We start from the raw sequence: 115343 nt of genomic DNA, 5'->3' as shown, positions 1-115343 counted from the left end.
CCCGCCGAGGTACGGCCTGTGTCGAGGACCAGCAGGATGTGGCGGTCTCGTTCGGGGCGCCAGGTGCGTACAGCGACGGTGGTCTGGCGGGCGGTGGCGCGCCAGTCGATGGAGCGGGTGTCGTCCCCGGGGACGTATTCGCGGAGGCTGTCGAATTCCGTGCCCTCGCCGCGGGTCAGGGCGCTGGTGCGGCCGTCGAGTTCGCGTAGGCGGGCCAGCTTTGACGGCAGGTGCTTGCGGCTGGTGAACGGGGGCAGGACTCGTACGGTCCAGGGGACGTGGTGGCTGCCCTGGCGGGCGAAGAGGCCGAGAGGGCCGTATGAGCGGATGGTGACGCGGTCTGCCTGGCGGTCGCCGCGGCGAGTGGGGCGCAGACGAGTCGTGATGCGGCGGCGTTCGCCCGGGGGGATCGTCAGTCGGTGACGGGATGCGGTGACTTCCGTGCCGGGCTGCCAGCTGCTGGGGGGCCAGGCGTCGCGGATGCGGGCGCGTAGAGGGCGGGCGGTCGGGTTGGTGACTGTGAGGGTGACATCGGCGGCTTCGCCCAGGCGTACCGAGGTGTCTCCGGAGCGGGTCAGGCCGAGGCGGCGTACGGGTGCGGCCAGGGCGAAGTCGCAGGCACAGGCGAGGGCCAGGGGGATGTTCACGGCGAGGATGCCCGTCCAGCCGGGTTCCCAGATGCCGACGGGGAGGGTGCCGAGGGCCGCGAGGAGGGCGGCGCGTCCGGTGAGTGCCATCAGCGGGGTACGGGGACGTGGGCGAGGATCGCGTTGATCACGGAATCGGCGGTCACGCCTTCCATCTCGGCCTCGGGGCGGAGCTGGACCCGGTGGCGGAGAGTGGGGAGCGCGAGCGCTTTTACGTCGTCGGGGATGACGTAGTCGCGGCCGGTCAGCCAGGCCCAGGCGCGGGCGGTGGCCAGGAGCGCCGTCGCGCCGCGGGGGGAGACGCCGAGGGTGAGGGACGGGGATTCGCGGGTGGAGCGGCAGATGTCCACCACGTAGCCGGTGATTTCGGGGGAGACCGCTGTTTTGCCGACTGCCGCGCGGGCGGCTTCCAGGGCGGCGGGGCCGGCTACGGGGCGTATGCCGGCGGCGCGCAGGTCGCGCGGGTTGAAGCCCTCGGCGTGGCGAGTGAGGACGTTGATCTCGTCCTGGCGGGAGGGCAGCGGGATTGTCAGCTTGAGGAGGAAACGGTCCAGCTGCGCTTCGGGGAGGGGGTATGTGCCCTCGTACTCGACCGGGTTCTGGGTCGCGGCGACCAGGAAGGGTTCGGGGAGGGGGCGCGCGGTGCCGTCGACCGTGACCTGGCGCTCCTCCATCGCTTCGAGGAGCGAGGACTGGGTCTTGGGCGGGGTGCGGTTGATCTCGTCGGCGAGCAGGAGGTTGGTGAAGACCGGGCCGGGCTGGAAGGAGAACTCGGCCGTGCGGGTGTCGTAGACGAGGGAGCCTGTGACGTCGCTGGGCATCAGGTCCGGGGTGAACTGGACACGCTTGGTGTCGAGCTCGAGGGCGGAGGCGAGGGCGCGTACGAGCAGCGTTTTGGCGACGCCGGGGACTCCTTCGAGCAGGACGTGTCCGCGGCAGAGGAGGGCGACGACGAGGCCGGTCACGGCGGGGTCCTGGCCGACCACGGCTTTGGCGATCTCGGCGCGCAGGGCCTCCAGGGAAGCCCGGGCGGCGCCCGGATCCCCGGTGTGCGCGGCGTTGTCAGTGGTCGGGTCCATCATGGACGGCGTACCTCTCTTTCGAGGGCGTCGAGTTGGTCGGCGAGGTGGATGAGGGCTGCGTCGTCGCGGGGCGGCGGGCCGAAGAGAAGAGAGTGCGGGGACGACTGTCCGTCGCCGTGGAGGCGGGCGGACAGGGCGGGGAGCAGGGCTTCGGGCGTGTGCGCCTGGGCGGGGGACAGGCCGACGAGGGGGGCGAGGCGGGTGCGGGTGGTGGAGCGCAGAGCTGCGGCGGCGCGGTCGCGGGCGTTGGACTTGCGGTAGAGGCGGGCGCGGCCTTCGACGGTCTCGGAGGCGCGGATCGCGACGGGGAGCCGTTCGGGGACGAGCGGGCCGAGTCGGCGGGCACGCCAGAGAGCGGTCAGGGCTGCGGCGATGAAGAGCTGCAGGCTGCCCCAGAGCCAGCCGGAGGGGATCAGGTCGAAGAAGCTGCGGTCGCCGGCGTCGGTGGCCGAGTCGTCGGAGAGCGAGGGGAGGTACCAGACCACGTGGGGGCGGGAGCCGAGCAGTTGGAGAGCGAGCGAGGCGTTGCCCTGCTCGTCGAGGCGGTCGTTGTGGAGGATGTCGGGGGCACCGAGTACGACGGTGTCGCCGTCCCCTTCGAGCGCCGGGACGCGCAGCAGAGTGGGCAGACCGTCGCTGAGGTAACAGGAATCGGCATCGGGCGCAGTCGTCGTGTAGCGGATGCCACCGGTGTCGGCGGTGCCCGCTCGCTGGGCGGCGGGCAGGGCGCAGTCGGGCGGGAGCGTGGAGTCGTAGCTCGGCGTGGGGTCGGCGATGACTCCGGGGGCGAGGCTGCCGACGGACGGGATGCCGGGCGCGACGAGGACGGTGCGGCCTCCGGAGTTCGTGACTGCCGAGTGGAGCCTGGTCTGCTGGCGGTCCGTGAGCAGGTCCGGCGCGGCGACCAGGAGGGTGGTGTCGGGGCCGGCGGCGGTGCGCGCGTCCTCCAGGGTGGTCACCACGCGGGTGGACACGCCCCGGTCGGCGAGGAGCTCGGCGACGGCTCGGCTGCCGTTGGGGTCGACGGAGCGCGGGTCGAGGCTGCCGTGCTGGGCGTCGGAGCGGACCGCAGCGATGGCGATGGCGGCCACAAGGAGGATCACGAGCCCGAGCAGGACACCGCGCGCGCGGGTCCACACCTGGCGAGCGGTGGGGGAGGCCGAGGTGGTGGACGGAAGGGTGGCCTCGGTGGTCATTCGGCGGCCCCATGGTGCGTGCTGTGGGCCGTGCTCTGCGTGCTCGGGATGCTGCTCACGAGGACCGGCTTGGTGCGTTCCACGTCGCCGTCGAGCTCGGTCAGGCGCTGGTACGCCTGGGGTGTGGCCGTTCGTCCGCCATACGTCACGTCGTCGAAGTCCCGGGCCGCGGCGCTCAGCCGGTCCGTGTGGGAGGGGAGCGTCCGGCCTGCCTCGGCGGCTGCCTCGTCGGCGGTGCGGCCGGGGCGGGGCTCGAGCAGGGCGCGCTCCTCCAAGGAGCGGACGACGGCGCGCATGCGCTCCTGGACTGCCTGGTTCCAGTGGCCCTGGGCGGCGTGGCTCTCGGCGGCGGCCCGGTGTTCCGCAGCGCTGCGCGGCCGGTCGCCGAAGAGCGGGGCGGCCGACGTGGGACCGCGCCGCGGAGTGCCGAGCCGCCACCACAGGGCGCCGATCAGCGCCGCGGCCGCCAGTGCGATGACGACGAGGCCGAGTGCGCCGCCCGGGGTAGCGCCAGAGGCTGCGCTGAACAGCTTGTCGAGCCACTCCCAGAAGGCATTCAGGGCGCGCTGGAACCAGCCGGGGTCGTTCTCGTGGTACATCCGCTTGGACAGCTCGCGCCGGGCTGCCTCCCGCGCGGGGTCGCGCGGGATCGTCACCGGTGGTTCGTCGGCGGAGCGTGGCAGCACGAGTACGGCCGCGGTGCCGGAGCCCGGCAGCGCGAGCACCGCTGTGAGAACACCCCCGGACGAGCTCACCGCATCAGCTCCCCGGGGTGGTGCCGGGGGTGTCGGAGCCGTAGCCCCGGACGCCGGCGGCGCGGGCCAGGTCGAGGTCGAGGGCCTCGCGGCGGATGCGCTGGTCGATGTACAGGAGCACGGCGACACCCGCGGTGATCGGGAACGTGAGCATCGACCCGATCACCGAGCCGATCCCGCTGACGACGAGGAACGTCCAGCCCAGGTCCGCGGTGCCGCTGTTGAGGAGGCCGCTGACACCGCCGCCGCTCAGGGCGGCGGCGAGGAAGGCGAACGGGATCACGATGATCGAGGCGACGACGTTCGCGATGATCGTGGCGAGCAGTTGGATGCCGAAGACCCGCCACCAGGAGCCGCGGACCAGCTTGGCGGAGCGGCTCACGGACTTCAGGATGCTCTGCTTCTCCAGCATCAGGGCGGGCGAGGCCAGCGAGAAACGGACCATCAGCCAGATCGCGACGACACCCGCGGCCATGCCGCCGAGGACGGCGAGTGCGACACCGCCGTCGCCTCCGCCGGCGAGGCCGACCAGGACACCGGGCACCGTGCCGATGGCGACGACCGTGATGCCGATGAGCGGGAGCAGGAAGGTGAGGCCGAAGAGTTTCGCCAGCTGGGGGCGGGCGTCGCGCCAGGCCTCGGCGGTGGTCACCGACTTGCCGAGCACGGCGCGGCTGGTCACGGTCGTGAGCAGCGCGGTCGCGACGATGGTGCCGAGCAGCGAGATCAGCAGGATGGCGCCGGAGTTCAGCAGTGTGTCGCTCAGGGCGCGGGTGAGTTCGCCGACGGTGGCGCTCGGGTCGTTGAGGGCGTCCGAGCTCGCGGTGTCGTCAAGGACGAGGCCCTGGAGCAGCACCACGACGATCTCCGTGAACACCGCGACGGTCAGCGAGATGCCGAGGACCGTGCGCCAGTGCGTACGCATGGTCGACACGGCGCCGTCGAGGATCTCGCCGACGCCGAGCGGGCGGAGCGGGATCACGCCGGGCTTGGCGGCGGGCGGAGGACCTCCCCAGCCGCCTCCCCACCCGGGGTGGCCGCCGGGACCGGGGCCGTAGCCACCGCCGTATCCGCCGGGACCGCCGTATCCAGGGCCGCCGGGGGGCTGTCCGCCCCAGCCGGGGCCGGGCGGAGGCGGAGGCGGGGCTTGGGCCGGGCTGCCCTGGGAGCCGCTGGGGGCGGACCACTGGCCGGGCGGGGGCTGCTCCTTGGACCACTTCGCGCCTGGGCCGGACGGGTCGGTTCCGGGTTGTCCCGGCTGATCCGTGGGCTCTGGCGCAGCGGGCCGGTCCGCGGGCTCGGCCGGGCCGGAAGCGTTCGGCTCTCGACCGTCCTGCCCGTCGGAGGGGGCAGATCCGGGCGATGCCCAGCCCGGAGTGTCTTTCATCGTCGCTCCTTCACGGTGCCCGTCCGCGGTTGCGGCGGCAGGTTGGCAGCCATCGTGCCACGGTGCGGCCGGGAAGTGACCGGCCCCCGTATGGGCTGCACACCTTCAATTGTCCGCCCTGTACGGGGCAGACTGGGCGGATGGACGATCAGTACGTGCATATCCGCGAGGACAACGCGCCCACCGAGATTCCGGCGATCCGGTGGGATGAACCGCCGGAAGGCTCCGTACTGGTCCTTCTCGACCAGACGCGGCTGCCGGCCGAGGAGGTCGAGCTGGTGTGCACCGACCCTCCGGCGCTGGTGGAGGCGATCCGCACACTCGCCGTGCGTGGGGCGCCGCTGCTGGGTATCGCCGGGGCGTACGGGGTCGCGCTCGCCGCCGTGCGCGGGTTCGACGTGGACGACGCCGCCGACGCGCTCGCGAGCGCTCGGCCCACCGCGGTGAACCTCGTGCACGGCGTGCGCAGGGCCCAGTCGGCTCACCGTGCCGCTCTGGCCGGCGGCAGTGACCAGAAGCAGGCCGCCGAGGCCGCGCTCGCCGCCGCTCGCGCCCTGCACCAGGAGGACGCCGAGGCCAGCGGGCGCATGGCCGAGCACGGTCTGGCGCTGCTCGACGAGCTGTTGCCCGGCGGCAATCACCGGATTCTGACGCACTGCAACACCGGGGCGCTGGTGTCCGGCGGGGAGGGCACGGCGTTCGCCGTCGCGCTCGCCGCGCATCGGGCCGGACGGCTGCGCAGGCTGTGGGTGGACGAGACACGGCCGTTGCTGCAGGGTGCTCGCCTGACGGCGTACGAGGCGGCGCGCAACGGGATGGCGTACACGCTGCTCACGGACAACGCCGCGGGGTCGCTGTTCTCGGCGGGGGAGGTGGACGCGGTGCTGGTCGGGGCGGACCGGATCGCGGCCGACGGTTCGGTGGCGAACAAGGTGGGGAGCTACCCGCTCGCGGTGCTCGCCCGGTACCACCACGTACCGTTCGTCGTGGTGGCGCCGGTGACGACGGTGGACCCCGACACCCCGGACGGGGCGTCCATCGAGGTCGAGCAGCGCGCCGGTCATGAGGTGACCGAGCTCATCGCACCCCAGGTGCCGGTGGCGGGAGCGGAAGCGGGAGGCGGGATTCCGGTGGCACCCCTGGGGACCCAGGCGTACAACCCGGCGTTCGACGTGACGCCGCCCGAGCTGGTGACGGCGATCGTCACCGAGGAGGGCGCCGTTTCGCCCGTCACGGCAGAGGCGCTTGCCGAGCTGTGTGCCAGGTCACGCCAGGTAACGATTTAGTTAATGGGATGATGGCATTCATGAAGGGACGAGTCCTTGTCGTCGATGACGACACCGCACTGGCCGAGATGCTCGGCATTGTGCTGCGTGGTGAAGGTTTTGAACCGTCTTTCGTAGCCGACGGCGACAAGGCGCTGGCCGCTTTCCGTGAGACCAAGCCCGATCTGGTGCTGCTCGATCTGATGCTGCCGGGGCGGGACGGTATCGAGGTGTGCCGTCTGATCAGGGCGGAGTCCGGGGTACCGATCGTGATGCTCACGGCGAAGAGCGACACCGTCGATGTGGTGGTCGGGCTCGAGTCGGGCGCTGATGACTACATCGTGAAGCCGTTCAAGCCGAAGGAGCTGGTGGCGCGGATCCGGGCGCGGCTGCGGAGGTCTGAGGAGCCGGCGCCCGAGCAGCTCGCCATCGGCGACCTGGTCATCGATGTGGCCGGTCACTCCGTGAAGCGGGACGGGCAGTCGATCGCGCTCACGCCGCTGGAGTTCGACCTGCTGGTGGCGCTGGCCCGGAAGCCCTGGCAGGTGTTCACCCGTGAGGTGCTCCTCGAGCAGGTGTGGGGCTACCGGCACGCGGCGGACACCCGCCTTGTCAATGTTCATGTACAGCGGCTTCGTTCCAAGGTCGAGAAGGACCCGGAACGGCCGGAAATCGTGGTGACTGTCCGTGGCGTCGGTTACAAGGCCGGACCCAGCTGACATGTCCCGGGACAGTGCCGCTTCGGCGCCCGGTCAGCCGGGCAGCCGCTCGCGGCCTGTCGGCCGGAGGGCGGCGAGCTCCTTGTGGGCTCGGTTCAGCGAGGGCTGGCTGTTGCAGGGCGGGGTCCAGGGCAGCCCCGTCCTGCGGCTGTTCATGCGCTGGGTGCGCCGTCCGCTGCTGCCCGTCATGCGGCTGTGGCGGCGCAACATCCAGCTCAAGGTCGTCGTCACGACGCTGCTGATGTCGCTGGGCGTCGTTCTGCTGCTCGGCTTCGTCGTCATCGGACAGGTGCGCAACGGCCTGCTGGACGCCAAGGTGAGGGCCTCGGAGAGCCAGGCCACCGGTGGGTTCGGTGTGGCCAAGCAGCGGGCGGACGCGGCTGCGAGCGCCGGGGGCGACGACGGTTCGAGCACGGACGAGCGGCCCGTCCAGAACATCAGCGCGTGGCTGAGCGACCTCGTGGAGTCCCTCTCCAGTGGCGGCCAGGGGGCCTTCGACGTGGTCACGCTCAGCTCCTCCAGTGCGGTCGCAGGCGCGGACAGCGGTGGGCGCGGGCCGCGTTCGTCGGGCGGTGTCGATCCGGCGACGAGCGTGCCGGAGGATCTGCGCCGCCGGATCGACGAGAGCATGCTCCCGGCCCAGAGCTACACCCGCATCGTCTACAAGACCGGCCAGGACTCCCAGCCGGGGCTGGTCATCGGCAAGCAGGTGAACGACCCGAACGGTGACCCGTACCAGCTGTACTACCTCTTCCCGCTCACGCAGGAGGGGAAGTCGCTCAGCCTGGTCAAGGGGACGCTCGCGACGGCCGGACTGTTCGTCGTGGTGCTGCTGGGCGCGATCGCCTGGCTCGTGGTGCGGCAGGTCGTCACGCCCGTACGGATGGCCGCGGGCATCGCCGAGCGGCTGTCCGCCGGCCGTCTTCAGGAACGTATGAAGGTCACCGGCGAGGACGACATCGCACGGCTCGGTGAGGCCTTCAACAAGATGGCGCAGAACCTTCAGTTGAAGATCCAGCAGCTGGAGGACCTGTCGCGGATGCAGCGGCGGTTCGTGTCCGACGTGTCGCACGAGCTGCGTACGCCGCTGACGACCGTACGGATGGCCGCCGATGTCATCCATGACGCGCGCGTGGACTTCGATCCGGTGACCGCGCGGTCGGCCGAGCTGCTCGCGGACCAGCTCGACCGGTTCGAGACGTTGCTCGCGGATCTGCTGGAGATCAGCCGGTTCGACGCGGGCGCGGCGGCCCTGGAGGCCGAGCCGATAGACCTGCGCGAGGTCGTACGCCGGGTGGTGAGCGGGGCCGAGCCGCTCGCCGAGCGCAAGGGAACGCAGATCAAGGTCGTCGGCGATCAGCAGCCGGTGGTCGCCGAGGCCGATGCTCGGCGGGTGGAGCGGGTGCTGCGGAACCTCGTCGTCAATGCCGTGGAGCACGGCGAGGGCAAGGACGTGGTGGTCAGGCTCGCTGCGGCGGGCGGCGCGGTCGCCGTTGCGGTGCGCGACTACGGAGTGGGACTCAAGCCCGGCGAGGCGACCCGCGTGTTCAGCCGCTTCTGGCGGGCCGACCCGGCACGCGCGCGTACCACCGGTGGTACGGGCCTTGGGCTGTCCATCGCCCTGGAGGACGCGCGGCTGCACGGCGGCTGGCTGCAGGCGTGGGGCGAGCCGGGCGGCGGCTCGCAGTTCCGGCTGACGCTGCCGCGGACCGCGGACGAACCGCTTCGGGGCTCGCCGATACCCCTGGAGCCCAAGGACTCCAGGCGCAACCGCGGGCTGAACGAAGCGGGGCTGCCCCTCAACGGCACACAGAAACTCGCCACGGTGCCGGCCCAGCCGCACGGCGAGCGCGGAGTACCGCCGATGCCGCCGCGGGCGCCGGTGGCACCGCGGCTGGCGGGCGCGGTGGATCCGGCGGCGCTGCCCGGCAACGGCGCGCGCGTGGTGCCGCGGCCCGCGGCGGAGGCGCGTGCGGTGGCCACGGCGCCCGTGGAGTCCGGGGAGCGCGAAGAGCCCGGGGAGGCGCCGTCCGAGGGTGGCGCGGGAACCGGCGAGGGGCCTGATCAGTTGAAGCAAGGGGAGGGATCTCGTGGGCGCTGACCGCGATCGCGGTGGCCGACGGCGTCCGATGCGGGTGGTGACGTACGTCGGCTGTGGAGCCGTACTGCTGGCCGGGTGTGCCTCGATGCCGGACAGCGGGGATCTGCGCGACGTCAAGGCTTCGCAGCGGCCGGACGCGCAGGTCCGGGTGTTTGCGATGCCGCCGCGGGAGAACGCCCAGCCCGAGGAGATCGTGCAGGGCTTCCTGGAGGCGCTGACCAGCGACGAGCCTGATTTCGACACGGCGCGCAAATACCTCACCGAGGATGCCTCGAAGAGCTGGCAGCCCGAGCGCTCGACGACGGTGCTCGCGGACGGGCCGACCGCACTGGCCCAGCACAGCGGCAGCAGGGAGGCCACCGGCGACTACGCGTACGCGCTGACCGGTGACAAGGTCGCCGAGGTGGACCAGCAGTTCGCGTACGAGCCCGCCGAGGGAGCGTACGAAGAGACGTTGCATCTCACGGAGCAGAAGGGGCCGGACGGCAACAAGCAGTGGCGCATCGACGTGCCGCCGCAGGGCGTGGTGCTCGGCAACTCCGACTTCCAGCGCCGCTACGTCTCCGTCAACAAGTACTACTACGCGTCGAACTCGCCGACCGCCGACCGGCTCGGGACCGTGGCCGATCCCGTCTATGTGCGCCAGCAGGTCGAACCCGTGACACAGATGGTCAAGGCACTGCTGAACGGGCCCACCAGCTGGCTCAAGCCGGTCGTCAGGTCCCGCTTCCCCACCGGTACGGCACTGAAGAAGGGCGTCAAGACGCTGACGCCCGACGACCAGAACAGGCTGAGGGTGCCGCTGAACAAGAAGGCCGAGGGCGTCGGGCAGACCCAGTGCGCCGAGATGGCGGCCCAGCTCATCTTCACCCTGAAGGACCTGACGCCCACGGGCATCGACGAGGTCGAACTGCAGCGCCCCGACGGCTCACAGCTGTGCGCGATCAAGGAGGGCAAGGCCGAGACCATCGCCTCGCACGGCACGGGGCAGCGTGTCCTGTACGAGTACTTCATCGACGGCGAGAAGCGGCTCGTACGGATACCCGCCGACAGCGAACAGCAGGCCGAACCGGTGCCCGGAGCGCTCGGCGCGGGCGACACGGCGTTGCGAACGGCCGCGGTCTCGCGGAACGAGGAGAGCGCGGCAGGGGTCTCGCTGGACGGGCGCTCGCTGTACGTGGGGTCGCTCGCATCCGGTGCTTCGCTCGGGGACCCAGTGCTGCAGAGCAAGGCCAAGTCGGAGGACGACGGGCTGACGACGCCCAGCTGGGACGCGGGCGGTGACCTGTGGGTGGCCGACCGGGACCCGAAGAACTCGCGGTTGCTCCTGCTGGAGGAGGGCCGGGGTGAGCCGCTGGAGGTCAGGACGCCCGGGATCGAAGGGCGGATCGAGGCGGTACGGGTGGCCGCCGACGGCGTGCGGATCGCGTTGATCGTGGAGGAGGACGGCAAGACCTCGCTGCTCATGGGTCGGATCGAGGCGCAGAACGGACCGGATGGACGGCCTGTCGTCACGATCCACGATCCGCGTTCGGTCGCACCGCAGCTGGAGGAGGTCGCGGCCATGTCCTGGGCCGGGGACAGCCGCCTGGTCGTGGTCGGCCAGGAGGAGGGCGGCGTGCAGCAGATCCGGTACGTCCAGGTCGACGGCTCCACTCCGGTCGGCGCGCCGCCTTCCGCGCTCACCGGTGTGGAGGAGATCGCCGCCTCCGAGGACGAACGGCTGCCGCTGGTGGCGCACTCCGAGGACGGGATTGTGCGGCTTTCGTCCGGTGCGCAGTGGCAGAAGGTGGTCAAGACGGGGACGGCGCCGGTTTATCCGGGATAGCTGCTTTCTGTGGTGGACCCGCAGCTGTCCACAGGGAGTTGTCCACAGGGGTGGTTTGACGGCTCAGGCGTTGGCACAGTGGTGGGCATGCGCGGGTGGTGGCAGGACCTGACCGACCTGGTGCTGCCGGCCGAATGCGGAGGCTGCGGGAGGGCACGTGCGGTGCTCTGTCCGGCGTGCCGTACGCGCCTGATGGGGGCCGCGCCGCGCCGGGTGCGACCGGTGCCCGAGCCGCCGGGGCTGCCGGTGGTGCATGCGGCGGCTCCGTACGAGGACGAGGTGCGGGCGGCGCTCCTCGCCCACAAGGAACGGGGTGCGCTGGTGCTCGCAGGGCCGCTGGGTGTCGCGCTCGCGGGTGCGGTGCGGGCGGGGCTCGCGTCCGGTGGCGGGCGCGGGGCGTCGGTGCTGCTCGTTCCCGCCCCTTCCGCACGGCGGGCTGTGCGGGCGCGGGGGCACGACCCGGCGCGGCGGATCGCGCTCGCGGCGGCGGGCGAGCTGCGGCGCGCGGGGACGCCGGCCCGGGTGCTCGCAGTGCTCCGGCAGCGGCGTGCCGTGGCAGACCAGTCGGGGCTCAACTCCCGGCAGCGGCTGGACAATCTGGCCGGAGCCCTGGAGGTGGCCGCCGGGGGCGCCCGGCTGCTGGCCGAAGGCGGCCGGACCGTACTCGTCGACGACCTGATGACGACGGGCGCGTCCTTGGCGGAGGCGGCGCGGGCGCTGCGCGCCGCTTTTGCGGACGTGGGAGACATGCCACAAGCGGTCGCGGGAATGGGCGGTCCGAACGGCACCGGAGACCTGCTCAGTGCGGCCGTCGTCGCAGCCTCTCCGTCATCTTTCGAAATAAACTGGAACTGACTGGGAAGTTGCGTCGTTGCAGGTAGCGAGAGGTTCAATTCGCTGGAATGGAGGTACCCCGCGGTAGAGGGTGACGACATCCGTCCGGGCGAGATATGTTCGGTTGTGAGGGAATGGCGGGTTGCTGTCCCCCTATATCGGATTGCCATGCTGGGGGTTTCTGCAATCACCCGCGGCGGTGGGGTGGAGATCTTGCCCACGGGGGAGGAGGAGGTGGAGTCACCAAGTCCGAGGCTCTGGGACTTGCCGGAGCCTGGTGCAAAAAAGGGAGTTGCTCCGCACCGATGCGGAGCGATCCGGGAACGGAGTTCTGCGTGGACATCGTCGTCAAGGGCCGCAAGACCGAGGTGCCAGAGCGGTTCCGCAAGCACGTGGCCGAGAAGCTGAAGCTGGAGAAGATCCAGAAGCTCGATGCCAAGGTGATCAGCCTCGACGTCGAGGTGTCCAAGGAGCCGAACCCGCGACAGGCCGACCGGTCCGACCGAGTGGAGATCACGCTTCACTCTCGTGGCCCGGTGATCCGGGCGGAGGCAGCGGCCAGTGATGCGTATGCGGCGCTCGACCTGGCGGCGGACAAGCTGGAAGCCCGGCTGCGCAAGCAGCACGACAAGCGTTACACGCGCCGTGGTGCCCGTCGGCTCACGGCAGCGGAGGTGGCCGACCACGTTCCGGGTGTGGCGACACTGAACGGGAACGGCAAGACCGTCCACGAGGAAGAGCCCGAAGGGGTGCCGACCAAGAAGATCGGCTCCCTCGAGGTGAAGGGCGAAGGCCCCCTCGTCGTGCGCGAGAAGACTCACGTCGCCTCTCCGATGACCCTCGACCAGGCTCTCTACGAGATGGAGCTGGTCGGGCACGACTTCTATCTTTTCGTCGACTCCGAGACCAAGGAACCGAGTGTCGTCTACCGGCGGCACGCATACGACTACGGCGTCATCCACCTCAGCACAGACCCGATGGTCGCCCAGGCGCAGAAGCCCTCGACGGGCGGGACGCTGGGCGGCTGACCACGCCCGATGAGCTCCCTCGGCCGTCGCCGGGGGACCCGCAGTCGGTGCCCCTGGAGTGCGTGTGCGCCCCCAGGGGCACCGGTGTGCGCCCCCTCGGGGCCCGCTACGTCACCGGACTGTCGTCCGGGCATGAAATCATGGCCGAACCGGGCCCCAACCGGTGGGCCATTGCCTTGGGTTGGCGATGGCACAGGAATACAGGCCACGGCCTTCAGGGGGAGGAACGATGGCGGACAGCTTCGGACCGATGCAGGACGAAGATGCCGACGACGGCGTCGTCGGCATGGGCCCGGACGCGGGCTCCGGCCCGAATGCCGGCTCCCCACGCAAGGAGCCGATCCGGGTCCTTGTCGTGGACGACCATGCCCTTTTCCGCCGCGGCCTGGAGATCGTGCTCGCCGCCGAGGAGGGCATCCAGGTCGTCGGGGAGGCGGGTGACGGGGCCGAGGCGGTCGACAAGGCCGCCGACCTGCTGCCCGACATCGTGCTGATGGACGTACGGATGCCCAAGCGCGGCGGTATCGAGGCGTGCACATCCATCAAGGAGGTGGCGCCCAGCGCGAAGATCATCATGCTGACGATCAGCGATGAGGAGGCCGACCTCTACGACGCGATCAAGGCGGGCGCGACCGGCTATCTCCTCAAGGAGATCTCCACGGACGAGGTGGCCACGGCCATTCGCGCCGTCGCGGACGGGCAGTCGCAGATCAGCCCGTCGATGGCGTCCAAGCTGCTCACCGAGTTCAAGTCGATGATCCAGCGCACCGACGAGCGGCGACTGGTGCCGGCACCTCGGCTCACTGATCGTGAGCTGGAGGTTCTCAAGCTGGTCGCGACCGGGATGAACAACCGGGACATCGCCAAGGAGTTGTTCATCTCGGAGAACACCGTGAAGAACCATGTGCGGAACATCCTGGAGAAGCTGCAGCTGCACTCCAGGATGGAGGCCGTGGTGTACGCGATGCGGGAGAAGATCCTCGAGATCCGCTAGGCGCTCCGCGCGCAGAGCAGTACGGGTTGGCGCCCGGTACGGAAGCCGCAGGTCGTGCGTGGCTGGTCGCGCCCCGCGGCGGAGCCGCATATGTCATAGCCTCGCGCCCCTGAAGGGGCGCCGCAGGAGCCGTTATGCCAGTGCGCGGGTCAGCTCTGTCAGAGGCTCGCGCAGCTCCGGTGCGTCCACCCTCTCCACCCGTACGTCCATGCAGTCCACCCAGCTTGCTGCTTCGACGAGCGCTTGGGCCACCGCAGGAACCGCCTTCGGGCCGTCGAGGGTTATCTGCTTGGCCACCAGTGTCCGGCCCTCGCGGGCGGGGTCCACACGGCCGACGAGGTGGCCGCCGGCGAGGACCGGCATCGCGAAGTAGCCGTACACCCGCTTCGGTTTGGGGACGTAGGCCTCCAGGCGATGAGAGAAGCCGAAGATCCGCTCCGTGCGGGCCCGCTCCCAGATCAGCGAGTCGAACGGGGACAGCAGCGTCGTACGGTGGCGGCCGCGCGGCGTGGTCTCCAGGGCCGCCGGATCTGCCCAGGCGGGCTTGCCCCAGGCCTCGACGGTCACGGGGACCAGTCCGGAGTCCGCTATCACCGCGTCGACCTGCTCGCCCTTGAGGCGGTGGTAGTCGGCGATGTCCGCGCGCGTGCCGACGCCCAGCGCCTGGCCCGCGAGCCGGACCAGACGGCGCAGGCACTCGGTGTCGTTCAGCTCGTCATGGAGCAGCGTGTCGGGGACGGCGCGCTCGGCGAGGTCGTACACCCGCTTCCAGCCGCGCCGCTCGACGCACACCACCTCGCCGTACATCAACGCGCGCTCGACGGCGACCTTCGTGCCCGACCAGTCCCACCACTCGCTGGTCTTCTTCGCGCCGCCCAACTCCGTGGCTGTAAGGGGGCCTTCGGCTCTCAGCTGCTTGATGACCTGGTCGTACGTGCCGTCCGGGAGCTCGTGGTTCCAGTGCGGGCGGGCGCGGTAGGCGCGGCGGCGGAAGGCGAAGTGGGGCCACTCCTCGATGGGGAGGATGCAGGCGGCGTGCGACCAGTACTCGAAGGCGTGGGGCCGTGCCGGAGGCGCGCCCGCGGATGCGGTGGTCCAGTAGGCCTTGTCCACCGTCTTGCGGCCGACGGCGCCGAGGCGGGCGTATGGAATGAGTTCGTGGGAGCGGGCGAGGACCGAGATCGTGTCGAGCTGGACCGCTCCCAGGTGCCGCAGCACACCGCGCACGCCGGCCTTGCGGTCGGGGGCACCGAGGAATCCCTGGGCGCGCAGGGCGATACGGCGGGCCTCGTCGGCGGAGAGTTCGACGGTGGGGCGAGGGAGACTCGTCATGGCCCGCACGATAGGCGGTGCCACTGACAGTCGGGCCTCGCCTGCGACTATCGCCCCCGGAAGCGCCGGGTATCGGGCAATCGGGGCTCAGTCCCGCTGTGGAGCCGGTAGGTACGGTGCCGTCGACGGCAGCCCCAGATCGGACGGAAGCAGAGAGCCGACCCAGCAGTCGCGGCGCACGCCCTTGTTGTTGATGCCGGAGCGAAGGACGCCCTCGAAGGCGAAGCCGGCGCGTTCGGCGACCGTACGGGAGCCCGTGTTGCCGACCTCGGCCCGCCACTCCACGCGGTCGACCGCCCGGTCCGTGAAAGCCCAGCGGGACGTGGCGACCACGGCCTCGGTGATGTAGCCGTTGCCCCGGTACTGCTTCGTCGCCCAGAAACCGATCTCGCCGACACCCGAGGAACGCATGGTGAGGCCGACCGTGCCGACGAGTTCGCCGGCGGTCGGCAGGAAGACGCCGAACGTGAACATCGACGAGTCTGCCCAGCCGTCGGGCACTATCTGCTCGGTGAAGCCCGTCGCGTGCTCTCGCAGATAGGGCGAGGGGATCGGGATCCAACGCTGAATGTCGGGGTCCTGACAGGCGTCGTACACGGCGTCGGTGTCGTGCGGTCCCACCGGACGCAGCAGGAGACGCTCGGAGGTCAGTGTGACGGGGTCCATTGCCCGATTCTGCTCGGCGTTCCCCACGGAAGCCATCATTTTTGCCCTGCGTGAAGGGACAGTTACCTTTCGTTGCATCGTCGCGGCACCTTCCGCAACTCCCGTCCGTTGTCCTAGTGGCTGTCACGGGCAGACCTCCCGGCGCGGTGGGGTCCTCGCTTACGATGGCCGTTGCTCAAGCTGTGATTTGAAACTGTTGTTGAACCCGACCGTCCGGCCCGACCGGCAAGGAGACAAACCCCCGTGTCCGTCCTCTCGAAGATCATGCGTGCAGGCGAAGGCAAGATCCTGCGCAAACTGCACCGCATCGCGGACCAGGTCAACTCCATCGAAGAGGACTTCATCGACCTCTCCGACGCCGAGCTGCGGGCCCTCACCGACGAGTACAAGGAGCGGATCGCCGAGGCGCTCGCCGACGAGGCCGACGAGTCGAAGCACGACGCAGTCCTGACGAAGGCTCTCGACGACCTGCTCCCCGAGGCGTTCGCGACCGTCCGCGAGGCCGCCAAGCGCGTCCTCGGCCAGCGGCACTACGACGTCCAGATCATGGGCGGCGCCGCCCTGCATATGGGCTATGTCGCCGAGATGAAGACCGGTGAGGGCAAGACCCTGGTCGGCACCCTGCCCGCGTATCTGAACGCGCTGTCCGGCCGGGGCGTCCACCTCATCACGGTCAACGACTACCTGGCCGAGCGCGACTCCGAGATGATGGGCCGCGTCCACAAGTTCCTGGGCCTGAATGTCGGCTGCATCCTGGCCAACATGACGCCGGCCCAGCGCCGCGAGCAGTACAACTGCGACATCACGTACGGCACGAACAACGAGTTCGGTTTCGACTACCTGCGCGACAACATGGCGTGGTCGAAGGACGAACTGGTGCAGCGGGGCCACAACTTCGCGATCGTCGACGAGGTCGACTCCATCCTCGTCGACGAGGCCCGTACGCCGCTGATCATCTCCGGCCCGGCCGACCAGGCCACCAAGTGGTACGGCGATTTCGCCAAGCTGGTCACGCGCCTGAAGAAGGGCGAGGCGGGCAACACCCTCAAGGGCATCGAAGAGACCGGTGACTACGAGGTCGACGAGAAGAAGCGCACCGTCGCCATCCACGAGTCCGGCGTCATCAAGGTCGAGGACTGGCTGGGCATCGACAACCTCTACGAGTCGGTGAACACCCCGCTGGTGGGCTACCTGAACAACGCCATCAAGGCCAAGGAGCTCTTCAAGAAGGACAAGGACTACGTCGTCATCGACGGCGAAGTCATGATCGTGGACGAGCACACCGGCCGTATCCTCGCCGGCCGCCGCTACAACGAGGGCATGCACCAGGCGATCGAGGCGAAGGAAGGGGTGGACATCAAGGACGAGAACCAGACGCTCGCCACGATCACCCTGCAGAACTTCTTCCGCCTCTACGACAAGCTCTGCGGCATGACCGGTACGGCGATGACCGAGGCCGCCGAGTTCCACCAGATCTACAAGCTCGGTGTCGTGCCGATCCCGACCAACAAGCCGATGATCCGCGCGGACCAGTCGGACCTGATCTACCGCACCGAGGTCGCCAAGTTCGACGCGGTCGTCGACGACATCGCCGAGAAGCACGAGAAGGGCCAGCCGATCCTCGTCGGCACCACCTCGGTCGAGAAGTCCGAGTACCTCTCGCAGCAGCTCAGCAAGCGCGGCATCCAGCACGAAGTGCTGAACGCGAAGCAGCACGACCGTGAGGCGACGATCGTCGCCCAGGCCGGCCGCAAGGGCGCCGTCACCGTCGCCACGAACATGGCCGGACGAGGTACGGACATCAAGCTCGGCGGCAACCCCGAAGACCTCGCCGAGGCGGAGCTGCGCCAGCGCGGCCTCGACCCCGAGGAGCACATCGAGGAGTGGGCCGCCGCGCTGCCCGCCGCCCTGGAGAGGGCCGAAAAGGCGGTGCGTGCCGAGTTCGAGGAGGTCACGGACCTCGGCGGCCTCTACGTCCTCGGCACCGAGCGGCACGAGTCGCGTCGTATCGACAACCAGCTCCGCGGCCGTTCCGGCCGTCAGGGTGACCCCGGCGAGTCCCGCTTCTACCTCTCCCTGGGCGATGACCTGATGCGGCTGTTCAAGGCCCAGATGGTCGAGCGCGTGATGTCGATGGCGAACGTCCCGGACGACGTGCCGATCGAGAACAAGATGGTCACGCGCGCGATCGCCTCCGCCCAGTCGCAGGTCGAGCAGCAGAACTTCGAGACCCGTAAGAACGTCCTCAAGTACGACGAGGTCCTCAACCGGCAGCGCGAGGTCATCTACGGAGAGCGGCGCCGTGTCCTGGAGGGCGAGGATCTGCAGGACCAGATCCAGCACTTCATGGACGACACGATCGACGCGTACATCGACGCCGAGACCGCTGAGGGCTTCTCCGAGGAGTGGGACCTGGACCGGCTGTGGGGCGCCTTCAAGCAGCTCTACCCGGTGAAGGTCACCATCGAGGAGCTCGAGGAGACGGTCGGCGACCGCGCGGGCCTCACCGCCGAGTTCATCTCCGAGTCCATCAAGGACGACATTCACGAGCAGTACGAGGCACGTGAGGCGCAGCTCGGCTCCGAGATCATGCGGGAGCTGGAGCGCCGGGTCGTGCTGTCGGTCCTGGACCGCAAGTGGCGCGAGCACCTCTACGAGATGGACTACCTCCAGGAGGGCATCGGCCTGCGAGCGATGGCCCAGAAGGACCCGCTGGTCGAGTACCAGCGCGAGGGTTTCGACATGTTCACCGCCATGATGGACGGCATCAAGGAGGAGTCCGTCGGCTACCTGTTCAACCTGGAGGTCCAGGTCGAGCAGCAGGTCGAGGAGGTTCCGGTCGAGGACGCGAGGCCGTCGCTCGACAAGAAGGAGGACGCCGTGCCCGCGGGTGCGCGTCCGGAGATCCACGCCAAGGGGCTCGAGGCCCCGCAGCGGCCGGACCGTCTGCACTTCTCCGCGCCGACCGTGGACGGCGAGGGCGGTGTCGTCGAGGGCGACTTCGCCAGCGACGAGGAGCCGGTGCGCTCCGAGTCGGACGGCCTCACGCGCGCGGAGCGCCGCAAGCAGCAGAAGGGCCGTCGCCGCAAGAAGTGACGGTTCGCTCCGCTGGGTTGAGCCTGTCTGGCGAGGTTAGCTGTGAAGGGCCGGGCACCTTGGGGTGCCCGGCCCTTCGGGCTGTTGGGTGTCGGGGCTGGAAGTGCGGTTTGAAGCTGCCGGTGCGTCGTGGCCAGTCGCGCAGTTCCCCGCGCCCCTAGGAGGAGGCCTGCGGCTTCCTCCTAGGGGCGGCCTGCGGCCTCCTCAGGCGCGCTGGGCCTTGTTGGCCGCGGGGGCCGGCTGTCCGTGTCGTACGGCTCAGTTGTCGTCTGTACGGGGCATGCGGGCGCCGCCCAGTTCTACCGCTGTGCAGCGCCAGCGGAGGTCATGGCCTTTCTCCAGACGGAAGGCCATCGCGCGGAGCTGGTCGCCCGCGCCGATGCGGGCGAAGGCCTCGATCGCGCCCGGGCGGGGGACCTCGTAGCCGACGTCGCGTACGACCGGGCGGGTGCCGCGCGTGCGGAGGGGGCCGCGTTCGGCGAGCCAGGCCAGTTCGTCGTACGCGCGGCCTGCCGTGTGCCGGAGCATGCTGTGAACGGGACGCTGCCCGCTCAGCACCGCGAGCAGGAGGTCGGCGAAGAGGTCGGTGGGACGAGGCTGCGGCGGCGTCCTGAGCGGGCTTCGAGCGGGCGCCCTGTGGCGAGGGCCCGCCGTCCGGGGCGAGTTGCCGCCGGGCATGGTCCGGGAGGTGCTCGCAGTGCTCCCGCCGGGCCCCGTGCCGGTGGCGCTGCCCGTGTTCTCGCCTCGCGACGAGCTGCCCGGAGTCTCCCTGCCCGGTGTGGTGCGTGGGGTGGTTCCGGCGGGGCGGCGGGTGTCGTGGCGGCTGGGTGGGCGGGTGCCCGGGTTGCGCTTCGTCCTGGTCATCACCTTGGTCATGGCCTTTGTCCCCGCTCGCTGGGCCCGAGTAGATACCGGGCAGTAACTTGCTGTTGGGGGATCTTGTACGGCGCCGGAGCGGGCGGCTGCAAGGACGTCGGCTGCACGCCGTGGCGCCCGGAATTTTCACCTATCAGGGTGACGAGGGCGTACGAGGTCCCCGGCGGGGCTGGGGAGTACCGGGTGAGACCCGGGCCGTGTGGTTGACGTCGTGCGAGGGGTCGACCGGACTCGAAAGGGGACGCCTCGCACGTATCCTGAAGGTCCTTCCGGAGGCGCGGGACAGTCCTCCTGGAGTCCTCCGACTACGAAAGCGGCCAGCCATGCGCGTCTACGTCCCCCTGACCCTCTCCGGTCTCGCCGAGGCGTACAAGACGGGCGAGCTCGGGGCCGGGCCCTTCGTCGCGTACGCCGTCACGCCCGCGTTGCGCGAGTGGTATCTGTCCGACGACATCGAGGAGTTGGAGTACGCGGCGCTGAACCGGGCCGCGCTCGCCTCGCTGCGGCTGCTCGCGCTCGACCCCGGCTCCGTGCGGCGACGCGTCGTCGTCGCCCTCGACGTCCCTGAGGGAGCCGCGGTCGCCGATCCCGACCGCGGGCTCGACCCCGGCTCGCTCGGAGAGGTGCGGGTCGAGGGGCCCGTGCCGCTGACCAAGGCCGCGGCCGTGCACGTCGACTCGGGCGAGGCCGAGGCGGATGTCACGGCGGCGGCGGACGCGCTGGGCGCGGCGGACACGGGCGACGACGACGCGCAGTTCGTGGTGGACGGGGCCGAGGACCACGAGCTGCTGTGGTTCGCCACGCAGGAGATCCCGAACCTGGTGGGACTCGGGGACTGAGCACTGAGCTGCCGCCGGCGGTGAAGAAAATGCCGGCGGCTTTGTCAGTGCGGGCGGGTACGTTCTTTGGCATGGGGAAGCACAAAGCAGCGCACATCGTGTGGGACTGGAACGGGACCCTGTTCCACGACAACACGGCCATCATCGGGGCGACGAACGCGGCGTTCGCCGAGCTGGGGCTGGAGCCGATCACGCTGGAGCAGTACCGGGAGCTGTACTGCGTTCCGGTGCCGCGGTTCTACGAGCGGCTGATGGGCCGGCTGCCCACGGACGCGGAGTGGGCGGTCATGGACGAGACGTTCCACCGGTACTACACGGAGCACCGGGTCGGCTGCGGGCTCACCGACGGGGTGCCGGGGCTGCTCGCCGAGTGGGCTTCGGCGGGTGGCAGCCAGTCACTGCTGAGTATGTACGGACATGACGAACTCGTCCCGCTGGTACGGGACTTCGGGATCGAGCCGCACTTCATACGGGTCGACGGGCGGACCGGGCCGTCCGGTGGCAGCAAGGCCGAGCACATGGTGCGGCATGTGGGGGCGCTGACCGGCGTGGAGCCCGCTCGTACGGTCGTGATCGGCGACGCGGCGGACGACGCGATCGCGGCCCGGCACGTGGGGGCGCGGGCCGTGCTCTACACCGGGGGCTCGCACAGCCGGGCCAGCCTCGAATCGGTAGGGGTTCCTGTCGTGGACAGCCTGGAGGAGGCGGTCGTGGAGGCGGAGCGGTTGGCGGCGTGAAGGGGCGTACGGGCGTACAAAGGCGTACGGGGGTGGTGGCACCCGTTGCGTAGGCCCTCCACCGAGGTCAGGTCACCGGAGCCTTCGCTCGTAGCACCGTGAGGAACTCCCGCATCCAGCGGGAATGGTCCGGCCAGGCGCGCGACGAGACGAGGGTTCCGTCGACCACGGCCTCGGCGTCCTGGAAGCTGGCGCCCGCGGCCTGCATGTCCAGCTCCAGTGCCGGGTACGCCGTGACGCGGCGCCCCCGCAGGCCGTCGATCGCCGCGGTCAGCAGGGGGCCGTGGCAGATCTGGGCGACGGGTTTGTCCGTGTCGAAGAAGGACTTCAGGATCTTGCGGAGTTCGGGGTCGTTGCGGAGGTACTCGGGTGCCCGGCCGCCGGGGATCACCAGGGCCACGTACTGGCCGGGGTCGACCTCCGAGAAGGCCAGGTCGGCGGGCCAGGTGTAGCCGGGCTTCTCCGTGTACGTGTCGAAGCCGGGTTCGAAGTCGTGGACGACGAAGCGGAGTTGCTTGCGGGCAGGGGCGGCGATGTGGACGTCGTAGCCCTCTTCACGCAGGCGCTGGTAGGGGTACAGGACCTCCAGTGACTCCGCTGCGTCTCCGGTGACGATCAGGATCTTCGCACTCATGGTCGCTCCGCTCCCTTCGCCGGGATCCGTCCCGCCCAACGTGCCTCCGCGTCGGGCTTTTGCCAAGGGGGCTGCGCGCTGGGGTTTGCGTTGACCTGGGGGACTCGGGTGCTCGGCTGCGGATGTGTGGACGGGTGGGTTCTTACTCCCAACCCTCAAGCCGCACGACTTCCCGCGCCACCGGGACGCTCCGCTGGAGGCGCGGTGATGAAGTGCGGGCCGGTGGGGGGAGGAGGCTGGTCGAGCCCGCGCGGCGGAGCCGCACATTGACACAGCCCCGCGCCCCTCACGGGGCGCCTCGCCTTCCGGGGAGTCCCGAGTCGCCCACTCCTCCACGCCCCCAAGCCCCGAGCGCCCGCTCGTAAGCCCGCGCGCACTGTGCAGACTGTCAAAATCCCACCCCCTCTTTTGTACACATGCGGCTCATGACGGAGCCCCCGTGGGGAGCGATAGCCTTGTCACGTGATCAGCGCGATATGTCGCGGGAGCGTCCGTCTTCCCGCTTTGCGCCCGGACCGCACGGACGACATCCGTGGCCGGGCGGTCGCTGGTCTTCGCGGGCGGTACGGGTCACCGAGAGCAGTCTCACAGTCTCCGGCGGTGCCGAACATGGCCGATAACGCCCCGCCCCTCTCACATCGCGGCATAGCGTCGAAGCAGACCGGACACCCCGCGTCGCGGCGCTATGTCACTTCACGTTTTTCGGCGTCACGCAACGGCGCGCGACAGGAGCCAGAGGACAATGCAGACCAAGCTGGACGAAGCCAAGGCCGAGCTGCTCGAACGGGCCGCCCGGGTAGCTGAGAACAGCCCGGCCGGGGTGCATCTACCGACCGGGACGAAGGACGAGGGCACCTCCGCCACCCCGGACCACGCCACCGTGCTCGCGTTCCTCCAGCGCTACTACCTGCACACCGCCCCGGAGGATCTCACCGACCGTGACCCGGTCGATGTCTTCGGAGCCGCCTTCTCCCACTACCGGCTGGCCGAAAACCGACCCCAGGGCACGGCCAATGTGCGGGTCCACACCCCGACCGTCGAGGAGAACGGCTGGACCTGCAGCCATTCCGTCGTCGAGGTGGTCACCGACGACATGCCCTTCCTCGTCGACTCCGTGACCAACGAGCTGTCCCGGCAGGGGCGCGGCATTCACGTCGTGATCCACCCCCAGTTCGTCGTACGGCGCGATGTCACCGGCAAGCTCATCGAGGTCCAGCCCACCCGGCCCGCCGCCGAGGACCTGCCGCACGACGCTCACATCGAGTCCTGGATCCACGTCGAGATCGACCGCGAGACCGACCGCGCCGACCTGAAGCAGATCACCGCCGATCTGCTGCGCGTGCTCTCCGACGCCCGCGAGGCCGTCGAGGACTGGGAGAAGATGCGGGACGCCGCGCTGCGCATCGCCGACGACCTGCCGGCCGAGCCCACCGCCGACGATCTGCGCGACCAGGAGGTCGAGGAGGCCCGCGAGCTGCTGCGCTGGCTGGCCGCCGACCACTTCACCTTCCTCGGCTACCGCGAGTACGAACTGACGGAGGACGACTCCCTCGCCGCCGTACCCGGCACCGGCCTCGGCATTCTGCGCGCCGACCCGCACCACAGCGGCGACGACGCCCACGGTCACTCGCACTCCTTCAGCCGGCTCCCCGCCGACGCGCGCGCCAAGGCTCGCGAGCACAAGCTCCTCATCCTCACCAAGGCCAACAGCCGCTCCACCGTGCACCGTCCGTCCTACCTCGACTACATCGGCGTGAAGAGGTTCGACGAGAACGGGAACGTCATCGGTGAGCGGCGCTTCCTCGGGCTCTTCTCCTCCGCCGCGTACACCGAATCCGTACGCCGTGTGCCGGTGATCCGCCGCAAGGTCCAGGAGGTCCTCAAGGGCGCGGGCTTCTCGCCCAACAGCCACGACGGGCGCGATCTGCTCCAGATCCTGGAGACGTACCCGCGCGACGAGCTGTTCCAGACCCCGGTCGACGAGCTGCGCTCCATCGTCACCTCCGTCCTCTACCTGCAGGAGCGCCGGCGGCTCCGCCTCTACCTGCGCCAGGACGAGTACGGCCGCTACTACTCGGCCCTCGTCTACCTGCCGCGCGACCGCTACACCACGGCCGTACGCCTGAGGATCATCGACATCCTCAAGGAGGAGCTCGGCGGCACCAGCGTCGACTTCACGGCCTGGAACACTGAGTCGATCCTGTCCCGGCTGCACTTCGTGGTCCGCGTTCCGCAGGGCACCGAGCTGCCGGAGCTGTCCGACGCCGACAAGGAGCGCATCGAGGCGCGGCTCGTGGAGGCCGCCCGTTCCTGGGCCGACGGTTTCGCCGAGGCGCTGAACGCCGAGTGCGGCGAGGAGCGCGCGGCCGAACTGCTGCGCCGGTACGGCAACGCCATCCCCGAGGGCTACAAGGCCGACCACAACCCGCGCGCGGCGGTCGCCGACCTGCTGCACCTGGAGCAGCTCGGCGACGGCAAGGACTTCGCGCTCAGCCTGTACGAGCCGGTGGGCGCCGGGCCCGGCGAGCGCCGCTTCAAGATCTACCGCACCGGAGCGCCGGTCTCCCTCTCCGCCGTCCTGCCGGTGCTCACCCGGCTCGGCGTCGAGGTCACCGACGAGCGCCCGTACGAGCTGCGCTGCTCGGACCGCACCTCCGCATGGATCTACGACTTCGGCCTGCGCGTGCCCCCGCCCAAGGGCAGCGGCGACTATCTCGCCGACGACGCCCGCGAGCGCTTCCAGGACGCCTTCTCGGCTACCTGGACCGGGCAGGCCGAGAACGACGGCTTCAACTCCCTCGTCCTGAGCGCCGGCCTGAGCTGGCGGCAGGCGATGGTGCTGCGTGCGTACGCGAAGTACCTGCGCCAGGCCGGCTCCACCTTCAGCCAGGACTACATGGAGGACACCCTCCGCAACAACGTCCACACCACCCGGCTGCTCGTCTCCCTCTTCGAGGCGCGGATGTCCCCGGACCGACAGCGGGCGGGTACGGAACTGACCGACGCCCTCCTCGAGGAGCTGGACGCCGCCCTCGACCAGGTCGCCTCCCTCGACGAGGACCGGATCCTGCGGTCGTTCCTGACCGTCATCAAGGCGACCCTGCGCACCAACTTCTTCCAGGAGGCGGCGGGCGCGAAGCCGCACGAGTACGTCTCCATGAAGTTCGACCCGACGGCCATCCCCGACCTTCCCGCGCCGCGTCCGGCGTACGAGATCTGGGTGTACTCACCGCGTGTCGAGGGCGTCCACCTGCGGTTCGGGAAGGTCGCGCGAGGCGGTCTGCGCTGGTCCGACCGCCGTGAGGACTTCCGGACGGAGATCCTCGGCCTGGTCAAGGCGCAGATGGTCAAGAACACCGTCATCGTGCCGGTCGGCGCGAAGGGCGGCTTCGTCGCCAAGCATCTGCCGGACCCGTCCGTGGACCGCGACGCCTGGCTGGCCGAGGGCATCCGCAGCTACAAGACCTTCATCTCGGCGCTGCTCGACATCACCGACAACATGGTGGCCGGTGAGGTCGTACCGCCCGCCGACGTCGTACGGCACGACGAGGACGACACCTACCTCGTCGTCGCCGCCGACAAGGGCACCGCGACCTTCTCGGACATCGCCAACGAGGTCGCGCAGAACTACAACTTCTGGCTCGGCGACGCCTTCGCCTCGGGCGGCAGCGCCGGCTACGACCACAAGAAGATGGGCATCACCGCCCGCGGCGCCTGGGAGTCCGTGGAGCGGCACTTCCGGGAGCTGGGCGTGAACACGCAGACCGACGACTTCACCGTCGTCGGGGTCGGCGACATGTCCGGGGACGTGTTCGGCAACGGCATGCTGCTGTCCGAGCACATCCGCCTGGTCGCCGCCTTCGACCACCGGCACATCGTCATCGACCCGGACCCGGACGCGGCCACCTCCTATGCCGAGCGCCGCCGCCTCTTCGAGCTGCCCCGCAGCTCCTGGGCCGACTACAACAAGGAGCTGCTGTCACAGGGCGGCGGCATCTTCCCGCGCAGCGCCAAGTCCATCCCGCTCAACAGCCACATCCGTCAGGCCCTCGGCATCGAGGACCGCGTCGCCAAGATGACCCCGGCCGATCTGATGCGGGCGATTCTCAAGGCACCGGTCGACCTGCTGTGGAACGGCGGCATCGGTACGTACGTGAAGGCGTCGACCGAGACGCACGCGGACGTCGGGGACAAGGCCAACGACGCGATCCGCGTGGACGGCGCCGACCTCAGGGTCAAGGTCGTCGGCGAGGGCGGCAACCTGGGTCTGACCCAGCTCGGCCGGATCGAGTTCGCGCAGCATGGCGGCAAGGTCAACACCGACGCCATCGACAACAGCGCGGGCGTGGACACCTCCGACCACGAGGTGAACATCAAGATCCTGCTCAACACGGTCGTCGCGGACGGCGACATGACCGTCAAGCAGCGCAACAAGCTGCTCGCCGAGATGACCGACGAGGTCGGCCAACTGGTCCTGCGCAACAACTACGCCCAGAACGTGGCGCTTGCCAACGCGCTCGCCCAGTCCCCGGACATGCTCCACGCCCAGCACCGCTATCTACGCCACCTGGTGCGCGCCGGGCACCTCGACCGGGCCCTGGAGTTCATGCCAACCGAGCGCCAGATCCGTGAGCGCCTCAACACCGGGCACGGTCTGACCCAGCCGGAGACGGCCGTCCTCCTCGCGTACACGAAGATCACGGTCGCCGACGAGCTGCTGCACACCTCGCTGCCCGACGACCTGTACCTGCGCGGCCTGCTGCACGCGTACTTCCCGACCGCGCTGCGCGAGCAGTTCCTGTCGCAGATCGACAGCCACCCGCTGCGCCGCGAGATCACCACGACGGTGCTGGTCAACGACACGGTCAACACCGGCGGTACGAGCTTCCTGCACCGACTGCGCGAGGAGACCGGAGCCTCCCTCGAGGAGATCGTCCGGGCGCAGACCGCGGCCCGCGCGATCTTCGGGCTGAGCGAGGTGTGGGACGAGGTCGAGGCGCTCGACAACAGGGTCGAAGCGGCCGTCCAGACCCGTATCCGCCTGCACTCCCGCCGTCTCGTCGAGCGCGGCACCCGCTGGCTGCTCAACAACCGGCCGCAGCCGCTCGAGCTCGCCGAGACGATCGACTTCTTCAGCGAGGGAGTCGCACGGGTCTGGGCCGAGCTGCCAAAGCTCGTGCGCGGCGCGGACCTGGAGTGGTACGAGCGGATCTACGACGAGCTGTCGGCCTCCGGTGTCCCGGACGAGCTCGCCCAGCGCGTCGCCGGTTTCTCCGCGGCCTTCCCGGCGCTCGACGTCGTCGCGGTGGCCGACCGCACCGGCAAGGACCCGATGGAGGTCGCCGAGGTGTACTACGACCTCGCCGACCGCCTCCGCGTCAGCCAGCTCATGGACCGCATCATCGAGCTCCCGCGCGCCGACCGCTGGCAGTCCATGGCCCGCGCCTCCATCCGCGAGGACCTGTACGCGGCCCACGCGGCGCTCACCTCCGACGTCCTCGCCTTCGGAAACGGCGCGGCCACACCGGAGCAGCGCTTCAAGGCCTGGGAGCAGAAGAACGCGGCGATCCTGGGCCGGGCTCGTACGACCCTGGAGGAGATCCAGAGCTCGGAGTCCTTCGACCTGGCGAACCTGTCGGTGGCGATGCGGACGATGAGGACGTTGTTGCGTACGCATTTGTAGGCCGTACGTACGGCGGTACGTACGAGGACGGGGGCGACCGGGACATTTAGGATCAATGGGGTGAACCTGGATCCGTCCCGGCCGCCCGGCGCCACTGCCGCCGTACCCGACGTCACCGTCGTCGTCATCGTCTACAACGACGCGTCCCGCCTGCCGACGGCCGTCCGCTCCGTGCTGGCGCAGACGCTGCGCGGCGTCGAGGTCGTGATCGTGGACGACCGCAGCACGGACGGCTCGTACGAGACGGCCCGGCGGCTGTCCGCCGAGCATCCCGATCGCGTACGCGCCTACCGGCTCCCGGAGAACAGCGGCGGCTGCGGCGCGCCGCGCAACCACGGCCTCGCGCAGGCGCGCGGTACGTATGTCGTCTTCCTCGACAGCGACGACGTACTGGAACGCAATGCCTGCCGGAACCTCCTGGAAGCGGCCGAGACCACCGGCGCCGACCTCGTCTCCGGGCTGTGCGTCCGCGTGTATGTGGATGCGCGCAGCCGCAAGGAGGTCAAGTGGTACCCCTGGCTGTACGCGCGCACCCGCACCCTGGAGTCGATCGCCGAGCTGCCCGACCTGCTGGTCTTCGACACCCTGTCGACGAACAAGTGCTACCGCCGGCAGTTCCTGCTGGACCGGGACCTGCGCTTCCCCGTCGGCATCCACTACGAGGACCTGCTCTTCTCGGCGCGGGCGTATGCGGCCGCCCGCCGCATCACCCTGATCCCCAACCGCGTGTACGACTGGAACGTCGTCGAAAAGGCCGCCACGAAGTCGATCAGCAACCGGCGCGACGAGATCGCCAACTTCGCACAACGGATGGAGATCCATCGCCGGGTCGACCAACTGTTCGCGGAACAGGGCCTGTTGGAGCTGAAGTTCCACAAGGACGTCAAGTTCCTCAAGCACGATCTGGTGCTGCACCTGCGTGAACTGCCGTTCCGGGACGCCGCCTACCGGCAGGAGTTCGCCGCGATCGCCCGCGACTACCTCGACTCGATCGACCGCTCCGCGTTCGACGAGGTGGAACCCATCCATGCCATCTGCGCCCATCTGCTGCGGGCGAGCGACTGGGACCACCTCCTCCCGGCCGTGGACACGCTCACCAACCGCGACAAGATCTCCTCGCCGCTCCTCGAACGCGACGGGCGGATCTACTGGTGCGACGCCGGTCATCCCGACGGCGACGGTTTCGGGCGGCAGGTCCTGGACGTCACCGAACTCGGCTACCACACCAAGCCGCTCCAGAAGATGTTCCTGCGCAACGCCCTGACCGGCTACGCGGAAGCGGCCGGCACGGTCCGTCTCGCCGGGCGCATCACCAACCCGCTCGGCATCATCCCGCCCGGCGCGCGGCTCACCGGCGAGCTGGAGTTCTACGCCCGCCGCAAGGGCCTGCGCTTCCAGACCTTCCGGTTCCCCGTAACCACCCTGCGGCACGAGGGCGAGACCATCGCCTGGGAGGCTTCGGCGGACCTTGCGCGCGGGCTGCGTCCGCTGGGCATCGTGGACGCCGTATGGGATGTACGGCTCCATCTCGACGTCGACGGCGCCCGCACCACGACCCGGCTCACCGCCTCCGAACCAGGCCTGGCCGCCGGGCAGTTGCCCGTCCGGCCCCGGCTCACCCGGCTGGCCGCCCACCACATAGAGCCCGACATCTCCTCGCGCGGCCATCTCTGCTTCCGGCTGGTGTCCCGCGAGCAGGTGGACAGGTTCGTCGCACGTGGCGTGCAGGGGCCGCCAGGCCGGCTCGCCAAGTCCGGATACCGGAAGGCGAAAGCGGTGCGCAAGAAGCTGACCTCCGGTGACACCAAGATCCGGCTGTACCACGAGGCGTTCAGCCGGCTGCCCGTGAAGAAGCGCCTGGTCGTCTTCGAGAGTCACCTGGGCCGGCAGTACAGCGACAGCCCGCGGGCCATCTACGAGGAAATGCGGCGCCAGGGCCTGGAGTTCGAGGCGGTGTGGTCGTACACCGGCAGCCCGGTGGGCTTCCCGTCCGACGCCACGCTCGTACGCCGTTGGTCGCTGCCCTATCTCCAGGCGCTGGCCCGGGCCGAGTTCTGGATCGACAACCAGAGCTATCCGCTGAAGCTCACCAAGCGGCCGCAGACCACGTACATCCAGACCTGGCACGGCTCGGCGCTCAAGCGGATGGGCTTCGACGAGCCGGAGTGGAAGCTCAGGTTCCGTCGCGGGCAGGAGGAGCAGCAGCGCACACTGGACCGTTTCGACCGCTTCCTGATCCGCACCGAGCACGACGTCCGCACGCTCGCCCGCGCCTTCCGCCTCCAGGAGAAGACACTGCTGCGGGTGGGCTACCCGCGCAACGACGCGCTCGTACGAGCCCGCCGGGCCACCGAACGACCGCCGCTGGCCGCCGAGTTGGGCATCCCGGAGGACAGAAGGGTCCTGCTGTACGCGCCCACCTTCCGCGGACGCGGGAAGGGCCGCTTCGAGCTGCCCTTCGACGTGGAGCGTTTCGCGGACACCTTCGGCGACCGCCACGTCCTCCTCGTCCGCCCGCATTACCTCAACCACGTGGTGCTCCCGCCGTCCGTGCGGGGCCGTGTCATCGACGTATCGACACACCACGACGTGACCCCGCTACTGGCGCTCGCCGACGGCCTGATCACCGACTACTCGTCCGTGATGTTCGACTACGCCCTCCTCGACCGGCCGATGTTCTTCTTCGCTTACGACTACGAGGAGTACGTGTACGAGGGCCGCGGGACCTACTTCGACCTGCTGGAACGGGCACCCGGACCCGTCGTGCGCACCGAGGACGAACTGCACGCCGTCCTCGGCTCGTTGGAGAGACAGGTGGTCAAGTACGCGGCGGCACGGGAGCGGTTCGTCGCGGACTTCGGCGAGTACGACAAGGGGAACGCGGCGCAGAGCGTCGTCGAGCAGTTCTTCTCCCAGTGGAGGCCCTAGTGGAGGCGCGCGTGACCGGGCACCCCGAGCGGGACGTCTTCTTCGTCTCCAACAGCGTCAACGAGCTGGGCGGAGTGACGAGTTGGTCGCACCAGATGGCCCGGCTGTTCACCGGGCGCGGGCATCGCGTGCACGTCGTCGGCATCACTCCGGCCGAGGTCGAGCAGGAACTGGGCGACGAACTCCCGTACCCCACAACGACCTTGTACGACGCCCAGCCGCCCCGCCCCGGCCGGGCCCGCCGGACGAGCATGCGCGAACAGGCCGCCAGGCTGACGGCGCTGTTCCGGGCGGCGCGGCCCGGCGCGGTCGTGATCGTCACGCAGGTGTGGGCCATGGAGTGGGTGGAACTGGCCGGCACAGGGGGACCGGCCGACACACGGGGACTGGCCGGCACACGGGGACCGGCCGACACTCGGGGACTGACGGTCATCGGCATGACCCACGAGTCGTTCGCGTATTCCAAGGCGGCCGGGCGCTTCCGGCGCGTGCTCAGGCACTACCGCGACGTCGACCGCCTGCTCGCCCTGACCCGCGAGGACGCGGACCTGTGGATCGGACAGGGCCTCAACAACGTCTCGTACATGCCGAATCCGCTGCCCTTCATGCCCGCCACCCCCTCGCCGCGCACCGCGAACGTGGTCGTCAGCATGGGGCGTCTGCACGACCAGAAGGGCATCGACATGCTCCTCGACACCTGGTCCGAGGTCGCCCCGCAGCACCCCGGCTGGACCCTGCGGATCTACGGCTCCGGCGAGGACGAGGAGGTACTGAAGAAGCAGTGCACGGCACTGGGGCTCGACAACTGTGTTGAGTGGATGGGGAGTACGGGCAATGCGGCGGGCGCGTTGCGCGGCGGCTCGGTCTTCGTCCAGTCGTCGCGGGGTGAGGGTTTCCCGCTCGCTCTGATGGAGGCGATGGCTACGGGCCTGCCGTGCGCCGCGTTCGACTGCGCGCCCGGGGTGCGCGAGATCGTCCGGGACGGGGAGGACGGTCTGCTCGCGGGCCTCGGCAACACAGGCGAACTGGCCCGCAGACTGGGCACGTTGATGTCCGACCAGGAGTTGCGGGACCGGATGGGGGACGCGGCGAGGGCGAACATCCAGCGCTACAGAACGGATGAGATCGTACGGCGTTGGGAGGAGTTGTTCGCTTTCCTGGAGCGCTGAGGGGGACTCCAGGCCCGCCCCTTCCGTCACCGCTTCCTTCGCCCGCTCCTCGCTGCTGGCGAACGCTGCGCTCACCAGGGCGAGCGAGGTCACGGTCACCGTCGCGGCGGCGATTTCCCTGCAGGGCACGGGCGCCTGCCAGGACGGTGAGCCCTGGGACAAGGCCGGGACCACGGAGGCGAGGGTGAACACACAAACGCTCAGGATGAACAGAAGCCTGCGCCCGAAGCGGTCGGCCGCGGTGGCACCGGCCATGTCCTGTCTGGCTGTCGCACCGTCACAGGCTAGCCCAACGGTGATCCATCACTCCACCCACGCGCTGGCGGGCACGTGCTTCATCGTGGTCGCCCGCCCGAAATGCCGGCGGGCACGCTCCACGCGCGGGTACGGACGGCGGTTCTGGCGCGTGTAGGGCTCTGGTACCTAGCGAAACTGAGCGGCCACGTGACCACACGTACGGTAACGGGCCGCGCCCGGGTTCCACGCTGGGCGAGGCGCCGTCCGAGTAGCAACAGCAGATGGACGCCCGTGACGGTAGCGGCCGGCACCGACATGGGCCGGGTCAGGAGCCCGTCCGGACATCGCCTGGTGTCGGATCCCGCAGGCCCTCGCGGACAAACGTTGAGATCACTTGGCGGCGGCTTCGGGAGAGGGCCGATTCCATGATCACATGTGACGCTGGGGATCAAACCAGAAATAAACGGTCATTAAATCAAGGTAAACGGGTGCATTCAGGCATCATTCGGACTAAACTGGGCATGTCCGTGTGAGGCGGCGCTGTCGTCGCGAGTTCGACCCGAGGAGAGATTCATGGGGCATGCCCTGGCTGCCACCCCCGACCCGACCCCGCGTGCCAACGCTGCCTTGGCTGCCGATTGCCAGACATGTAACGGCTGGGGAAGTGTGCTCACCTGCGGGGGGCGTCATGAGCTGTGCCCAGAATGCCAATCCCGTGGCGATCAGGGGCGTACCGACAGCAGCAATGCGGCTCGGGGGGAGTGAGCTGTCAACGGCCATTGGGGTGCCCTGGTGGGCGGCCAGCGGTGAACTCCTCATAGGCGGCCAGCACTGCGGAGGTCGGCCCGTCCATCCGGAGCTCGCCTCTTTCGAGCCACAGCACCCGGTCACACGTGTCCCGGATCGACTTGTTGTTGTGACTGACCAGGAACACCGTGCCCGCATGCTTCCGCAGCTCCCGGATCCGGGCCTCGGACCGCCTCTGGAAGGAGCGGTCTCCGGTGGCCAGCGCCTCGTCGATCATCAGCACGTCGTGATCCTTCGCGGCGGCGATCGAGAACCGGAGCCGTGCTGCCATCCCGGAGGAATACGTGCGCATGGGCAACGTAATGAAGTCCCCCTTCTCATTGATCCCGGAGAAGTCGACGATCTCCTCGTACCGCTCACGGATCTGCTCGCGGGACATCCCCATGGCGAGCCCTCCGAGGCGGACATTGCGCTCACCCGTGAGGTCGTTCATCAGAGCGGCGTTCACGCCGAGCAGGGACGGCTGGCCATGCGTGAAGATACGGCCGCTCTCCACGGGCAGCAGCCCCGCGACCGCCTTGAGCAGGGTCGACTTGCCGGACCCGTTCGTTCCGATCAGCCCGATGGCCTCCCCCTTGTACGCGGTGAAGGACACGCTCCTGACCGCGTGGACCTTGCGTACGCCCGCCGCCTGCTCCGTCTTCTTGCCGCGGAGGATGCGGTTGAGCGCGGCGGTGGCGGAGCCGCGGCCGGCGCCGGTGCCGTTGACGCGGTAGACGATGTCGACGCGGTCGGCGATGACGGTGGGGATCTTCTCGTGGTTCTCAGCGTTCTCTGGGTTCTCTGCTTGCTCAGCCACGTCCGTACGTCTCCTCGGCCTTCCAGAAGTAGATGAAGCCGCCGACGCCCGCGAGGAACGCCCAGCCGATCGCGAGCGGCCACACGTGCTGCGGCAACCGGCCTTCCTGGAAGCTGTCGATCAGCGCGAACCGCATGAGGTCGATGTAGATCGCGGCCGGATTGCACTCCAGCGCGAGCAGCACGACGCGCGGCAGGTCCTGGTGAGCGCTGAGCACTCTGTCGATGCTCCACATGACACCCGAGACGTACATCCAGGTACGCAGCAGGAACGGCATCAGCTGCGCGATGTCCGGCGTCTTCGCCCCCATCCGCGCCATGATCATCGCCACGCCCGCGTTGAACACGAACTGAAGTGCCAGAGCCGGGACCGCCAGCAGCCACGACGCCGCGACCGGCACCCCGAAGCAGAGCAGGATCACGATCAGCGCAGCCATCGAGAACAGCAACTGCTGGAGCTGTTGCAGCGCGTACGACACCGGCAGTGCGGCACGCGGGAAGTGCAGCGCCCTGACCAGGCCCAGGCTGCCCGAGATCGCCCGCGTGCCCGCCATGATCGAACTCTGCGTGAACGTCCACACGAACACGCCCGTGACCAGGAACGGGACGTAGTCGGGCACTCCCCGGCTGGTGCCCATCAGCTTGCCGAAGACGAGGTAGTAGACCGCCGCGTTCAGCAACGGCGTCGCCACCTGCCAGACCTGCCCGAGCTTCGCCTGGCTGTACTGCGCGGTGAGCCTGGCCGTCGCGTACGCCGTGATGAAGTGCCGCCGCGCCCACAGCCGGCGGACGTACGCGGGCAGGGTGGGGCGGGCGCCGCTGACTGTGAGGCCGTAGCGGGCGGCGAGTGCTGCGGGGTCGTCGGCGGGCGGGGCGTCGGGTGGGGCCGGCGCCGGGGGCGCGGTGTCGAGGACCTGACTCACGTGCGCTCCTTGCGCTTGGCGTTACGTCGGGACGGGACCGTATCGTCGCAACGTGAGCGTAGACAGGTCCAGCGTCGGAACGCAACCGTTTCGTCGTAACGCCCCTATGCTGTGCGGCATGACGAAGAACCCCGACGGGAAAGCTGCCGGAAACGCCGACGGAGCCGCCCAGGGCTCCCAGCAGCCACGCCGAAGAGCTCCGGCTGGGGCGGCCGTACTCCGCGAGGATGTGACGGAAGCCATCCGGTCGGCCGTCTTCGAGGAACTCGCGGCCGTCGGCTACGCCCGGATGTCCATCGAGGGCATCGCGCGCCGCGCGGGCGTAGGCAAGACAGCGGTCTACCGCCGGTGGCGTTCCAAGCTGCACCTGGTGCTCGACCTGGTGTCGGCGATCGCGGTCCAGGGCTTGCCGGCACCGGACACCGGAACCCTGGAGGGCGACCTGAGGCTGCTGTACGAGGTCACGGCCCGCGCCCTCCGCCACCCCTTGGCCTCGCAGATCATTCCCGACCTGCAGGCGGAGGCGGCCCGCAACCCGGACATCGCGGAAGCCATGCAGAAGGCCCTGCGAGAAGGCCAGGAGGGCGTCGCAAGCGGCATCGTCGCGGCGGCCGAGCGGCGCGGCGAGGTCCGTATGGGTATCGACGACGAGATGGCCCTCGACCTCATCTCCGGCCCGCTGTACTGGCGCTCGGTGGTGATCCGCGACCCGAAACTGCCGAAGGGCTACCTGGAGAAGCTGGCGCGGGCCACAGCGGCGGCGCTCAAGGCGTTGTAGGCGGTGTGGGCCTTGTCACGGGCCTGTGATGGGGCGCGCGGTGGCCCGCGTTGCACACCGGGCGCCGGATCGTTGTCATCCGTGACTCACACCTCGGGCCCGCGCTGGCGCATACTGGTTTCACGATGACGAAGCCTTCCGCGCCCCGGCGCCATCTGCCCACCAGTCCCTTCAAAGCTCCGGTTGCCCCGGTCGCCAAGCACTTCGCTCTGGGCGACCGAGTGTCGCACGACCAGTTCGGCCTGGGCACGATCGTCGGCGTCGAGGACGGCGTCGCGATGCTCGTCGACTTCGGTGCCCGCCAGGCCCGAATCGTCAGCCCCTACACCCGCATGGACAAACTCTGACGGAGCCCGTCAGCAACGCTCGCCGCGGACTGGGACAGCCGTCCCACCCGCGGCGAACGCGTTTCCGCCACCGCGGCTAGCGTGAGCGCATGGCCGAGCACCCCGTGGCGCGCTTTTACGACCAGCTTGCCGACGACTACCACCTGATCTACGCCGACTGGGACGCCAGCGTGGTCCGGCAGGGCGGCAGCCTGGACGCGATCATCCGGGCGAGGCTGGGGGAGGGGTCCAGGGCTGTCCTGGACTGCGCGTGCGGGATCGGTACGCAGGCCATCGGGCTGGCGCTCCGGGGGCATCGGGTCACCGGCAGCGACATCAGCAGGGCGGCGGTTGGCCGGGCGGTGCGGGAGGCGGCCGCGCGGGGAGTGCGGCTTCCGGCGGCCGTGGCTGACATGCGCCAACTTCCTTTCGGTGACGGTCATTTCGACGTCGTCGTGTGTGCCGACAACTCGCTTCCCCATCTACTCACCGAGGAGGACGTCCGTACCGCCCTGGCCGCCATGCGACGCGTCCTCCACAAAGGCGGCCTGCTCCTGCTCAGCATTCGCCGCTACGACGAGATCCTCGCCTCCCGCCCCGCCGCCACCCCACCGAGCGTGTCCCGGACCGAGGCCGGCCGGACCGTCGGCTTCCAGCTCTGGGACTGGCACGACGACGGAGAGCACTACGACTTGGAGCACTTCCAACTCGTACCGGACGGGGACGACTGGCAGGTCCGAGTACGGCGCGCCACGTACTGGGCGCTTGGCCAGCGGCAGTTGACGCGGTTCGTCACCGACGCGGGCTTCTCCGAGGTCAGTTGGGAGAGACCTGAGAGCATTGGCTTCTTCCAACCTGTCCTCATCGCGAGGTGAGGTGCCCGGACTTGAGGGTTGAGAGGAGGGCGCGCAGGGGGGCGGGACTGGTGGTGAGGAGTGTTGCGGGGTGGTCGCTCTCGCGGAGGTGTATCGCGGTGTCGGCGGTGGCGAGTTCGACGCAGTCCTCGCCCGAACCGCCGCCCGAGAACGAGGACTTCTGCCAGGTGAGAGGAGTGGACAAGGGGGCGCCTTTCAGAGTTCCTGGAGGATCTGGGTGATGAAGTCACGGGAGGGTCCCGGTTCGAGGGCCGTGGATACGACCCTCTCGTAGCGTTTCCGGTACTGCTTGAGCCGCGGTTCGCTGTCGAGGAACTCGCCGCCGTGCGCGGTGTCCAGTTGGACTGTGTCGAGTTGGGGGACCGCGCCGCGTACGTAGAGCATGGAGTGCCCTGCTCCGGCGAAATCCTCAGTGGCGAAGGGCAGGACGCGCACGGTCACGTTATCCAGGTCCGAGAGTTCCAGGATGTGTTCAAGCTGGGCGCGGGTCGTCTTTCGGCCGCCCACGAGGATGCGCAGGGCAGCTTCATGGATAACCGCCTCGTACGGAGTGGCACGTTCACCGGTGATGATCTGCTGGCGTCGAGAGCGGAACGCGACGTGTGCGTTCAGGTCCTCCTGCGGCCAGTCCGGAGACACGTAGCGGAACATGGCCCGCATGTGATCCTCGGTCTGGAACAGGCCCGGGACATGCGCCATTTGGAACGTATGGACACTCTCGGCGTGCTGTTCCAGCTCGGCCAGGTTCAGTCCCGAAGGGGCGACGATGCCTCGGTACTCCTCCCACCACCCTTTTCCGCGTTCGGTAGCCACGGCTACCAAGGCGTCTACGTACGCGGCGTCATCGCACGCGCAGTGGGCGGCGAGGCGCCGGAGCCTGTCTTCGCTGATGCCGCTGCGCCCGGTCTCGACGTGACTCTGATGCATGGGGTTCGACCCGAGTAGCGCGGCAGCGGCGCGTGCGGAGATCCCAGCGCGTTCGCGCATCTTGCGGAGTTCGGCACCCAGGCGCTCTTGTCGGGCCGTGGGATTGCTCCTTGGCGGCATCGCCCCTTCTTCCTGGTCGCCCGCTGAACTGGTTTGCCGCGCCAGCATGGCACGGGCGCGAGAGCCGTCACCAATTCGTGGCTATAGGTTGCTCCGGCTATACATTGCCCCCTACTTTCAGTGCTGAAGCCGACACGCTGCGTCGTGGCAGTCGTCGGCTGCTCAACTCACCCATGCCCAACGCCAGTTGGAAGCGCACCCGTGTGAAGTCGACCCCACGGGCAATGACACCGACCGGCGCCCTACCTCCTCCCGTTCCCTCCTCCCTACATTTCCCCATCTCTGCAACGGAGTTGATCCTCCATGCCCGAATACACCCTCTTCTGCCCCTCCCTGGACACCACCCCTCGCGTCGCCCGCGACTTCGTCGCCTCCGTCCTGCGCTCCCAGCAACTCGGCGACCTCGTCGACGACGCGGCCCTCTGCACCTCCGAACTCGTCACCAACGCCTGCGTACACGCCAAAGGAGTCGACGCTGTGTTACGGCTGGCAGTCGGTGAACCGCTCGCTGCGGTCCGGGTCACCGTCTACGACGGAGATGTCCAGCCACCCGTTCTGAGAGAGGGCCGTCACGGCGAGAGCGGGCGCGGCATGTGGCTCGTGGACGCGCTCACCGAGGGGAGATGGGGCACGGAACCCGACGCCGCACACTGCGTCGGCCCGCCCCCGGGAGGGAAGGGCGTCTGGTTCGAACTCGGGGCGCCCGGCCCATCCGGCCTCGGGCGAGAAGGGATCGAGGGATGAGCGCACAGCCGGTCCATCACGATGGGCCGATCACCCCGATGCCGCCCCTGGCCAGGCACGCGTTGCGCGAGGCGGTAAAGCGGGTGAGCCTCGTGGACCTGCCGCAGTTCGACTTGGAGGCCGGGCGGGCGTTCGACCAGGCCAGCCAGACCGGGGGTACGGCTCCGCTTCAGCTCTTCCTGAAACGCTGGGGCGTCTTCGTGGCGATCGAGCGAGATCCGGCACAGGCGGGTCGCTTGCATGAAGCTGAGCGGATCGCTCGGGACGAGACGGCTGGCGAAGCCGCGTTCCGCGCCGCCATGGCGGAGATCAACACGATTTTGCGTGAGGCCGAGCGGGAGATCGAGGTTTGAACGACCAACAGGGGGAGCGCTCCTTGGAACCACCGAATCCATACATCTATCGGCTGGTCATCGTCCCGGAGGTCCGTGGCTGGCTGCACCAGCTCAGGCGGGACGACCCAGACACGCTGAAGCACATCACCGCCGCACTGACTCGGCTGCAAGAACGGGGGCCAGGACTGGGGGCGCCCGACAGCCGATCGGATCACCGGGTCCCAGTACGCCATGAAGGAGCTCCGGCCGCGCTCCGGCAGCCGGGTATCCATTCGCATGCTGTACGTGTTCGACCCTCAGCGCCAAGCGGTTGTGCTCGCCGCCGGTAACAAGGCAGGAAACTGGACCGGCTGGTACGACGAGTCGATTCCGATCGCCGAAGAGCGATATGAGCGACACTTGAAGGAGACGGAGGAGGGCCGACGATGAACACCCACGAAGCGGGCGTCTACGACACCCCTGATGACCTGCTCGCCGAATTCTTCGACGACCCGGCCGACCGCGAAGGGGTCAAGCGGGAAGCCGAGCGCCTGGCTGCAGAAGAACGAGGTGCCCGGCTCGTCGAACTCCGCGAGCGAGCCAGCGCCACCCGCGAAGACGTCGCCCGCCGTATGGGTGTCGAACTCGCCCGGGTCATCAACCTGGAATCCGGCGCCTTCAGCCCTCCCCGTGTCGATCTTTCCCGCATCGACGAGCTGGAGACCAGTACCTCGGACGAGCTGATCCCCCTAGCCCAGTTCATCTTCGACCTCGCCGCCTACATCCAGGCCATCGGGGGCGACGTACGGATCGAAATCACGCAACCCGGCGGGCGAGTCTGGTTCCTCCCCGCCCCCACGGACCGTACCAACGCTGACCTTCTGTACACGATCCTGAAGCAGAAACCGGAAAGCCTGAAGGTCGTGGCCGAAATGGACGGTTTCCGCACCGAAGTCGCCTGACCAAGCCACGTGTCAGAGCAGTCACGTTGGGACTGTCCCGACGAACGCAGCGGCGGGCGGACCAACTTCGACAGGGTTACCGGGCTGGGTGCCGACCGCAGTCCGCCCTCCGCCGGCGTCCCTCTACCGCGGTCGCATCAGGTCGAGGTCCTCGCCCCATGCATCCAGCACCGCACCGTGTCCGGCCTGCCGGGCCGCTGCCTCGACACGGGCGAAGAGGTGTTGTTGCAGGGGCACGTCGCCTGTTCCTGAGATGTGGGCGACAGCACCGAGCAGCATGTCGGTGTCCCAGCCGGGCAGCGGGTATCGGGCGAGTTCCCACTCCAGGTACTTGTTGTAGGGGCGGGGGCGACGATCGAGAGCGAAGAGCAGCTCCAGCAGGAATCGAATGCTGTCGGCGGCGTCCAGGCGGGCGGCGAGTGAATGGCCGTCGCGGTCGTTCTTGACGGAGCGGTAGAGGGAGTTGGCATAGGCGTCGAGCCAGTTGCGGGAGTCCCGGAAGGCTTCATCGACGTCGAGACGTGCCTTGTCGGCCAGGAGCTGGGCGATGCCTCCGTCGAGCCGGTCGAGCACGATCCGGGCGCGGGCGAGGGCGTAGCGCTCGAAGCCGGGCATTCCGGCCGTGCGGAACTCGCTGAGAGGGACGACGACGAGGTCGAGCTCGGGGGTACGGTGGCCTGTGAACCGGGTGGTGTCCGTTGCCGCGTCATCGGCGAGGACGACGTACAGGTCGTGGTCGGAATGCTTGGTGGTCAGGCCTTCGTGGGCCTGGGACCCTTTGAGAACGAGGCCGACGACGGCGGAATCAGCGAGGGCGAGTTCGACGAACGCCTCGTAAGTGAGGGGCTGCTGAGCAGTCACTGCGTGATCTCCGGTGGGATGGTGACGGGTATGCCTGTCGGGGCGGCCCCGCTGTCGGGGGCGCCCCGCACCGTCCGCGGTGACTATCGGCCGCCGCCCGGAAGATCAACGCACGTGTGGACCCTATCGCCAGGCCGACCGAGAGGCCTCGAATTTAGGCGGATTCAGGGACACCGGTTCGCAGCCCGGCGTCAAGTCCCTGACCGACCTGGCCACTTCAGGACTCTCTCAGCCGCGCTGCGCCCCCGGATACAACCGTACCCATCCCTCCCAAGCCGACGTGATCATGTCGGCCACGTCGTACCTCGCCTTCCAGCCCAGTTCGTCGGCGATGCGGGCAGCCGACGCCACGACGCGGGGCGGGTCGCCGGGGCGGCGGGGCGTGACGACCGGGGGCAGGTCGTAGCCCGTGAGGTCGTTGATCAGGTCGATCATCTCGCGGACCGACACGCCCTCGCCGCGGCCGATGTTGAGGGTCAGGTCCGTGCCGGGGGACGCGGACAGGCGGCGGGCCGCTGCCACGTGGGCCTCGGCCAGGTCGACCACGTGGATGTAGTCGCGTACGCACGTGCCGTCCGGAGTCGGATAGTCGTCGCCGAAGATCCGTGGCGGCGCGCCCTCCGTCAGCTTTTCGAAGACCATCGGCACGATGTTGAAGACCCCGACGTCGGCCAGCTCCGGCGTCGCCGCGCCCGCCACGTTGAAGTAGCGCAGGGAGGCCGTCGACAGGCTGTGTGCGCGGCCCGTGGCGCGGGTCAGCCACTCGCCTGCCAGCTTGGTCTCGCCGTACGGGCTCATCGGCATGCAGGGCGTCTCCTCGGTCACCAGGTCGACGTCCGGCATGCCGTACACCGCGGCCGAGGACGAGAAGACGAAGGAGGGCACCGCTGCGGTCGTGACCGCCTGCAACAGCACGCGCAGACCCTCGACGTTCTCGCGGTAGTAGTGCAGCGGCAGCTCGACCGACTCGCCGACCTGCTTCTTCGCCGCCAGGTGAACGACACCGGTGACGGCGTGGTCCGTGAGCACGCGGGTCACCCGCTCCGCGTCCAGGGTCGAGCCGACGACCATCGGGACCCCGTCGGGGACGCGCTCGGCGATCCCGGTGGACAAGTCGTCGTACACCACGGCCTGTTCGCCCGCCTCGGTCATCGCGCGGACGACGTGCGCCCCGATGTAGCCGGCGCCGCCGGTGATCAGCCAGGTCATGTACGGCCGTCCCCTCGTCTGTCGGTGATCGTCTGTCGGTGAAAGTGCGGATGCGTAGGTCAGTGAGCCACTAAGCCCATCGTCGGTCACTGGGCCCCGTTGTGCATCAGTGAAACAGCCGCCTCAGCCGGCGGCGCAGCACGGCGGCCATTCCCCGCCGACCGGGCGCGAGCCGCAACGCCAGCGAGCCCGAATGGGTCGCGTACGGCTGGACCAGCAACACGCCGTGCCGCCCGCTCGGCACCGCCGTACGACGCAGCAGTCCGGGCCCCGCGACCGCGTGCGCGGTGGTGTCGCGGGCCGAGCCGTCGTGGAACCGCAGCCGCAGCCGCAGATCCCAGGTGCCGGAGCCGAGCGCGGAGAGGTCGACCGGCACCTCGGCCCACCAGGCGTCGACCGAGGCGTCGACCGAGGCGTCGACCGATGCGACGACCGAGGAGTCGAACCCCGAGTTCAGCCCGGAGTCGGCCTCGCCCGCGCCGGGCAGAAGCGGCGCCGTGAGACCGAGCCCCACCCGCCCCTCCTCCCGGTGTACGAACTCGACGTCCATGCCCGCCGGCCCGGCCTCCGCCATCCGCCCGTACAGCTCATGCAGCCGCAGCCGAAGCCGGGTGGCACGCGCGCGTGGCCGCAGTTCCGCGTCGACGGCGACAGGGAGGAGTCGTACAGGCCGGAACAGCAGGTGTTCCAGGGTCACTTGGGGCAGGTCGGCGGACCAGAGCGGGGTGCCGTCCGACGCCCGTGGATATGGCGGCGTCAGCCGGGCCGGACGCGACGCGAGCTCCCTGATGCGGTCCAGGTAGCGCGGCTCCTCGGAGGCCATGACGACCTGCGCGACGACCCGCCCGGGCGCGGGGGCGGACGCGAAGTCACCCGCGTCGAACGTCGCGAGGTACGCGCGCGTGAGCGCCCACCACTCGCGCCGGTACTCGGTGCCGCGCAGGCCGAGCTCGCGCGCGTACATCCGCAGGCTGCGGTCCAGGAACGCGGCGCGCGCCGCCCGGGCGAGCCGCTTCTCACCGGCGGCGAGGAGGATGTCGTACGCCATGCCGTGGGCCGTCAGCCTGAACCGCCAGTTGTCCATGCCCGCCCGGTCGAGCGAGATCGACAGCCGCCCGGCGGAACGGCGTACCTGCCAGACGTACACCGGGTCGGGGACCAGCGCGAGGCGCGGCCCGGCGGCGAGTACGCGCGCGGTGAACACGAAGTCCTCGTACGGGAAGCGCCCTTCGGGGAAGCGGATGCCGTGCTCGCGCAGGAAGCCGGTGCGGTACAGCTTGTTGACGCAGAGCGTGTCGTGGACCAGGCGGGTGCGGAGCGATGGGTGGGGGACGAGGACGGGTCTCGCGTAGAGCTCGGGCCGCCAAGGGACCTCGCGCCCGGAGGGCAGCTCGCGGCGTATGCACAGGCCGGCTGCGACCTCCGTGCCGTGGCCGATGGCGGCGGAGAGGAGCGTGTCCACCGCGCTGGGCGGCAGTACGTCGTCGCTGTCCAGGAACATCACGTACGGGGCCGTCGCGGCGTCGATCCCGTCGTTGCGGGGGCTGCCGCAGCCTCCGCTGTTGACCTTGCGGCGTACGACCTTCAGGCGCGGTTCGCCGTGCGCGAGCCGGTCGAGGAGGTCCGGGCTGCCGTCCGCCGAGCAGTCGTCGACGGCTATCACCTCGCGGACGGCCGGGCCCTGCGCGAGGGCGGAGCGCACCGCGTCCGTCACATGGGCGGCGTCGTCGTAACCGATGACTATGACGCAGACCTGCGGCCGGTGAGGGCGTATGGCTTGCATGGTGTGCCTGGCTTCCACGGGGAGAAACAGAGGCTTTGTTGCTGATTCTCCGTTATGAGGTGCTTGTTGTCCCGTGGGGAAAGCCGGCAGTAATGAGCGCGAGCTCCCTCAGGAGCGGCGTCTCAGCGGTCAGCCGTTCTCCAGATCCGCCGCGTCCAGCGCCGCCGTGAGCTTGTCGAGCCGGGCCCGCAGGTCGCGGATCTCGTCCAGGTCGAAGCTCGTCGCGGCGGCGATCCGGCGCGGTACGGCGAGTGCCCGCTCGCGCAGTGCGCCGCCCTCGTTCGTGAGCCCGACGACCACCGACCGCTCGTCGCGGGCGCTGCGCTCACGCCGTACGAGACCGGTCGCCTCCAGGCGCTTGAGCAGCGGCGACAGCGTCCCGGAGTCGAGTCGCAGATGCTCGCCCAGCTTCTTCACGGGCAGCTCGCCGTGCTCCCACAGCACGAGCATGACCAGGTACTGGGGGTAGGTGAGCCCCAGGTCCTTCAGGACGACCCGGTACACGCCGCCGAAGGCGCGCGAGGCGGCGTTCAGGGAGAAGCAGATCTGCTGGTCGAGACGCAGAAAGTCCCCGGCATCGCGAAGGGCCTCGGCATCGCGCAGCGCGTCGGCTGCGGTGTCCGTGGCGGCGGGAGCCGGAGTCGGAGTCGGTGTCGGAGCGGTCATGCCTCCAGGGTAACGCAAGTACGCCATTTGATTGCGTGCAACTTAATTGTGTGCTCTACTTGTAGTCGTAAGGCAGGCACCCCAAAGGCCTGCCGATACGACCTTGATCTTGACCCTGATGATGAGAGGGACGTTTCCCATGGACGCGCTCTACACCGCTGTCGCCACCGCCACCCACGGCCGTGAAGGCCGCGCCTTCACCAACGACGGCCGCCTCGACCTCGAGCTGGGCATCCCGAAGGAGATGGGCGGCAGCGGTCAGGGCACGAACCCGGAGCAGCTGTTCGCCGCGGGCTACTCCGCCTGCTTCGCCAGCGCCCTCGGTCTGGTCGGCCGGCAGGCGAAGGTCGACGTCAGCGACGCGGCGGTGACCGCCGAGGTCGGCATCGGCAAGCAGGGCGAGGGCTTCGGCCTCGCGGTCACGCTGCGCGTGGAGTTGCCCGACTCCGTGGACGCCGAGGCCGGCCGCAAGCTGATCGAGCAGGCCCACCAGGTCTGCCCGTACTCCAACGCCACCCGCGGCAACATCCCGGTCGAGCTCGTTGTCGAGTAGTCGAGTAGTCGGGTAGCCCCTGACCCTGGTCAGCAGGTCAAACCCGGTCAGGCGCCCGGTCCGCACTCGACGCGGGCCGGGCATCCGGCGTTTCAAGCGCCGCCATCGTCGACGCGGCCCGCTCCAGCAGCAGCGGAAGCCCGATCACCGGCAGCACCCACGCCACCACGATCAGCCGGACGCCGATGGCGATGTCCGGGTGCCCCGCCTGGTTGACGACCCCGCTGAAGGCCGCCGCGATCAGGAACGCCGCGTAGGCCGGACGTTGCCGCAGCACACCCCACGCCCCGGCGGCCAGCGCCGCGATGAACAGCGGCTGCCAGAACTGCCGACGCAGCCACTCCACCCAGAAGTTGAGCTCCAGTCGCCAGAACTCCGGCCACGGGTCCGCGCGGTCGGGCAGCGTGAAGTGATGGGCGAGGAGGTCCTGGAGACTCTCGTTCGTGGAGGGGTGGTTCAGCAGCCCGGCGGCCGACACGGTCCCCAGGGCCGCGCAGCCCGCCACCACGGCGATCACCCGCAGAGCGGGGTCAAGTCGCCTTCTCCGTACGGCGATCACCGCGCACGCCGCCACCAGGCACAGCCCGAGGAACATTGCCTGCGAGTGCTTCACCGTGAAGAGCAGCAGCAGCGAGCCGCCGATCAGTGCGGCGCCCGCGTGCGTCCGGCCGCCGAGTGCCAGTGCGCAGCCCCACAAGGCCGCCAGGGTCAGGGCCAGTTGGAGACCCTCTGTCATGGGGCGCATGGCGGTCGTGCCGACCGGCAGGGCGTAGTACAGGGCCTGCCCGGTCAGGGCGACGGCGGTCGGGGCGCGCAGGGCGCGCAGGACAAGGAAGACGAGAACGCCTCCGGCCGCGGCCACGAACACGCTCGACAGCCAGACGCCCCAGGTCACGCCGAACACCGCGACGAACGGCGCCAGCAGCGCGGGATACCCGGGCCGCGCCTCGAAGATCCGCATGAACCGTTCGGAGTTGAACGGCACCGTGTGCGCGGTCGTCTCACCGGCCCGCAGCCGCCGGTCCACCTCCGGCCACAGCTCGCGCCGGCACTCCTCGGGAATCCGTCCGACCGGACCCGGGGAGCGGAAGCGCACCACGTCGACGCTCCGCTCGCGGCGCGCCTCGGCGTGCCGGCCCGCGCAGACGTAGTCGATGGTGGCGGCAGCCGCCTCGCGCTTGCTGTCACCGCGCAGACTCAGGGCGTACGACAGGTAGTTCCTGCTGTCGGGAGTGTCCCGCCCGGTGACGTTGGCGAGTTGGAGCAGTGCGAAGACGGTGGCGAGAACGATCACCCAGGTACGCGCCTTGAAGCGGGGCATACGGCTCTTTCATTGACGTGGTGTTGCTGTTGGGAGCCCGCGCCACCGCATCCGGTGGGGCGAGCCGTGGCCCGCCCCACCGAGAGGCCTCAGCCCTTACGGGCCTTGACCAGCGCCCTCGTGATGATCGGCGGCAGCAGGTCCTTGGCGATCCGCCTGGTGCGGCTCGGCCGCCGCTTGGCGGTGCTGACGGTGGCGGGCCGCGTGGCGGCGGCGCGCGGAGCCGGCGCGGGCTTCGGGGCGGGCTTGGGCGCCTCGACGACCGGCTCCGGCTCTTCGCCCGCGTACTTGGACACCGGCTGCTTCGGCTCGGTCGCCTTTTGGCCGGTGATACGGATCAGCCCGTACCCCGCGACCTGCTGCACCTCGTGCCACATGTCGTCACGGCCCGCCAGCCATTCCAGCAGGGCGTCGCGCAGCGGCTCGGGGTCGCCCCAGGTGCCGTAGAACTTGGTGCCCGTGATGCAGATGGGGCGCAGGTCGTACGTGGGAATCGCCCCCCAGGTGGCCGCGGCGACGCCCGGGCAGTGCTCGGCGCGGAAGTCGTCGAGGACGACCACACCGTCGGGCAGCAATATGTCGCGCACCGCCTCGATGTCCGCGTTCACGTGCTCGTACAGGTGCGAGGCGTCGATGTGCGCGAAACGGCAGCTCTTGTCCGGGACGCGGTCGGCGACCACCTGGCTCGGCGCCTGGATGATCTCGGGCAACTCCTCGTGGAACGCGAGGTAGTTGGCCTCGAAGGCCCGCCGGGTCAGCGTCGAGTACGACTTGTTCATCTCCTTGCTGTTGGCCGTGTCCTCCGCGGGGGAATCGAACAGGTCGCACACCGTGAACTTGTCCTCGTCACGCAGATAAGAGCCCATGAAGATGGCGCTCTTTCCCATGTAGGCGCCGAGCTCCAGCAGATCGCCGGTCTGCTGGCTGTCGAGCTGCCGGGACAGGAACCAGTCGAACAACTGCTGATCGACGGCACGGAACCAGCCCTTGACGTCCGACAGCGTTTTGGGACGGGGCAGCTCGGTGGAGCTGGAGGTCATGTGTACTCCGTACAGCGGGGTCTATGGACTTTCTGTGTTCAGGGATGGGATCCGAGGGCTTCAGGGACTGTCAACGACGGGAACGGAAACTCCGGGTGTCGAAACAGTTGCCAGTGGTGAGGCGGTCGGATTGTCGCCGGTTCGGGAGGAATCGAGCACCAATGGAATGCCGTCTTCCACCGACGGCACCGGATGACGCTCGTCGAGCGGCACCACGGCCGGCAGCCCGGCGGTCTCACCGAGCACCACCCGGCGTACGACACGCTCGGCGGCCCGTCCGTCGTCGTACGGGCAGAAACGCTCCCGGAACGCGGCCCTCAGCTGCGCGGAGCGCGAACCGCGCCAGTGGCCGGTCGCGAAGATGTCGATGAGTTCGTCCTCGCTGCGCGCGACCACTCCCGGCGGGAACGTGCGCAGATCGAAGTACGTGCCACGTGCCGCCTCGTACGCCGCCCAGTCGTCCGCGTGGATCACGATCGGCCGGTCGAGATTCGCGTAGTCGAACATCAGGGAGGAGTAGTCGGTGATCAGCGCGTCGGAGGCCAGGCACAGGGACTCGATGCCCGGATGCTCCGACACATCGATCAGCCGGCCGCCGCTGCGGGCCAGCGGCTGCTCGTACGAAGGGTGCGCGCGGGTCAACAGTACGAAGTGCGGGCCGAGTTGGCGCAGGACGCGCTCCAGGTCGAGCATGTGGCGCTGGGAGCGGCGGTAGTCGCGGTGCGTGGGCGCGTACAGGATCGCGACCGAGCCTTCCGGGATGCCGAGTGTTTCGCGCAGCCGGGCCACGTCCGCCGAAGTCGCCCGCTGAAACACGTCGTTGCGGGGCTGGCCGTACTGGAGCGTCGTATAGCCGGAGGGGAAGACGCGCTCCCAGACGAGCGTGGAGTGGCGGTTGCCGGACAGGCAGTAGTCCCACTGGTCGACTCCGCGCAGCAGCTCGGCGAAGTCCGTTCCGCGGGCCGCCGCCGGGCGGTCCTGGAGATCCAGGCCCATGCGCTTGAGCGGGGTGCCGGACTGCGTCTGGACCAGGATCTGACCCGGCCGCTTGACCAGCTTGCGTTCGAAGGCGACGTTGCTGACCAGGTACTTGGAGCGGGCGAGCGCCGTCCAGTACGCGGCCGTGTCCGGGCTCAGCTTGCGGGTCGCGGTCGGGACGGTGTGGTGGTGCTCGGGCGCCGCGATCCACGCGGTGCGGATGTCCGGCGCGTATGTCCGGAACGCGTCCTCCAGCGCTGCCGGGTTGCAGCCGTAGCCGCGTCCGTTCCCGTTGGAGAACACGGCGCGGTCGGCCTGTACGGGAAGCCGGAGCTGGAGGCGGTAGTGCAGCCGCAGCGTCACGGCCCGTACGCCGCGGAACGCCGCCGTGAGGCCTTCCGCCACCCGTCTCTTCAGCTGCGCCGCCGCCCACAGCGTGCGATACGTGCGGTGGCTGCCCAGGCGGATGAGTACGTGCCGCAGCCAGTTGCGGGCCGGGAGGCGGGCGCCCGGCACGCGATAGCGGGCGTAGTGGGCGCGGGCCCTGCGCAGGAACTCGGGACGGGAGCCGCGCGGCAGCCGGTCGCGTCCCAGGAACACGGCCGAGAGATGGTCGACCATGCGGCGGAACAGGACGGGGCGCCAGTGCGCCAGCTCCGGGTGCGTATCGAGGTGGGCGAAGACACGGTCGTACTGGTCGAAGATGTCGAAGTGGCCCCGGCCGGTGGTCGTGCCGGGTGTGCTGGGCATGCTCCCCTGACGTCGTTGGCGGTAGTGGACACAGACGTGGTCGAGCGTCGCGATGGTCTCGGAGGCCATCAGGACTGAGTACGTCCAGGGGGTGTCCTCGTAGTGGCCGGGCGGGAACGTGAAGCCCTCCCGCTCGATGAACTCCCGGCGGTACGCCTTGTTCCCCACCACCATGAGGACCTTGAGCAGCCCGGGCCGGTCGTCGAGGCGGAACGGCGCCGGGCCGCGCTCGGTGAGCTGGGCCGCCTGGACGTTGCGTACCGTTTCGCCCGTCCAGAAGGTGCGCGCGAAGTCGTAGACCAGGACGTCCGGGTCCTCGGTCTCCTTCAGCCGGCCGGCGAGCGCGCGCAGGGCGTGCGGGGTGAGGCTGTCGGCGCCGTCCAGGAAGACCAGGTAGTCGCCCTTCGCACGCTCCAGACCGGCGTTGCGGGCCTGGCCGCGGCCCTTGTTCTCCTCGAGGTGGACGGGCCGTACGCGCGGATCGCGGGCGGCGAACTCGTCGATGATCGAGCCGCAGGCGTCCGGCGAGCAGTCGTCGACGGCGATCAACTCGAGGTCCGGGTAGGACTGTTCGAGGACGGATGCGAGACATTCGTGCAGGTGGGCCTGCACCTTGTACGCGGGGACGATGACACTGAACCGGGGCACGTCACATCCATGGGTCGGCGCGGCAGACTGCCCGGAAACGGCCGAAGGGGTGACGTGGTTACGCCAGATGTGGCATATGGGGGACGTCGGGAGTGAGTTGAGGGGCGGCCGGTACCAGCCACCCCTCAACAGATCACTCTGAAGGGCTACTTCACCGCGCCCGCCATCACACCGGACACGAACTGCCGCTGGAACGCGAAGAACACGGCCAGCGGGATGACCATGGAGATGAAGGCGCCGGGCGCGAGCGTCTCGATGTTGCCGGAGAACTGCCGGGTCTGTTCCGTCAGCGCGACCGTCAGCGGCCGTGAGTCGGAGTCCGAGAAGATCAGCGCCACCAGCATGTCGTTCCACACCCACAGGAACTGGAAGATGCCGAGCGACGCGATGGCGGGTGCGCCGAGCGGAAGGACCACCGTGGCGAACAGCCGGACCTCGCCCGCCCCGTCGAGCCGTGCCGCTTCGAGCAGTTCACGAGGGATCTCCGCGAAGAAGTTCCGCAGCAGGAAGATCGCGAACGGCAGGCCGAAGCCCACGTGGAAGAGGACGACACCGAGGATGCTGCCGAAGATCCCGAGGTCGCCGAAGAGGTCGGCCAGCGGGATCAGGGCGATCTGGATGGGCACCACCAGCAGTGCCACCACGACCACGAACCACCAGTCGCGGCCCTTGAAGTCCATCCAGGCGAAGGCGTATCCGGCCATCGCCCCGATGACGATCACCAGGGCCGTGGCCGGAACGGTGATCCAGATCGTGTTGAGCAGGGAGTCGGTGATCTCCTCCTTGCCGAGCAGGGTCGAGTAGCTCTCGGTGGTGAGCTGGGTCGGTTTGCTGAAGACGTCCCACCAGCCGGACTCGGCGATGTCCGTCGGGTCGCGGAACGACGAGGCGAGCAGTCCGACCGTCGGTGTCACCCAGAGCAGCGCGACCAGGATGAGGAAGACCCGCATCACACCGCCGGCCGCGCCGCTCGCGAGCCGCGAGGCGAGCGAACGCTCGGTGGGCCCGGCCGGTTCGGCCGCCGCCAGTGGTTCCTTCGGTTCTTTCACGGGTACGGAGGGTGCGGTCACCGTCGGCGCTCCCTTCGCAGTCGGCGGATGTTGACGATCATCACGGGCATGACCAGCAGCAGCAGGACGATGCCGATCGCGCTGCCGAGCCCCTGGTTGTTGCCGCCGCCGAAGGACGCGTTGACCAGTTGCAGGGCCAGGACGTTGGCCTCGTCCTGGCTGGGCTGCGGAGCGATGATGAAGACCAGGTCGAAGATCTTCATCACGTTGATCATCAGGGTGATCAGCACGACCACGAGGACCGGCGCGAGCAGGGGGACCGTGACCCTGCGGAACACCTGCCACTCGTTGGCCCCGTCGACCCGGGCCGCCTCCAGGAGGTTGCGGTCCACTCCGGCGAGACCCGCCGCGATGAGCACCATCGCGAAGCCCGCCCACATCCAGGCGTACGCACCGATGATGGCCGGTGTGACCAGGCTCGGGCCGAGCCAGTCGACGCCGTTGTAGGGAGCCGCGAAGTTCGAGGCGGGCAGCCGGAGTTGGGCACCGTCAGCCGCTGCGGGCAGCCTGAACGTACCGTCGTCGGCAGCCTCTGCGGACGCCACGACCTCGCCGCCCTTGACCGCTTCGACCTTGATGCCCGAGAGGCCCTTCTCGCGCGCGTCGATGGCGCCCTTCTCGCCGCCGCCGCCCAGCCTGAAGTCCAGCCAGACCGTGCCGGACACCTCGTCGCCCGCGGATTCGGCGGGCATGGCGTCCACGGGATCGCCGGGCAGCTTGTTCGGGGCGATGCCGACCAGCGGGAGCAGGGCCGGAGCCCCCGCCCTCACCGTGTCCGTCGTCGTGAAGGCGCCGCCTCCGGACGCCTTGAGATCACTCTCCGGCGAGGGGCGCGCGTTGGGATAGACGGACGACTCGGCGAAGGTGTCGTGCACCCCCACCACCACGGCGTTGGCCACGCCCTGGTCGGGATCCGCCTCGTAGACGAGCCGGAAGATGATGCCCGCCGCGAGCATGGAGATCGCCATCGGCATGAAGATGACCATCTTGAACGCCGTCGACCAGCGAACCCGCTCCATCAGCACGGCGAAGATCAGGCCGAGCCCGGTGACCAGGGCCGGGGCGACCGCCACCCAGATCGCGGTGTTCTTGACCGCGGTGAACGTGGCGTCGTCGCTGAACAGGTCGCCGTAGTTCTCCATGCCGACGAAGGCCGAGCCGTCGGCGTCGTACAGACTGCGCCAGACCGAGTACCCGATCGGGTAGACCACGAGCGCGCCGAGCAGCAGCAGCGCGGGCAGCAGGAACAGTCCCGCCACCCACGGCCGGGTACCCATCACACTCTTGCGCTTCCGGGCGGGGGGCACCGGACCCGAGGAGCCCCCCGCCATCGCCACCTGGGACGACATAGGCTGCCGTCAGCCCTCGTACGCCTTGGCGGCGGCCGTTTCGAGCTGTTGCTGAATGCCCTCGACGTTCGACGGGTCCTTCAGGAAGTCCTGCAGGGCCTTCCACTCTCCCTGGCCCTGCGTGCCGCCGAAGGCGGCGGGAGCCTGGTCGGACATGTCGAAGCGGAAGTCGTCGCCCGCGGCGAGCAGCGCCTTGGCGATGTCCCGGGTCACATCGTCCTTGTACGTCTCCAGGTCCATCTCCTTGTTGGGGGAGATGAAGCCGCCCTGCGCGGCCCAGATCTCGGCCGCGTCGGTCGACGCGAGGAAGGTCAGCAGGGCCTGCGAGCCCTTGTCGTCCTTCAGGGCCACGGCCACGTCACCGCCGCTGACCACCGGTGACTCGCCACCGACCGCTGGGAACGGGAAGACCTTGGCGTCCGTGCCGATCTTGGCGTCCGTGTCGGCGTTGATGTTCGCCGCGACGAAGTCCGCCTCGAAGACCATCGCGGCCGGGGTGTCACCGGAGAAGGTGTTCGTCACCGACTTGGGGAACTCCGTGCGCAGCGCGCCGTCCCGGCCGCCCGCGATCAGCTCGTCCTTGCCCCACAGCTCGGCCAGCGTGGTCAGGGCCTCCTTCACGGAGGGATCCGTCCACTTGATCTTGTGCTGGGCGAGCTGGTCGTACTTCTCCGGTCCGGCCTGCGAGAGATAGACGTTCTCGAACCAGTCGGTGAGGGTCCAGCCGTCCTGCCCGGCGATGGAGACCGCAGGTGAACCCGCGTCCGACAGGGTCTGCGCCGTCTGGACGAAATCGTCCCAGGTCTTCGGCTCCTCGGTGATCCCGGCGGCCTCATACGCGGCGGTGTTGTACCAGACCAGGGACTTGTTGGCGGTCTTCGCATAGACGCCGTACTGCTTGTCCTTGTACGCGCCCAGGTCCTTCCAGCCCGCCGAGAAGTTCTTGTCGAGCTGCGCCTGTGCCTCGGCGCCCAGCGGCTTGACCCAGCCCTTGTCGGCGAACTGGTGGAGCACGCCGACCTGTGGCAGGAACGCCACGTTCGGCGGCTTGCCGCCCTGGATCTTCGTGCCCAGGAAGGTGGAGGTGTTGTTGCCGGTCGGTACGAAGCTGACCTCGGCGCCCGTCCGCTTCTCGAACTCTTCCAGAACCTTGGTGAAGTTCTCCTGCTCCGGGCCGGTCCAGACGGCCGCGACCTCCAGTTTCTGACCGTCGAGCTTGGGGAGCTTCACGGTGGCCGCGTTGTCCGTCTCGCCGCCGTCGCTTCCTGAATCGTCGTTGCCGTCGCCGCCGCATGCGGTGAGCGCGAGCGCCATCGCCCCCGCGACGACGGCGGCTACGGCCTTCGCGGCCCCGCCTTTCCTGTTCGGCCTGCGTGTACGAAGAGTGCTGCGCATGACTGCCCCGTTCTCCGTCGAACGTCCGAGCGCTGCTGTTCCCGTGCGCTCCCGGTGTACGCCTGCCCGGTTGGCGGCGGCAAGAGCGCCTGCGGTGTCAAGTGCGTGATCGTAACCGCGTCGTGACGTGCGCTCATGCGGATGAAGTCGAATGGAGTCTTGTGTGGAGTCGTGTGTGGTCGTAAGGAGTCGTCAGGTGGTTGAGGGCTGTACGGAATTGCGGCTTCCGGGCAGTGCGGAATTGCAGCTTCATGGAGACTCCAGGGCGACTCTCAGAGCGACTTCACAGCAGTGAGGGCACCTCCGTGGCCGATACGGAGCGGGCGGCTCTCTCCAAGGCGCTGGCGAGGAGGGCCAGGTCGGTCGGGCCGTTGCCCAACTCGCGTACGGGGCGACGGGCGGGCGGGTCGCCCATTCGGTCCCACTCGAGGGGGACGACCGTGGGGCGCAGCGTTGACGTGCGGGGGATGCGGCCCGTGACGCGGCCTCCCTGGAAGGGAGTTGACCGGCCGCGGGGACCGGTGAGGCGTCCGCGGCCGGGGGCGGGGTCCTCCGGGCCGGACAAGGGGGCTTCGAGGGCGATGCGCAGGGCGGCCTGCCGGGCCAGCTCCGTCTCGGCCGTACGGGGACCGCCCGCGCCGGCCGCCACCAGATGCACGCCGAGCCGGTGACCGCTTCGTGCGACGGCCTCCAGGGCCCGTACGACGGATCCCGCCGCCGGGCGCCCCGGCGAGCCCAGTGCGGGGGACAGGAGCGCGTCGAAATCGTCGACGATGACGGCCAGCCGGGGGAGCGGGGGACCTGCGTCCGCCGCCGCCCGCTGCCGCTCGGCGGCAGGGCGCAGGCGGAGGGTGGAGCTGGGGGGTGCGTCCAGGTCCGCGGCGCCGGGGGTCGCTCCGGGGGGTGCGATGGCGGACCCGTTCGCCGAGCGCTGGCCCACGATGCGGCCCCGGAGCTGCTGCCGTCCGTGCCACTCGGTGAAGTCGAGGCGGCCGAGGAGCTCGGCCCGGCGCTTCAGCTCGGCGGTGAGGGACTGCGCGAACTCCCGCATACGGACCGGGTCGTGGGCCGCGAGATGCGTGGTGACATGGGGCAGGTCGGTGCAGACCCGCAGACCGTCACCGCGCGCGGCGGTGCCGCCGCCCGTGCTGTCCCACCCGTCGATGAGCACGATGCCCAGCCGGTCGGGGCGCTCCGCGGCGGCGAGCGACGCGGCGACGGAGCGCAGCAGCTCCGTACGCCCGCTGCCCGAGGGCCCCTCGATCAGCAGATGCGGGCCCTCCTGGGCGAGGTCCACGCTCGCCGGCCCGCGTGGCCCGGCGCCGAGCACGGCGACCGCGCGCCCGCCGAGCGCTTCTGTGTCGTCGGCCGCGTCCGCCCAGCGGGCCATCAGGGACGCGGGGGTGGCCCGGGCCAGCCCCAACTCGTCGAGCAGCCGCGCCGCTTGGGGCAACGGCGCGGACACGCGCGCGTGCCGCTCACCGGGGACGGTGTCCGTACGCAACGGGGCCAGCGCCCGTGCGAACCGCTCGGCCCAGGCCATGGACACCGCGTCGACGGAGGCCACGGTGCCATGGCCGACGGGTCCGCGGGGGAGTTCCGCGGCCTGGGTGCGGGTGGCGCCGGCGAGGGCGCCCGGTGCGACACGCATCAGCCGCAGCGCCGTGGCCACGTCCCCGCTGAGCAGGGCGACGGCTCCGCAGTCCCGGAACACCGACGAAGCCGCACAGGCCGCCTCATACGTCTCCGTCACCGGCGAGGCCGGCGACGCGGCCGCCGTCTCGGCGAGGCACACGACATGAATCCCGACCCCCGGCCCCTCAACCGCCAGCCGCGATACGGCTTCCCGCACGGCGGCGGGCCCGGGGTCACCGTCCACGACGACCACGGTGTACGGGCCGGGCCAGGCGCCGTCGCCGGCTTCGTCGGCCTGGGCCCAGGAGGGGCGGCGGTCGCGGCCACGGCTTCGGGGGGTGCCGTCGACTTGTCCGCCGCCGAGGGGGATTCCCAGGTGGGTGGCGTCGCGGTCGCGTGTGGGGGTGGGGCTGGGGGGCCTGGAACCGGGGGCGGAGTCCTGGTCGGGGGGCGCGGTGCTGGAGCCGGGGTCGCCGGGGGCAGTTGGGTCGGTTGGCGGGTGTCCTGGGTGGGCGCTGACGTGGTTGCCCGAACGGTGTCCCGGCCGGGCGCCTTCGGCGGACGGTTCGGGGCGGTGGCTCAGAGTGTCGTCGTAGCCGTGGCCGCGCTCACCGCCGAAGCGCTGGGCCGGGTTGGAGGTGCGCTCGGCGGCTCCGCCGCCGTAGCCGGGGGCGGAGCCGTGGTCGTCCGGCCGGTCTCCTGGGCGAGCGCCTTCGGCGGACGGACGGGGGCGGTGGCCGGCGTCGTCGCGCCCAGCACCGCTTCGGGCGTCCGGCTGGTGATCCGGGTGGGCCACCTCGGCGGTAGCCCTGGGGCGCGTGCCCGTGCCGCTGCCCGAGCCGCGCTTGCCACTGGCGCGGTTGCCCGATGCCTGACCCGGGCGGGCGCCGTCAGCGGACGGGGCGGTGGGGGCGCTCGCGTCGGTGCCGCGACTGGCGCCGGTTGGATCGCTCGACTGGTGATCTGCGTGGGCGCCTGCGGCTGTTGACTCGGGGCGGCTGGTTGCGGGGTCGTCGTGACCGGGCTCGCCACTGGCGCGGTTCCCCGTCGAGCGGCCCGGGCGGACGCCGTCCGCAGTCGCCCCGGAGCGGTCGGTCGCAGCGTCGTCGTAGCCGCGACCCCCACCGCCTTGGCCGGCCAATGGGTGACCAGTGTGGTCGCGGTCGGCGGACGGTCCGCTGCCGTACCCGCCCCCCGCCTCGCCGTCGCCCGCCCGGCGAGCCCCCGGGATCGCACCGGTCGTCTCCGGTGCGGCTGCGATATGGGCCTGGGCCCCGTGGGCCGCCGCCGTGGCCGCGTAAGAGGGACGGAGCCCCGTCCTGCGGGCGGTGTCCGTCGTGTGGTCCTCCAGGCGGCGGAGCAGTTCCTCCGTGCGGGATGTGGTCTGTTCACGGTCGTAGGCAAGGAGCAGGTGGCAGTCCTGGCCGTGGGCGGGGCGGACGTGGGGGAGCCAGCCGAGCCAGGACCACTCGGCGATGCGCTCTTCCAGGGGGCGCGAGCGGTCCGCGCTGAGCAGGACGATCTCCAGCGAGTCGGGGGAGTGCAGCGCGGCCAGCTGTGCCACCACCGCGCGCGCGAGCCCGGAGAGGCGGGGCCGCGGCCCCGCGATGCCCAGCGCCCCGACCTCACGCAAGCCGGTGGTCACCGGCACCGCGGGCAGCAGCCCGGAACCGTCCGGCGCGCTCCGGTCCGCTGTACCGAGCCGCACCGCGAGCGTCTCGGGGTGCCCGGGGCCACGCTCCCAAAGCCGCGGCCCCGGCCCGAGCGCGGCCAGGAGCAACGCCGCAGGGTCGGGCCACCGCTCCGGCTCACGGGCGCCCTCCGTGACGGGCTCGGGAGACGGCGCTGCGGCCGCTGCATCCTCTTCGGACCCCTCGTACGCCGACGAACCAGACTGTTCGCCCCGGCCGCCCGCCAGCCGCCGGGCCCACGCCGAGAGCCCGCCGCGTTTGCGAGCCTCGCGCGGCACCGTCGTACCCCTCGTCGGCGTGTCCTTCCGGGTGCTCTCTGCCCTCCCGTTGCTCTCGACCTCGGGTGCCCCGCCCTGTCCGGGCACGACCGGCGGTTCCACGGAGCCGTGCCCCTGCGCCCCGGAGGAAGTGCCTTCCGCGGCTCCCCACCCCGCCGTACCGAAGCCATGGTGGGTGTCGCTCGTCTTCAAGGCGGCGGAACCGGCGCCGGAACCGTCCCCCACGCGCGCGGGCGGCACGGTTCCGGCGGGCGCGGGCAGCGGCGGCGGCTCCTCGGGCGCCCCCAGCACCCGTACATGCCCCTCCCCGTCCGGCACCGTCTCCCGTACCGCCTCCGCATCGCCTGCGCGGGCCAGCCGCAACGCCGACTCACCCACCCGCAGCAGCGCCCCTGGCGCCAAGCGCACCGGGCGCTCGCCCACGCGCGCGCCGTCCAGCGTCGTGCCGTTCGTGGAGCCGAGGTCCGCGACCGACACCCGCCCGTCCGCCGCGACCGTGACGGCGCAGTGCAGGCGGGAGACGTCCGGGTCGTCCAGGGGCACGTCCGCGTCGGCGGAGCGGCCTATGTCGATACGGCCACCGTGCAGCAGATGGACGCCGCCCGCGTCCGGACCGGCGACGACATGGAGCCGGGCTTCGGCCGCGTGGACCTCGGGGCCGGGCTCCGACGGGGCGCCCAGGCACAGCACTGCGCCGTCGATCAGCGGCGGCTCACCGAGCGTGCAGCGCTGCGCGTCCAGCCGCTCCGCTCCCGCGTACAGCACACCGGGACCCTCGCCCCCGACCGCCGAGGCGAGGCCGGAGGCCACCGCGGCGAGCGCGGTCCCGGCGGGCGCCGTCACCAGCACGTCACAGGACGCGGCACGCCCCTCGGGGCGCGTCCCCAGCGGGTCTACGACGGTCAGCCGGATCTGCATCGCCGTCAGCGGTCCCTTCTGCGCGGGCGCCCGCGACGAGGCTGCGCTGCGATCCCCACCGCAGCTCCCCCCACCGCACTCGGGCACGTCGGCCAGTACGGGAAGCATCCTCGCACCTGCCACTGACAACGCGCCCGCATCCCACGAACAAGTGATCTTGATTGGTCGGCTCTGCCCGCAAAAGTGCCTGACCAATGCCCCATTGGGATCGATCACGCCAAGATCCGGCAACCAACCGCCCAGGAGTGAGCGTCTTTGCCTGAAACGGAAGGGATCGCCCCACGTAATCCACAGGACGGCATCCACAGGATGACGACAACCCGGTGCCAGTTCAGCGGCACTACAGTGGGGCGGAACACCCGAGCAAGGGTGACGGACCAGCCAAGCAAGCAGCAGGGAGCGCATGACGTGCGGCCGGTAGGGAGCAAGTACCTCCTTGAGGAGCCGCTTGGGCGCGGCGCCACAGGCACCGTCTGGCGAGCCCGCCAGAGGGAGACCGCGGGAGCCGAGGCGGCCGTTCCGGGCCAGCCCGGCGAGACGGTGGCGATCAAGGTCCTGAAGGAGGAACTCGCCAACGACGCGGATGTCGTGATGCGGTTCCTGCGGGAGCGCTCTGTCCTGCTCCGCCTCACCCACCCGAACATCGTCCGGGTGCGCGATCTCGTCGTCGAAGGCGACCTCCTCGCCCTCGTCATGGACCTGGTCGAAGGCCCCGACCTGCACCGCTACCTGCGTGAGAACGGCCCCTTCAGCCCCATGGCCGCCGCCCTCCTCACCGCCCAGGTCGCCGACGCGCTCGCCTCCAGCCACGCCGACGGCGTAGTCCACCGCGACCTGAAGCCGGCGAACGTCCTGCTCAAGCAGGACGGCGGCCAGATGCACCCGCTGCTGACCGACTTCGGCATCGCCCGGCTCGCCGACTCGCCCGGCCTGACCCGCACCCACGAGTTCGTCGGCACACCCGCGTACGTCGCCCCCGAGGGCGCCGAGGGCCGCCCGCAGACCTCCGCCGTCGACATCTACGGCGCCGGAATTATGCTGTACGAGCTGGTCACCGGCCGTCCGCCGTTCGGCGGCGGGTCCGCTCTGGAGGTGCTCCACCAGCACCTCAGCGCCGAACCGCGCCGCCCCTCCACGATCCCCGACCCCCTGTGGACGGTCATCGAGCGCTGCCTGCGCAAGAACCCGGACGAACGACCCAGCGCCGAGAACCTCGCCCGCGGCCTGCGTACGGTCGCCGAGGGCGTCGGCGTGCACGCGACCTCCGCGCAGATCGCCGCCGCCGAGGGCGTGGCCGCGCTGCTCGCCCCGGACCCGGCACCCGCCACCGTCCCGGGCATGGCGGGCGCCGCCGACCCCACCCAGGTGCTGCCGCACGGCGCCGGCTCGTACGACCCGAACGGCGCGACCAGCGTCCTGCCGCACACCGGCACCGGTGACGCCGACCCCACCTCCGTACTGCCTCACCGCGGCGCCTCCGACCCCACCTCGGTGATGCCGCCGGTGCCGCCGAACCAGCCGCCGTCCGGCGGCCCGGAGGATCCGCACCCCTGGCAGAACCAACTGCGCGCGGCCCGCGACCGCAACGAGCAGACGCAGGTCCAGTCGTATCTCGACCCCGGCGAGGACCCGCTCCGGCGACGTCCCCAGCGACAGGTCGCCCGCCCGCAGCCGCAGCCGCGACAGCGGCCCCAGCAGCGACCTCAGCAGGGCTATCCGCCCCAGGGCCAGCCGCAGCAGTACGCGCCTCAGCGACAGCCCCAGCAGCAGCCGCAGCGATACGCTCCCGCGCCGCCGCCGCCCCAGCAGCCCGCGTCGAGGCCTCCTCGCGAGCCCCGGCCGCCGCGTGAGCCGCGCCGGCGCAGCGCCAACCCGATGAAGATCCCTGGGCTCGGGTGCCTCAAGGGGTGCCTGTTCACGATCATCATTCTCGTTGTGGCGGGGTGGCTGATCTGGGAACTGAGCCCCCTCCAGGGCTGGATCGGGACGACCAAGGGGTACTGGGAGCAGCTCACGGACTGGTTCCAGACGGCGACGGACTGGGTGGGGGACTTGAGCTCGGGATCGGGTTCTGGTTCCGGCCAGTAGACCCTTCGTGTAGCCCGTTCATGCCTGTACTGGCCTCCTCGGCTCCACTTCGAATCCCCAGAACCGCGGTGCGGTTCTGGGGATTTGTCGACACCTGGCGGGTGATTTCTGTCTCCGGAGTGAAGGTTGGGTCTGTGGGCGCGTAGCTTTAGCGACAACACGCGTCCGTAGGAGCAGTCTTGGCACGGAAGATCGGAAGCCGGTACACCGCGCACCAGATTCTGGGGCGGGGCAGCGCCGGCACGGTGTGGCTGGGCGAGGGGCCGGAGGGGCCCGTCGCCATCAAGCTGTTGCGTGAGGACCTCGCCTCCGACCAGGAGCTCGTGGGGCGCTTCGTTCAGGAACGGACGGCGCTGCTCGGGCTCGATCATCCGCATGTCGTCTCCGTACGTGACCTGGTGGTCGACGGCAACGACCTGGCGCTGGTCATGGATCTCGTACGGGGGACGGATCTGCGCACCCGTCTCGACCGCGAGCGGCGGCTGGCTCCCGAGGCCGCGGTCGCGATCGTCGCGGACGTCGCGGACGGGCTGGCTGCCGCGCACGCGGCCGGTGTCGTCCACCGGGACGTCAAGCCGGAGAACATACTGCTCGACATGCAGGGACCGCTCGGGCCCGGCGGCTCGCATCCGGCGTTGCTGACGGACTTCGGTGTGGCCAAGCTCATCGACTCGCCGCGGCGGACCCGGGCGACGAAGATCATCGGTACGCCGGACTATCTGGCTCCCGAGATCATCGAGGGGCTGCCCCCTCGGGCGGCCGTCGACATCTACGCGCTGGCGACCGTGCTGTACGAGCTGCTGGCCGGGTTCACACCGTTCGGCGGCGGTCACCCCGGAGCGGTGCTGCGGCGGCATGTCACGGAGACGGTGGTACCGCTTCCCGGCATTCCCGACGAGCTGTGGCAGCTGCTCGTGCAGTGTCTGGCGAAGGCGCCGGCGTCAAGGTTGCGGGCGTCCGAGCTGGGGGCGCGGCTGCGGGAGCAGCTGCCCGAACTGGCGGGGATGCCGCCGCTGGATGTGGACGAGCCGGAGCCGGAGTCCGACGCGGCGCCCGCGGAGCCGGAGGCTCGGCGCGACGTCGAGCGGGTGCGGCGGGGTGCTGTGCCGCTGGTGCCGGGGCGTGCCGCGCCGGACTCGAACCGTGACACGCATACGAGCATGCGCGTGCCGGGGCCGGACGAGCTGGCGGGCGGCGCCAGGGGCACCGCCCGCGCGCCCCGCGCCGCCGGTGCCCCGCGGCCCGGCTCCGCCCGCAACCGTGCCGCGGCCCGGCGCCGACGCCTCACGCTCAGCGCGGTGGCCGTCGCCCTCGCGGCGGCGGTCGGCATCGGCACGTGGCTCGCCACGACGGGCGACAACGCGGACGCGAAGCCGCAGGAAACGGGGACATCGGCTCCGGCTTCGCCGTAACCGCCGCCCCCCTCGGCGGGGTGCCTACGGGGCAGGGGGGTTGGGGGTGCGTTGGCAGCTGCGGGTCCGTTGCGGCTGGTCGCACAGTTCCCCGCGCCCCTGACGGGGCGCGGGCCGCACGACGGCCCAAGCCCCCACCCGCCCAGGGCACGGGGAACTGCGCGAGCAACCCCTGACAGCCCGCAGCCCCCAGTTTTCGGGAAGGGGCGGGGCTGGGGAAAAGAACGCCCGCACGCCGGCCTCCGCTCACCGGCCTGCCCCACTTGGCGGAGCCAGTACGCTGGGGGTGTGGCAGTTGTCGATGTATCCGAAGAGCTCAAATCCCTCTCCGCGACCATGGAGTCGATCGAGGCCGTCCTGGACCTCGACACGCTGAGGGCAGATATCGCCGTGCTCGAGGAGCAGGCGGCAGCGCCGTCCCTGTGGGACGACCCGGAAGCGGCGCAGAAGATCACCAGCAAGCTGAGCCACCTCCAGGCGGAGGTCCGCAAGGCGGAAGCCCTGCGCAGCCGGATCGACGATCTGGGAGTGCTCTTCGAGATGGCCGAGGAGGAGGACGACCCGGACACCCGCGCCGAGGCCGAGACGGAGCTCACCGCCGTCAGGAAGGCGTTGGACGAGATGGAGGTCCGGACGCTGCTGTCGGGGGAGTACGACTCCCGCGAGGCACTCGTCAACATCCGCGCGGAAGCCGGCGGCGTCGACGCCGCGGACTTCGCCGAGAAGCTCCAGCGCATGTACCTGCGCTGGGCCGAACAGCAGGGCTACAAGACCGAGGTCTACGAAACCTCGTACGCGGAGGAGGCCGGCATCAAGTCGACCACCTTCGCCGTCCAGGTGCCTTACGCCTACGGGACGTTGTCGGTGGAGCAGGGCACGCACCGGCTCGTCAGGATCTCGCCGTTCGACAACCAGGGGCGTCGGCAGACCTCGTTCGCGGGCGTGGAGGTGCTGCCCGTCGTCGAGAAGACCGACCACATCGAGATCGACGAGTCCGAGCTGCGGGTGGATGTGTACCGCTCGTCCGGTCCCGGCGGTCAGGGCGTCAACACCACTGACTCCGCGGTGCGGTTGACCCACATCCCCACGGGAATCGTCGTCTCCTGCCAGAACGAGCGGTCGCAGATCCAGAACAAGGCGACCGCCATGAACGTACTGCAGGCGAAGCTGCTGGAGCGGCGCCGGCAGGAGGAGCAGGCCAAGATGGACGCCCTCAAGGGCGACGGCGGCAACTCCTGGGGCAACCAGATGCGTTCGTACGTCCTGCACCCGTACCAGATGGTCAAGGATCTGCGCACGGAGTACGAGGTGGGCAATCCGGAGGCTGTGTTCAATGGCGAGATCGATGGCTTCCTGGAGGCCGGAATTCGCTGGCGCAAGCAGCAGGCGAAGTAAGCGACTTTCGCAGGCGTCGTTTTGTCGACAGGGCAACTGCCGTCTTATGGACGGCAGTTGCCCTTTCTGCAGTCCAATGTCTGGGTTTTACGTCACACTCACATTGAGTATCGGCCGTCATATGACCTTGATCTGGACATCACGGTCGCAACGACCTTGACGATGCTTTGAAGAACAGGAAGGCTGACGCGCGGCATGCGTATCTCTGGGGCGCATGTGAACCGGGGGGCTTCGAGAGCGTCCCTGATGTCGTCGCCCCAGGCGCTGCTCCATTCACGATGAGCTATCTGGGGGTAGCAGGCAGATGACCAAGAAGACGCGGATCCGTGTCGCGCGGGTGGCCGCCGGTGCGGTGATCGCCGCCGGTGCTTCGCTGACCGCCGCGGGTGCCGCTTCGGCCCTTGACGTCGGCGTCGAGGTGGGCGGTCTGAGCGTCGGCGCCAGCGCCGACAAGAACGGTGTCGGTGTCGGCCTCGGTGTCGAGGACCCGACCGACCCGCCTACGGAGATCCCGACCGACGAGCCGCCGACGGACGAGCCTCCCACCGACGAGCCGCCGACCGACGAGCCGCCGACGGACGAGCCTCCCACCGACGAGCCGCCGACCGATGAGCCTCCCACCGACGAGCCCACCGAGGACCCGGGCAATGGCAACGGCGGTGGCAACGGTAACGGCGGTGGTAACGGCGGTGGCGGCAACGACACCGACCCCGACGGCGGCTCGCAGCCCGTCGAGCAGGGTGAGGGCAAGGAGAGCCTGACCGACACCGGCAGCGGTACGGGTACCGGCACGGGCGCCTCGGACACCTCCGCCCAGGGCACCGGCGGTGGCGGCGAGCTCGCCGAGACCGGCGCCGCCGAGACCACCTTCCTGCTGGTCGGTGCGGCCACGATGATCGCCGGCGGTATCGGCTTCCGCATGCTGCCCCGCCTCATGAACGGCCGCGGCGCCGCCGCCTGACGCCTGTCAGAGGCTGACCCGCCGTAGGCGTACGAACACGAGAAGGGCCCGGAGTCCAGTACCAGTCCAGTACCAGGACTCCGGGCCCTTCTCGCCGTACACGTCATGCCTCTTGCTGTGCTGCTTGCTGTACGAAGTGCCTCGCCGCTCGCTACGCGGTCTGGTGCGCCAGCAGGGCCACGGCCGCGATCAGCACGGCCAGCAGCGCGATCAGCGCCATGGGGTTCAGGCCCGCGAACGGGCTCTCCTGCTGCAGCCGCTCCCTGTTCGCACGGCAGACGGGGCAGCGGCCTTCATTCACGGGCGCGGCACAGTTCGCGCACACCAACCGGTCGTACGTCATGCGCTCGCCCTCCTTGCACCGGTTCCACGTAGACAACGCTCTCAACGCTCTCAGGAACGAGAACGTTCCCCTCCACTGTGCCAGGTTCCCCGGATTTAGGCTCGCGTCCCCTTATCCTTCGCGGTCCTGGCGCATTCGAGCCCTTCCCATGTGCGACAAAACGTGCAACCCTCGCGCAACCCCGACCGGCGACTGCGCCCGCCCGCCGGGTTCGCGTATGGTCACGCTCACCTACCCCCGCTGACTCGTGGTGCATCCGTGATCCGATTCGACAACGTCTCCAAGGTCTACCCAAAGCAGACCCGCCCCGCACTCAGGGATGTCTCCCTGGAGGTCGAGCGCGGCGAGTTCGTGTTCCTGGTGGGCTCCTCCGGCTCCGGAAAGTCCACCTTCCTGCGGCTGATCCTGCGCGAGGAGCGCACCAGCCACGGCCAGGTCCACGTCCTGGGCAAGGACCTCGCGCGCCTGTCCAACTGGAAAGTGCCGCACATGCGCCGCCAGTTGGGGACGGTGTTCCAGGACTTCCGGCTGCTGCCGAACAAGACGGTCGGCGAGAACGTCGCGTTCGCGCAGGAGGTCATCGGCAAGTCCCGCGGCGAGATCCGTAAATCCGTGCCCCAGGTGCTCGACCTCGTCGGGCTCGGCGGCAAGGAGGACCGGATGCCGGGCGAACTCTCCGGTGGTGAGCAGCAGCGTGTCGCCATCGCGCGCGCCTTCGTCAACCGGCCGAAGCTGCTCATCGCCGACGAGCCGACCGGAAACCTCGACCCGCAGACCTCCGTCGGCATCATGAAGCTGCTCGACCGCATCAACCGGACGGGCACCACCGTCCTGATGGCGACCCACGACCAGAACATCGTGGACCAGATGCGCAAGCGCGTCATCGAGCTGGAGCAGGGCCGCCTCGTCCGCGACCAGGCACGCGGCGTCTACGGCTACCAGCACTAGGGCCTGTGTCGGAAGTGGCGCCTGCCTCGCGGCGTCTGGCACGCACGCTCGCCGCGTTGCCGAAAGGCCCTAGTAGCTCCGCTACGAGGACCTTCCGGCGCCTTGCGATCGCACGCACCAGACGCCGCGAGGCCCGCCCTTCGGGCGGACGACGCCACTTCCGACACAGGCCCTCCCCGCCCGCAGCTGTCCATGGAAAGGCCTGAGTAGACGCCATGCGCGCCCAGTTCGTCCTGTCGGAGATCGGCGTCGGTCTCCGCCGCAATCTGACGATGACCTTCGCGGTCATCGTCTCCGTAGCCCTCTCCCTCGCCCTGTTCGGCGGCTCGCTCCTGATGAGCGATCAGGTCAGCACGATGAAGGGCTACTGGTACGACAAGGTCAACGTCTCGATCTTCCTCTGCAACAAGAGCGACGCGGAGTCCGACCCCAACTGCGCCAGGGGAGCGGTCACCACCGAGCAGAAGAAGCAGATCGAGACCGACCTCGAGAAGATGTCCGTCGTCGACACCGTCGCGCACGAGTCGTCGGACCAGGCGTACAAGCACTACAAAGAGCAGTTCGGCGACTCCCCGCTGGCCAGCTCGCTCACGCCGGACCAGATGCAGGAGTCCTTCCGCATCAAGCTGACGGACCCGGAGAAGTACCAGGTCATCGCCACCGCCTTCGACGGCCGTGACGGGGTTCAGTCGGTGCAGGACCAGAAGGGCATCCTGGACAACCTCTTCGAGCTGCTCAACGGCATGAACTGGGCGGCCCGCGCGCTGATGGCGATGATGCTCGTCGTCGCGCTGATGCTGATCGTCAACACGGTGCGCGTCTCGGCGTTCAGCCGCCGCCGGGAGACCGGCATCATGCGTCTCGTGGGAGCCTCCGGCTTCTACATCCAGGCCCCGTTCATCATGGAGGCCGCCGTCGCCGGACTCATCGGCGGAACGGTCGCGTGCGGGTTCCTGGTGATCGCCAGATACTTCATCATCGATCACGGACTCGCCCTGTCGGAGAAGCTGACTCTGATCAACTTCATCGGCTGGGACGCGGTGTTGAAGTATCTTCCGCTCATCCTCGCCACAAGTCTGCTGATGCCCGCGCTTGCCGCGTTCTTCGCGTTGCGCAAGTACCTGAAGGTGTGACGCATACCAATGGGGCCGTACTGCCGACGAGGCGTACGGCCCCTTGCCTTGTCCTAGACTCACCGGCATGTCAGGTCGAGACCTGTTCTGTCCGCCCCGCCGTATCCGCCGCGGGGCGGCCCTGACGTTGGTCTTCGCGAGCGTCCTCGCCACAGGTGCCGCGACCGGCTCTTTCAGCGCATCCGACCAGAAATCCTCTTCCCAGGGCGCCCGAACCGCGACGGTCGGGTCCGCCGCCGAGTCCGCCGGGTCCGCCGCCGGGTCCGCCGACTCCGGCAGTCGCCAGGATGATGTCTCCGAGGCCGCAGCCGAGGCGATGGCCGACGGCAAGTCGCCCGTGGAGGCGGCTGAGCGCGCGGTGAGCCGCAGCGGCGACCGCTGGGGCGCGGTGTACTCCGAGGGCGAGTACGAGGAGTTCGAGGAGGCCCTCGACGGCGCCTACACCGGCGTCGGCCTGTGGGCCCGCCGCGAGCGCGACGGACGTATCGCGGTGGCCCGCGTGCGGGACGGCTCGCCCGCGGAAGCCGCCGGGATCCGCAAGGGCGACCGGCTGCGCAGCGTCGACGGCAAGCGCGTCGACGGCCGGCCGGTGACCGAGGTCGTCGCGTTACTCCGCGGCGACGCCACCGGCGACGCCGCCGGTACGGCCGTCTCCCTGGGCCTGGAGCGCGGCAAGCGCGCGTGGACCGAGACGGTGCGCCGGGCGAGGCTTTCCACGGAGTCCGTGACGGTACGCGAACTCGCCGGCGACGTCACCGTGATCAAGGTCGCCGCCTTCACCAAGGGCTCCGGCGAACTCGTACGGGCCGCCGTGGCCGGGACCCCTGCCGGCGCCCGGATCGTTCTCGACCTGCGCGCGAACTCCGGCGGCCTGGTCACCGAGGCCGTCACCGCCGCCTCCGCCTTCCTCGACGGCGGCCTGGTGGCGACGTACGACGTACGCGGCGATCAGCGCGCCCTGCACGCCGAGCCGGGCGGCGACACCTCCAGACCCCTGGTCGCGCTCGTCGACGGCGGCACGATGAGCGCGGCCGAGCTCCTCACGGGTGCCCTGCAGGACCGTGGACGCGCGGTCGTCGTGGGCTCCAGGACCTTCGGCAAGGGCTCGGTCCAGATGCCGAGCCGCCTCCCCGACGGTTCCGTCGCCGAACTGACCGTCGGGCACTACCGCACTCCCTCCGGGCGCAGGGTCGACGGCAGCGGCATCAGCCCCGACCTGGAGGTCGAGGAAGGCGTCCTGGAACGGGCCGAGACGGTATTGAGTGGCCTCGGGGACCCCTCGTAGTGCGAAAATGGCCGCACTATGGCTAAGGAAAAAGGGCGCAAGCTGATCGCGCAGAACAAGAAGGCGCGGCACGACTACCACATCCTCGACACCTACGAGGCCGGCCTGGTCCTCATGGGAACCGAGGTGAAGTCCCTGCGCCAGGGCCGGGCGTCGCTGGTCGACGGGTTCGTGTCCCTGGAGGGGCACGAGGCGTGGCTCTACAACGTGCACGTCCCCGAGTACAGCCAGGGCACGTGGACCAACCACAGCGCCCGGCGCAAGCGCAAGCTCCTGATGCACCGCGAGGAGATCGACAAGCTGGAGCAGAAGTCCCAGGAGACGGGCCACACCATCGTGCCCCTCGCGCTGTACTTCAAGGACGGCCGAGCCAAGATCGAGATCGCGCTGGCGAAGGGCAAGAAGGAGTACGACAAGCGCCAGACCCTGCGCGAGAAGCAGGACCGGCGGGAGACGGAGCGCGCGGTGTCGGCGGTACGGCGGCGGCAGCAGGCGTAGCGGGTTCCCGGGTCCCGGCCCCGGGAATAGGTTGGCACCGACGTGCGTTGGTCACGTACGATGGCAGCTGCACCCCACAGCGGGTGCGGGCCCCTCTCCGGAGGGGATTGAAAAATCAACATGGGGATGATCGGTTTCGACAGCGGATGTCGAAGCAGGGGAAGCGTGTCGAGGAAGCGGCCATGATCTCGTAAACCACAGGCCGAAAAAAATAATCGCCAATTCTAAGAGCGATTCTCCCCAGGCTTTCGCCCTCGCTGCCTGATTTAAGTAGCGAAGCGAAGCCTCTCTGATGGGAGTGTCAGCCCGGGCTCGTTCCCGACCCGGATCCTGGCATCAGCTAGGGAACTAAACCTCTAAGCCCGGTCACGGGGCATAGAGGGAAATCAAATAGTGACTGGGCCTGTCGGCGACTTGTTCGCGTGATCGCCGGGGCCGAGAAAAGCGCAGCGAACTGCACACGGAGAAGCCCTGGTTCTGCACCGTTGGACGCGGGTTCGATTCCCGCCATCTCCACAAGCGTCTGGGGGCATGCCCCCCAGACCGCCTCATCCCATGTGAGACGAAGGCCCGGTGGTCATGACGACCACCGGGCCTTCGTCGTATCGCTCGAGCCGCGGGCTTTCGTCAGCGCTCGTCAGGGCCGCCGCCCCGTGCTCTCCCGCACCGTCAGCCGCGGCGGCAGCAGCGTCGCCTCCGGTACGGACGCGCCGCCCAGCTTCTTCATCAGCAGTTCGACCGCTCCTGTACCCACCTCGGCGGACGGTATGGCGACCGAGGTGACGGGGACGCGGACGCGGGCGGCCAGCTCGTCCGGGCAGATCGCGGTGACGGAGAGGTCGCCGGGGACACGCAGGCCGAGCTGCTCGAAGGCGTCGATGAGAGGTTCGACGATCGGCTCGTTGTGGACGACGACACCTGTCAACGCCGGGCGTTCGCGGAGGAGTTGCTCGGCGACCTGGCGGGCCGCCGCGGGCTCCGCCTCGCACGGGTGCACCGAGGAGGACAGCCCGTGCCGGTCCGCCGCCGCGGTGAAGCCCCGTACGACCCGCTGGGCGAAGCCCGTCTCCCGTACGTACACCTCGGGCGGTGAGCCCACGAGTGCGATCACCCGGTGGCCGAGGCCCGCCAGATGCTCGACGCACACCTCGCCCGCCGCCTGGAAGTCCAGGTCGATGCAGGTGAGCCCGTCGGGCTCGGCCGGGAACCCGATCAGCACCGAGGGCCGGTCCAGAGCGCGCAGCAACGGCAGCCGCCCGTCGTGGAGCTGGACGTCCATCACGATGAGCGCGTCCACGAGCGCCGTGTCCGCGACCCGCCGCAGCCCGTCCTCGCCCTCCTCCTGGGTGAGCAGCAGTACGTCGTGATCGTGCCGGCGCGCCGTCGTCACCACGGACACCGCGAACTGCATCACCACCGGCACATGGATGCCCGCCCTCAACGGCACCACCAGCGCGAGCACATTGGACCGGCTGCTGGCCAGCGCCCGCGCGCCCGCGTGCGGCCGGTAGCCCAGCTCGCGGATGCTTTCCTCGATCCGCTGCCGGGTCTCCTCGGAGATCGGGCGCTTGCCGCTCAGCGCGTACGAAACGGTGCTGGGGGAGACACCCGCGTGCCGCGCCACGTCGGTGATCTTCACCATGTCCCTTCCTGTTCCGGGGAGTTCAGTTCCAGCGACACAAATCCTGTCCCGGCCTTGGCCCGTACCGTCCGTCCGCCGGCGGACAGTCCCCAGGGCGCCGCGGGATCGCTCGACGAGGCCCGCAGCGTGTCCCCTTCGCGTACGACCGTGAAGGTCACGCCGTCCACAGGCACCGTGACCTGTGCGCCGCGTTCCAGGCCGTACGCGTGCAGGGTGACACCATCCGCGTACGGATAGTCGGGCCGGTCCTCGACGTCACCGACCGGAATCACCGCACCCGGCCTGACCAGCAACGGAACGCTAGAGAACCCGTGCTTCTCGCGCGCCCAGCGCGGCCCGGTGACGGTCTGCCCGCTGAGGAAATGGGTCCAGGTGCCCTCGGGGACGTAGTACGACACCTCGCCCTCGTCCGAGAACACGGGCGCGACCAGCAGATCGGAACCGAGCATGTACTGCCGCTCCAGATGCGCGCACCCGGGATCGTCCGGGAACTCCAGGACCATCGCCCGCATCATCGGCACCCCCTCCGCGTGGGCGGCGCGGGCAGCCTCGTACAGATACGGCATGAGGCGGAGCTTGAGCCTGGTGAACAGCCGCAGCACATCGACGGCTTCCTCGTCGAACAGCCACGGCACGCGATACGACGACGAGCCGTGCAGCCTGCTGTGCGAGGACAGCAGTCCGAAGGCGATCCACCGCTTGAACAGGGCGGGCGTCGGCGTGCCCTCGAAGCCGCCGATGTCATGGCTCCAGTAGCCGAAGCCGGACAGGCCGAGGGAGAGTCCGCCGCGCAGCGACTCCGCCATCGACTCGTACGTCGCCTCGCAGTCGCCGCCCCAGTGCACCGGGAACTTCTGGCTGCCGACCGTCGCCGACCGCGCGAAGACCACGGCCTCCTGCTCGCCGCGGTGCTCGCGCAGCACGTCGAAGACGGTGCGGTTGTAGAGGTACGTGTAGTAGTTGTGCATCCGCTCCGGGTCGCCGCCGTCCGCGTACGCCACGTCCACCGGGACCCGCTCGCCGAAGTCGGTCTTGAAGCAGTCGACGCCCTGCGCGAGCAGTGCCCGAAGTTTCGACGCGTACCAGTCGCGGGCGGCCGGGCTCGTGAAGTCGACCAGTGCCATTCCCGGCTGCCACAGGTCCCACTGCCAGACGCTGCCGTCCGGCTTCTTCAGCAGATGCCCGAGGGTCCGCCCCTCCGCGAACAGCGGGGAACGCTGCGCGATGTAGGGATTGATCCACACGCTGATGTGCAGTCCGCGTTCCTTGAGCCGCTTGAGCATGCCCTCCGGGTCGGGGAAGACCCGCGGATCCCACTGGAAGTCGCACCAGTTGAACTCGCGCATCCAGAAACAGTCGAAGTGGAAGACGGACAGCGGCAGTTCGCGCTCCTCCATGCCCTCGATGAAGGAGGTGACGGTGGCCTCGTCGTACGAGGTGGTGAAGGACGTCGACAGCCACAGCCCGAACGACCAGGCGGGCGGCAGGGCGGGACGGCCGGTGAGCGCCGTGTACTTGCGCAGGATGTCCTTGGGCGTCGGCCCGTAGATGACGTAGTACGTCAACTGCTGTGTCTCGGCGCTGAACTGGACCCGCGAGACCGTCTCCGAGCCGACCTCGAACGACACCCGTCCCGGATGGTCGACGAAGACGCCGTAGCCCGCGTTCGTCAGATAGAACGGGACGTTCTTGTAGGCCTGTTCCGTGGCCGTGCCGCCGTCGGCGTTCCACATGTCGACGACCTGGCCGTTCTTGACCAGCGGCCCGAAGCGCTCCCCGAGGCCGAAGACGTTCGTGCCCACGCCGAGGTTCAGCTGCTCCCGCAGATAGTGGCCCCCCTCGGCGTCCCGCATGATGCCCATGCCCTTGCGGCCACTGCTGGTGAGGGTGCGGCCGTCGGCGAGGAAGTCGATGTGCCAGGGGCCGTCGCGGGAGACCTTCACGGACAGGGCGCCCGCGGTGAGGGTCGCGTACTCGTCGTCGTACGAGGCCGTCGCCGCGACCTCCTCCTTACTCACCTCGAACTCGGGCCCGCGTGGCTCCTCGCCCTCGAAGTGTGTGAACGTCACGCCGATGACATCGGGCATCGGCGCATGCGCGCTGATCGTCACGACCGGTCCCTTCAACAGGTCGCCGCGGTGGCGGATGGGCTGGGTCGGCGCGTGGATCTCCAACGTGCCCTGCTCGGCGGTGACATCGAGGACCTCGACCGGATGGGCCGCGGTCACGCCCTCGCGCAGCAGCCAGTAGCCGTCGCTGAACTTCACCGGCACACCCCTTACTTGACGGCACCCACGGCGATACCGCGGGTGAGTGTCCGCTGGAAGACGAGGAAGAAGACGATGGCGGGCAGTACGCCGAGGAGGGCGGCCGCGTTCGTCATCGTGGCGTCCATCAGGCGCTGGCCCTGGAGCACACCGAGCGCCACCGACACCGTCTGGTTGTCGTTCGAGATCAGCATGACCAGTGGCAGCAGGAACTCGTTCCAGGTCCAGATGAAGAAGAGGACCAGCAGCACTCCGATGGTCGGCCGGCTGACGGGGACCACGATCCGCCACAGCACCTGCCACTTGTTCGCCCCGTCGATCCGGGCAGCCTCGATGATCTCGCGCGGGAACTGCCCGAGAATGGACGACAGCAGATACGTACCGAAGGCCGCCTGGATCACCGTGAAGACGATGATCACGCTCAGCCGGGTGTCGTAGATGCCGGCTTCCTTGCTCAGGTAGTAGATCGGGTAGACCAGCGCCTCCTGCGGCAGCATGTTCGCCAGCACGAAGAACGCCAGCACCCAGGTGCGGCCCTTGATCCGGCCGATGCCGATCGCGTACGCGTTGAGGACGGACAGCACGGCGGCCCCTACGGCCACACTGCCGCTGATCAGGATCGAGTTGACGAGCTTCTGCCCGAAGTCGACGCGCTCCCAGAAGTCCTTCAGGCCGTCGAGATAGAGGCCGTCGGGAAGGCTCAGGGGGCCGTTCGACGAGTACTCGGCCGGGGACTTCACCGCGTTGACCGCGACGATCAGGAACGGCAGCACCATGAAGGCGGCGGCGATGACGAGGGCGACGAGGACGGGATAGCGGCGTATGGCTGTCGTCATCTGCGGAGCCTCTCCTCGGTCACGAGCCCTGCCTCGGTCACGAGCTCTGCCTCGGTCAATTGATGAGCCCTTCCTCGGCGTCCTCCGCGCGGGTCTGGAGCTTGAGGCCGATCAGGGCCAGCGCCAGGATGATCACGGTCAGTACGGTCGAGATCGCGGCGCCATAGCCGACCTGCGTCTTCTCGAAGAACGTGGTGAAGGAGAAGTACGAGGGCACATTGGTGGCCCCGCCGGGCCCGCCCTTGGTGAGCACGTACACGGCGCCGAACACCTTGAGCGCGGCGATCGTGCACCACAGGAGGACCACATAGATCTCCGGGCGGATCTGCGGCAGCGTGATGTGCCAGAACCGCCGCCACCATCCGGCGCCGTCCAGCTCGGCGGCCTCGTACAACTGCGGGTCCACACGCTGGAGTCCGGACATGAAGACGACCAGCGGGAAGCCGATCTGCACCCAGACCATGACGCCCATGACGCTGTAGAGCGCGAAGTCGGGGTCGCCGAGCCAGTCCTGCTGGAAGCTTTCGAGACCGATGGCCTTCAGCAGCTCGTTCAGCGAACCGTTGTCCGGCGCCAGGATCCAGCTCCACACGATGCCCGCGACCGCGATCGGCAGCACCTGCGGAAGATAGAAGCAGGCGCGCAGCACGGCGGCCGTCCTCGTCCCGAAGTGCTTGCCGACGAAGTCGAACAGGGCGGCGGCGAGGATCAGTCCGATGACCGTCGGTACGGCCGCCATGGCGACGACCATGAAGAGGCTGTGCCGGAAGGAGGCCCAGAACTCGCTGTCGTCCATCAGCTCGCGGTAGTTGGCGAGCCCGGACCACTCCGGAGAGCCCACGCCCTGCCAGTCGGTGAAGCTCACCCCCGTGTTCATCAGGAACGGCACGACGACGACCGCGAGGAAGGCGAGTACTCCGGGGAGCAGGAACAGGGCGTACGAGTCACGGGGGCGGCGCGGGAGCCTGGTCCCGGAGTGCTTTTCGACGACCCGCCCGCCCCGTTCGACGGTCACCGTCATTGCTTCGGTACGTCCTTGTCGTACGCCTCCTGAAGCGCCGTGAGGTAGTCGTCCGGCGACCCGCTCCCGGTGATCAGCTTCTGCGTCTCGGAGACGAGGACGTCGTAGAAGCCGGGGACGGGCCAGTCGGGATAGAAGGCCAGACCGTCCCTCTCCGACAGGGTGTTGAAGTCGCCGATCAGCTTCTTGGCCTTCGGGTCCGTGATGGCCGACGCGTCGGCGGCCACCGGCACTCCGCCCTTGTTGCCCAGCAGGTTCTGGATCTTCTCCGACATCGTGATGTCGATGAAGTCGTACGCCAGCTCCTTGTTCTCGGCGCCCTTGGGCACGACCCAGAGGTTGCCGCCGGAGCCGAGGGTCATGTCCGACCCGGGCCACAGGAACGTGCCCCAGTCGAAGTTGTTCTCCTCGGCGAAACGGCCGTACCACCAGCTGCCGGAGAACAGGATGGGGTACTCACCGGAGATGAACGCCGTGCCCGCGTCCTCCGCCTTCGCGCCGCTGGACTTCTTGCTGATGTAGCCCTTCTTCACCCAGTCCGCGAAGGTCTCCGCGCCGTACGTCCAGGCCTCGTCGTGGAAGTCCGTCTTGCCCTTGTACAGCTCGTACTTGTCGACCCAGGCGCGGTCCGCCTTGGTGAGCGCGAGCTGGTAGAGGTACTGATGCGCCACGTACTCGGCGCCGGCGTTGGAGAGCGGGGTGACGCCCTTGTCGACGAACTTGTCCATGGCGGCGGTGAGTTCGTCGAACGTGGTGGGCTCGGTGATCCCGTGCTTCTTGAAGAGGTCCTTGTTGTAGAAGACCATCGTGTACTCGGCGTAGTTGGGGATCCCGTACCAGTTGCCGGAACCCATCACGCCGTCGGCGCTGTACTGGCTGGTGGTGCGCACGCCGGAGCTGAGCTTCTTGTCCCAGCCGCGCTTGGTGGCTTCGCCGGTGAGGTCGGTGAGGAGCCCCTGCTTGGAAAGGAGTCCGGCCGTCGCGTTGCCCTTGTTGTACTCCATGAGGTCGGGCGCATCGCTGGAGTTGAGGACCATCGGGGCCGTCTTCTGGATCTGTTCGAAGCCCTTCTCCTCGAACTTCACCTTCACGCCCGGATGCGTCCTCTCGAACTCCTTGATGGCTTCGTTCCACGCCACGCCCATCGCACTGTTGGGCGCTTCGTAGTGCCATAGCCGCAGCGTCTTCCCATCGGAGGACCCGCTGTCCGAATCGCCGCAGGAGGCCAGCAGCAGGGCTCCGCTCAGAGCCGCCGCGGCCACCGCCACAACACGCCTTCGTGCCGTCAACATCCTGTGCCTCCAGGGGAGTCGGATGGGTATCGAGACATCACGCAGCGCTCATCGAATCGATTCGATACGTGACGTCGAAGCGCTTCGACGGGCGAAGGTATGTGGGGGTTGGGGGCGCGTCAATGGGGTGGGCGTGGATTGGGGCGAAGTGGAGGTGGGGGTTTCGGTCGTGCCGGGTCGGCCGGCCTCCGATGAACGGCGCCTCAACGGACACCGGGGATGACGAGTTGTACGGCGGCGCCGGCACGGACACGCTCTCCGGCGGCGCGGGCAGGAACATCGTCGTGCAGGACTGACGGTTCTCAACGCCCGGGGAACTGCCGCGTCACCCGCGCAGTCTGCCGACTCATCCGTCAACCCCGTCAGCCTCTGCCGAGATCCACCCGCCAGTCGTTCGACATGATCCAGTGGCCCTTCGGGTACTCGAACTCGACCTCACCCTGCAGCTCGAACCCGGCCCGGCGGCACACCGCGTTCGACGCGGGATGGTCCACGCTCGGGAACGCGTGAAGGTACCGGTGCTCGCCCGCACCCCGCGCGGCCTCCACCACCGCCCGAGCAGCCTTCACCGCGAGACCCCGTCCTTGGAACTCGGGCAACACGCCCCAGCCCGTCTCCCACACCGCCCTGTCACGCCACACCCGCTCCCAGAAGCCGATCGCGCCCACCGTCTCGCCGGTGTCCGCCAGCGCGACCCGGTACATCTGCCCCCGCTCGATGCCGAGGTAGCGCTGGTGTCGCGCCGCAAGCTTCTCTTCGCTCTCGGGGCCGCCCAAGTGCTCCGTCATCTCAGGGCTGTTGGTTCGCTGGAGCAGCCAGAAGTCGCCTTCCGACCAGGGCTCCAGCCGCACCTGCCCCGTGTCCGTGGTGTCCATGGCGGTCACCCTAGGGCGCGGGTCTGACAATCCAGTCGCCTTGTCACGAGCGCGATCAGCAGAGCGACCGTGGCCGCGGCGACAGGGATCCCGTACCCGGCGGCGGCCGACGCGCGCTCGACCATCCACCCGCCGGCCGCCGAACCGCACGCGATTCCGCCGAGCAGACCCGTCACCGCAAGCGTCATCCCCTCGTTCAACCGGCCCTCGGGCGTGCGGCGCTGGATCAGTGTCATGGCCGTGACCATCGTCGGGGCCGTCGCCATCCCGGCCACCAGCAGCGCACCGGCGAGGACCACCAGCGACCCCGTGAGCATGGCGGCCAGCAGTGGGCCCGACATGAGGACGGCCATCGCGGCGAGGCTCCACGGATAGCGCCGCTCGGCCGGTCCCGGCGGCTTCAGCGCCCCGTACAGCAGACCGGCCGCGCCCGAACCGGCCGCCTGCAGTGCGAGTATCACGCCCGCGGCCGACCTGTGTCCCTGTGCGTCCGCGAACGCGATCGTGACCACCTCCATCGACCCGAAGACGGCGCCGGTGGCGAGGAATCCGATCAGGAGAGGGGGCATGCCGGGTGCGTGTGGGAGGGATTTCGAGGCCGTACGGGGACGACCCCGCACCGGTGGCTCCGTGGCACGCTGGGCCGCGAAGAGGAGTACGCCCGTCAGCATCAGCACCGCCCCTACCAACGTGCCCGCCTCCGGGAAAAACGTCCCGCACAGGAACGCGGCCAGCACCGGACCGAGCATGAAACACAGCTCGTCCGCGGCCTGTTCGAAGGAGTTCGCGGTGTGCAGACCCGCCGGATCGCCCTTCAGCAGGTGGGCCCAGCGTGCCCGGGACATGCCCCCGGTGTTGGGCGTCGTCGCCGTCGCGGCGTAGGCGGCGAAGAGCGTCCAGTCGGGCGCCCCGTAACGCACACAGAGCAGCAGCGCGAGCGAGCCCAGTGCCGCGATCGCCGTCGCGGGCACGGCGATCCGCGCCTGCCCGTAACGGTCGACCAGCCGCGCCGTCCAGGGCGCGACGGCCGCCGTCGCCGCCAGCCCTGTCGCTGTGACGGCGCCGGCGAGAGCGTACGAATCCCGCGCTCCCGCGATCATGATGACGGCGCTGATACTGAACATGCCCATGGGGAGACGGGCGATCAGATTCCCGATGGTGAAGGCGAGGGTGCCCGGGATCGTGAACAGGCGGCGGTAGGGGGTGCCTGCGCCGGACTTGCGCCTCGGGCCGGGCGCCTTCCGCCGAGGGCCGAAGTCGGCGGCCACCAGGCTGTCGGCGGTGACGGTGAGGACGGTCGTAGGGCGATCTGTCGTACGGCGATGTGGCGTACAGCGATCTGTCGTACGTCGATCAGGAGACTGTTGCGGCATGGAGCAACCGTCGCCGGTGCCCTGACCAGGGGTCCAACACTTACTCCGTACCGATTCACGCACCTGGGTTGTAAGTTCGCCTGATGCCGTCCTCTCCTGGTCCCGGTGCGGTCGACACCCGCCTCCTTCGCGCCTTCCTCGCCGTCGCCGAGGAGCTCCACTTCACCCGTGCCGCCGCCCGGCTGTATGTCGCCCAGCAAGCCCTGAGCCGAGATATCCGGCGTCTGGAACGGGACTTGAAGGCGGACCTTTTCGTACGCAATACGCGGCGGGTCGCGCTCACGGCCGACGGCGAGCGGCTGCTCCCGTACGCGCGTCGCGTGCTGGAGGCTCAGGACGCGCTGCTGGCCGAATTCGGGCGGGCCGCGGACGACGGGCAGCGCCCCCTGCTCGTGGATGTGAACAGCCCGGGCCTGGTCGGTGAGCGCATCCTGCCGCGGGCCCGTGAACTCGCCCCCGACTGCGAGCTGATGGCCCGCTTCGAGAGCGGCCTCACCGGAGCCGCGGCCGAACTGCTGGCCGGCCGGCTCGACGCGTCCTTCGGCCGGTTCGCGGGACTGGACCCGGCCATCCGCGCGCGTCTGGAGCAGCAGCCCGTACGGTACGAGCCGATGGCGATCCTGCTGCCCGAGGACCATCCGCTGGCCGACCTGGACGTTGTACCGCTGGACGCGCTGGCGGGGGAGTCCGTCTACGCCGGCGCCGGGAACCCCCGTACGCCGGAGTGGACCGACCTGGCGCGGCAGCTCTTCGAGGGGCGCGGCATCGAGATCGCGCCACCTGCGCCGCTCGCCGTGGGGACCCGGGAGTTCCAGCGGATCATGGCCAAGACGCGGAATCCCGTCCTCGCCACGGTCGATTTTCCGGCCGTGCCCAAATTGATACGTAAGCCCCTCGTCGACCCCGTGCCCCTGTCATCCGTGTCACTGGTGTGGAGAAGAGGGCTGATGCACCCAGGTATGGAGGCACTCCGTGCCGCTGCAGCGGAGCTCGCCGAGGAGGAAGGGTGGCTCCGGCGGCCTGCCGATGCATGGATTCCGGCCACCGATGCGGTCGTCATGACGCAATGCACCTGACACGTGGCACACACACAACTCCTACGTGCGCTACATTCGAGGGCCGGGTGCAGTGTGGTAATAGGGGGGCGCCTGGATCGAGTGGGGGCTCGATCCGGACAAGTAGGTACGTAGTGCCCGGACTCGTACGCGCCCGATCAGTCCCGTGGGGGGATGTGCGTGCGCGTGGAGAAGTGGCGGGAAGACGCCCAAGCGGCTGGGGGTCGTAGCGACCGGCCGGACAGAGGCGGAGCCTATCCGTCGACCCGTCGAGATGCGGGGGATTCTTTTCTTGGTGGTTCTGGCGATATATCCATGCCCAAACAGCGAAACAGCCGAGACGGCGACGACAACGAGCAGCACATAGGCGGCGGTCAGCAGGCGGACGCCGGCCGGCGCGTAGGCGAGACGCAGCGTTTCGCCCGGCTGGAGACCGAGCACCACCATGACCCGGACGAGGTCACGGTCCAACTCGACGTCGCCGGCGCGCACCTGGAGGACTGGCTGGTCCAGCAGGCCAAGGGGCCCCGGGGTGGTCAGAGCGCCCAGGAGGGTTCGGACGGACCGGTCTTCGTCGACGAGACGGGCCGGCGCAGCCGCAGATACCGCCGTATCGGCATGGCCGTCGGCCTCACCTGCGCGGTCTACGCCGTCGTCATCATCGCCACGCTGCTGTCGGGCAACTCCAGTGCGCCCTGGCTCCCGGTGCCGGGCAAGGAGGGCGACAAGCCTGCCAGCAAGGTCGACTCCCCGACGTTGCCGCCCGCGTCCGCGGACCCGTCCGACACGGCGAACCCCTCGTCCGGGCTGAGCCCGTCGGTCGACCCCGGTAGGACGTCGGCGCCGGACGCCGACTCCTCGCCGAGCAGGTCGGTCAAGCCCACGGGGTCGGACGAGCCCACCAAGCCCAAGCCGACGGACCCGACGACAAAGCCGGATCCGAGCGACGACCCGACCGGCTCCGACCCCACCAACGATCCGACCAACGAGCCCACGACGCCGACGCAGGACCCGGACCCCGACCCGACGCCGACGGAGGACCCCACGGTCGATCCCCCGGCGGACGGCGGCCCGGTCGCCGCCCCGCCGCCGGCGGGTGGCACTACGCCCGTAGACCCGATCGGCGTCATCGACGTCATCGACCCGACCGGCCTGATCGAGCAGCCCGCCGCCCCGTCTTCTCCGGAGTACGTCCTGTGATGGCATCCCACTCCCGCCATCGCGGCAAGGCCTCCGGCGCAGTACGTCGTCGTCGCCTGCCCCTGCGCTACCTGCTGCCCTCGCTCATCCTCGTCGCCCTGATGGCGATGCTGATGCTGCGCGGCTTCGTCCACAGCGAGATCCTCGCGGACTACCGCATCAACAGTCCCGCGTCCAACGACCGGGTCCCCCAGGAGGTCCTGAAGGGCGGCCCGGTCATCGACACCCGTCGTGGCGGCACCGACAGCCGGGACATACTGGACCGTCGTATGGTCCTCACCTTCGACGACGGTCCGCACCCCGAGTGGACGCCCAAGATCCTCGACGTGCTGAAGAAGCACGACGCGCACGCGGTGTTCTTCATCACCGGCACCATGGCCTCGCGCTACCCGGACCTCGTCGAGCGCATGGTCGATGAGGGCCACGAGATCGGCCTGCACACCTTCAACCACCCCGACCTCTCTCTCCAGTCCAAGCGCCGCATCGACTGGGAGCTCTCCCAGAACCAGCTGGCGCTCGCGGGCGCGGCGGGCATCCGTTCCTCGCTCTTCAGGCCGCCGTACTCCTCCTTCGCCGACGCCATGGACAACAAGTCCTGGCCGGTCACCGAGTACATCGGCAGCCAGGGCTACATCACCATCGTCAACAACACCGACAGCGAGGACTGGCGCAGGCCGGGCGTCGACGAGATCATCCGCCGCGCCACACCCAAGGGCGACAAGGGCGCGATCGTCCTGATGCACGACTCCGGTGGCGACCGCTCGCAGACCGTCGCCGCACTCGACAAGTTCCTGCCCCAGATGAAGGAACGGGACTACGAGTTCGAGAACCTCACCGAGGCTCTCGGCGCACACAGCGCCCACACCAAGGTCACCGGCCTCGAGCTGTGGAAGGGCAAGGCGTGGGTGTACGCGGTCCAGGCCTCGGAGAAGACGACCGGTGTCCTGGTCGTCGGCCTCGCGATCATCGGCGTTCTCGTCTTCGCCCGCTTCGGCCTGATGCTGCTGCTCTCCGTCGTCCACGCCCACCGCGTACGCCGCAAGGGCTTCCGCTGGGGTGGCCGCCGCGGACCGGTCACCGAACCGGTATCGGTGCTGGTTCCCGCGTACAACGAAGCCAAGTGCATCGAGAACACGGTGCGTTCGCTGATGGCCAGCGAGCATCCCATCGAGGTCATCGTCATCGACGACGGTTCGAGCGACGGCACGGCCCGCATCGTGGAGGGCCTGCGGCTGCCGAACGTACGCGTCGTGCGCCAGCTGAATGCGGGCAAGCCCGCCGCCCTCAACCGCGGCATAGCGAACGCCCGTTACAACCTCATCGTGATGATGGACGGCGACACGGTCTTCGAACCGGCCACCGTCCGTGAACTCGTCCAGCCCTTCGCCGACCCGAGCGTCGGCGCGGTGGCCGGCAACGCGAAGGTCGGCAACAAGAACTCCCTCATCGGCGCCTGGCAGCACATCGAGTACGTGATGGGCTTCAACCTCGACCGCCGTATGTACGACATCCTGCGCTGCATGCCGACGATCCCGGGTGCGGTCGGTGCCTTCCGCCGCTCCGCCCTGGAACGCGTCGGCGGCATGAGCGACGACACGCTCGCCGAGGACACCGACATCACGATGGCGATGCACCGCGACGGCTGGCGCGTCGTCTACGCGGAGAACGCCCGCGCATGGACCGAAGCACCCGAGTCCGTCCAGCAGTTGTGGTCCCAGCGCTACCGCTGGTCGTACGGCACGATGCAGGCGATATGGAAGCACCGCCGCTCGATCATCGAGAAGGGCCCCTCGGGCCGCTTCGGCCGCGTGGGCCTGCCGCTGGTCTCCCTGTTCATGGTGGTGGCGCCGCTGCTGGCCCCCCTGATCGACGTATTCCTCCTGTACGGGCTCGTCTTCGGCCCCACCGGAAAGACGATCGTCGCCTGGCTGGGCGTCCTGGCCATCCAGGCGGTCTGCGCGGCGTACGCCTTCCGCCTGGACCGCGAACGCATGACCCATCTCATCTCGCTGCCGTTGCAGCAGCTCCTGTACCGCCAGCTGATGTACGTCGTCCTGCTGCAGTCCTGGATCACGGCTCTCACCGGCGGCCGGCTGCGGTGGCAGAAGCTGCGGCGCACCGGCGTCGTGGGGTCGGCACCGGGTGGTTCGGTGCCCGGGGCGGTGCCCGGGCAGCGGGTGGCGCGCGGCGATGAGCGGAGGCCCGTGGGATGACGCAGGGGTATACGGAGGGGGCGGAAGAGGGCACGGGGGCGGGTGCGTCGCCGTACGAGAACTCGTACTGGACGTCGTATGAGGAGACGTACGGGCAGTCGCACGGGCAGCCGTACGGGCAGTCGCACGAAGGGGCGTACGGGCAGTCGTACGGGAATGGGCACACCCCGCAGGCCCCGCAGGCCCCGCACGCTCCACACGCGCCGCAGGCCACGCAGGCGATTCCCCAGCCGAGGTGGGACGAGACGCAGCCGCTGTCTGAGGTGCCGGACGTGCCGGCGGAGCTGGCGCCCGAGGCCGCTTCTTATGCACCGGCCGCCGAGGCGCCGTCCGACACCAAACCCAAGACCAAGCCCTCCCCTTCCCGCCCGGGCCGTGACCGCTATCTCGACCTCCTGCGCTCCATAGCCCTGGTCCGCGTGGTCGTCTACCACATCTTCGGCTGGGCCTGGCTGACGGTCCTCTTCCCGTCGATGGGCGTGATGTTCGCGCTTGCGGGCGCCCTGATGGCGCGCTCGCTGAGCCGCCCGGCGTGGGGCGTGATCCGCAGCCGTATCCGCCGACTCCTGCCTCCGCTCTGGGCGTTCAGCGCGGTCGTGCTCGCGATGATGTTCGTGGGCGGCTGGAACCCGTCCAAGGACGACGGCGGCCTGGGCTGGCTGGGTCTGGTCAACTACATCATCCCGATCGGCGCCCCGCCCTACCCGTGGCAGATCGGCTCCGAGTCGGGCGTGCTGGAACAGACTTGGGCGGTCCAGGCAGCGGGCCCGCTCTGGTACCTGCGCGCGTACCTCTGGTTCGTGATCGCCTCCCCCCTGCTGCTGTGGGCGTTCCGCCGAGTCCCGTGGGCAACGCTGCTGGCCCCGCTGGCGCTGACAGCGGTGGTGGGCACGGGAATCGTGAAGATCCCCGGCGAAACGGGCAACGCGGTAACGGACTTCGCGGTGTACGGCAGCTGCTGGATCCTGGGCATGGCCCACCAGGAAGGCGTACTGAAGAAGATCCCGCGCTACGCGGTGGTCTCCGTCGCCTCCCTCCTGATGGCCTTCGGCCTGTGGTGGGCCTCCGGCCACCTGGGCCCCGACGGCTGGGACCTGAACGACATCCCCCTGGCCCAGGCCGCCTGGTCCCTGGGCTTCGTAGCGATCCTGCTCCAGTACTCCCCGTCCTGGCAGGAACTCCCGGGCCGCCTGGCCCGCTGGGACAAACTGATCACCCTGTCGAACAACCGCGCCGTAACGATCTACCTCTGGCACAACCTCCTGATCATGGCGACGGTCCCCCTACTGGACACCCTCTACAAACTCCCGTTCATGGACGACCGCTTGTCCGACGCGTTGAGCACGACGTACACCCTTTGGATGTTCGCCCTGGTATGGCCCCTGATCGGCCTGATGATCGTGAGCGTGGGCTGGGTCGAGGACTTGGCGGCGAAGCGGGGGCCTCGGCTTTGGCCGGACGGGGCGAAGAAGGGCGGGAGTCGGGGGCGGGCGCGGTCAGGGTCGGGGTCACGGGGGAGGGCCCGGGCGCGGTAGGGGCCGCGTACGGGTAGGGGCGGCGAGCCCGCTACCTGGCCGCACCCACCCCGGTCGCCACGATTCCCCGTTGGGTTAGCCTCATGCCACCCCACTTGCGGAGGATTGGCTCATGCCTGCGTACGACAGCTCAAGGTCCCGTCTGCGTCTGGCCGATCGACACGTCCGAGTACTCGCCCGTCTTGCCGAAGGGGAGACCCCGAGCCCGGAGCTCTTCCCGTCCCTCGGAGAGTTGCAGGAATTGGGTCTGGTCGGCCAGGAGGGGCAACTCTCACCTCTTTTGCGTGAGTTGGTGGAGGCACTGGACGCCCCCGTTCTCAGCATCAGCGTCGAGATCACCGGCGAGCCCGGCCCCGTGCACCACGGCATCATCGTCGGTCAGAACACGGTGATCGCGCACGAAGGCTGGCCGGGCGAGGAGGAGTCGGAGTACATCCCGGTCGAACCGAGCACGCTCGTCTTCGAACTCGCCCGCATGGTCCATCTGCGGCGTCGCGATGCCGACGAGCAGCCGACGACGCCTCGCGTCGTTTCGACCATGAAGGCGCTGGATGCCGCCTTCACCGTGCTGTCCGCCCCATCCGGAGAACCCGAGGAGGACCGGGCCGCGATTCACAAGGAGCTGGCGGACGCCGGCACCGCCGGGGAGATGGCGGTCACCCTGACGGAGCTGATCCTCGCCCTGAACGCGTACTGGCGTGTCACCGTCGCCTGGGACGGACAGCACGACGGCGAGCATGCGCCGATGCTCCGCAGTCTGGCGGTCTGGGACTGCGGGCCCCGGGGTTACTGGATCCGTGAGCAGCCGGAGGAGCCGATCCTCCCTGGCCAGGTCACCCCGGAGAGCCCCCTGCACCTGGTTCGCTCGGAGGCGGGGGAGATCTGGCGGAAGCTGACCGACCTGCTGCCGGAGAAGGAGGAGCTGAGCCTGCGCTGAACGGGGCTTGGCAGAGTCCGCTACTCCGCCTGGTCCGAGAATTTTTGCATCAGGGCGAATGGGGACGAGAACACGGCGCCGCTCAGGGTGAGGACTTCAGTGTCCACCTCCTCCAGCACGATGGCGATCGCCAGGTCCACGGCGTCAACCGGGCCGGTGGCCGTGCCCGCGCGGAAGGTCGTGGCCGGCGGAACGTACTGACCGGACCGCATCGTGACCCGAACGCCCTCTCTCTCCAGAACCTTCGCTCTGCCGAGGTCCTCCGAGGAGTAAACGTACTCTCGGCCCTCGTACGCGATGCGCAGTGCCCGGTCCTCCTTTCTCAAGGCCCGGGCGTTGAAGCGCAGCTCCGCACGCCGGCCATCAAGGGTGAGTTCGGCCTTGAACAGCGAAGGCTGTCCCGACCTGCGTTTCCCGCGGAAGGTCGTCACCGGGAAGGCGGGACCGCTCAGCCGAGCAGTGTCCATTCCCTTTTCGAGTGGCCGGTAGAGCGGGCAGCGCTCCACGGTCACGGATCCGAAATGCCCTACATCCCCTTTGAGTCCGGCCTTGGGCAACTCCTTCTTTGTGCTGATCTTGTACGGCAGCAGCTCGAACTTCAGGGATTCACTGCTCGTTTCCATGGCGGCAACTGCTCATTTCCTACGGTCGTTTCTCTGACGTCGTTGCTAGTCGAACGGGTTGAGTGCGCTCCCTAGCTCCTTGGCGCCGTCGGCGATGTCATTCCCGATGTCGCTCGCCTTGTCGCCCACCCAGTCGGCTGCTTTGCCGGCGCCTTCCGTGATGTCGTCCCAGTGCTCGACGACCTTCAGTCCCCCGTAGACGATGCCGGTTCCTACCGCGAGACCGATCGTGACCGGATTGGGTGCGACCATCGCGGCGGTCAAGGAGGCGTTGAACCCGACCTCCGCGTAGTTGGCCAGGTAGCCGGCCTTGCTCTTCTCCCACTCCTTGGCGTGGTCCATAGTGGCGATGTTGGCTATGGAGAATGCCGTCGCGCCCGCCGACCCGACGATGCCGGCCCCTCGCCACAACCCCGCGGTCTTCGCCGCCGCTTTGAACCCACCGGCCTTCCCGACCTTCCACAGGCTGGCCTGTCCCGCGCGCGTGACTTGCTGCCCGGAGTGTGTCACCCCGCCGTGTAGGCGGGCCATGTCGTCCGACCCGGCGAAGAAGTTGATGGCCTGATTCGGTGTGAAGCCCAGCAACTTGGAATTCATGAAGCCGCGTCGGCGCAGCATGTCCCACCCGCTGCTCCAACGGTCACCCAGCCAACCGGAACTAAGAGGCACGTTGGCGACTCGTTGATACGTCTGACTCCGGGAGGCCATGTTGCCCAGCTGCCCGGGAAGCCAGCTACCAGGGGCGGTCAACGAGCGTATCGGCGGGTCGTACGCCTTGAGCCCCCTGCCCGCCCAATCCAGGATGAAGTTGCTGCCAGGCGCGGTCCACCGTGCCTCGAGCGCAGCCTTCATCGGCCCGAGCTTGCCGGTCTTCACCGCGTTGCCCAACAGCACCTTGGTTCCCGAGAAGCCGCTCGCCGCGACAACCTGGGATGCGGCCGCGACGTTGAACACGTCGGCGCCGAACTTGATCATCTCGGTGAGGGACTCTTCGTGCGGCTCCAGACCAGGGATCTTCGAGAGCGCATGCGCCTCCAGCCGTGCGACGTAGTCGCCGAGCTTCTCCCCAGGCTGTCGCGTCAGGTCCTTCGCGTTCGGATCGTCACTCGCCGCCACCGAATTGGCCAGCAGCAGAGTCTCCGGCTTGATCCCCTCGCCCTTGTACTTCTCGAGGTCCTTCGTCGTGAACCCCGCCCACAGCAGCCCGGCCATCGGGTCGCCGTTCTCGAGGCGCACGATGGTGGCGCGCTTACGCAGATCCTGGGCCTCGCTGCGAGTCCAGGACCTCATCGGCTTCAGGGCCGCCAGATGCCCGCTCACCCCCAACTGGGCGGCTCGGGTGAAAGCCTCGTCAAGGCGGTCCTCCACGCCACCGCGCCCGTCCAGGAGTTTTGCCAAATGCTCCAGGTCCTCCGGATTTGCCGCCCGAAACGACATTCCTGCCCCTGTCCCTCAATAGCCGGCTTGGCCTTCGCGCCGGCGACTCAGAATAGGCCGTCAGGGTGGACAGCGGCTGCCGTGGGAGCAACGAGCCGAGTCGGCCACGTTCCACGGCCACACCGAGAACTATCCCGAACAGGTGCGAACAGCCCCTCGAACGACGAGGGCAGGCTGCGGTCCACGCGCGCCACTGTTCTGGCGACCGCGGTGTCTGGGCTGTCGAGGAGCTCGATTCGCAATGGGGGAGTGCGAAGTGCCAGCCCCGAGGTCAACCGGACCTCTGTCTGTTACGGAGCTGTGTCTGCTTCGTTGAGATCGACCAGTTGCTGACGACGCCATCTGACGGTTTGCACTGGCCAAGCGATGGTGGTGCCGCTTCTCGGAGATTACTCAACAGAAGCCTCCCTGCTGTCATTTGGCGGGCTTATGGGTGCTTTGGGGCCCGTACGGAGCTGCTCTCGACGTTATTCGCTCTGGTATCACCATCGCCGCATCGATAGCGTTACTCCGCTCATGTCAACCCTCGCCCCACCGGGAGTCGTCAGTGAACCGCCGCCCCACCTTGTTCGCAGCGATCACGCTGACCGCCGCTGCGGCTTTGACGCTGTCCGCCTGTGGCGGCGGCGACAGCGACAGTTCCAAGGACAACGACAAGATCGCGGGTGCCGACACCGGCAGCGAAGAGTCGGCGTCGCCGAGCGAGAGCGCGACGGATTCCGCCGAGCGGCCGAAGATCGAGCTGCCCTCGGACGTCACACTGACTTTCACGCCTGAACAGGCTGGTGACCCTGTTCAGGCGGCGGTCCTTAAGGACAACGCGGAGTTCATTCGTGCACTCAACGCCGCCATTGTCGCTCAGAATCCACGCCTGCCTGCCCTGGAGTACTACACCGAGGGCGAGGGCGCTGTGGAGGCTGAGGAGTGGGTCAAGGCGTTCAAGGACGCAGGCTGGACGATCACCGGATCCGTGCGCTACTTCGATCGACAGGTCACGGTCAAATCCAAGGACAGCGCTTCGCTCACCTACTGCGGTGACGAGAGCAAGGGCTTCAGCAAGGTGATCAAGACCGGTGAGGTCAAGGGGACCGAAGTCAACAAGGACAGTTACATCGCTTATGCGGTGCAAGTCCAGAAGAACAAGGAAGGAGTCTGGGAACTCGTGAAGATCTTGTCCACCCGTGGGGCTGACAGGTGCCAGCCGTGACCCGACTTCTTCGTCTTGCTGCGGTCATGGTTCTTGCCGGATCAGCCTGTTGGACCTTCGCTCCCTCTGCTCTTGCCGCACAGACTCCTCCTGGTAAAGGAGGTGTCGGCACTGGGAAGGACACGGAGACGTCGGGCGATGCTGACGGCGACACCCTCTCCGCTGGCGTGGTGGTCTTCGACCGTTCAAAGAACGGCACAGGAAAGTCCGCAGGCCCCGTGACGTCCTCCGCGCCCAACTGGACCCCGCCCCCCTGCTGGTACGCCCCGAAGTACACGCCGGAGCAGCTCCAGAAGCAGATGGAGCCGATCTGGGAAGCCGGGTCGACCGGTGGCCAGTGGGACAGCGAGCAGCGCAATCGGTACGTCAACGGCGAGCCGTACAAGGACTTCAACAAGGACAAGACCGGCAAGGGCTATTTCTGGGACTCGTATGTCGACGAGGACTACCCGGACGGCTGGGACAAGTGCCAGGAACCCCCGTTCTGGGTGGACGAGGGTGACCCCCCGCCGGCCAACATCGAGAACGCCGTCACTCCGGAGATCCTCGCCCAGCTCGCGTACAAGGAAATCCAGGTGCCCGGCACCGAGGTGACGCTGGCGCCCGAGGGGACGACCAAGGTCAATCTGCCGACCTGGGCCTGGCTGGATGGCGCCGACTTCAAGCCGGTCTCGGTCACCGCGTCCGTTCCAGTTCTGGACATCCAGGCGACCACGACCGCAGTGCCGGTCTCCCTGAAGATCGACCCGGGTACCGAGGATGCGGAGACCTACCCGGCCTCCGGCGAGTGCGAGATCAACAACGGCAGGATTGGCGAACCGTACGCCAAGGGCAAGGCCGACGAGACGCCGCCGTGCGGCGTGAAGTACCTGCGCTCCTCGGGCGACGGCTCGTATCCGCTCACGGCCACGGTCACGTGGGAGATTTCCTGGGTCGGTACGGGTGTTGATGAGGAACAGCCGCTTCCGAACGGCGAGTTCGGCGCCGAGCAGGACGTGATCGTGCAGGAGATCCAGGCCGTCAATCGCTGACGGCGGTGAGGGAGCCCTGCCCGGCCAACCGTCCCCTCCGAGGGGACGGTTGGCCGGGCAGGGCCGAGAGCGGACAGTTCACGGGCACCGCTCAACATCGAGGACACGCCTTGCCTGTCGGCGATTGGAAGCTTTGGGACACCAGGGGAGGCGTCCGGGTGTCCCAAAGCTTCCAATCGTTCACGTAACACGTGGGGATGGTTGGGTCTTCAGGGTTCGTATCAGCGCGCCCAGGCGAGGGCCGGTTGTCATGAGGATGACCTCGGGTTCGTCGCCTTCGCGTAGGTGGATCGTTCCGGAGGAAGTGGCGGCGACGTAGAGGCAGTTCGAGCCGTCGCCGCTGTACGTGGACTTCTGCCAGTCGGTGGTGTGCACAGTGGTCCCCTCTCACGTTTCCCGGATGAGGCGGTGGATGAAGTCGCGTGACTTGGCGGGGCTGAGTGCGCACGACTCCATGCGGTCCAGTACGGAACGGTACTTACTCAACTGCGCCTCCGCGTCGAGGAATTCACAGGCGCCGTGGTGGTTGTCCAGCTGGACGGTGTCGAGTTGCGGGACCGGGCCCTCGACGTAGTCGAAGGACTGGCCCGTGGTCGGGAAGTGGTCCGTTCCGAAGGGGACCACTCTGACGGTGGCGTTGGGCAGCTCGCTCATGTCGATCAGGTGCTTGAGCTGGCCGAGAGTGACGGCAGGGCCGCCGAAGCCCATGCGGAGTGCCGTCTCGTGGATGATCGCCGCGTACGAGGGCGGGTCCTTCCGGTGCAGGACGCCCTGCCGCTTTATGCGCAGCGTGAGGCGGTGCTCGATCTCGTACTGGCGCATGGGTGGGGCCACTTGCTGGAAGAGGGTTCGGGCGTGGTCCGTTGTCTGCAGCAGGGCCGGGATGTGGACGATGAGCGCCGCCCGTAGCGCGGTGGCGTGGTGCTCGAGTTCGGCGAGGTCGATCAGCGCGGCGGGCAGGTGCTCGCGGTACTCCTCCCACCAGCCGCGCGTCCGCCGCCCGGTCATGGCGACGAGGGCGTCGATGAGCCGGTCGTCCGAGCAGTCGTACACATTGGCCATGGAGCGGACCCGGTCGGCGCTGATGGGTGTGCGGCCGGTCTCGATCATGCTGACGCGCGCCTGGTTGACGCCGAGCAGCTTGGCGGCGCCGGTGGCTGTGAGCCCGGCCCGTTCACGGAGTTTGCGCAGCTCGGCACCGAATCTCCGTTGCCTCAGCGTCGGATTGCTGGTGGGCGGCAAAGCGTTTCCTTCCTGGCCGCGACGCGGCCTCCCTTCTCCCTCACACGAGTGAAGCCTGGATGCTTCCTGGGGGAAAAGTTAGATCCATCTAACCATCTGCTCTACGGTGGTCACGTACCGCCCAACTGCCCCCGCCTGTAAGCCGGAAGCGCACCACACCCGTGGCAATGCCACCGCCCGGCGCCGCAGTTGAGCGATCCCGAGATCCCTTCCTCTTCCTCCCGGAGGCATCCATGGTCACCGTAGCCCCGCCCGACACCTGGTCGTACGTCCTTCGCCTGCCCCATGACCCACGCGCTGCACGCGTCGCACGTATGACCGTGCGGGCCGCCCTCAACGGGCACGGAATGTCCGAAGTCCTCGACGTAGCGGAGCTGTTGACCTCCGAGTTGGTCACCAACGCCTACCGGTACACCAAGGGGCCCGCCTCCCTTCGGCTGACCGCGCTGGGGGACGGGCGATTGCGAGTCGGTCTGTGGGACAGCAACCCGCACATCCCCGCGCCCTTCAACAAGCCTCCGGGCGATCGCGTCCCACCCGCACTGGCCGATGCGGAAGGCGGGCGTGGGCTGCTCCTGGTGCAGGAGTACGCGAGCTCGTGGGGCGGCCGGCCCCTCGGTGACGAGCTGCTCGGGCGCGGTGCCGGGAAGCTGCTGTGGTTCGAGGTCGGAGGGAACGGAATGTTGTAACCCGTGCAGGCCCGGCAGCCCCTGTGCCCCAACTCCCGTGCCCTATAGGGTGCGAGTGCAAACAGGCGGTCACTGATGGGTACGGGGAAGGGTTGGCGTGAGTCAGCGGCAGTTGCAGAAGATGTTCCGGCTCATGGGGAGTGGGGAGCCTGTGGAGCTCACCAGTGCCATGGCGTCCGTGAAGAAGCTGGCTCGGCTTGCCTTCGTTGCGGAGCAGTTCGGGTATCAGTACGCCGATGTTCGGCAGGGCGGGCAGGGCAACTCGCTGAAGATGCTCATAGTCCCCGATCCCAGTCCGCAGGCTCAGACTCGTGCCGCGCAGAACTGGGCCCAGTATCCGCAAGCCGGGGACGGGAAGTCTCTGCCGCCCTTCGTGCCTGATGCGCTGGAGCTGCTGAAGGCTCGGATCAACTTCGATCTCACCGGCAAGAGTGCCGAGAAGCGGATGGGGTTCGGGGCCATCGGCGTCACCGTTGGTATGGCCATCGGGGTCGCGCGGGCCAGTGGGGACGGGGTGACGTACGTCATCGGGATGTGGGTGCTCCTTATGGCGATCCTGGGTGTCGGGTTCTTCGTCACGCGGAAGCGGAACGCCAAGTTCGCGGCGCGGTTGCAGGCCGCCGGGTTCACGCCCGTTACGGATGAGACGGGGAGGGTGCGGTATCTGCCTCCGGGGTCGCAGCTTCCGGGGCACGCGAATCCGTTCGCCGGTCAGCAGTACATACCGGCGGGGCAGGGCAATCCGTTCGCCGGCCAGCAGCAGGGCCAGCCGGGACAGCCGTACGGCCGGCCTCAGCAGTCCTACGCACCTCAGCAGCCGTACGCGGCTCCGCAGGCCCACGCTCCCGCCCCCGGACCGTACGGCGGTCAGCAAGCCCCCGCCCCCGGACCGTACGGCAGTCAGCCGGGCCAAGCAGGCCAGCCGGCCCCCGGCCCCTACGCGCACCCCCAGTCCCCGCCCCAGCCGTACGCCCAACCCAACAACCCCTACGGCCAGCCGCAACCCCCTCAGCACTGAGCAGACGAGCATTGAACCGGCGCCCCGCCCCACAGGCGGGGCGATTTCACTTGTTGAACGCGGTCACCCCCGAGCCACGTACTCTCCCTCAGTAGCGCACTCAGCACCGTACGAACCCGACCCGGCGCACCCCGAACCCACGCCGCCCCCCTCTCGACCTCACCGCCGCCCCCGCCCCCTCGTGAGAGCAACGTTCCCCGGCGGTCACTCACAGGCACAGACCGGAAACGCGCCATCCCTACCTTCGGGACTCATCACCCCAAGTACGGACCCCGCGTACGACACCTGAGCACCGGAGAACCGTGGAGGCGTCATGACAGCCCCGAGCACCACCAGCGCACCCCATAAGGGGTCCCGCTGGATCGAACAGTGGAACCCCGAGGACGAGACCTTCTGGGAGGCGGAGGGCAAGCACATCGCCCGCCGGAACCTGACCTTCTCGGTGCTCTCCGAGCACATCGGATTCTCCGTGTGGAGCATGTTCTCCGTACTCGCCCTTTTCATGGGGCCCGAGTACGGCATCGACCCCGCCGGCAAGTTCTTCCTCGTGGCCGTCGCCTCCCTGGTCGGCGCCATCCTGCGCGTGCCCTACGGGTTCGCCGTCGCGCGCTTCGGCGGCCGGAACTGGACGATCTTCAGCGCGGGCCTGCTGCTGGCACCGACCACGGCACTGCTGATCGTGATGGAGCCGGGTACCTCGTACACCACCTTCATGGCGGTCGCGATCCTCACCGGCGTCGGCGGGGCGAACTTCGCCTCCTCCATGACCAACATCAACAACTTCTACCCGCTGCGCCTCAAGGGCTGGGCCCTGGGCATGAACGCGGGCGGCGGCAACATCGGCGTCGCCGTGGTCCAGCTGCTCGGGCTTGCCGTCATCGGCATCGTCGGAGCCGCCAGCCCTCGGGTGCTGTTGGCCGTCTACGTGCCGCTCATCGTCGCCGCGACAGTGCTGAGCGCCCGGTACATGGACAACCTCGGGCCGGTGCGCAACGACACCGGCGCGGCCAAGGATGCTTTGAAGGAGGGACACACCTGGATCATGTCCTTCCTCTACATCGGCACCTTCGGCTCGTTCATCGGCTACAGCTTCGCCTTCGGCCTCGTGCTGCAGAACCAGTTCGGCCGCACGCCGCTGCAGGCCGCCTCGCTCACCTTCATCGGCCCGCTGCTCGGCTCACTGATCCGGCCCGTCGGCGGCCAGCTGGCCGACCGGATCGGCGGGGCCAAGGTCACACTGTGGAACTTCGCGCTGATGGCCGTCGCCACCGGGGTCGTCGTCACCGCGTCCGTGCAGGAGTCGCTGCCGCTGTTCATCGCCGGATTCATCGCGCTGTTCATCCTCACCGGCGTGGGCAACGGCTCCACGTACAAGATGATCCCCGGCATCTACCGTGCCAAGGCCGGAGCCAAGGGACTGGCCGGTGAGGAGGCGGCCGTCTACGCCCGGCGGCTGTCCGGGGCCTCCATGTCGCTCATCGGCGCGATCGGTGCCCTCGGCGGTCTCGGCATTAACCTGTCGCTGCGGCAGTCGTTCCTCTCGGTCGGCTCCGGCACCGGCGCCTTCGTCGCCTTCCTCGTGTACTACGTGGTCTGCTTCGGAGTCACCTGGGCCGTATACCTTCGCCGCCCGGCGGGCGCCCAGAGCGAGGCCACCGCAGCCACCGAGGCAAAGCCGCAGCTCAGCTACGCGAAGGTGTGACGTAACACCACCGACATCATGCGGAACCGAGCCTGTCACGAGCCGTTGACAGGCTCGGTCGACCGCTGATGTACGGCGGGCACGACCGGTGCTACAGACCGGTGCGGGACGAATCAACATCGGGACGAGAGCTGATGCACGACGAACTGCAGCGACCAGACCGACACGAACACGGCCCCCTCGCGGGATTCACCGTCGGCGTGACGGCGGCCCGCCGTGCCGACGAACTCGGTGCACTGCTCCAGCGGCGCGGTGCCGCCGTCATGCACGCTCCGGCCCTGCGCATCGTGCCCCTCTCCGACGACAGCGAACTGCTCGCGGCCACCAAGGAGCTCATCGACCAGGCGCCGGACGTCGTGGTCGCCACCACGGCGATCGGGTTCCGGGGGTGGGTCGAGGCCGCCGACGGCTGGGGGCTCGGCGAGGCCCTGCTCGACCGGCTGCGCGGTGTCGAACTGCTCGCCCGCGGCCCCAAGGTCAAAGGCGCGATCCGAGCCCAAGGGCTGACCGAAGAGTGGTCCCCGTCCTCCGAGTCCATGGCCGAGGTGCTCGACCGGCTGCTGGACGAGGGGGTCGACGGGCGCCGGATCGCGATCCAGCTGCACGGCGAGCCGCTGCCCGGCTTCGTCGAGGCGCTTCGGGCCTCGGGCGCGGAGGTCGTCGGCGTACCCGTCTACCGGTGGATGCCGCCGGAGGACATCGCCCCCGTCGACCGGCTGCTCGACGCCACGGTCTGCCGCGGCCTGGACGCGCTGACCTTCACCAGCGCGCCGGCCGCCGCCTCACTGCTGGGCCGCGCCGAGGACCGCGGGCTGCTGCCCGAACTCCTCGCCGCCCTCAACCATGACGTGCTGGCCGCCTGCGTCGGCCCGGTCACCGCGCTGCCGCTGCAGGCCCGGGGCATCGACACGGTCCAGCCGGAACGCTTCCGGCTCGGCCCCCTCGTACAGGTGCTGTGCCAGGAACTGCCTTCGCGGGCGCGCACGCTGCCGATCTCGGGCCATCGGGTGGAGATCCGCGGGCACGCGGTACTGGTGGACGGCGCACTGCGGCCCGTCCCCCCGGCCGGGATGTCCCTGCTGCGCACGCTGTCCCGGCGGCCGGGCTGGGTCGTGTCCCGCGCCGAACTGCTGCGGGCGCTGCCCGGTGCAGGGCGGGACGAACATGCCGTCGAGACGGCGATGGCCCGGCTGCGTACGGCACTGGGGGCGCCGAAGCTGATCCAGACCGTGGTCAAGAGGGGTTACCGGCTCGCCCTCGACCCGGCGGCGGACTCGAAGTACGCGGACGTGTGACGCTTCCTCGGCTGCGCGTCAGCCCTGGGGGTTCCGGCCGGGCTCGTGGGCAGGCACTGTAGGGGTACGACCCTCACCGACCCCCGATGGCGGTAACCCCAAGGCGGTGACAGGAACATGGCATTGGGTACTGCCGCGGCCACGGCCTCGTACGAGCTGCGGTTCGACTCCGGGCGGATCTGTCTGGATCTGCTGGCGACCACGCATCCCGAGGAACGGCTGGACGCGGTCGAGCCGTTGCGGGCCTGGATCAGTGGATCGGGGCTTGTTCCGGCGGGTACGCCGCTGGTGGCGGCCGACGCGTCCTGGGTGGTGGGCTTTCGCGAACTGCGCGGGCATATAGGGCAGTTGGTGCGCGGGGAGCCCTCGCGGGACTCCCGGCCCTTCGGCATCGCGCTGGCACGCGTCAATGAACTGGTCCGTGTCGCGCCGCCGCCGGCTCCGCGTGCGGTCTGGGACGACGAGGGTTCGCTCGTACGGGCCCTCGATGGCGCCCCCTCGTGCGCCGCGCTTCTCGCCGCCGTGGCCCGCGATGCCGTGGAGTTGATCACCGATCCCGTTGCCCGGGCGAGCATTCGGCAGTGTGAGGGGGACAGCTGTCCCATCGTGTACCTCGATACGTCTCGGGGGCGGCGGCGCCGGTGGTGTTCCAGTGAGACGTGTGGGAACCGGGAGAGGGTTGCTCGGCATCGGCGGCGGGCGGCGCTTGCTCGGGCGTGAGGTTTTTTCCCCAGCCCCGCCCCTTCCCGAAACTGAGGGCTGTGCCCCAGGCCCCCGCCAGAAGGGGCTGACAGGTCGTGTCTCGGCTGCGGGTCCGTCGTGGCTTGTCGCGCAGTTCCCCGCGCCCCTGATGGGGCGCCTCTGTGGCACCCCTATCCCTTAAGTGCCCTTTGTTCCTTTCGATTTGGAGTGACATTGGCAACAACGTGTTTCCTCCTGTCACCCTCGGGGCAGCGGCGTGATCTTGCCAGCGTGGCGGAAATGTAAAGCCCGAGTGACGGGAATGTGCTGCCATGTCCGGCTGGTCCTGGGCGGTCGAAGAAACTTGGGTCACACGTTGAACAGCCCAACTCCCGTGTGCGTACCCGGTGGAGAGCGACCGACTCGGGGGAACCCCCGGACACCGGAGGTAGGCGTGCGCAAGGATTCCGCCGTGGCCGATGAACGACCGCCGAGGGCCCGACATCGCATGTCCCAGCCCTCGGAGCCCGACGAGGAGCTGATGCGTGCGCTGTACAGGGAACACGCGGGGCCTCTGCTCGCCTATGTCCTGCGGCTGGTCGCGGGGGACCGGCAGCGCGCGGAGGACGTTGTGCAGGAGACGCTCATCCGCGCCTGGAAGAACGCCGGTCAGCTCAACCGAGCTACCGGTTCGGTACGCCCCTGGCTGGTGACGGTTGCCCGGCGCATCGTCATCGACGGCCACCGCAGCCGGCAGGCCCGGCCTCAGGAGGTGGACCCGTCGCCGCTGGAGGTCATCCCCGCGGAGGACGAGATCGACAAGGCGTTGTGGCTGATGACACTGTCGGACGCGCTGGATGACCTGACCCCTGCTCACCGGGAGGTCCTGGTCGAGACGTACTTCAAGGGACGTACCGTCAACGAGGCGGCCCAGACGCTGGGCATACCCAGCGGCACTGTGCGCTCCCGGGTGTTCTATGCCTTGCGTTCGATGAAGCTGGCGCTGGAAGAGCGTGGGGTGACGGCATGAGCACATACGGGGGATACGGAACGGGTACTCCTGGACCTATGCAAACTCCGCAGGGTCAGGGTGATGTGCACGAGACCGTGGGTGCGTACGCCCTCGGCATCCTCGACGACGCCGAGGCGACCGCCTTCGAGGCCCACCTGGCGACCTGCGACTGGTGCGCGCAGCAACTGGACGAGCTCGCCGGCATGGAGCCGATGCTCGCCGCCCTCGCGGATCTGCCGGATTCCCAGGGAACCCCGGCCATCGGCGAATCGCTGTCCGCCAAGCCGAGCCCACGCCTGGTCAACCGGCTGGTCGACGAGGTCGCGGAGCGCCGTGCCCAGAAGCGGCGGCGCGGCATGTACATGGTCGCGGCGGCAGCGGCGCTGATCATTGGCGGCCCGGTCACCGCGATCGGGGTCACCGGCGACGGCGAGAGCAACAACGTGACGGCGGCGCCGCACTCCACGAGCCCCGCCGAGGACGCCTTCTTCAACGACATGAAGGACAAGGTCTCCGCCACCGACCCGACCACCAAGGTCAGCGCCACGGTCGGCATGGAGTCCAAGGGCTGGGGCACCCACGCGGTGCTGGAGCTCAAGAACCTCAAGGGCCCGGAGAAGTGCTCCCTCGTCGCCGTCGGCAAGAACGGCGAGCGCGAGACGGTGAGTTCCTGGTCCGTCCCCAAGTGGGGCTACGGCATCGAGAACAGCACCAACGAGAAGGCGAAGAACCCGCTGTACGTCCACGGCGGAGCAGCCATGACACCGAACGAGATCGACCACTTCGAGGTCGTCACGTTCGAGGGCACGCGTCTGGTGCAGGTGGACGCGTGACAGAACCGGGAGCGCACACGTAGCTTCCGGGGCCCCCTTCGCGTACGGTTGACGGCTGCCATGCACGTCAGAAGGGGGCCCGGTGGCCGCTCAGGTTCAGCAGGAAGCCGCGCTCGGTTCGGTCGACACATCTGCCCACGACTCCGTTCGGGAACGGGAGATCGGGGTCGAACAGGAACACCTTGACCGGGTGTACCGGCGCCTCGAGGAGAAGATCCACGAGGCGGAGTTCCTGATGAACGACGCGGCCAAGCGCGGTCAGGTCGGCACGCCTGGCGCGCTGGCCGAGCGTGACGCTCAGGTGTTCCGGGCGGGGATCCACCTCAACCGCCTGAACAACGAGTTCGAGGACTTCCTCTTCGGACGGATCGACCTGCTGGCCGGCAAGGACGGCAAGAAGGGCCCGGACGGCGCCTACACGGCGGTCGAGCCCGCCGAGGGGGCCATACGGTCCGACAACACTGCCGACATCGCGGAAACGCTGCACATCGGGCGGATCGGCGTTCTCGACGCGGACTACTCCCCGCTGGTCATCGACTGGCGGGCGCCGGCCGCCGCCCCCTTCTACCGCTCGACACCGGTCGATCCGGGACGGGTCGTACGCCGCCGGGTCATCCGCTCCAAGGGCCGTCGCGTACTCGGTGTCGAGGACGACCTGATGCGGCCCGAGCTGGCAGCCTTCCTCGACGGGCGCGAGCTGCCCGTCGTCGGCGACGGCGCGCTGATGGCCGCGCTCGGCCAGGCCCGCAGCCACACCATGCGGGACATCGTCGCCTCCATCCAGGCCGAGCAGGACCAGGTCATCCGGGCGCCCGCCGCGTCGGTGACGTACGTGGAGGGCGGCCCCGGCACCGGCAAGACCGCCGTCGCGCTGCACCGGGCCGCGTACCTCCTCTACCAGGACCGCCGCCGGTACGCGGGCGGCATCCTGATCGTCTCGCCCACACCGCTGCTGGTCGCGTACACCGAAGGCGTCCTGCCGTCCCTCGGCGAGGAGGGACAGGTCGCCATCCGTGCGGTCGGTTCCCTCGTCGATGGGGCCGAGGCCACGCTGTACGACTCGCCGGCGGTGGCCCGCGCCAAGGGTTCGTACCGGATGCTTAAGGTGCTGCGCAAGGCGGCGCGGGGGGCGCTGGAGACGGCGGGTGAGGCGGGCCCCGCTGCCGAGTCCGGCGGACTCGGCGACGCGTCCTCGCGCTCCGTGCGCAACGGAAACGGCGAGGCCTCGCGGGCACGCGGCCAGGGGCGCGCGGAGCAGCGCGCGCCCGGCAGGGGTGGCGCGCCTGGACGCTCGCGGAACGCCGACGCGGAACAGCTTGCCTTCGGCGACGACTTCGGTGATGGCGGCTTCGGTGATGGCGGCTTCGGTGATGGCGGCTTCGGTGACGACGAGGCGCAGGCCCCCGCCCTCTCGGCCACCCGCCTCCGCGTCGTCGCCTTCGGGCGCCGCCTCGAGCTGGAGGCCGACGAGCTCGACCGCGTCCGGCGTACCGCCCTGTCCGGCACCGCGCCCGTGAACCTGCTGCGTCCGCGCGCCCGCAAGCTGCTGCTCGACGCCCTGTGGGAGCAGTCCGGCGCCGGATCCCGGCACAGCGACCCGGAGCTGGCCGCCGAGCTGCGGTCGTCGTTCGACGAGGACATCAGCTCCGAGGACAGCTTCATCGCGTTCCTGGACGCCTGGTGGCCCGAGCTGACACCGCGCGCCGTACTGGCCGCGATGGCCGACGAGAAACGGCTCGGACGCTGGGCCCGGCGGATCCTCAACCCCGGCGAGGTGCGCCGCGTCGCCCGCTCGCTCGGGCGCGACGGGCTCTCCGTGCACGACGTGGCGATGCTCGACGAACTCCAGGCGATCCTCGGCACACCGGCCCGCCCCCGCAAGAAGCGCGAGGCGGACCCGCTCGACCAGCTCACCGGCCTGGAGGAGCTGATGCCGGTCCGCGAGGAGTCACAGCGCGAGCGCGCCGAACGGCTGGCCCAGGAACGTACCGAGTACGCGCACGTCATCGTCGACGAGGCACAGGACCTCACCCCCATGCAGTGGCGCATGATCGGCCGCCGTGGCCGGCACGCCACCTGGACGGTCGTCGGCGACCCCGCCCAGTCCTCGTGGTCGGACCCGGACGAGGCCGCCGAGGCCCGGGACGAGGCCCTCGGCACCCGCCCACGCCGCCGCTTCACGCTCACGGTCAACTACCGCAACCCTGCCGAGATCGCCGAACTGGCCGCGCGCGTGCTGGCGCTGGCCCTGCCCGGCTCGACGTCCCCGTCCGCCGTGCGGTCGACGGGCGTGGAGCCACGTTTCGTGACGACGAACAATGGACGCGGCACGGTCGTACGGGACGGGCTCGCACGCACCGTCCGGGAGGAGGCCGCGCGGCTGCTCGACCGGGTCGACGGCACGGTCGGCGTCGTCGTCGCCATGAACCGGCGTGCGGAAGCCGCCCGGTGGCTGGCCGGGCTCGGCGACCGCGTCGTGGCCCTCGGGAGCCTGGAGGCCAAGGGACTGGAGTACGACGCGACCGTCGTCGTCTCCCCCGCGGAGATCGCCGACGAGTCGCCGGCCGGCCTGCGCGTGCTGTATGTCGCCCTGACCCGGGCCACCCAGCAGCTCACCGTCGTCTCACAGGACCGCGACGAGCCCGACGCGAACGGAGTGCCCGACCTACTGCGCGACTGACGGAACTGAAGGCACTGACCCCGCGGCATTTCCGGTGGCCCGGAAATGAACTCTCGGGACGGGAATTGCCTTGAGGGGATCCTTTGTTACGGTGGATGAGGCACCGACCCGATCCAAGCCCCCGGGCCCAACCTTCGTCGCTTCGAGCGACCACTTGCCGCGAGGCGAGCATGGCGGGTCGGTGCCATTTGAATGTGTGAGAGGTATGAGGGGCCTGTGTCACCTGGTGACACAGGCCCCTTTTCCTGTCCCAAGTACGCCGGAATTTCCCTGGCACCCCATGCCACCTGCGCGAACAAAACGTTCGCAACCCGGGGTGGCTACCGCGTACTCCGAAGTAGGTGCGACGATCGGACGGCATACGCGACACACAGCGGCACACGGTGAAAGCAGAGGAAGTCGGCCATGGCAACGGCGCCCAGCGTCTCCTACTCGATGACGGTCCGGCTGGAGGTGCCCGCGAGCGGAACCGCGGTCTCCCAGCTCACCGGAGCCGTCGAGTCCCACGGAGGCTCGGTGACCGGCCTCGACGTCACGGCGTCCGGCCACGAGAAGCTCCGGATCGACGTCACCATCGCCGCGACGTCGACGGCGCACGCGGACGAGATCGTCGAGCAGTTGCGCACCATCGAGGGCGTCACGCTCGGCAAGGTCTCCGACCGTACGTTCCTGATGCACCTCGGCGGCAAGATCGAGATGCAGTCCAAGCACCCGATCCGCAACCGTGACGACCTCTCGATGATCTACACGCCGGGTGTGGCCCGCGTCTGCATGGCGATCGCCGAGAACCCCGAGGACGCCCGCCGCCTGACCATCAAGCGCAACTCGGTCGCGGTCGTGACTGACGGGTCCGCGGTGCTCGGCCTCGGGAACATCGGGCCCAAGGCGGCCCTGCCCGTCATGGAGGGCAAGGCGGCCCTCTTCAAACGCTTCGCCGGCATCGACGCCTGGCCGCTGTGCCTGGACACCCAGGACACGGACGCGATCGTCGAGATCGTCAAGGCCATCGCGCCGGGCTTCGCGGGCATCAACCTCGAGGACATCTCCGCTCCGCGCTGCTTCGAGATCGAGGCCCGCCTGCGCGAGGCCCTCGACATTCCCGTCTTCCATGACGACCAGCACGGCACCGCCATCGTCGTACTCGCCGCCCTGACGAACGCGCTGCGCGTCGCGGGCAAGGCGATCGGCGACATCCGCGTCGTCATGTCAGGCGCGGGGGCGGCCGGCACGGCCATCCTCAAGCTGCTGATCGCGGCGGGCGTCAAGCACGCCGTGGTCGCCGACATCCACGGTGTCGTGCACGCAGGCCGCGAGGACCTGATGCTGGCCGCGCCCGATTCGCCGCTGCGATGGATCGCCGACAACACCAACCCCGAGGGTGTCACGGGCACGTTGAAGGAAGCCGTGCGCGGATCCGACGTGTTCATCGGCGTGTCGGCGCCCAATGTGCTGGACGGCGACGACGTGGCGGCGATGGCCGAGGGAGCGATCGTGTTCGCGCTCGCGAACCCCGACCCCGAGGTCGAACCGGCGATCGCCCGCCAGACGGCGGCGGTCGTGGCCACGGGCCGCTCCGACTTCCCGAACCAGATCAACAACGTGCTGGTCTTCCCCGGCGTCTTCCGCGGTCTTCTGGACGCCCAGTCCCGCACGGTCAACACGGAGATGATGCTGGCCGCCGCGACGGCCCTCGCGGACGTGGTGACCGAGGACGAGCTGAACCCGAACTACATCATCCCGAGCGTCTTCAACGACAAGGTCGCCGGGGCGGTCGCGGGAGCGGTGCGCAACGCGGCGAAGGCGGCGGGCGTGGCGGTCACGGGCAGCACGACGGCCTGACACCGCCCGGCTGGAGCGGCTCGACCGGCTGCGTCGTACGCTGTGATGGTCGCCACGGCGGCCCGGATACGGCGCGTCGTGGGACATGCTGTCCCTGGCCGCCCCTAGGGTGGCGGCCAGGCTCAGGCCTTGCAGGCCCTGCGATCTGCTGCCGGGAGCAGACGGAGCGTCACCGTTTCGCGGCTGTGGCGCTTTTCGTGTGACTCCCAGGGGTGCCGGATTGGCTTTCCCGCCGCAGGTGGGGGCAGGATGCGTCTCTGGGCGCGAGGGTCTGGCTTTGGACCCGGGTCCGGGGACCGACCGAGGACCCTGGCAGCATCGGCTCCGCTGGTGCTCATCATGCGGCTCCGCCGCGTGGCACGCCTCAACGGCAAGAAGAACACGGGAGTAACAACATGAACCGCAGTGAGCTGGTGGCCGCGCTGGCCGACCGCGCCGAGGTGACCCGCAAGGACGCCGACGCCGTTCTGGCCGCGTTCGCCGAGACCGTCGGCGAGATTGTCGCGAAGGGCGACGAGAAGGTCACCATCCCCGGCTTCCTGACCTTCGAGCGCACCCACCGTGCCGCTCGGACCGCGCGCAACCCGCAGACCGGCGACCCGATCCAGATCCCGGCCGGCTACAGCGTGAAGGTCTCCGCTGGAAGCAAGCTGAAGGAAGCCGCAAAGGGCCAGTGACCTTGCCGTCTACACCGTCATGGACGGTGTACGGCACGTAGGCAATTGCGATTGGGGCGGCACCCGGAAGTCCGGGTGCCGCCCCATCGTTGTCGCGCTTACACATGGCCTCAAACGCCGGCCGGGCTGCTTTTGGCTAGCCGAGCGCCTTCCCCGGCAACTCCACCTTCGCGCCCAAGTCCCCAAGCTTCTCCATGAAGTTCTCGTAGCCGCGGTTGATCAGGTCGATGCCGTGGACCCGGGAGGTGCCCTGGGCCGCCAGGGCCGCGATGAGGTACGAGAAGCCGCCGCGGAGGTCGGGGATGACCAGGTCGGCGCCCTGGAGCTTCGTCGGGCCCGAGACGACCGCGGAGTGCAGGAAGTTGCGCTGGCCGAAGCGGCAGTTGGAGCCGCCGAGGCACTCGCGGTAGAGCTGGATGTGCGCGCCCATCTGGTTCAGGGCGGAGGTGAAGCCGAGGCGGGATTCGTACACCGTCTCGTGGACGATCGACAGGCCCGTCGCCTGCGTCAGGGCGACGACGAGCGGCTGCTGCCAGTCGGTCTGGAAGCCGGGGGCCACGTCCGTCTCCAGCGCGATGGACTTCAGCTGGCCGCCCGGGTGCCAGAAGCGGATGCCCTCGTCGTCGATCTCGAAGGCGCCGCCGACCTTCCGGTAGGTGTTCAGGAACGACATCATCGAGCGCTGCTGGGCGCCGCGGACGTAGATGTTGCCTTCGGTCGCCAGGGCCGCGGAAGCCCACGAGGCGGCCTCCAGGCGGTCCGGGAGTGCCGCGTGGGTGTAGCCGCCGAGCCTGTCCACGCCCGTGACGCGGATGGTGCGGTCGGTGTCCATCGCGATGATGGCGCCCATTTTCTGCAGGACGCAGATCAGGTCCTCGATCTCCGGCTCCACGGCCGCGTTCGAGAGTTCCGTGACGCCCTCCGCGAGGACGGCCGTCAGCAGCACCTGCTCGGTCGCGCCCACGGACGGGTACGGCAGCCGGATCTTGGTGCCGCGCAGCCGCTGCGGAGCCTCCAGGTACTGGCCGTCCGCCCGCTTCTCGATCTTCGCGCCGAACTGCCGCAGCACCTCGAAGTGGAAGTCGATCGGCCGGCCGCCGATGTCACAGCCGCCCAGGCCAGGGATGAACGCGTGGCCGAGACGGTGCAGCAGCGGTCCGCAGAACAGGATCGGGATGCGCGAGGAGCCCGCGTGCGCGTCGATGTCCGCGACGTTCGCGCTCTCCACGTGCGAGGGGTCCAGGACCAGCTCGCCCGGTTCCTCTCCCGGCCGGACCGTCACTCCATGCAGCTGCAGCAGCCCGCGTACGACGCGTACGTCGCGGATGTCGGGCACATTGCGCAGCCGACTCGGAGCGCTGCCGAGCAGGGCGGCGACCATGGCCTTCGGTACGAGGTTCTTCGCACCACGGACACGGATCTCACCCTCCAACGGGGTTCCGCCGTGGACAAGCAGGACGTCGTCTGAGCCGTTGACGGTCATGTATCTCGCGTTCCGATGAAGTTGGACAGAGGCAGGTTCACAGGGGCAGGTTCGCTGGGCGGCCGGTGAACCGGAGAAGCAAGCGTAATGGCCGCCTACCCCGGTACAGGTAGCCCAAGTACGGCTCAGCTCCGTCATAGCTTTGCCACAACACGAACGGTTCTCCGGCGGGTACGCGGGGTCACCGGCCGGGGCGTGCGCTGGCCCTGCTCCCGTACGCCCTCCCGTCTCCCACCACCACCCTCAAAGGAGGCCCTACCAGGCCGCTCCTCTGATTCATGGCTGCATTCACCGCCGCATTGGCAATGCCTCCCCTCCCAGGGGGAAGATGCGGGATCATGTCTGGCATGACCGAGGTGTCCTCGCTCACAGGGCGGCTGCTCGTGGCCACACCCGCCCTGGCGGACCCGAACTTCGACCGCGCTGTGGTGCTGCTCCTCGACCACGACGAGGAGGGTTCCCTGGGTGTCGTCCTCAACCGCCCCACCCCGGTGGACGTCGGCGACATCCTCGAGGGCTGGGCGGACCTCGCCGGAGAGCCCGGCGTCGTCTTCCAGGGCGGGCCGGTCTCGCTCGACTCGGCGCTCGGCGTCGCGGTCATCCCCGGCGGCTCCCTGGGGGAGCGCGCGCCGCTCGGCTGGCGCCGGGTGCACGGCGCGATCGGGCTCGTGGACCTGGAGGCACCGCCGGAGCTGCTCGCCTCGGCCGTCGGCAGCCTGCGGATCTTCGCCGGGTACGCCGGCTGGGGCCCGGGCCAGCTGGAGGACGAACTGGTCGAGGGCGCCTGGTACGTCGTCGAGTCCGAGCCCGGCGACGTCTCCTCCCCGTCTCCGGAACGGCTGTGGCGCGAGGTGCTCCGCCGGCAGCGCAACGAGCTGGCGATGGTGGCCACGTACCCGGATGACCCTTCGCTCAACTGATGCCTGTGAGCTTCAGTACCCTTGCAGTCATGAGCACTCTTGAGCCTGAGACCCAGCCTCAGCGCGGGACTGGTACGGGGACCCTGGTCGAGCCGGCGCCGAAGACCTCGCACGGTGACGGTGACCACGAGCGCTTCGCCCATTACGTCCAGAAGGACAAGATCATGGCGAGCGCGCTGGACGGCACGCCTGTTGTCGCGCTCTGCGGCAAGGTGTGGGTCCCGGGCCGCGATCCGAAGAAGTATCCCGTGTGTCCCATGTGCAAGGAGATCTACGAGTCCATGGGCTCCGGCGGAGACCAGGGCAAGGGCGGCGACAAGTAACGCCCGCTTTCCTTCGGCGGCGGTTCGTCGCGTAGTCCGGCATGCCTGACAAGGCCGCGGCACCCGAGTGCGGGTGCCGCGGCCTTGTTGTGTGTGCGGCGCCGGGCTCGGGGCCTGCGTCGTTGCACAGGGCGCTTTCGGCGGTCACAGAGTGGTAGAGACCTTTGGGTAGGCCTTGTTTGCATGTCCATGAACTTCTAGCCTCCGTTGTGTTGTGCAGAGTGAAACAAGCATTGCGCATGTTGCAACACTCGCCCTTTCGGAGGAAACCCGATGAAGTTCCCCGTCAGACTCCCGGCCGGATTCCCTGCCCGCCGCTCCGCCCGAACAGCCGCCCCGGTGGCCGCACTTGTGGTCGCCGCCCTCACCGCGACCGCCTGCGCCCCCCAGACCTCCGACAACGCCGGCGGTGCGGACGACAAGAGCGGGACGCTGCGCGTGTGGCTCTTCCAAGAGGTCAGCAACGGGCCGAAGGAGAAGGTCGTCGAGTCCACCGTGGACGCCTTCGAAAAGGCCCACGAGGGCACGCAGGTCGAGGTCGAGTACATACCCGTCGAGACCCGCGCCCAGCGCATCAAGGCCGCCTTCAACGACCCCAAGAGCGCGCCGGATCTCATGGAGTACGGCAACACCGACACCGCCGGGTACGTCAACGACGGTGGACTCGCCGACGTGACCGAGGAGTTCACGGACTGGAACGAGGCCAAGGACACCGACCCGACGGCCAAGCAGTCCGTGACGGTCGACGGGAAGATCTACGGTGCCCCGTACTTCGTCGGCGTCCGGGCGCTGTACTACCGCACCGACGTCTTCAAGGAGTTGGACCTCGAAGTTCCCAGGACGCAGAGCGAGTTGATCTCCACCGCCAAGGAGATCCGGCAGGCGAAGCCCGAGCTGTACGGGCTCGCGGTCGGCGGTGCCTTCACCTACGGCGCGATGCCGTTCGTCTGGTCCAACGGTGGCGAGATCGCCGAGGGCAAGGCCGGTTCGTACGCGGCGACGATCGACAGCGCGGCGGCCCAGAAGGGCATCGAGGCGTACACCTCGCTGTTCGGCGACGACAACTGCCCGGCCGCCAAGTGCGCGAGCATGGGCGGCAACGACACGATCACGGCCTTCGCCTCCGGCAAGGCGGGCATGGCGATCGGCGGTGACTTCAACCACCAGGCGGTCGAGGCCGGGAGCGTCAAGGGGAAGTACGCCGTCGTACCGCTGCCGGGTCTGAAGGCGGGCGAGATCGCGCCGGCCTTCGCGGGCGGCAACAACATCGGCGTACTGAAGAGCACTTCGCACCGTACGCTCGCCGTCGACCTGATGAAGCAGCTCGCGTCGAAGAAGACGCAGGGCGAGCTCTTCGACGCGATGGGCTTCCTGCCGACGTACTCGGACGTGCGCGCGGACGTCGCGAAGAAGGAGCCGTTCGTCGCGCCCTTCGTCGAGACGCTCGGCGCGGGCACCAAGTTCGTGCCCGCCTCCCCGGCCTGGGCCGAGATCGACGCCTCGCTCGTCCTGCCGACGATGTTCCAGGAGATCGTCAGCGGCAAGAAGAACGTGGCCACGGCTTCGAAGGACGCGGCGACAAAGATGAACGCCGCGTTCAGCTCCGCGGGGTGAAGCGGATGACGGAGGGTGTGACGGAGGGTGCGTCCCCGGTAGCCCCGCCGCTTCCTGCCGCGAGTCCGCCGGGCGGGGTGACGGCCTCGCCCGGCCGGGTGGCGGGGGGCCCGGGGCCTGGGGGCGCAGCGCCGGGGCGGAAGTCGCGGCGCGGCAGGGCGGGTTGGGCTCCCTGGATCTACCTCGCCCCCGCCCTTGTCGTCATCGGTGGGCTGCTCGTCTATCCCGTCTACCAGCTCGGGCTGATCTCCTTTCTGGAGTACACGCAGGCCCAGGTCAGCGGTGGTGAACCGACGACCTTCCAGGGCTTCGGGAACTACGCGACGCTCTTCGGGGACGAGCAGTTCTGGCAAGTGCTGCTCGCCACCGTGGTGTTCGCGGCCGCGTGCGTCGTGGCGACGCTCGCGGTCGGCTGTGCGCTCGCCGTGCTGCTGACGCGCGTAAGGGCGCTGCCGCGGCTCGCCCTGATGCTGGCCGCGCTGGGCGCGTGGGCCACGCCCGCGATCACCGGCTCCACGGTCTGGCTGTTCCTGTTCGACCCCGACTTCGGGCCGGTCAACCGGATGCTTGGGCTCGGCGACCACTCGTGGACGTACGGCCGTTACAGCGCCTTCGCTCTCGTACTCCTCGAAGTCGTCTGGTGTTCCTTCCCGTTCGTGATGGTCACGGTGTACGCGGGCATCCGCGCCGTACCCGGTGAGGTGCTGGAGGCGGCGGCCCTGGACGGCGCCTCCCAGTGGCGCATCTGGCGCTCGGTGCTCGCGCCGATGCTCCGGCCGATCCTCGTGGTCGTCACCATCCAGTCGGTCATCTGGGACTTCAAGGTCTTCACCCAGATCTACGTCATGACGAACGGCGGAGGCATCGCCGGGCAGAACCTCGTGCTGAACGTGTACGCGTACCAAAAGGCGTTCGCGTCCTCGCAGTACAGCCTCGGCTCGGCGATCGGAGTGGTGATGCTGCTGATTCTGCTGGCGGTCACGCTGGTCTATCTGCGGCTGCTGCGCAGGCAGGGGGAGGAGCTGTGAGCGCGTTGAGTTCGGTGAAGTCGCTGAGGTTGCTGAGGTTCCCCACACGTCTGCGGGTGCGGCGGCCCTGGCGGCTGGCCGCCGAGGCATCGGCTCTGCTGATCGCCGCCGTGGTCGCGTTCCCCCTCTACTGGATGGTGCTCAGCGCCTTCAAGCCGGCCGGCGAGATCGAGTCGACGGAGGCCCGCCCCTGGACGCTCACGCCGTCCCTGGACTCCTTCCGGCGCGTCTTCGGACAGCAGGAATTCGGCCGTTACTTCGTCAACAGCCTTCTCGTCGCGGTCACCGTGGTCATCGTCTCCGCACTGATCGCGTTCCTCGCGGCGACGGCCGTGACACGGTTCCGCTTCCGCTTCCGTACGACCCTGCTGATCATGTTCCTCATCGCGCAGATGGTGCCGATCGAGGCCCTGACGATCCCTCTGTTCTTCCTGATGCGGGACTTCGGTCAGCTGAACACACTGGGCTCGCTGATCCTGCCGCACATCGCCTTCTCCCTGCCGTTCGCGATCTGGATGCTCCGGGGCTTTGTGAAGGCGGTCCCTGAGGCGTTGGAGGAGGCCGCATACATCGACGGGGCGAGCCGGGCGCGCTTCCTGTGGCAGATCCTCTTCCCGCTGGTCTTTCCGGGTCTTGTGGCCACGAGCGTGTTCTCCTTCATCTCCACCTGGAACGACTTCCTGTTCGCCAAGTCCTTCATCATCAGCGACACTTCGCAGTCGACTCTGCCGATGGCCCTCCTTGTCTTCTACAACCCGGACAAGCCGGACTGGGGCGGTGTGATGGCGGCGTCCACGGTGATGACGATTCCGGTTCTGGTCTTCTTCGTGCTCGTACAGCGGCGGCTGGTCTCCGGACTGGGCGGCGCGGTAAAGGACTGACGTGAGTGAACTGATTCCCGCGCCCCGCAGCGTCGTCGCCGGTCCGGGCGAGGTGCGGCTGACGGCGTACTCCCAGCTCTACGCCGACACCGCGACGGAGGGCGTCGGTCACTGGCTGCGCACCGTCCTCCGGGAGGCCACCGGCCTGCCCCTGCACGAGGGGCGGGAACTCGACGACACCGACGGCGATGGCATCGGGCTCCAGCTCGACCCCGAACTCGGCCCCGAGGAGTACCGCCTCGTCAGCGACTCGTCCGGCGTCCTTGTCGAGGGCGGCAGCGCGGCCGGTGTCTTCTGGGGCGCCCAGACGCTGCGGCAGCTTCTCGGCCCCGATGCGTACCGCAGGGCCCCGCTCAGTCGCGACCGCGCCTGGGCCGTGCCGCACGTCACGATCGAGGACGCCCCCCGCTTCCGCTGGCGCGGCCTCATGCTCGACGTCTCACGCCACTTCATGCCCAAGGACGGTGTGCTGCGCTATCTCGACCTGATGGCCGCGCACAAGCTGAACGTCTTCCACTTCCACCTCACCGACGACCAGGGCTGGCGCATCGAGATCAAGCGTCACCCGAAGCTCACGGAGACCGGATCGTGGCGGGAGCGCACGAAATTCGGCCATCGCGCGTCGCCCCTGTGGGAGGAGAAGCCGCACGGCGGCTACTACACGCAGGACGACATCCGCGAGATCGTCGCGTACGCCGCCGAGCGGCATATCGCCGTCGTCCCCGAGATCGACATCCCGGGCCACTCGCAGGCCGCCATCGCCGCGTATCCGGAACTCGGCAACACCGACGTCATCGACACGACCTCCCTCTCCGTCTGGGACAACTGGGGCGTCTCCCACAACGTACTGGCCCCCACTGACAACACCCTGCGCTTCTACGAGGGGGTCTTCGAGGAGGTCCTGGAGCTGTTCCCCTCGGAGTTCATCCACGTCGGCGGCGACGAGTGTGCCAAGGAGCAGTGGAAGGAGTCGCCAACGGCGCAGGCGCGGATCAGGGACCTGGGGCTCGCGGACGAGGACGAGTTGCAGTCGTGGTTCATCCGGCACTTCGACAACTGGCTGACCGCGCGCGGGCGTCGGCTGATCGGCTGGGACGAGATCCTGGAGGGCGGCTTGGCTCCCGGTGCCGCCGTCTCGTCGTGGCGTGGCTACCAAGGCGGCATTACGGCAGCTCAGGCGGGTCACGACGTCGTCATGTGCCCTGAACAATACGTGTACTTGGACCACCGCCAGGACGGCGGCGCCGACGAACCGGTGCCCATCGGCTACGTACGGACCCTGGAGGACGTCTACTCCTTCGAGCCCGTTCCGCCGCAGTTGACTCCCGATCAGGCTCGCCATGTTCTCGGCACGCAGGCCAACCTGTGGACCGAGGTGATGGAGGACCACGCGCGCGTGGACTACCAGGCGTTCCCTCGGCTCGCGGCCGTCGCCGAGGTCGCATGGAGTGCGCTGCCCGCCCCCGCGGAACGCGACTTCGCGGCCTTCGAGCAGCGGATGACCACCCACTACAGGCGACTTGACGCCCTGGGAGTGGCCTATCGCCCGCCCACCGGCCTCCTGCCCTGGCAGCGGCGACCGGGGGTGCTCGGACGCCCGATCGAGGGGGCGCCCCCAAACGTGTGAGCCGACTCCCAAGGAGGTGCCGCGAACCGGCCGCCCTGGAACGGTGTCACCCGGGCGAAAGGCGCCCAAGGGTCTGCTAAAACTGCCAATTCGCTCTGACCGGTGATGTCGTGCGAAATCGGGACATCCCGCTGGTGACGGGTGCGAAAGCCTCCTAGCGGACCCCCGCATCGTGCTGGGAGGAAGATGTGCCAGAGTTGCCACGTCCGCCCTGTCAGCACGTACCGTACGGCAACACAGGTGGGACCAGGTGGGACAGCGGGAAGGGGTAGCCGGTTTGACCACGCACGCACCGCAGGCGGCGCAGACCGTGACGCTGCCCGCCTCTCTGGACGAGGCCGTGGCGGCGCTCGCCGCCACGCCGGCGGCCGTTCCGGTGGCCGGCGGCACCGACCTCATGACCTCCGTCAACTCCGGGCACATGCGGCCCGCCGCGCTCGTCGGCCTCGGCCGGATCAGCGAGATCCGCGGCTGGCAGTACCAGGACGGCCACGCGCTGCTCGGCGCGGGCCTCACGCACGCCCGCATGGGCCGCCCCGACTTCGCGGCCCTGATCCCCGCCCTCGCGGCCGCCGCGAGAGCCGCAGGCCCCCCGCAGATCCGCAACGCGGGCACCCTGGGCGGCAACATCGCCTCGGCTGCCCCTACAGGGGACGCGCTTCCGGTACTGGCTGCCCTGGAGGCGACGCTGATCATCGCGGGCCAGGGCGGCGCCCGCCGTGAGATCCCCGTCTCGCACCTGCTCGCCGGCGTGGAGATGCTGCGCGCCGGCGAACTCATCGGGTACGTGCGCGTGCCGCTGCTGCACGCCCCACAGGTCTTCCTGAAGGCGACGGGACGGACCGGCCCCGGACGCGCCCTGGCGTCCGTGTCGCTCGTCCTCGACCCCGCCCGGCGCGGAGTGCGGTGCGCCGTCGGCGCCATAGCGCCGATGCCGCTGCGGCCCCTGGAGGCCGAGCAGTGGGTCGCCTCGCTGATCGACTGGGACAACAACCGCGCGATCGTGCCGGAGGCACGGGACGCCTTCGGCGAGTACGTCGCGGCGGCCTGCATCCCCGACCCGGTCCCCGCGGAGGACGGCTCTGTGGAGCAACTGCCGCCCGCTGTACTGCACCTGCGGCGCACCGTCGCCGCGCTGGCCCGACGAGCATTGGGGAGGGCACTTTCGTGACCGACGACCAGCACGGAGAGGGCACCCCTCCGGCGGGCAGCCGCTGGGACCCGCTGCCCCAGGGCGACTACGACGACGGCGCCACCGCCTTCGTCCAGCTCCCCGAAGGGGGCATCGACGCACTCCGGTCCGACTCCCCGCTCGCCGCACCCGGCCACGGCTATGTACCGCCGCACATCGAGGCCGAGCAGGGGCAGCCCCAGGAGGTACGGTGGCCGGACCCGAACGCACAGCCTGAGGAGCCCCCGCAGCAGCCCGCTCACGACGGTTTCTCGTACCACCCGGGGACCACCGGCCAGTGGACCTTCGAGGAACCCGCACAGGACGGCTCGGGCGCTCCCGGACACGACGTGACCGGACAGTGGTCCATCCCCGTCGCCGACGGTGATCTGCCCGACGAGTCCGGCGAGTTCACCACCTCGGCCCTGGTCGAGCAGTGGGGCGGCAGCCCTCCGGCAACGTTGCCGGGCGGGGCGGCGGCGCCTTGGGCGCAGGAGTCCTGGGCGCAGCCTGAGCAGCACGCCGCCGAGCAGCTCGCGCCTTCGGACGAGGCCGCCCGCCATGCTGAGAGTTCCGCCGCTGCCCGCGCCGAAGAGGCCGCCGAGATCATCGACGTCTCCGGAGAGCACGCCGACGAGATCGCCGTCTCCGTAGAGAGCGGTTCCGCGGAGAGGGCTCCTGGGGAGAGCGTCTCCGTGGAGCACGCCTCCGTGGAGCACGAAGAGCCGGTGGAGGAGTCGCCCGTGTACGGCGCTCCGGAGCACGGTTCTCCGGAGCCCGCCGACGCACCGGGCGCCGAGTCCGAAGCGGTGTCCCAGGAGGTGCGCGAGTCGCCCGGAGAGTCCTCGGAGTCCGCCGACACCTCTGAAGACAGTGCCGAGGAGCCCGAGGAGGGCGACTCCCCGAGTGCGCTTCCACACGACGAGATGCACCCCCTGGCCTCGTACGTCCTGCGGGTGAACGGCGTCGACCGGCCCGTGACAGCCGCCTGGATCGGCGAATCGCTCCTCTACGTGCTGCGCGAGCGGCTCGGACTCGCCGGCGCCAAGGACGGCTGCTCGCAGGGCGAGTGCGGGGCCTGCAATGTGCAGGTCGACGGACGGCTCGTGGCGTCCTGCCTGGTACCGGCCGTGACCACCGCGGGCAGCGAGGTGCGCACCGTCGAAGGGCTGGCCGCCGACGGGCAGCCCTCGGATGTACAGCGGGCCCTCGCCAAGTGCGGCGCCGTGCAGTGCGGTTTCTGCATCCCGGGCATGGCGATGACCGTGCACGACCTCCTTGAGGGCAACCCGGCGCCCTCCGAGCTGGAGACCCGCAAGGCGCTGTCCGGCAACCTGTGCCGCTGCTCCGGCTACCGCGGCGTCCTCGACGCCGTGCGCGATGTCGTCGCCGAACGCGAGGCGCACGCGTCTGCCGAAGCCGCCCAGGACGCCGAGGAGCCCCGTATCCCTCACCAGGCGGGCCCTGGCGGGGGTAGCGTCAACCCATCGGCGTACGAGGCCTCAGCGCCGCGTGAGCAGCCATACGGTCAGGACGGAGGCCAGGCGTGAGCAACGAAACCGCCACCACGACCACCGTGGAGGCCGCTCCCGCTCAGGACCCGTCGCCGCAGCACGGCCTGGGCGCATCCCTGCCGTCCGCGGAGTCCCGCGCCAAGACGGAGGGCACCTTCCCGTACGCGGCCGACCTGTGGGCCGAGGGCCTGCTGTGGGCCGCCGTGCTGCGCTCACCGCACCCGCACGCGCGCATCGTCTCCATCGACACCAGCCACGCACTCCAGATGGTCGGCGTCCGGGCCGTCGTCACGCACGAGGACGTACCGGGCAGCGCCATGTACGGCCGCGGCACGGCCGACCGCCCCGTGTTCGCCTCCGAGGTCGTACGCCACCACGGGGAGCCCATCGCGGCAGTGGCCGCCGACCACCCGGACACCGCGCGGATGGCCGCCGCCGCCGTCATCGTCGAGTACGAAGTACTCGACCCGGTGACCGACCCCGAGCAGGCCTTCGAAGCCGAACCCCTGCACCCCGACGGCAACCTGATCCGCCATATCCCGCTGCGGCACGGCGACTCCGAGGCCGCCGGCGACATCGTCGTCGAGGGCCTGTACCGCATCGGCCGTCAGGACCCGGCCCCCATCGGCGCCGAGGCCGGCCTCGCCGTGCCGCGCCCCGACGGTGGCGTCGAGCTCTACCTGGCCTCCACCGACCCGCACGCCGACCGCGACACCGCCGCCGCCTGCTACGGCCTGGAACCGGAGCGCGTGAAAGTCGTCGTCACCGGCGTGCCCGGCGCCACCGCCGACCGTGAGGACCAGGGTTTCCAGCTCCCCCTGGGGCTGCTTGCCCTGAAGACCGGATGTCCGGTCAAACTCGCCGCGACGCGCGAAGAATCCTTCCTCGGACACGTCCACCGTCACCCCACACTCCTGCGCTACCGCCACCACGCGGACGCCGACGGCAGGCTGGTGAAGGTCGAGGCGCAGATCCTGCTCGACGCGGGCGCGTACGCGGACACGTCGTCGGAGGCGCTGGCGACCGCGGTCTCCTTCGCCTGCGGTCCGTACGTCGTCCCGAACGCCTTCATCGAGGGCTGGGTCGTACGCACCAACAACCCGCCCTCCGGCCATGTGCGCGGCGAGGGCGCCATGCAGGTCTGCGCCGCCTACGAGGCGCAGATGGACAAGCTGGCGAAGAAGCTGGGCCTCGACCCGGCTGAGCTGCGTATGCGCAATGTGATGGCTACAGGGGACGTACTTCCCACCGGCCAGTCGGTGACCTGCCCGGCCCCCGTGGCCGAACTCCTCCAGGCCGTACGGGACTTCCCGCTGCCCGCCCTCCCCAAGGACACCCCCGCGGAGGAGTGGCTGCTGCCGGGCGGCCCCGAGGGCGCGGGCGAACCGGGCGCGGTGCGGCGCGGTGTCGGCTACAGCCTCGGCATGGTCCACATGCTCGGTGCCGAGGGCGCGGACGAGGTCTCGACGGCCACCGTGAAGGTCCACGACGGCGTCGCCACGGTGCTCTGCGCGGCCGTGGAGACGGGCCAGGGCTTCGCCACGCTGGCCCGGCAGATCGTCCAGGAGACGCTCGGCATCGAGGAGGTGCATGTCGCCTCCGTGGACACAGATCAGCCTCCGGCGGGACCGGGCTGCCGTGGCCGCCACACCTGGGTGTCCGGCGGCGCGGTCGAACGGGCCGCCAAGATGGTCCGTACGCAGCTGCTGCAGCCCCTTGCGCACAAGTTCGGCATGTCCACGGAGCTGCTCCAGATCACCGACGGCAAGATCACCTCGTACGACGGCGTGCTGTCGACCACCGTCACAGAGGCGCTGGACGGCAAGGAACTGTGGGCCACCGCCCAGTGCCGTCCGCACCCCACCGAGCCACTGGACGACGCCGGCCAGGGGGACGCCTTCGTAGGTATGGCGTTCTGCGCGATCCGCGCGGTCGTCGACGTCGACATCGAGCTGGGCTCCGTACGCGTCGTCGAACTGGCGCTCGCCCAGGACGTCGGACGGATCCTGAACCCCGCACAGCTCAGGGCCCGTATCGAAGCCGGAGTCACCCAGGGCGTGGGCGCCGCCCTCACCGAGAACCTGCGCACCGCACGCGGCCTGGTCCGCCACCCCGACCTCACGGGCTACGCCCTGCCCACCGCCCTCGACACCCCCGACATCCGCATCGTCAAACTCCTCGAGGAACGCGACGTGGTCGCGCCCTTCGGAGCGAAGTCGGCCAGCGCGGTACCGGTGGTGACCACCCCGGCGGCGATCGCCTCCGCGGTACGGGCCGCAACGGGGCGCCCGGTGAACCGGCTGCCGATCCGGCCGCAGGCGGCCGTGGTGACGAACGGGCACTGACCGGGGCCGGCGGCTGTTGATGGACGGTGTGGTTCTCGTCACCGGAATCATGGCCGCGGGGAAGTCCACGGTGGCGCAGGCGCTGGCGCAGAGGCTGCCGCGGGCCACGCATGTGCGCGGTGATGTGTTCCGCCGGATGATCGTGTCGGGACGCGCGGAGTACGAGCCCGGCGCCGAGGACAGCGAGGCCCTCGCCCAACTCCGGCTCCGCCACCGGCTCTCGGCGGCGACGGCGGACACGTACGCGGACGCCGGCTTCACGGCGATTGCCCAGGACGTCGTCCTGGGCGAGGACCTCACGGCGTATGTCGGCCTGGTCCGCACACGGCCCCTGTACGTCGTGGTCCTGGCCCCGCGCCCCGAGACCGTCGCCGCGCGCGAGGCGGGACGCGTGAAGACGGGCTACGGCG

Annotated in this window: 94 protein-coding genes and 1 other RNA gene (2 of these 95 running past the window's edge); 58 read left to right on the top strand and 37 right to left on the bottom strand. The window is 69.4% G+C overall.

All coding sequences use genetic code 11. The annotated features are described in order from the left end of the window. The 5 genes in view from ABD357_RS03355 to ABD357_RS03335 are tightly spaced (at most 4 nt apart) and all read right to left on the bottom strand, a layout consistent with a single transcriptional unit that may run on beyond the window. On the bottom strand, positions 1 to 737 hold the 5' portion of the coding sequence (locus ABD357_RS03355) for a DUF58 domain-containing protein (protein WP_344387372.1). It extends 574 nt beyond the left edge of the window; 737 of the gene's 1311 nt are visible here — the first part of the coding sequence; it begins with the start codon at positions 735 to 737; its stop codon lies beyond the left edge, outside the window. Beyond that, positions 737 to 1726 (bottom strand): AAA family ATPase, encoded by a 990-nt coding sequence (locus ABD357_RS03350; RefSeq protein WP_344387371.1) that lies wholly within the window; start codon positions 1724 to 1726, stop codon positions 737 to 739. The genes ABD357_RS03355 and ABD357_RS03350 overlap by 1 nt, the downstream gene beginning before the upstream one ends. Further along, positions 1726 to 2925, bottom strand: coding sequence for a DUF4350 domain-containing protein (locus ABD357_RS03345; RefSeq protein ID WP_344387370.1), 1200 nt, complete (start codon positions 2923 to 2925; stop codon positions 1726 to 1728). Before ABD357_RS03345 ends, ABD357_RS03350 begins: the two co-directional genes overlap by 1 nt. Beyond that, a complete protein-coding gene (locus ABD357_RS03340) occupies positions 2922 to 3680 on the bottom strand; it encodes a DUF4129 domain-containing protein (RefSeq protein ID WP_344387369.1) in 759 nt (252 codons plus the stop codon). The genes ABD357_RS03345 and ABD357_RS03340 overlap by 4 nt, the downstream gene beginning before the upstream one ends. A 4-nt stretch (positions 3681 to 3684) precedes the next feature. Then, positions 3685 to 5067 carry a DUF7847 domain-containing protein gene (locus tag ABD357_RS03335; RefSeq protein WP_344387368.1) on the bottom strand — a complete coding sequence of 461 codons (1383 nt, stop codon included), beginning with the start codon at positions 5065 to 5067 and terminating at the stop codon, positions 3685 to 3687. Between the two features lie 140 nt (positions 5068 to 5207). Between ABD357_RS03335 and mtnA the strand changes: the two genes are divergently transcribed. From mtnA to ABD357_RS03300, 7 genes are all read left to right on the top strand, one after another. Beyond that, positions 5208 to 6353, top strand: coding sequence for an S-methyl-5-thioribose-1-phosphate isomerase (gene mtnA / locus ABD357_RS03330; RefSeq protein ID WP_344387366.1), 1146 nt, complete (start codon positions 5208 to 5210; stop codon positions 6351 to 6353). An 8-nt stretch (positions 6354 to 6361) separates the two neighbouring features. Continuing rightward, positions 6362 to 7051 (top strand): two-component system response regulator MtrA, encoded by a 690-nt coding sequence (gene mtrA / locus ABD357_RS03325; protein ID WP_187822996.1) that lies wholly within the window; start codon positions 6362 to 6364, stop codon positions 7049 to 7051. Between the two features lies 1 nt (position 7052). Then, positions 7053 to 9152 carry an MtrAB system histidine kinase MtrB gene (gene mtrB / locus ABD357_RS03320; protein ID WP_344387364.1) on the top strand — a complete coding sequence of 700 codons (2100 nt, stop codon included), beginning with the start codon at positions 7053 to 7055 and terminating at the stop codon, positions 9150 to 9152. Then, positions 9142 to 10980, top strand: coding sequence for an LpqB family beta-propeller domain-containing protein (locus ABD357_RS03315; RefSeq protein ID WP_344387363.1), 1839 nt, complete (start codon positions 9142 to 9144; stop codon positions 10978 to 10980). The genes mtrB and ABD357_RS03315 overlap by 11 nt, the downstream gene beginning before the upstream one ends. An 87-nt stretch (positions 10981 to 11067) precedes the next feature. Continuing rightward, positions 11068 to 11835, top strand: a complete 768-nt coding sequence (locus ABD357_RS03310; RefSeq protein ID WP_344387361.1) for a ComF family protein — start codon at positions 11068 to 11070, stop codon at positions 11833 to 11835. Positions 11836 to 12149: 314 nt separating this feature from the next. Next, on the top strand, positions 12150 to 12842 hold the full coding sequence (gene hpf / locus ABD357_RS03305; RefSeq protein ID WP_425584727.1) for a ribosome hibernation-promoting factor, HPF/YfiA family: 693 nt from the start codon (positions 12150 to 12152) through the stop codon (positions 12840 to 12842). 229 nt (positions 12843 to 13071) lie between these two features. Beyond that, the gene (locus ABD357_RS03300; protein ID WP_344387358.1) at positions 13072 to 13836 is read left to right on the top strand and encodes a response regulator; all 765 of its coding nucleotides are present in this window, start codon (positions 13072 to 13074) and stop codon (positions 13834 to 13836) included. 132 nt (positions 13837 to 13968) lie between these two features. Here ABD357_RS03300 and ABD357_RS03295 read toward each other — a convergent pair whose 3' ends face one another. Together ABD357_RS03295 and ABD357_RS03290 are read right to left on the bottom strand one after the other, a co-directional pair. Further along, positions 13969 to 15168 carry a winged helix-turn-helix domain-containing protein gene (locus ABD357_RS03295; protein ID WP_344387356.1) on the bottom strand — a complete coding sequence of 400 codons (1200 nt, stop codon included), beginning with the start codon at positions 15166 to 15168 and terminating at the stop codon, positions 13969 to 13971. Positions 15169 to 15255: 87 nt separating this feature from the next. Beyond that, entirely contained in the window at positions 15256 to 15834 is a 579-nt protein-coding gene (locus tag ABD357_RS03290; protein WP_344387354.1) for a GNAT family N-acetyltransferase, read from the bottom strand. Positions 15835 to 16077: 243 nt separating this feature from the next. Here ABD357_RS03290 and secA point away from each other — a divergent pair, with 243 nt between their 5' ends. Continuing rightward, a complete protein-coding gene (gene secA, locus ABD357_RS03285; RefSeq protein WP_344387353.1) occupies positions 16078 to 18930 on the top strand; it encodes a preprotein translocase subunit SecA in 2853 nt (950 codons plus the stop codon). Positions 18931 to 19188: 258 nt separating this feature from the next. Here secA and ABD357_RS03280 read toward each other — a convergent pair whose 3' ends face one another. Continuing rightward, on the bottom strand, positions 19189 to 19806 hold the full coding sequence (locus ABD357_RS03280; protein ID WP_344387352.1) for an Rv3235 family protein: 618 nt from the start codon (positions 19804 to 19806) through the stop codon (positions 19189 to 19191). Positions 19807 to 20129: 323 nt separating this feature from the next. On the opposite strand from ABD357_RS03280, the gene ABD357_RS03275 reads away from it, so the two are divergent. Then, entirely contained in the window at positions 20130 to 20645 is a 516-nt protein-coding gene (locus tag ABD357_RS03275; protein ID WP_344387351.1) for a DUF6912 family protein, read from the top strand. A gap of 71 nt (positions 20646 to 20716) precedes the next feature. Further along, on the top strand, positions 20717 to 21382 hold the full coding sequence (locus tag ABD357_RS03270) for an HAD family hydrolase (protein ID WP_344387350.1): 666 nt from the start codon (positions 20717 to 20719) through the stop codon (positions 21380 to 21382). A 67-nt stretch (positions 21383 to 21449) separates the two neighbouring features. Here ABD357_RS03270 and ABD357_RS03265 read toward each other — a convergent pair whose 3' ends face one another. Beyond that, positions 21450 to 22016, bottom strand: coding sequence for a DJ-1/PfpI family protein (locus ABD357_RS03265; RefSeq protein ID WP_344387349.1), 567 nt, complete (start codon positions 22014 to 22016; stop codon positions 21450 to 21452). A 742-nt stretch (positions 22017 to 22758) separates the two neighbouring features. Here ABD357_RS03265 and ABD357_RS03260 point away from each other — a divergent pair. From ABD357_RS03260 to ABD357_RS03250, 3 genes are read left to right on the top strand one after another with little or no spacing between them, the layout of a single operon-like run. Further along, positions 22759 to 27699: an NAD-glutamate dehydrogenase gene (locus tag ABD357_RS03260; RefSeq protein ID WP_344387348.1), complete on the top strand. Its 4941-nt coding sequence runs from the start codon at positions 22759 to 22761 to the stop codon at positions 27697 to 27699. 60 nt (positions 27700 to 27759) lie between these two features. After that, positions 27760 to 30627 (top strand): bifunctional glycosyltransferase/CDP-glycerol:glycerophosphate glycerophosphotransferase, encoded by a 2868-nt coding sequence (locus tag ABD357_RS03255; protein WP_344387347.1) that lies wholly within the window; start codon positions 27760 to 27762, stop codon positions 30625 to 30627. An 11-nt stretch (positions 30628 to 30638) separates the two neighbouring features. Then, positions 30639 to 31796, top strand: a complete 1158-nt coding sequence (locus ABD357_RS03250) for a glycosyltransferase (RefSeq protein ID WP_344387345.1) — start codon at positions 30639 to 30641, stop codon at positions 31794 to 31796. Between the two features lie 1006 nt (positions 31797 to 32802). Here ABD357_RS03250 and ABD357_RS03245 read toward each other — a convergent pair. Together ABD357_RS03245 and ABD357_RS03240 are read right to left on the bottom strand one after the other, a co-directional pair. Then, the gene (locus ABD357_RS03245; protein WP_344387343.1) at positions 32803 to 33639 is read right to left on the bottom strand and encodes an ABC transporter ATP-binding protein; all 837 of its coding nucleotides are present in this window, start codon (positions 33637 to 33639) and stop codon (positions 32803 to 32805) included. After that, positions 33632 to 34561 (bottom strand): ABC transporter permease, encoded by a 930-nt coding sequence (locus ABD357_RS03240; protein WP_344387342.1) that lies wholly within the window; start codon positions 34559 to 34561, stop codon positions 33632 to 33634. The genes ABD357_RS03245 and ABD357_RS03240 overlap by 8 nt, the downstream gene beginning before the upstream one ends. Positions 34562 to 34667: 106 nt before the next feature. On the opposite strand from ABD357_RS03240, the gene ABD357_RS03235 reads away from it, so the two are divergent. From ABD357_RS03235 to ABD357_RS03225, 3 genes are all read left to right on the top strand, one after another. Continuing rightward, positions 34668 to 35339, top strand: coding sequence for a TetR/AcrR family transcriptional regulator (locus ABD357_RS03235; protein WP_425584728.1), 672 nt, complete (start codon positions 34668 to 34670; stop codon positions 35337 to 35339). A gap of 125 nt (positions 35340 to 35464) precedes the next feature. After that, positions 35465 to 35686, top strand: a complete 222-nt coding sequence (locus ABD357_RS03230; protein ID WP_165345107.1) for a hypothetical protein — start codon at positions 35465 to 35467, stop codon at positions 35684 to 35686. An 89-nt stretch (positions 35687 to 35775) separates the two neighbouring features. Further along, positions 35776 to 36540, top strand: coding sequence for a class I SAM-dependent methyltransferase (locus tag ABD357_RS03225; protein ID WP_344387338.1), 765 nt, complete (start codon positions 35776 to 35778; stop codon positions 36538 to 36540). On the opposite strand, the gene ABD357_RS03220 is transcribed toward ABD357_RS03225, so the two are convergent. Together ABD357_RS03220 and ABD357_RS03215 are read right to left on the bottom strand one after the other, a co-directional pair. Then, complete coding sequence (locus ABD357_RS03220; protein ID WP_344387336.1) at positions 36527 to 36724, bottom strand: DUF397 domain-containing protein; 198 nt, start codon at positions 36722 to 36724, stop codon at positions 36527 to 36529. The two genes, ABD357_RS03225 and ABD357_RS03220, sit on opposite strands and share 14 nt — an antisense overlap. Before the next feature lie 11 nt (positions 36725 to 36735). Next, positions 36736 to 37587: a Scr1 family TA system antitoxin-like transcriptional regulator gene (locus tag ABD357_RS03215; RefSeq protein ID WP_344387334.1), complete on the bottom strand. Its 852-nt coding sequence runs from the start codon at positions 37585 to 37587 to the stop codon at positions 36736 to 36738. A 303-nt stretch (positions 37588 to 37890) separates the two neighbouring features. Here ABD357_RS03215 and ABD357_RS03210 point away from each other — a divergent pair, with 303 nt between their 5' ends. The 4 genes from ABD357_RS03210 to ABD357_RS03195 all read left to right on the top strand — a co-directional run bounded on the left by ABD357_RS03210 (position 37891) and on the right by ABD357_RS03195 (position 39607). Next, the gene (locus ABD357_RS03210; RefSeq protein ID WP_344387333.1) at positions 37891 to 38331 is read left to right on the top strand and encodes an ATP-binding protein; all 441 of its coding nucleotides are present in this window, start codon (positions 37891 to 37893) and stop codon (positions 38329 to 38331) included. Then, positions 38328 to 38684, top strand: coding sequence for a hypothetical protein (locus tag ABD357_RS03205; RefSeq protein WP_344387332.1), 357 nt, complete (start codon positions 38328 to 38330; stop codon positions 38682 to 38684). The genes ABD357_RS03210 and ABD357_RS03205 overlap by 4 nt, the downstream gene beginning before the upstream one ends. Positions 38685 to 38897: 213 nt before the next feature. Continuing rightward, positions 38898 to 39095: a type II toxin-antitoxin system RelE/ParE family toxin gene (locus ABD357_RS03200; protein ID WP_344387331.1), complete on the top strand. Its 198-nt coding sequence runs from the start codon at positions 38898 to 38900 to the stop codon at positions 39093 to 39095. After that, complete coding sequence (locus ABD357_RS03195; RefSeq protein ID WP_344387330.1) at positions 39092 to 39607, top strand: helix-turn-helix domain-containing protein; 516 nt, start codon at positions 39092 to 39094, stop codon at positions 39605 to 39607. The genes ABD357_RS03200 and ABD357_RS03195 overlap by 4 nt, the downstream gene beginning before the upstream one ends. Positions 39608 to 39730: 123 nt before the next feature. Here the strand turns inward: ABD357_RS03195 and ABD357_RS03190 are convergent, their stop codons facing one another. The 4 genes from ABD357_RS03190 to ABD357_RS03175 all read right to left on the bottom strand — a co-directional run bounded on the left by ABD357_RS03190 (position 39731) and on the right by ABD357_RS03175 (position 44126). Further along, entirely contained in the window at positions 39731 to 40468 is a 738-nt protein-coding gene (locus tag ABD357_RS03190) for a hypothetical protein (RefSeq protein WP_344387329.1), read from the bottom strand. A 228-nt stretch (positions 40469 to 40696) separates the two neighbouring features. Further along, positions 40697 to 41677: a UDP-glucose 4-epimerase GalE gene (gene galE, locus ABD357_RS03185; protein ID WP_344387327.1), complete on the bottom strand. Its 981-nt coding sequence runs from the start codon at positions 41675 to 41677 to the stop codon at positions 40697 to 40699. Between the two features lie 106 nt (positions 41678 to 41783). After that, positions 41784 to 43460: a glycosyltransferase gene (locus tag ABD357_RS03180; protein ID WP_344387326.1), complete on the bottom strand. Its 1677-nt coding sequence runs from the start codon at positions 43458 to 43460 to the stop codon at positions 41784 to 41786. Between the two features lie 129 nt (positions 43461 to 43589). Then, positions 43590 to 44126, bottom strand: coding sequence for a MarR family winged helix-turn-helix transcriptional regulator (locus tag ABD357_RS03175; RefSeq protein WP_344387325.1), 537 nt, complete (start codon positions 44124 to 44126; stop codon positions 43590 to 43592). A gap of 139 nt (positions 44127 to 44265) precedes the next feature. Between ABD357_RS03175 and ABD357_RS03170 the strand changes: the two genes are divergently transcribed. Continuing rightward, positions 44266 to 44679 (top strand): organic hydroperoxide resistance protein, encoded by a 414-nt coding sequence (locus tag ABD357_RS03170; RefSeq protein WP_344387324.1) that lies wholly within the window; start codon positions 44266 to 44268, stop codon positions 44677 to 44679. Positions 44680 to 44716: 37 nt separating this feature from the next. On the opposite strand, the gene ABD357_RS03165 is transcribed toward ABD357_RS03170, so the two are convergent. The 7 genes from ABD357_RS03165 to ABD357_RS03135 all read right to left on the bottom strand — a co-directional run bounded on the left by ABD357_RS03165 (position 44717) and on the right by ABD357_RS03135 (position 57752). Next, positions 44717 to 46000 carry a hypothetical protein gene (locus tag ABD357_RS03165; RefSeq protein ID WP_344387323.1) on the bottom strand — a complete coding sequence of 428 codons (1284 nt, stop codon included), beginning with the start codon at positions 45998 to 46000 and terminating at the stop codon, positions 44717 to 44719. A gap of 89 nt (positions 46001 to 46089) precedes the next feature. Then, positions 46090 to 47040, bottom strand: a complete 951-nt coding sequence (locus tag ABD357_RS03160; RefSeq protein WP_344387322.1) for a class I SAM-dependent methyltransferase — start codon at positions 47038 to 47040, stop codon at positions 46090 to 46092. Between the two features lie 60 nt (positions 47041 to 47100). After that, a complete protein-coding gene (locus ABD357_RS03155; RefSeq protein ID WP_344387321.1) occupies positions 47101 to 49416 on the bottom strand; it encodes a bifunctional glycosyltransferase/CDP-glycerol:glycerophosphate glycerophosphotransferase in 2316 nt (771 codons plus the stop codon). Between the two features lie 146 nt (positions 49417 to 49562). After that, a complete protein-coding gene (locus ABD357_RS03150) occupies positions 49563 to 50366 on the bottom strand; it encodes a carbohydrate ABC transporter permease (protein WP_344387378.1) in 804 nt (267 codons plus the stop codon). Positions 50367 to 50482: 116 nt separating this feature from the next. After that, on the bottom strand, positions 50483 to 51835 hold the full coding sequence (locus ABD357_RS03145; RefSeq protein WP_425584726.1) for a carbohydrate ABC transporter permease: 1353 nt from the start codon (positions 51833 to 51835) through the stop codon (positions 50483 to 50485). A gap of 9 nt (positions 51836 to 51844) precedes the next feature. Next, positions 51845 to 53230 carry an ABC transporter substrate-binding protein gene (locus tag ABD357_RS03140; protein ID WP_344387320.1) on the bottom strand — a complete coding sequence of 462 codons (1386 nt, stop codon included), beginning with the start codon at positions 53228 to 53230 and terminating at the stop codon, positions 51845 to 51847. Between the two features lie 283 nt (positions 53231 to 53513). Then, positions 53514 to 57752 carry an FHA domain-containing protein gene (locus ABD357_RS03135; protein ID WP_344387376.1) on the bottom strand — a complete coding sequence of 1413 codons (4239 nt, stop codon included), beginning with the start codon at positions 57750 to 57752 and terminating at the stop codon, positions 53514 to 53516. Between the two features lie 408 nt (positions 57753 to 58160). Between ABD357_RS03135 and ABD357_RS03130 the strand changes: the two genes are divergently transcribed. The 4 genes from ABD357_RS03130 (at position 58161) to ABD357_RS03115 (ending at position 63608) form a co-directional block, all read left to right on the top strand. Continuing rightward, complete coding sequence (locus ABD357_RS03130) at positions 58161 to 59840, top strand: serine/threonine-protein kinase (protein WP_344387319.1); 1680 nt, start codon at positions 58161 to 58163, stop codon at positions 59838 to 59840. A 179-nt stretch (positions 59841 to 60019) separates the two neighbouring features. Then, a complete protein-coding gene (locus ABD357_RS03125) occupies positions 60020 to 61252 on the top strand; it encodes a serine/threonine-protein kinase (RefSeq protein WP_344387318.1) in 1233 nt (410 codons plus the stop codon). Positions 61253 to 61540: 288 nt separating this feature from the next. Beyond that, complete coding sequence (prfB, locus tag ABD357_RS03120; RefSeq protein ID WP_344387317.1) at positions 61541 to 62647, top strand: peptide chain release factor 2; 1107 nt, start codon at positions 61541 to 61543, stop codon at positions 62645 to 62647. 304 nt (positions 62648 to 62951) lie between these two features. After that, positions 62952 to 63608: an LPXTG cell wall anchor domain-containing protein gene (locus ABD357_RS03115; RefSeq protein ID WP_344387316.1), complete on the top strand. Its 657-nt coding sequence runs from the start codon at positions 62952 to 62954 to the stop codon at positions 63606 to 63608. Between the two features lie 151 nt (positions 63609 to 63759). Here the strand turns inward: ABD357_RS03115 and ABD357_RS03110 are convergent, their stop codons facing one another. Beyond that, the gene (locus tag ABD357_RS03110; protein WP_033328281.1) at positions 63760 to 63951 is read right to left on the bottom strand and encodes a hypothetical protein; all 192 of its coding nucleotides are present in this window, start codon (positions 63949 to 63951) and stop codon (positions 63760 to 63762) included. Positions 63952 to 64209: 258 nt separating this feature from the next. On the opposite strand from ABD357_RS03110, the gene ftsE reads away from it, so the two are divergent. The 5 genes from ftsE to ssrA all read left to right on the top strand — a co-directional run bounded on the left by ftsE (position 64210) and on the right by ssrA (position 68334). Continuing rightward, a complete protein-coding gene (gene ftsE, locus ABD357_RS03105) occupies positions 64210 to 64899 on the top strand; it encodes a cell division ATP-binding protein FtsE (RefSeq protein WP_033328283.1) in 690 nt (229 codons plus the stop codon). A 215-nt stretch (positions 64900 to 65114) separates the two neighbouring features. Next, a complete protein-coding gene (ftsX, locus tag ABD357_RS03100) occupies positions 65115 to 66032 on the top strand; it encodes a permease-like cell division protein FtsX (protein ID WP_344387314.1) in 918 nt (305 codons plus the stop codon). Between the two features lie 67 nt (positions 66033 to 66099). Next, the gene (locus ABD357_RS03095; RefSeq protein WP_344387313.1) at positions 66100 to 67317 is read left to right on the top strand and encodes a S41 family peptidase; all 1218 of its coding nucleotides are present in this window, start codon (positions 66100 to 66102) and stop codon (positions 67315 to 67317) included. An 18-nt stretch (positions 67318 to 67335) separates the two neighbouring features. Further along, the gene (gene smpB / locus ABD357_RS03090) at positions 67336 to 67815 is read left to right on the top strand and encodes an SsrA-binding protein SmpB (RefSeq protein ID WP_344387312.1); all 480 of its coding nucleotides are present in this window, start codon (positions 67336 to 67338) and stop codon (positions 67813 to 67815) included. Positions 67816 to 67937: 122 nt separating this feature from the next. After that, positions 67938 to 68334: a transfer-messenger RNA gene (gene ssrA / locus ABD357_RS03085) on the top strand. Positions 68335 to 68452: 118 nt separating this feature from the next. Here ssrA and ABD357_RS03080 read toward each other — a convergent pair. From ABD357_RS03080 to ABD357_RS03060, 5 genes are read right to left on the bottom strand one after another with little or no spacing between them, the layout of a single operon-like run. After that, positions 68453 to 69457: a LacI family DNA-binding transcriptional regulator gene (locus tag ABD357_RS03080; protein ID WP_344387311.1), complete on the bottom strand. Its 1005-nt coding sequence runs from the start codon at positions 69455 to 69457 to the stop codon at positions 68453 to 68455. Next, positions 69451 to 71724: an alpha-xylosidase gene (gene yicI / locus ABD357_RS03075; RefSeq protein WP_344387310.1), complete on the bottom strand. Its 2274-nt coding sequence runs from the start codon at positions 71722 to 71724 to the stop codon at positions 69451 to 69453. The genes ABD357_RS03080 and yicI overlap by 7 nt, the downstream gene beginning before the upstream one ends. A gap of 11 nt (positions 71725 to 71735) precedes the next feature. Then, positions 71736 to 72560, bottom strand: coding sequence for a carbohydrate ABC transporter permease (locus ABD357_RS03070; protein ID WP_344387309.1), 825 nt, complete (start codon positions 72558 to 72560; stop codon positions 71736 to 71738). Between the two features lie 55 nt (positions 72561 to 72615). Next, positions 72616 to 73581 (bottom strand): carbohydrate ABC transporter permease, encoded by a 966-nt coding sequence (locus tag ABD357_RS03065; protein WP_344387308.1) that lies wholly within the window; start codon positions 73579 to 73581, stop codon positions 72616 to 72618. After that, a complete protein-coding gene (locus ABD357_RS03060) occupies positions 73578 to 74873 on the bottom strand; it encodes an ABC transporter substrate-binding protein (RefSeq protein WP_344387307.1) in 1296 nt (431 codons plus the stop codon). Before ABD357_RS03060 ends, ABD357_RS03065 begins: the two co-directional genes overlap by 4 nt. Positions 74874 to 75064: 191 nt before the next feature. Here ABD357_RS03060 and ABD357_RS03055 point away from each other — a divergent pair, with 191 nt between their 5' ends. Next, entirely contained in the window at positions 75065 to 75169 is a 105-nt protein-coding gene (locus ABD357_RS03055; protein ID WP_344387305.1) for a hypothetical protein, read from the top strand. Positions 75170 to 75235: 66 nt separating this feature from the next. Here ABD357_RS03055 and ABD357_RS03050 read toward each other — a convergent pair whose 3' ends face one another. Together ABD357_RS03050 and ABD357_RS03045 are read right to left on the bottom strand one after the other, a co-directional pair. After that, the gene (locus tag ABD357_RS03050; RefSeq protein WP_344387303.1) at positions 75236 to 75748 is read right to left on the bottom strand and encodes a GNAT family N-acetyltransferase; all 513 of its coding nucleotides are present in this window, start codon (positions 75746 to 75748) and stop codon (positions 75236 to 75238) included. A 5-nt stretch (positions 75749 to 75753) separates the two neighbouring features. Continuing rightward, entirely contained in the window at positions 75754 to 77121 is a 1368-nt protein-coding gene (locus ABD357_RS03045) for an MFS transporter (protein ID WP_344387301.1), read from the bottom strand. A gap of 83 nt (positions 77122 to 77204) precedes the next feature. On the opposite strand from ABD357_RS03045, the gene ABD357_RS03040 reads away from it, so the two are divergent. The 5 genes from ABD357_RS03040 (at position 77205) to ABD357_RS03020 (ending at position 84061) form a co-directional block, all read left to right on the top strand. Next, the gene (locus ABD357_RS03040) at positions 77205 to 78197 is read left to right on the top strand and encodes a LysR family transcriptional regulator (protein WP_344387300.1); all 993 of its coding nucleotides are present in this window, start codon (positions 77205 to 77207) and stop codon (positions 78195 to 78197) included. A 294-nt stretch (positions 78198 to 78491) separates the two neighbouring features. Next, positions 78492 to 79376, top strand: coding sequence for a hypothetical protein (locus ABD357_RS03035; RefSeq protein WP_344387298.1), 885 nt, complete (start codon positions 78492 to 78494; stop codon positions 79374 to 79376). After that, positions 79376 to 81589, top strand: coding sequence for a bifunctional polysaccharide deacetylase/glycosyltransferase family 2 protein (locus ABD357_RS03030; RefSeq protein WP_344387297.1), 2214 nt, complete (start codon positions 79376 to 79378; stop codon positions 81587 to 81589). The genes ABD357_RS03035 and ABD357_RS03030 overlap by 1 nt, the downstream gene beginning before the upstream one ends. After that, positions 81586 to 83124: an acyltransferase family protein gene (locus ABD357_RS03025; protein ID WP_344387296.1), complete on the top strand. Its 1539-nt coding sequence runs from the start codon at positions 81586 to 81588 to the stop codon at positions 83122 to 83124. Before ABD357_RS03030 ends, ABD357_RS03025 begins: the two co-directional genes overlap by 4 nt. Positions 83125 to 83236: 112 nt before the next feature. Beyond that, positions 83237 to 84061, top strand: a complete 825-nt coding sequence (locus ABD357_RS03020; RefSeq protein WP_344387294.1) for a hypothetical protein — start codon at positions 83237 to 83239, stop codon at positions 84059 to 84061. Between the two features lie 20 nt (positions 84062 to 84081). On the opposite strand, the gene ABD357_RS03015 is transcribed toward ABD357_RS03020, so the two are convergent. Next, complete coding sequence (locus tag ABD357_RS03015; protein ID WP_344387293.1) at positions 84082 to 84684, bottom strand: hypothetical protein; 603 nt, start codon at positions 84682 to 84684, stop codon at positions 84082 to 84084. 45 nt (positions 84685 to 84729) lie between these two features. Then, the gene (locus ABD357_RS03010; RefSeq protein WP_344387292.1) at positions 84730 to 86121 is read right to left on the bottom strand and encodes a PE-PGRS family protein; all 1392 of its coding nucleotides are present in this window, start codon (positions 86119 to 86121) and stop codon (positions 84730 to 84732) included. A gap of 547 nt (positions 86122 to 86668) precedes the next feature. Here ABD357_RS03010 and ABD357_RS03005 point away from each other — a divergent pair. Beyond that, a complete protein-coding gene (locus tag ABD357_RS03005; RefSeq protein ID WP_344387291.1) occupies positions 86669 to 87328 on the top strand; it encodes a hypothetical protein in 660 nt (219 codons plus the stop codon). Next, a complete protein-coding gene (locus ABD357_RS03000; protein ID WP_425584725.1) occupies positions 87316 to 88359 on the top strand; it encodes a hypothetical protein in 1044 nt (347 codons plus the stop codon). The genes ABD357_RS03005 and ABD357_RS03000 overlap by 13 nt, the downstream gene beginning before the upstream one ends. A gap of 180 nt (positions 88360 to 88539) precedes the next feature. Here ABD357_RS03000 and ABD357_RS02995 read toward each other — a convergent pair whose 3' ends face one another. Together ABD357_RS02995 and ABD357_RS02990 are read right to left on the bottom strand one after the other, a co-directional pair. Continuing rightward, positions 88540 to 88734: a DUF397 domain-containing protein gene (locus ABD357_RS02995; RefSeq protein ID WP_344387290.1), complete on the bottom strand. Its 195-nt coding sequence runs from the start codon at positions 88732 to 88734 to the stop codon at positions 88540 to 88542. Between the two features lie 12 nt (positions 88735 to 88746). Next, a complete protein-coding gene (locus ABD357_RS02990) occupies positions 88747 to 89601 on the bottom strand; it encodes a helix-turn-helix domain-containing protein (protein WP_344387289.1) in 855 nt (284 codons plus the stop codon). Between the two features lie 233 nt (positions 89602 to 89834). On the opposite strand from ABD357_RS02990, the gene ABD357_RS02985 reads away from it, so the two are divergent. The 10 genes from ABD357_RS02985 (at position 89835) to ABD357_RS02940 (ending at position 102027) form a co-directional block, all read left to right on the top strand. Beyond that, on the top strand, positions 89835 to 90290 hold the full coding sequence (locus ABD357_RS02985) for an ATP-binding protein (RefSeq protein WP_344387288.1): 456 nt from the start codon (positions 89835 to 89837) through the stop codon (positions 90288 to 90290). 97 nt (positions 90291 to 90387) lie between these two features. Next, on the top strand, positions 90388 to 91308 hold the full coding sequence (locus ABD357_RS02980) for a hypothetical protein (RefSeq protein WP_344387287.1): 921 nt from the start codon (positions 90388 to 90390) through the stop codon (positions 91306 to 91308). Between the two features lie 313 nt (positions 91309 to 91621). Beyond that, positions 91622 to 93010 (top strand): nitrate/nitrite transporter, encoded by a 1389-nt coding sequence (locus ABD357_RS02975; protein WP_344387285.1) that lies wholly within the window; start codon positions 91622 to 91624, stop codon positions 93008 to 93010. A gap of 134 nt (positions 93011 to 93144) precedes the next feature. Next, complete coding sequence (locus ABD357_RS02970) at positions 93145 to 94305, top strand: uroporphyrinogen-III synthase (protein WP_344387283.1); 1161 nt, start codon at positions 93145 to 93147, stop codon at positions 94303 to 94305. 117 nt (positions 94306 to 94422) lie between these two features. Then, positions 94423 to 95025 carry a CGNR zinc finger domain-containing protein gene (locus ABD357_RS02965; protein ID WP_344387280.1) on the top strand — a complete coding sequence of 201 codons (603 nt, stop codon included), beginning with the start codon at positions 94423 to 94425 and terminating at the stop codon, positions 95023 to 95025. A gap of 469 nt (positions 95026 to 95494) precedes the next feature. Then, positions 95495 to 96016 carry a sigma-70 family RNA polymerase sigma factor gene (locus ABD357_RS02960; protein ID WP_037675339.1) on the top strand — a complete coding sequence of 174 codons (522 nt, stop codon included), beginning with the start codon at positions 95495 to 95497 and terminating at the stop codon, positions 96014 to 96016. Positions 96017 to 96054: 38 nt separating this feature from the next. Further along, positions 96055 to 96831 (top strand): zf-HC2 domain-containing protein, encoded by a 777-nt coding sequence (locus ABD357_RS02955; protein WP_344387277.1) that lies wholly within the window; start codon positions 96055 to 96057, stop codon positions 96829 to 96831. Between the two features lie 82 nt (positions 96832 to 96913). Continuing rightward, positions 96914 to 99511 (top strand): HelD family protein, encoded by a 2598-nt coding sequence (locus ABD357_RS02950; protein ID WP_344387275.1) that lies wholly within the window; start codon positions 96914 to 96916, stop codon positions 99509 to 99511. Positions 99512 to 99916: 405 nt separating this feature from the next. Continuing rightward, the gene (locus tag ABD357_RS02945) at positions 99917 to 101350 is read left to right on the top strand and encodes an NAD-dependent malic enzyme (RefSeq protein WP_344387273.1); all 1434 of its coding nucleotides are present in this window, start codon (positions 99917 to 99919) and stop codon (positions 101348 to 101350) included. Positions 101351 to 101745: 395 nt separating this feature from the next. Beyond that, positions 101746 to 102027 (top strand): HU family DNA-binding protein, encoded by a 282-nt coding sequence (locus ABD357_RS02940; protein WP_054220032.1) that lies wholly within the window; start codon positions 101746 to 101748, stop codon positions 102025 to 102027. A gap of 136 nt (positions 102028 to 102163) precedes the next feature. Here ABD357_RS02940 and murA read toward each other — a convergent pair whose 3' ends face one another. Continuing rightward, positions 102164 to 103510: a UDP-N-acetylglucosamine 1-carboxyvinyltransferase gene (gene murA / locus ABD357_RS02935; RefSeq protein WP_344387271.1), complete on the bottom strand. Its 1347-nt coding sequence runs from the start codon at positions 103508 to 103510 to the stop codon at positions 102164 to 102166. Positions 103511 to 103857: 347 nt separating this feature from the next. Between murA and ABD357_RS02930 the strand changes: the two genes are divergently transcribed. The 10 genes from ABD357_RS02930 to ABD357_RS02885 form a co-directional block, all read left to right on the top strand. Next, positions 103858 to 104430 (top strand): YqgE/AlgH family protein, encoded by a 573-nt coding sequence (locus ABD357_RS02930; protein ID WP_344387269.1) that lies wholly within the window; start codon positions 103858 to 103860, stop codon positions 104428 to 104430. Between the two features lie 29 nt (positions 104431 to 104459). Continuing rightward, complete coding sequence (locus tag ABD357_RS02925; protein ID WP_344387268.1) at positions 104460 to 104753, top strand: DUF3039 domain-containing protein; 294 nt, start codon at positions 104460 to 104462, stop codon at positions 104751 to 104753. Positions 104754 to 105026: 273 nt separating this feature from the next. Further along, complete coding sequence (locus ABD357_RS02920; RefSeq protein WP_344387267.1) at positions 105027 to 106367, top strand: extracellular solute-binding protein; 1341 nt, start codon at positions 105027 to 105029, stop codon at positions 106365 to 106367. Between the two features lie 5 nt (positions 106368 to 106372). Further along, positions 106373 to 107395, top strand: coding sequence for a carbohydrate ABC transporter permease (locus tag ABD357_RS02915; protein WP_344387266.1), 1023 nt, complete (start codon positions 106373 to 106375; stop codon positions 107393 to 107395). After that, positions 107392 to 108276: a carbohydrate ABC transporter permease gene (locus ABD357_RS02910; protein WP_425584724.1), complete on the top strand. Its 885-nt coding sequence runs from the start codon at positions 107392 to 107394 to the stop codon at positions 108274 to 108276. Before ABD357_RS02915 ends, ABD357_RS02910 begins: the two co-directional genes overlap by 4 nt. Position 108277: 1 nt before the next feature. Further along, positions 108278 to 109903, top strand: coding sequence for a beta-N-acetylhexosaminidase (locus ABD357_RS02905; RefSeq protein ID WP_344387265.1), 1626 nt, complete (start codon positions 108278 to 108280; stop codon positions 109901 to 109903). A gap of 277 nt (positions 109904 to 110180) precedes the next feature. Beyond that, positions 110181 to 111074 carry an FAD binding domain-containing protein gene (locus ABD357_RS02900; protein ID WP_344387263.1) on the top strand — a complete coding sequence of 298 codons (894 nt, stop codon included), beginning with the start codon at positions 110181 to 110183 and terminating at the stop codon, positions 111072 to 111074. After that, a complete protein-coding gene (locus ABD357_RS02895; protein WP_344387261.1) occupies positions 111071 to 112624 on the top strand; it encodes a 2Fe-2S iron-sulfur cluster-binding protein in 1554 nt (517 codons plus the stop codon). The genes ABD357_RS02900 and ABD357_RS02895 overlap by 4 nt, the downstream gene beginning before the upstream one ends. Further along, entirely contained in the window at positions 112621 to 114933 is a 2313-nt protein-coding gene (locus ABD357_RS02890; RefSeq protein WP_344387259.1) for a xanthine dehydrogenase family protein molybdopterin-binding subunit, read from the top strand. The genes ABD357_RS02895 and ABD357_RS02890 overlap by 4 nt, the downstream gene beginning before the upstream one ends. A 19-nt stretch (positions 114934 to 114952) precedes the next feature. Next, a protein-coding gene (locus tag ABD357_RS02885) for an AAA family ATPase (protein ID WP_344387258.1) crosses the window boundary here: on the top strand, positions 114953 to 115343 show its 5' portion. Its footprint extends 140 nt past the window's final position; the window shows 391 of its 531 coding nt (coding positions 1-391); it begins with the start codon at positions 114953 to 114955; the stop codon falls past the right edge of the window.

Source organism: Streptomyces vastus (assembly GCF_039532825.1).
GTDB lineage: Bacteria > Actinomycetota > Actinomycetes > Streptomycetales > Streptomycetaceae > Streptomyces > Streptomyces vastus.
The sequence above is the reverse complement of the archived record's forward strand: the minus strand, read 5'-3'. Positions and strand labels throughout refer to the sequence as shown.

Excerpts from the sequence above, each read along its gene's own strand:
- ABD357_RS03025 (WP_344387296.1), top strand. The coding sequence starts at position 81,586 with ATGACGCAGGGGTATACGGAGGGGGCGGAAGAGGGCACGGGGGCGGGT.
- ABD357_RS03145 (WP_425584726.1), bottom strand. The coding sequence starts at position 51,835 with ATGTCGTCCCAGGTGGCGATGGCGGGGGGCTCCTCGGGTCCGGTGCCC.
- ABD357_RS03275 (WP_344387351.1), top strand. The coding sequence starts at position 20,130 with ATGCGCGTCTACGTCCCCCTGACCCTCTCCGGTCTCGCCGAGGCGTAC.
- ABD357_RS03015 (WP_344387293.1), bottom strand. The coding sequence starts at position 84,684 with ATGGAAACGAGCAGTGAATCCCTGAAGTTCGAGCTGCTGCCGTACAAG.
- ABD357_RS02940 (WP_054220032.1), top strand. The coding sequence starts at position 101,746 with ATGAACCGCAGTGAGCTGGTGGCCGCGCTGGCCGACCGCGCCGAGGTG.
- ABD357_RS03140 (WP_344387320.1), bottom strand. The coding sequence starts at position 53,230 with ATGCGCAGCACTCTTCGTACACGCAGGCCGAACAGGAAAGGCGGGGCC.
- ABD357_RS03110 (WP_033328281.1), bottom strand. The coding sequence starts at position 63,951 with ATGACGTACGACCGGTTGGTGTGCGCGAACTGTGCCGCGCCCGTGAAT.
- ABD357_RS03300 (WP_344387358.1), top strand. The coding sequence starts at position 13,072 with ATGGCGGACAGCTTCGGACCGATGCAGGACGAAGATGCCGACGACGGC.
- ABD357_RS03150 (WP_344387378.1), bottom strand. The coding sequence starts at position 50,366 with ATGCGGGTCTTCCTCATCCTGGTCGCGCTGCTCTGGGTGACACCGACG.
- mtnA (WP_344387366.1), top strand. The coding sequence starts at position 5,208 with ATGGACGATCAGTACGTGCATATCCGCGAGGACAACGCGCCCACCGAG.
- ABD357_RS03345 (WP_344387370.1), bottom strand. The coding sequence starts at position 2,925 with ATGACCACCGAGGCCACCCTTCCGTCCACCACCTCGGCCTCCCCCACC.
- ABD357_RS03180 (WP_344387326.1), bottom strand. The coding sequence starts at position 43,460 with ATGCAAGCCATACGCCCTCACCGGCCGCAGGTCTGCGTCATAGTCATC.
- ABD357_RS02925 (WP_344387268.1), top strand. The coding sequence starts at position 104,460 with ATGAGCACTCTTGAGCCTGAGACCCAGCCTCAGCGCGGGACTGGTACG.
- ABD357_RS03295 (WP_344387356.1), bottom strand. The coding sequence starts at position 15,168 with ATGACGAGTCTCCCTCGCCCCACCGTCGAACTCTCCGCCGACGAGGCC.
- ABD357_RS02945 (WP_344387273.1), top strand. The coding sequence starts at position 99,917 with ATGGCAACGGCGCCCAGCGTCTCCTACTCGATGACGGTCCGGCTGGAG.
- ABD357_RS03280 (WP_344387352.1), bottom strand. The coding sequence starts at position 19,806 with ATGACCAAGGTGATGACCAGGACGAAGCGCAACCCGGGCACCCGCCCA.
- ABD357_RS03060 (WP_344387307.1), bottom strand. The coding sequence starts at position 74,873 with ATGTTGACGGCACGAAGGCGTGTTGTGGCGGTGGCCGCGGCGGCTCTG.
- ABD357_RS03010 (WP_344387292.1), bottom strand. The coding sequence starts at position 86,121 with ATGTCGTTTCGGGCGGCAAATCCGGAGGACCTGGAGCATTTGGCAAAA.
- ABD357_RS03020 (WP_344387294.1), top strand. The coding sequence starts at position 83,237 with ATGCCTGCGTACGACAGCTCAAGGTCCCGTCTGCGTCTGGCCGATCGA.
- ABD357_RS03200 (WP_344387331.1), top strand. The coding sequence starts at position 38,898 with ATGAAGGAGCTCCGGCCGCGCTCCGGCAGCCGGGTATCCATTCGCATG.
- ABD357_RS03310 (WP_344387361.1), top strand. The coding sequence starts at position 11,068 with ATGCGCGGGTGGTGGCAGGACCTGACCGACCTGGTGCTGCCGGCCGAA.
- ABD357_RS03205 (WP_344387332.1), top strand. The coding sequence starts at position 38,328 with ATGAGCGCACAGCCGGTCCATCACGATGGGCCGATCACCCCGATGCCG.
- ABD357_RS03030 (WP_344387297.1), top strand. The coding sequence starts at position 79,376 with ATGGCATCCCACTCCCGCCATCGCGGCAAGGCCTCCGGCGCAGTACGT.
- mtrB (WP_344387364.1), top strand. The coding sequence starts at position 7,053 with ATGTCCCGGGACAGTGCCGCTTCGGCGCCCGGTCAGCCGGGCAGCCGC.
- ABD357_RS02920 (WP_344387267.1), top strand. The coding sequence starts at position 105,027 with ATGAAGTTCCCCGTCAGACTCCCGGCCGGATTCCCTGCCCGCCGCTCC.
- ABD357_RS02975 (WP_344387285.1), top strand. The coding sequence starts at position 91,622 with ATGACAGCCCCGAGCACCACCAGCGCACCCCATAAGGGGTCCCGCTGG.
- ABD357_RS03165 (WP_344387323.1), bottom strand. The coding sequence starts at position 46,000 with ATGCCCCGCTTCAAGGCGCGTACCTGGGTGATCGTTCTCGCCACCGTC.
- ABD357_RS03160 (WP_344387322.1), bottom strand. The coding sequence starts at position 47,040 with ATGACCTCCAGCTCCACCGAGCTGCCCCGTCCCAAAACGCTGTCGGAC.
- ABD357_RS02955 (WP_344387277.1), top strand. The coding sequence starts at position 96,055 with ATGCAAACTCCGCAGGGTCAGGGTGATGTGCACGAGACCGTGGGTGCG.
- ABD357_RS03095 (WP_344387313.1), top strand. The coding sequence starts at position 66,100 with ATGTCAGGTCGAGACCTGTTCTGTCCGCCCCGCCGTATCCGCCGCGGG.
- ABD357_RS03050 (WP_344387303.1), bottom strand. The coding sequence starts at position 75,748 with ATGGACACCACGGACACGGGGCAGGTGCGGCTGGAGCCCTGGTCGGAA.
- ABD357_RS03265 (WP_344387349.1), bottom strand. The coding sequence starts at position 22,016 with ATGAGTGCGAAGATCCTGATCGTCACCGGAGACGCAGCGGAGTCACTG.
- ABD357_RS03045 (WP_344387301.1), bottom strand. The coding sequence starts at position 77,121 with ATGCCGCAACAGTCTCCTGATCGACGTACGACAGATCGCTGTACGCCA.
- ABD357_RS03080 (WP_344387311.1), bottom strand. The coding sequence starts at position 69,457 with ATGGTGAAGATCACCGACGTGGCGCGGCACGCGGGTGTCTCCCCCAGC.
- ABD357_RS03230 (WP_165345107.1), top strand. The coding sequence starts at position 35,465 with ATGACGAAGCCTTCCGCGCCCCGGCGCCATCTGCCCACCAGTCCCTTC.
- ABD357_RS03135 (WP_344387376.1), bottom strand. The coding sequence starts at position 57,752 with ATGCAGATCCGGCTGACCGTCGTAGACCCGCTGGGGACGCGCCCCGAG.
- ABD357_RS02930 (WP_344387269.1), top strand. The coding sequence starts at position 103,858 with ATGACCGAGGTGTCCTCGCTCACAGGGCGGCTGCTCGTGGCCACACCC.
- ABD357_RS02915 (WP_344387266.1), top strand. The coding sequence starts at position 106,373 with ATGACGGAGGGTGTGACGGAGGGTGCGTCCCCGGTAGCCCCGCCGCTT.
- ABD357_RS03335 (WP_344387368.1), bottom strand. The coding sequence starts at position 5,067 with ATGAAAGACACTCCGGGCTGGGCATCGCCCGGATCTGCCCCCTCCGAC.
- ABD357_RS03035 (WP_344387298.1), top strand. The coding sequence starts at position 78,492 with ATGCCCAAACAGCGAAACAGCCGAGACGGCGACGACAACGAGCAGCAC.
- ABD357_RS03260 (WP_344387348.1), top strand. The coding sequence starts at position 22,759 with ATGCAGACCAAGCTGGACGAAGCCAAGGCCGAGCTGCTCGAACGGGCC.
- ABD357_RS03115 (WP_344387316.1), top strand. The coding sequence starts at position 62,952 with ATGACCAAGAAGACGCGGATCCGTGTCGCGCGGGTGGCCGCCGGTGCG.
- ABD357_RS02970 (WP_344387283.1), top strand. The coding sequence starts at position 93,145 with ATGCACGACGAACTGCAGCGACCAGACCGACACGAACACGGCCCCCTC.
- mtrA (WP_187822996.1), top strand. The coding sequence starts at position 6,362 with ATGATGGCATTCATGAAGGGACGAGTCCTTGTCGTCGATGACGACACC.
- ABD357_RS03215 (WP_344387334.1), bottom strand. The coding sequence starts at position 37,587 with ATGCCGCCAAGGAGCAATCCCACGGCCCGACAAGAGCGCCTGGGTGCC.
- ABD357_RS02960 (WP_037675339.1), top strand. The coding sequence starts at position 95,495 with ATGTCCCAGCCCTCGGAGCCCGACGAGGAGCTGATGCGTGCGCTGTAC.
- smpB (WP_344387312.1), top strand. The coding sequence starts at position 67,336 with ATGGCTAAGGAAAAAGGGCGCAAGCTGATCGCGCAGAACAAGAAGGCG.
- ABD357_RS03235 (WP_425584728.1), top strand. The coding sequence starts at position 34,668 with ATGCTGTGCGGCATGACGAAGAACCCCGACGGGAAAGCTGCCGGAAAC.
- ABD357_RS03225 (WP_344387338.1), top strand. The coding sequence starts at position 35,776 with ATGGCCGAGCACCCCGTGGCGCGCTTTTACGACCAGCTTGCCGACGAC.
- ABD357_RS03175 (WP_344387325.1), bottom strand. The coding sequence starts at position 44,126 with ATGACCGCTCCGACACCGACTCCGACTCCGGCTCCCGCCGCCACGGAC.
- murA (WP_344387271.1), bottom strand. The coding sequence starts at position 103,510 with ATGACCGTCAACGGCTCAGACGACGTCCTGCTTGTCCACGGCGGAACC.
- ABD357_RS03055 (WP_344387305.1), top strand. The coding sequence starts at position 75,065 with ATGAACGGCGCCTCAACGGACACCGGGGATGACGAGTTGTACGGCGGC.
- ftsX (WP_344387314.1), top strand. The coding sequence starts at position 65,115 with ATGCGCGCCCAGTTCGTCCTGTCGGAGATCGGCGTCGGTCTCCGCCGC.
- ABD357_RS02985 (WP_344387288.1), top strand. The coding sequence starts at position 89,835 with ATGGTCACCGTAGCCCCGCCCGACACCTGGTCGTACGTCCTTCGCCTG.
- ABD357_RS03270 (WP_344387350.1), top strand. The coding sequence starts at position 20,717 with ATGGGGAAGCACAAAGCAGCGCACATCGTGTGGGACTGGAACGGGACC.
- galE (WP_344387327.1), bottom strand. The coding sequence starts at position 41,677 with ATGACCTGGCTGATCACCGGCGGCGCCGGCTACATCGGGGCGCACGTC.
- ABD357_RS03070 (WP_344387309.1), bottom strand. The coding sequence starts at position 72,560 with ATGACGACAGCCATACGCCGCTATCCCGTCCTCGTCGCCCTCGTCATC.
- ABD357_RS03350 (WP_344387371.1), bottom strand. The coding sequence starts at position 1,726 with ATGGACCCGACCACTGACAACGCCGCGCACACCGGGGATCCGGGCGCC.
- ABD357_RS03195 (WP_344387330.1), top strand. The coding sequence starts at position 39,092 with ATGAACACCCACGAAGCGGGCGTCTACGACACCCCTGATGACCTGCTC.
- ABD357_RS03170 (WP_344387324.1), top strand. The coding sequence starts at position 44,266 with ATGGACGCGCTCTACACCGCTGTCGCCACCGCCACCCACGGCCGTGAA.
- ABD357_RS03065 (WP_344387308.1), bottom strand. The coding sequence starts at position 73,581 with ATGACGGTGACCGTCGAACGGGGCGGGCGGGTCGTCGAAAAGCACTCC.
- ABD357_RS03290 (WP_344387354.1), bottom strand. The coding sequence starts at position 15,834 with ATGGACCCCGTCACACTGACCTCCGAGCGTCTCCTGCTGCGTCCGGTG.
- ABD357_RS03210 (WP_344387333.1), top strand. The coding sequence starts at position 37,891 with ATGCCCGAATACACCCTCTTCTGCCCCTCCCTGGACACCACCCCTCGC.
- ABD357_RS03040 (WP_344387300.1), top strand. The coding sequence starts at position 77,205 with ATGCCGTCCTCTCCTGGTCCCGGTGCGGTCGACACCCGCCTCCTTCGC.
- ABD357_RS02965 (WP_344387280.1), top strand. The coding sequence starts at position 94,423 with ATGGCATTGGGTACTGCCGCGGCCACGGCCTCGTACGAGCTGCGGTTC.